Origin of the sequence: Hymenobacter saemangeumensis, from assembly GCF_039541835.1 — a bacterium.
Classification (GTDB): Bacteria; Bacteroidota; Bacteroidia; order Cytophagales; family Hymenobacteraceae; genus Hymenobacter; species Hymenobacter saemangeumensis.
Window position 1 is genome coordinate 1 of record NZ_BAABGZ010000018.1, and the last position, 115,343, is coordinate 115,343.

Sequence of the window (115,343 nt, forward strand, 5' to 3'; positions counted from 1 at the left end):
GAGTAGCGCCCTCAAGAAGGTGGCGTTACTCCTTGCCATCCGTCCCTGGGCTTGTGGCTCCATTTAGGATGAACGAATCGCACTTCCGAAAACATGGTGAACAGGCAGCGCACCAGAAACTGGGCCACCACTTCGGAGTGGTGCCCGGCTTTTTCGAGCTGGGCCGAGAGGCGGGCCAGGTGGCCGGCCAGCTCCCGCGTCACGCGGGCGGCGCGGCGGCTGGGGTCCAGGGCGCGGGGCTCCAGCCACACCTGGCGCAGCAGCTGCCGGGTGCTATCCTGGGCCAGGGCGTCCAGCTTGAGGCGGAAGTGGGTCTGGTCGGGGAAGGGCACGTAGGAGTCGCCCACCCCGGCGAAGTTGGCGTACACGTCGAGGCAGTAGCCCACGTCCACCACCAGCACAAACAGGGGTCGGGGCTCGTCGGGCGGCAGGGCGCGCACGTAGCCCAGGGCCTGCTGGCGGGCGGCCTGCATCATCTGCTCCCACTTCACCGAGCCGCGCAGGGCGTGGCCTTTGCGGCGCTTCTCGGGGGCCAGGCCCAGCTCGGCGCGGTCGGCTTTTTCGGCCTGCTGCTGGGCCGTGGGCGAGTCGGTGCCCTGCTTGGTTTCCAGGATAAAGCAGCCCCGCTTGTAGAGGTCGATGCGCCCGGTGCTTTTCTTGGGCCCGTCGTTGAACTGCACGGCGCGCTCCAGCACGTAGGCATCCTGGGCGGGCTGGTCGGTGGTGGGGTCGGGGCGGGGCAGGCCCAGCAGGTCGCAGAGGTCTTGCAGAAACAGGCCGTAGTTGGCACGCTCAGCGCCACCGGCCGGGCGCCAGCGGGCTTCAAAGTCGGGGTAGGTCATTTTTGGCAGAGAATGAGGTGGGGAAGATAGGGGATGGGGGCCCGTTCACCCCACCCCCCGGCCCTCGCCGCTTGATGCGCGGAATCCTCCGGGAGAGGGGGAGCCTGGCGCGAACCCCCACCCCCGGCTCCTCCCCAAAAGGGAGGGGAGCCTGGCGTCTTTAGGACTTCGTCAGGAAGGGGCTGCTGGTATGGCTTAGCTGGCTGGTTGTTCTGGTGGGTTTTCGTTCTGGCGGGGAATGGGAACCCAGAGCCGGCGTAATCGGGGGCGCGTCGCTACCTGCGGTGGGGGTAGGAGAGACCAGGCTGCTATCTGTCTTCTTCGGCTGCCTCGGCGGGCTCCCATAGCTCAATGATGTTGCCCTCGGGGTCGAGGATGTGGACGAACTTGCCGTAGTCGTACTCCGCTATTTCGTCCACAATGGTCACGTTGCTCTGCCGGAGCTCCTCTACCAGCGCGGCGAGGTTTTCAACCCGGTAATTAATCATGAAGGGCTTGGCGGAAGGCTGAAAATAGCGGCTGTCCTGCGGGAAGGTGCACCAGGCTGTGCTGCCTTTCCTCGCGGAGTCGTCGGCCTGCCGCCATTCGAAGGTGGCGCCGTACTCAGTCGTCGGCAGCCCCAGGTTGCGGGCATACCAGTCGTTCATTTCCTGTGGGTTGTTGCATTTAAAGAATACGCCGCCCAGACCGGTTACTTTTTTCATGGTTTTGATGAGTTGTACGCCTAAATGTAGGCTATTTCATTGCAGCCCTTTCCTGGAAAAGTGCGGCTGAGAAAGTGCAGTTGTAGCTGTGGCAGGCGGTGTATGGAGGCAGGCAAGTAAAGTGGAAAAGCGGCTGATTCCAGCGGGTTTTGTCCAGCTTATTTGAAAAAGCAGTTTGCCCATGCGGCTGACCAGGTAGGGCGTCGGCGTAGTATCATGCGCCCTAAGGGGGCGCACTCGCCCCTGCCCAACAGTGGACAAGCGGAAATTTTGATTAACAGCAACCAGCACATCTGCGTATCCTCAAGCTATGCTGCCACCCGACAACCCCCACGACCCGGCCACCTTTGGCCCCAGCGGCCCCTCGCGCCGCTCCTTTCTCAAGCAAACCGGCGGCCTGCTGGGCGTGGTGCTGGCCCCGCCGCTGGCCGGCCAGGCCGCCAGGCTCACGGCCCTCTCCAAAAAGGTGGAAGGCCTGAGCGAGATGAGGCTGAAGGTAAACGGCAGCGAGCGCAGCCTCGTGGCCGAGCCCCGCACCAGCCTGCTCGATGCCCTGCGCGAAAACCTTGACCTCACCGGCACCAAGAAAGGCTGCGACCACGGGCAGTGCGGCGCCTGCACCGTGCTGGTCGATGGCCGCCGCATCAACTCCTGCCTCACCCTGGCCGTGATGAATCAGGGCAAGGAAATCACCACCATCGAAGGCCTGGCGCAAGGGGAGGAGCTGCACCCCATGCAGGCCGCCTTCCTCAAGCACGACGGCTTTCAGTGCGGCTACTGCACCCCCGGCCAGATACTGTCGGCCGTGGCCTGCGTGAAAGAAGGCCACGCCACTTCCGACGCCCAGTGCCGGGAGTGGATGAGCGGCAACCTCTGCCGCTGCGGCGCCTACCCCAACATCCTGGCCGCCGTGCGCGAAGTGGCCAGCAGGTTTTAGGGACTTAGGTTTTAGGGCTTAGAGCAGATAATGTGCACATATCATCTGCCAAACCAAGCTCAACAACATCAACCTAAAACCTAATTCACTAATTCCTAAGCCCTAGCTATGAACAACTTCGCCTACCAAGCTGCCGCCACCGCTAAAGAAGCCACCGGCGCCCTGAAGGACGACAAGCGGGCCGCCTTCATCGGCGGCGGCACCTCACTGCTGGATTTGATGAAGGCCAACATCGAGCAGCACTCCCTGCTGGTCGACATCAACCGCCTGCCGCTGCTGGGCATCGAAAGCACGGGCGGCGGCCTGCGCCTGGGGGCGCTGGAGCGCATGAGCGACGCGGCTGAAAGCGCGCTGGTGCTGCAGGGCTACCCGGCCATCGCCCAGGCCCTGCTGGCTTCGGCCTCGCCGCAGCTGCGCAACATGGCCAGCCTGGGCGGCAACCTGCTGCAGCGCACCCGCTGCGGCTACTTCCGCGACGTGGCCTTTCCCTGCAACAAGCGCCAGCCCGGCTCGGGCTGCCCGGCCCAGGACGGCGACAACCGCAACCTGGCCATTCTGGGCACCAGCCCCGCCTGCATCGCCACCCACGCCTCCGACCTGGCCGTGGCCCTGGTAGCCCTCGACGCCGTGCTGACCCTGGAAAACCCCAAGGGCAAGCAGCGCAAGGTCGGCCTCACCGACTTCTACCTGCTGCCCGGCAGCCACCCCGAGCGCGAAAACGTGCTGGAGCCCGGCGAGCTGATTGTGGCCATTCACGTGCCCGAAGCCGCCCACGCCCGCCGCTCCCTCTACCTGAAGGTGCGCGACCGCGCCTCCTACGCCTTTGCCCTGGTGTCGGCCGCCGTGGGGCTGGACGTGCAAGGGGGCAGCATCCGCTCGGCCCGCGTGGCCTTGGGTGGGGTTGGCACCGTGCCCTGGCGCGCCACCGCCGTCGAAAAAGCCCTGGTGGGGCAGCCGCCCACCGAAGCCGCTTTCCGCAGCGCAGCGGCCTTGGCCGTGCGCGAGGCCGCCCCCCGCGAACACAACAAGTTCAAAGTGGAAATGGCCCAGAAGACGCTGGTGCGCGCTTTGATGGATGTGGCGGCGGGGTAACCCCACCCCCGGCCCTCGCCGCTTGTTGCGCGGAATCCTCCGGGGGAGGGGAGCCTATTCCGAGGGCGGCTTTTTCGCATTAGAAATAAAGTAATAAAAGGCTAGCTGCTTCTCTTTTTTTCTTTTTCCTCAATTGTCAGGCTCCCCTCCCTTTTGGGGAGGGGCCGGGGGTGGGGTTTCGCGGCAGGGCATCTAAATTTTTGTAATAAAACAACTCCCTATGGAAACCGACCCGAAATTCTTTGATACACCCGGTGGCGTGGTGGGCCAGCCGCTGGACCGCGTGGATGGCCGCGAGAAAGTAACCGGCAAGGCCCGGTACTCGGCCGAGTTTCCCTTGCCCGGGCTGCTGTACGCGGTGCTGGCCACCAGCCCCATCGCCAAAGGCCGCGTCCTGAGCATCGATGCAGCCGTGGCCACGCGTGAGCCGGGCGTGGTGGCCGTGCTCACCCACCTCAATATGCCCCGGCTGGCGCGCACGCCCAACACGCCCGAGGCCAAGAAGGACACCAGCGCGCCCATGATGTTCATGCCGCTGACCACGGATGAGATTTTCTACGCCAACCAGCCCGTGGCCCTGGTGCTGGCCGACACCTGGGAGCGGGCCAAGCACGCCGCCACCCTGCTCGACGTGAAGTACCAGGCCGCCGCGCCCGTGGCGGCCTACACCCACCCCAAGGCCGAGCTGTTCGACCCCCTGGCGGTGCAGGACGGCAAGCAGCCCGGCCACACCAGCCGCGGCGATGCCCAGGCCGCCATGGCCAGCGCCCCGGTAAAGCTGAGCGGCACCTTCACCCACCCCGTGTACCACCACAACCCCATGGAAACGGGCTCCACCACCGCCCACTGGGAGGCCCCCGACCGTCTCACGGTGTATGAATCGACGCAGGGCGTGACGCGCACCCAGACTTCCCTGTCCAAGATGCTGGGCCTGCCCCGCGAGCAGGTGCGGGTGGTAACCAAGTACCTGGGCGGCGGCTTTGGCTGCAAAGGCTCCTGCTGGCCCCACACCGTGCTCACGGTGCAGGCCGCCAAGGCCGTGGGCCGGCCCGTAAAGCTTATGCTCACGCGCCAGCAGCAGTTTACCAGCATGGGCCACCGCGAAGACCAGACCCAGACCCTGGCACTGGGTGCCAGCCGCGACGGCAAGCTGCTGAGTTTGATTCACCGCAAAACGTCCACCACCTCGCCCTGGGACAACTACGCCGAGCCCAACAGCCGCGTCATCAACCTGCTCTATGCCTGTCCCAACTTCGAAGCCAAGTACGACATGGCCCGGGCCAACGTCATGACTTCCACGTTTACGCGGGCCCCCGGCGAGGCCCCGGGCTCCTTCGCCATCGAGACCCTGCTCGACGACCTGGCCCACGAGCTGAACCTCGACCCCCTGGAAATCCGCCTGCGCAACTACGCCGACAAAGACTACAGCGTGGACAAGCCCTGGAGCAGCAAAAGCCTGAAGCAGTGCTACGCCCGCGGCGCCGAGCTCATTGGCTGGAGCAAGCGCAACCCCCGGCCCGGCGCCACCCGCGACGGCCGCTACCTGCTGGGCCTGGGCATGGCCACGGCCACCTACCCGGTGCACAACTCCCAGGGCACGGCCCGCGTGCGCCTCTACGCCGACGGCCACGCCGTGGTGCAGAGCGGCGCCACCGACCTGGGCACCGGCACCTACACCGTGATGACGCAGGTGGCCGCCGACGCCCTGGGCCTGCCCCCCGACAAAGTGCGCTTTGAGCTGGGCGACACCACCCTGCCCACGGCGCCCAACTCCGGCGGCTCCGTGGCGGCGGGCACCGTGTCGTCGTCCATCTTCATGGCCGTGCAGGACGTGTGGGCCAAGCTCATCAAGCAGGCCGCAGCCGATAAGAAGTCGCCGCTGTTCCAGGCCAAAGCCGAGGACGTGGAAGTAGTGAAGGGCCGCCTGCAGCTGAAGAAAAGCCCCGCCAAAGGCGAGAACTTCGCCGAGCTGATGAACCGCGCCCAGCTGACCGACGTGGAGGGCCTGGCCCAGGGCAAGTACGGCGCCGGCTACGAAACCGGCCTGGCCGCCAGCCCCGCCGACTCCGGCCACAAAGACGACAAGGCCGGGCACTCCATGCACTCCTTCGGTGCCCACTTCTGCGAGGTGCGCGTCGACCAGGAGCTGGGCATCGCCCGCGTCACGCGCTGGGTGAGCGTGATTGGGGCCGGGCGCATCCTCAACGCCAAAACCGCCCGCAGCCAGATTATCGGCGGCGCCGTGTTCGGCATCGGCTCGGTGCTGATGGAGGAAACCATCCGCGACCAGCGCTACGCCCGCTACACCAACGCCGACCTGGCCGGCTACCACATTCCCGTCAACGCCGACATTCCCGACATGACGGTGGAGTTTGTGGAGGAGAAAGACCCCTACATCAACGCCATGGGCGTGAAAGGCATCGGTGAAATTTCCACCGTTGGCGTGGCTGCCGCCGTGGCCAACGCCATTTTCAACGCCACCGGCAAACGCGTACGCAGCCTGCCCATTACCCCGGAAAAGCTGATGGGCGCCAGTGTGGCATAGAGTGCGGTGGTGCAATAAATAACTGATGTTACGCGCCATCATCACCACCTGCGTAACATCAGTTTAAACGCTATTGGGAAGAAGAAACAGATGCGCTGATTTCAACAACCGACAAGGCAATGACTACTATGATTTCCAGTACGAAATAAAGCACGCCCCAAAAGGTTATTTCCTGCTGCTGATAGAGGAGCAGGCCTATGGTGAGGCAGCAATACAGCAGGTTTGCTACTGCAATAATTCTCAGGAATAGCCCCTGGTTTTTGGGTTTGCTCAGGAAGCAGATAAATGAATAGGCTGCGAATACGCAGGCAATTGCTGTTAAGACGTACAGCACCCTTGGGGGCATCCCGAACAGGTGTTCCAGCCGGGGTAAAACCAGGCCCAGCATAGCCGCGGAAGCTAGTCCACCCAGGCTGTCGAGCAAGAATAGATTTCCTGGCCTGGCTTTAGGTACGAGCTGCTGAAGTCGTTGAGGGAAACTACTTACCATCCGGTTACCAAGAGGTTTCTTGCTGCTGCCTTGCTGCATTTCTGATAAGTGGAGTAGGCTAAAGCTGCTCTCGTTCTAATGTTCTCATTCGTCTCGTTATTTAAGTAGCCAGTAATGGCATCATGGATGGTATAAGCTTCCGGAGCCATCAAGCCCGAAGTCCACACCAGCGGATTAACATTCGCCGCCTTCAAGTGAGGTGAGAAATACCTTTTGCTGTAGCAGGCCAGAATGATTACGCTCCGCTTCTTCTTATCCGTGTTCTGATAGGCATCAGCCAGGCGGAAATCCATCAGGCCGTCGTGCCCGATGTAAGCCAGCAGCTGCGAGTTTCCGCCCACCCCGATTGTCGTGTTATTTACTCTAAGTGTGCCCCTGGATTTTCCGCAGCTGCTGCTAAGAAAATCTTTTGTGCATTGCTTGATGTACCGGCCATCATACGCGTAAGCGACCAGGTAATAGTTCCTGGTTTTGTGTTTAAAGACAAGCTTTTCAAGGATGATGGAGTCGGCTTTTTGAGATTTCAGCAGCGTCCATTCTTTGCTCTTTTTAAAATAGGTCCGTATCCCATTGCCACAGCCCCAGTAAAGGTTGGTGTTGGGGTCCTGGCCGTTACCAATCTTCGGTGAAACGGGTACTATGCCCTGGTATTTATTGTCGCAGAGGGCAACGTATATGTGGATGGTTTTACTGGTGGTATCGAAGGGAGCATAGCGCTCAATAACTTCGCCGATATTCTCGGAACTAGTCTTGGCTTCACTACCATCAGCTTTGCTGTTACAGCTCCAGAACAGGATACACAAAAATGCGAGCAGGGAGGCGTAGTATTTCATCGTGTAGGCTTATGTGGCAACACTCTTAACGCAATAACCACAGCCTTCAGTGTGGCAGGGCTACGTTGTACACAGCCTGGCTGCAGCAGCCTGCCTTCTGTGGCTGAGGATAAATAGGTAACGGCAGCAGGTAGTTATCTCAGGTACTGCTAGCATTATTATCTGCCTAAACCCTGAGCATTCCCCGAAAGCCCCGGGCCGCATAATACGACTGGGCACCGTTGTGATACACGAATACCTGCCCGTAGCGAAAATCGCCGTAAAGTGCGCCGCCGAGCTTGCGGATGGCGTCCGGGGTTTTCAGCCAGCTGGAAGTTTTAGCGTCGAACTTTCCCAGCTGCTGCAGCGCCCGGTATTGCTCTTCTGAGAGCATCTCAATGCCCATTTCCGCCGCCATGTCGACCGCATTATTTGCCGGCCGGTGCTCTTTTCTGGATTCCAGCCCCTCCCGGTCGTAGCACACGCTGCGGCGGCCTGGCGGGCTTTCCGCCGAGCAGTCTGCAAACTGGTATTCGTTGCTGCCGGAGTCATACCCCATTACGTCCGGCTCCCCGCCGCTTCTTTCCATTTCGTGTAGCGACCACAGCTTTTCCGGGCGCTCTTCCAGCCTCGCTTGAATCTCATCCCAATTCAGCCCCTGATGGCGGGCCATGTTTTTCTTAAAGCGGGCCTGCAGTACCTGCAGCAGCTCTTGCTGCTGTGGTAGGGTCAGCTCTTTCGTTTCAGGGGGCATGGCAGCAAGTAGTGGCAATAGAAAAGTCCTGTGCTACGGGAGCGAGGCCACTTTAGCTGCCTGGGGTGGTGGAAGGATGCTTATCGAATAATTTCAGAAATTTTATGAGCAGCGGTCTGATAAAGGTGTAGACAGCGAATCCGATAGCCGCCAACACCAGGATAAAAACCATGGGTAGTATGACGCCGAATGTATAGGTCATTCCGATGATAAAGCCCAGAATGAATTCGGAAAAAAATATAGGGACAACCAGGCTCAGCAGAAGGATGAGGTAAGGGATGTTGTCTAAGAAAGGCGTGTAATTAAAAGTGAATGCGATGGCAATTAAAACGCCGAGTGTTAATCCTGATATGAATAGCAGCATAGGTTTAACCAGCACAGCTTTGTGCCCCGGCCAGCTCAGAGCTCCTCTTTTTTCGATTCTTGCTATTGTTCTTCCCACTAGAATCCAGGTGAGAGCCGGAAGCACAATTGCACCCCACCAATTAGAAATAGAAGGCAGGTCTTTTTGCTGAAGAATATGGTGGCTTGGAACTCCACCATGAAAATGATTCCAAAGAAGCAGCCCGAGAATTAATACTGAAATAATAAGCGTGCTGCCTATTCTTAGGCGTCCTGTATTGAGTGGCTGGGCTGCGTACATACTGGCCATTTTCATGCATTTGTTTTCGGTGAACTTTCTGATAATTACCAGAAAGCCAAAAGGAGAAGAAAGCAGCGGCAGGCAATTGAGCTGCCGCCTTGGTGCCGGCAAGCTACTTCGCAATACTCAGATACCCGCGACTAGCTGCGGAAATGCTTAAAGTTCGCAGCTGCACCAATAAAACCACACCCCAACGGCGGGCGTACTCCCAAGCAGGACACTACCTGCTGTACCCCGACTCCCCACCTGCTGTACCCCGACTCCCCGCCCATGACCGAGCTGCAACGCCTCCTCCAGGCTTACGATGCCCACCGCGCCGTCGGCCGCGCCTGCGCCCTGGCCACGGTGGTCGACGTGGCCGGCTCGGCCTACCGCCGCCCCGGGGCCCGCATGCTGGTCACGGCCGAAGGCCAGCTCACGGGCTCCATCAGTGGGGGCTGCCTGGAGGGCGATGCCCGCCGCCGCGCCCGCCAATGCCTGGAGCGTGGGCTGCCCCAGCTCATCACCTACGACTCGACCGATGCCGCCGACGACCTGCAGTTTGGAGCGGCCCTGGGCTGCCAGGGCATCGTGCAGATTCTGCTGGAGCCTCTGGACTACACCCGCCCCGACAATGCGCTGGAGCTGCTGCGCAGCTGGGCCGCCGGTGTGCAGGCCCCGGCCGTGGTAGCTACCGTATTCAGCCTGGCGGGAGGGCAAGCGCCCGCCCGGCTCGGGCAGCGGCTGCTGCTGCAGGCCGATGGGCTGGTGCAGGGCACCTTGCCGGCCACTTCGGCCCTTTATGCGACCATTCTCGCCGATGCGCGGGCAGCCCTGGCTGCAAACCGGCCCGCCACCCACAGTTATGCCGCCGGCCCCGGCACGGTGCAGCTGAGCCTGGAAATTCTGCGGCCCCCGCTGCGCCTGCGGGTGTTTGGCGCCGGCAACGACGTGCAGCCCCTGGTGCGCCTGGCTGCCGGCCTGGGCTGGCAGGTGGAGGTGCTCGACGGCCGCCCGGCCCTGGCCCAGCCCACCCGCTTCCCGGAAGCAGTGGCCGTGCGCGTGCTGCCCATCGCCCAAGTGCCCACGCTGCCCCTCGATGAAAGCTACGTGCTGCTCATGAGCCACAACTACCACTACGACCTGGCCGTGCTGCAGCACCTGCTGGCCGCGCCCCCGCCTTATATCGGCCTGCTGGGGCCACGCAAAAAGTACCAAACCCTGCTGCAGGACCTAAGCCAAACCGAGCCCACTGCCGCCCAGCGGCTGGCAGATGCCCTGCACAGCCCGGTGGGGCTGAACCTGGGCGCCGAAACCCCGGAGGAAATTGCGCTTTCCATCGTGGCGGAAATTCAGGCCGTAGCGGCGGGCCGCCCCGCCGGCTTCCTGCGCGACTCCCCGCTGCCCATTCACGCTCCGCTGCACCGGGTAGGAGAGCAGCCGGCCACACCTACAGCCGTAGCGGTATGCAGTCGGTAGGCGTGCTGCTGCTGGCGGCGGGCGCCTCCACCCGGCTGGGGCAGCCCAAGCAGCTGCTGCCCTTCCAGGGAAAGTCCCTGCTGCGCCGCGCGGCGGAAACAGCGTCGGCAACCGGCTGTGGCCCGGTGGTGCTGGTAACCGGGGCCTTGCACGACGAGCTGCTGCCCGAGGTAGCGGGGCTGCCGGTGGCCGCGGTTCGCAACCTGCGCTGGGCCGACGGCATGAGCAGCTCCATTGCTGCAGGCCTGGCATACCTCGAAGCCCGGGCGCCGGCTCTGGAGGCCGTGCTGGTGCTGGTGTGCGACCAGCCCCTGCTGACCGTCGACGTGCTGCAGCAGCTCATTGCCCGGTTTCAGCCAGAGCGCCCACCCGTAGTGGCTTCGGCTTATGCCGGGGTGCGCGGCGTGCCGGCCCTGTTCAGCCGGGCGCTGTTTGGCGAGCTGCGTCAGCTGAGTGGCCCGGCCGGGGCGCGGGAGCTGCTGCACCGCTATTCAGATGTGGCGGCAGTTGATTTTCCCGGCGGCGTAGTCGACGTAGACACCATGGAGCAGTACAACGCCCTGGTGCAGCACTCAGCCGAAGCGTAATGGCGACCAGAGTGTATTTGTAGCGTGGACTCTGCGAGTCCGCGCGGATGAACGTTCACACGCGCGGACTCGCAGAGTCCACGCTACACCCACCGCGCAACCGCGCTAAAAGACCGTTATGCCTTTTAACGCCTTAAAGGGGGGCACAACCTGGAAACTATAGTAAGGCCATCCAACCACAATGCAGACCTGGCCGGCATCTCATTTCCGGCTTACCCCGCCTGTCTGGTTTCGCACATGACGCTTCGTGGGCAGGGGAGGGGTTCAGGGCAACTCCGCTATCTTGCCCACCACTTACCACTCTTCCCCTGCAATGTCAACCTCCAGCACCGCCGTTGCGGCTTCCGCGCCGGCCATTGAAAAAGACAACAAGCGCATCACCCGCGGCTGGGCCATGTACGACTGGGCCAACTCAGTGTACCCGCTGGTTATTACCTCCAGCATCTTTCCCATTTACTGGGGCGCCGTAACCAAAGACATCAACCCCACCGACATAGTGGACTTCCTGGGCTTCAAGGTGCCGGGGTCTTCGCTGCTGACCTATGCCATTTCGGCGGCCTTCCTGCTCATCGCGCTGGTTAGCCCGTTTCTGACTTCGCTGGCTGACTTTTCGGGTCGCAAAAAGCTGTTTCTCCAGTTTTTCTGCTACCTCGGGGCCGCAGCCTGCGCCGGGCTTTATTTTTTCACCAAGGATACCCTCACCGTTTCCACGTTTGTCTTCATCCTGGCCACGGTGGGCTTTTCCGGCAGCATCGTGTTCTACAATTCCTATCTGCCGGATATCAGCAGCGAGGAGAAGTACGACTCGCTTTCCGCCCGCGGCTTTTCCATGGGCTACATCGGCTCGGTGCTGCTGCTCGTGCTATGCCTGGTGCTTATTGAAGGCCACGAAATGTTTGGCCTGGCCAAAGGCCACGCCACGCGCCTCAGCTTTCTGCTCACCGGCCTCTGGTGGGTAGGCTTTGCCCAGATTCCCTTCTTCACCCTGCCGGCCGACCCGGGCCGGCCCGCCGGTGCCGTCACCGAGGGCGGCTGGCTACTCAACGGCTTCCGCGAGCTGGGCAAGGTGTGGGCTCAGCTTAACCAGCTGCCCAACCTCAAGCGCTTTCTGCTGGCATACTTCACCTACAACATGGGGGTGCAGACGGTGATGTACGTGGCCACTATTTTCGGCGACAAAGTGCTCAATCTGGAAAGCAAGGAGCTCATCATTACCATTCTGCTGCTGCAGCTGGTAGGTATTCTCGGGGCTTACCTGTTTGCCAAGCTTTCGGACCGTATCGGCAACACCCGGGCCCTTAGCTGGGCCGTTTTTATCTGGATGCTGATATGCATTGGCGGCTACTTTGTGCAAAAGGGCTGGAGCTTCTTTGCCCTGGCTTCCATCATTGGCCTGACGATGGGCGCCATCCAAAGCCTGTCGCGCAGCACCTACTCCAAGATTATTCCCGAGAACACGCCCAACACGGCTGCCTTCTTCAGCTTTTTTGACGTCACCGAAAAGCTCAGCATCGTCATCGGCACGGCTGTTTTCGGCATTATTGCCCAGCTCACGGGCTCCATGCGCAACAGCATTCTGTCGCTCATCGTGTTCTTCATCCTGGGCCTGGGCTTCCTGCTCACCCTGCGCGGCAAAAAGCTGCGCGAAGCCACTGGGCCTTCCGAAGCCACGGTGCCGGGCCCCCCGCCGGCATCAGCCACGGCCAGCACGCCGGCCACGCCAAAGTAAAACCGGCGCGCTTGCGTCTCTGCCTGAAGCAAGCCATTTTGCTAACCCAAAGCCCACCTAATCCTTCCCGTTTATGCCCGATACCGCCACCGCTGCCCCCTCCCTGCAAACCGCCCTGGGCCAGGAGCTCAAGCGCGAGCTCGCCCTCACCCGCCGCCTGCTCGAGCGCGTGCCCACCGAACAGTTTGGCTGGAAGCCGCATCCCAAAAGCATGAGCCTGGGCACCCTGGCTTCGCACATGGCCAACCTGGTAGGCTTCCTGCAGATGTCGCTGCAGGGCCCCGAGACCGACATGGCCACGGTGCAGTTCCCTGCCTCGCCCACCGAAACCGACGAGGTGCTACGCCGCTTCGACCTCAACGCCGAGAACATCCAGCAAGCCCTTGCTGGTGTCGACGACGCCACCTTCCACGATATGTGGACCATGCGCCGCGGCGAGCAGGTGTTCATAACCATCCCCCGCACGGCCGTAGCCCGGGTGCTGGTGCTCAACCATCTCATCCACCACCGCGGCCAGATGAGCGTGTACCTGCGCCTGCTCGACATCCCCGTGCCCGCCATCTACGGCGGCTCAGCCGATGAGAACCCGCAGGGGTAATGTGTTGATTTTTTGAGGTGCTGAACAAACGTGTCATTGCGAGGGCGCAGCCCGTGGCAATCTGTCCTCTCTGAGCGACCAACCTACTAATGTAAAAAGCCCTGTCGCCAGTATTGACGGCAGGGCTTTTCATATTAGTAGGCTGCGAACAGTTGTAGTGCGACCTGTTTACCTGTAATAATAAAAAAAGCTGCCCTCATGATTTCTGTCAAGGGTTTCTTTTGATTGAATGTGAAGCCCAAAACGGTGCCTGGTCCAATAATTGAATTCGTCATACTGCTTTAGTAAGTCAAAGTAGCTGTCTTCTATTGTTTTAAAAATGGCTTCTTTCTTAAGTTCCGCCTTTTGCTCATCGGTAAAAACAAAAAGGGTTGTGCTGTAAAAACAACGAGAAAAAAGCCAGATTCTGTTGTCTGCAAATGCCCTTTGTAAAGTGTCAATCTTCTCCCGAGGAATGCTTTCATTGGCTTCTGAAACCGCAGATTCTTCTAAACTGAAATAGACGACATAAATATCATCCCTAATTGGCAACCTGTTAAAAATAGTATGAAACTGCAAGTTGATGACGGGCTTCTGTTTGCTCGCTAGTTCAATATACTTGTGCGCTATTGCTGTTTCTTTGTCTACATCTTTTTCTTTCCAATCCTGACCGCCTTGATATAATGTTGTTTTGTCTTCATTTGAATTCAGGTAAATGTAAAGGCTGAGTTTTTTTGAGTGCCTTTGGAATTTCCTAGAGATATGTAGTACCGATACACTATACTCTTGCGAAATCCAGCTGGCTAATGGTTCAAAGCGTTGGTCGATTGTTTGCAAACCCTGTTTGACGCGCTTTGCTTCCTGATACATGGAATCAGAGGGAAAGTCAGAGAAGAAGTCAGCGTTTGTGTCGGACATAGTTCATAGGAGGATTAATTCTGCTGCCATCTACGGCAACTCGGCTGATGAGGGACCGCAGGGGTAGGTGATGGGCTGGTGCGTTCGGCCTCTATCATGGCGAGCGAAACGTGGCAATCCTTCCTCTCTGAGCGACCAGTCTTCTATTGTGAAAAGCCCTGTTGCCTGAATGGATGGCAGGGCTTTTTTATTGGTCACATCTCAAAGCGACTGTGTGCTAGAGGAAGGATTGCCGCGCTCCACTTCGCTACGCTCGCAATGACACGGCTTTCCGCATCATTTCACCGAAAACACCTTTTTCCCGCCTATCCACGTCTGCTGCACGGGTAGGGTGCGCAGCTTTTCGGCGGGGGCGGTGAGCAGGTCGGCGCTCAATACCACGAAGTCGGCCAGTAGGCCGGGCTTTATCTGGCCTTTGCGCTTTTCCTCGAAGCCGGCGTGGGCGGCCCAGGTGGTCATGCCGCGCAGGGCAGCTTCGCGGGAAATGGCGTTTTCGGGCTGGAAGCCGCCGCTGGGATAGTTTTTGGCATCCTGGCGCGCTACGGCCGAGTGAAAGCCGTACAGCGGGTTGATGTCTTCGACGGGGAAGTCGGAGCCCAGGGCCAGCTGCCCGTACTGCTTCAGCAGCTCGCGGTAGGCGTAGGCGGTTTTCACGCGCTGGGCACCCAGCCGCTCGCCGGCCCAGTACATGTCGGACGTGGCGTGGGTGGGCTGCACCGAGGGCACGATGCCAAACTGCCCGAACTTGGGCATGTCGGCGGGCGTCACCACCTGGGCGTGCTCGATGCGCCAGCGCCGGTCTTTCTGCCCGGCCAGGGCCTCGCCGTAGATGTTGAGAATAAGCCGGTTGGCTGAGTCGCCAATAGCGTGGGTGTTCATCTGAAACTTGCTGGCCGCCAGCTCTTTTGCCAGGGCCCGAAATTCTTTTTCCGTGGAAAGCAGGAAGCCGGTTTCCTTGGGCCGGTCGGCGTAGGGATGCACCAGGCAGGCCCCGCGCGAGCCCAGGGCCCCGTCGGCATACACCTTAAAAGAGCTGACGCTGAGCTGGTCGGTTTGCACCGGGCCGCTTTTCAGGTAATGCTCCTTGTTGGGCGCCGTGGGGTTGAGCATGGCGTAGAGACGCAGGTGCAGCTTGCCGTCCTTCTGTAGGGTGGCCATCTGCTCGATGTTGGCGCGGTCCAGGCCAGCGTCGGCGAGGCTGGTCAGGCCCACGGCCAGGCACTTTTCCTGGCCCTGCAGCAGCAGGGTGGCGGCTTCGGCGGGCGTGGGCTCGGGAATCTTGCTGCTCACAAGCTTGGTCGCGTTATCGACAAGCAGGCCGGTGAGCTTGCCCTGGGCGTTGCGCGCAATCACGCCGCCGCTGATGGGCGTGCGGGCCGTGACGCCGGCCAGGTCCAGGGCTTTCTGGTTGGCCAGCGCAGCGTGCCCGTCCACGCGGGTGATGAGCACGGGCACATCGGGAAACAGCCGGTCCAGGGTGTCTTTGGTGGGGAACTGCTTGCCGGGCCAGTCGTTCTGGTCCCAGCCCCGGCCCGTGAGCCAGGCGGCCTGCGGGTACTGCCGGCGCTGGGCCTGCAGCTGCTGCACCACCTCGGCCCAGGAGGCCGTGCCCACCAGGTTGGCGCTGCTCAAGCCCAGGGAGTAGCGGTAGAAGTGGCAGTGCGCGTCGTAAAAGCCGGGGTAGATAAACTGTCCTTGGGCATCCACTTGCTCGGCAGCCTCAAAGCGGCCCTGCAGGTCGGCGGTGCTGCCCACGGCCACGAACCGGCCATCCTTCACGGCAAAGGCCTGGGCTTTGGAAAAGGTGGAGTCCACGGTGTACACCGTGGCGTTGGTCACCAGCAGGTCTACTTTTTCGCGGTTGTTGCCGCAGCTGGCCAGTAAGCCCAGGGCCAGGCTGGCGGCGAGGCTGAATTTGGTATTGACGGTCAATGCGTTGCTTTTAAAAGGCTAAATGAAAAAGAACGTCATGCTGAGCGAAGTGAAGCATCTTGCCCGCAGCAGCAACTCCATTCGATTGGATTGCTGCTGCGGGCAAGATGCTTCGTCTCTGCTTGATGCGCAGAATGCTCAGCATGACGTTCTATTGGTGCGGCATGACGCGCTGCTACAGCATGACGTGCCAAAAAATCAGCGAAATCAGTTAAATCAGCGGCAATCAGCGATTATTCGAAGCGCATGTGCTTTACCGACTCCCCGGAGTTTTGCAGCTCCTGCAGGCTTTCGATGCCAATCTGCAGGTGCTGCTTCACGAAGTTGGTCGTTACCTTCGAGTCCGATTCAGAGGTTTTCACGCCCTCGGGTGTCATCGGGTTGTCGCTCACCAGCAGCAGGGCGCCATGCGGAATGTCGTTCATGAAGCCGCAAACGAAAATGGTAGCGGTTTCCATGTCCACAGCCAGGGCCCGGATGCGGCGCAGGTAGTCCTTGAACTCGGCGTCATGCTCCCACACGCGGCGGTTGGTGGTGTACACCGTGCCGGTGAAGTAGTCGAGCTCGTGCTTTTTAATCATGCTGCTCACGGCCCGCTGCAAGCGGAAGGAGGGCAGGGCGGGCACTTCCTTGGGCAGGTAGTCGTCGGAAGTACCATCGCCGCGGATGGCCGCGATGGGCAGCACCAGGTCGCCGAGCTTGGTTTTCTTCAGGCCGCCGCACTTGCCCAGGAACAGGGCCGCCTTGGGCTTGATGGCGCTCAGCAGGTCCATCACCGTGGCGGCCATGGGCGAGCCCATGCCGAAGTTGACGATGGTGATGCCGTGGGCCGTAGCCGTCTGCATGGGCTTGTCGGTGCCCCGCACCTCGCAGCCAAACTGCTCGGCAAACATGTACACGTAGTTGCTGAAGTTGGTGAGCAGCACGTACTGCCCGAAGTCGCTCAGCGGCACGCCGGTGTAGCGCGGCAGCCAGTTATTTACAATTTCCTCTTTGGTTTTCATAAGGTCAATGGTTCAATGGGGCAATGGGTGAATGGGTGAATTGGTGAATGGATAAATGAGCTGCGGGTTGAGACAAGGAATTCGGGTTACTGAATGGGTACAGAACGACCCTGTGAGTTATTCACTCATTCACCCATTCACCCATTCACCCATTGATAAAAGGTACCTTTGGAGGTGATGCAAGCCCTTGACCTGCCGCCTTTCGAAGCCAAACTTACGCAATCGGCCACAAATCAGCCACTCATCTGGGACGGGCTGCGCCGCAAGCACGTCGTGCTCACCCCCGAGGAGTGGGTGCGGCAGCACGTGGTGCACTACCTCATCGACCACCTGGGCTACCCCCGCGGCCTGCTGGCCCTGGAGCGCGGCCTGCGCTACAACCAGCGCCAGAAGCGCACCGACCTGCTGGCCCTCAACCACCAGGGCCAGCCCCTGCTGCTGGTGGAGTGCAAGGCCCCCACGGTGCCCATCACCGCCGAAACCGCCCGCCAGGCCACCACCTACAACCAAACCATCGGCGCCCCCCTGCTGCTGCTCACCAACGGCCTGGTGCATTACTGCTGGCGCGTGAACTTTGAAACGCGTAGCAACCAGCGCCTGGCCGAAATTCCGCCGTTTGAAGCGGCCGTGGGAATGTAGTTAGTTATGAGTTATGAGTTATGAGTTATGAGTTATGAGTTATGAGTTATGAGTTATGAGTTATGAGTTATGAGTTATGAGTTATGAGTTATGGTTCAGTTCTCCATTCTTGTAAATTGTTAATTACTAATTATTAATTACTAATTGCTAATTAATATACTGCAATCTGCCTCACTCATGCACTTTTTCCGCGGCCTGCTGCTTGCTCTGTTTGCCCTGCTGATGGCGGGCACCGGCACAGGCAGCGCCCAGACCACGTCGGCGCATACCTACCACTTCGTAATCACCAGCCTGCCGGCTAATACCCCGCACGATGCCGCACTCTACCTGGTGGGCTCGTTCAACCGCTGGCAGCCGGCCGATGCGCGCTTTCGCTTCCGCCGGCAGGCCGACGGCAGCTGGGAGGTGGCCGTGCCCAGCAGCCAAACCCGCCTGGAGTACAAGGTGACGCGCGGCAGTTGGGCGTCGACAGAGGGAAGTGGAAGCGGGGAGGTGCGCGAAAACCGGGTGGCGACGGCCGCCGAGGCCCGCTCCGGGCCCATTGAAATCCGCATTCGCAGCTGGGAAGACCTGAGCGGCACCTTTCAGTTTTACTCGCTCTACGACCTGCTGCTGCTCTTTTCCTGCTTTCAGGGCCTGCTGCTGCTGGTGGCCATACCCAGCATTCAGCACTACAACCGGGCGGCCAACCGCTGGCTGCTGCTGCTGCTGGGCATCTCGGCCCTGCTCACGCTGGTGAAGGTGGTGAGCGGTTACCGCGAGGTGGCCAATGCCCTGCCCAAGCTCATGCTGGTGCCCGACTTCATCTGGTTTCTCTACGGCCCGCTGTTTTACTTCTACATCCGGCGCCTGCTGTTTGCCGAGCAGATTCCCGGGCGGCGCTGGGCCCTGCACTTCCTGCCCGCCGGCCTGCAGCTGCTGGCTTACCTGCCGTACTTTTTGCTCGATGGCTATGACTTCCAAATCAAGCTCGTCAGCCACGACCCGGTGCTGCGCGGGGTGCTGCTGGGGGCCGGGCTGGCGGCCCTGCTCAGCAACGCAGCCTACTGGCTGGCCAGCCGCCGCAGCATTGAGGCCTACACCCGGCAGTACCAGGCCAGCGTGTCGTTCGAGCAAAACCTGAGCTACCTCAAGGCGGTGCTCGGCATTCAGGCTGTATGCCTGGGCTTGTGGGCCTTCCTGTTCGGGGTGGTGCTGGCCAGCCGCTTCGTAGCCTTCGACGTCTACACCATAGCCGACCGCAACGTCGACATCATCTGGCTGGCATTTTCGACCATACCTTACTTCCTGGGCTACGTGGCCATTCACCAGCCCGAAATTTTCAAGCTGCGCCTGGAGCCGGCAGCTCCGGCCCTGGCAACTGTCCCGGAGCTGGAACCAGTGCCGGCCAAGCCTGAGCCGGGCAGTATGGAGCCCGCGCCCAGCCCGGTGCCATATGCCGTACCGCAGGAGCCAGCCCCCCGCGCCGCTGCCCGGCCCGCTCCCTTGCCCGACCTCGACGCCCAGGTGCAAGCCGTGGCTGCCTACATGGCCCAGCACCGGCCCTACACCAACCCCAGCCTGACCATACACGAGCTGGCCGCCGGCCTGCAGCTGCCGCCCCACGTGCTGTCGCGGGTTATCAACGAGGGCTTCGGCAAGAACTTCTTCGACTTTGTCAACTCCTACCGCGTCGAGGCCCTGAAGCAGCGCATGGACGACCCCCGCGCCCGGCAGTTTACCCTGCTCAGCCTGGCCTTTGAGGTAGGCTTCAACTCCAAAACGGCCTTCAACCGGGCCTTTAAAAAGCAGACCGACCAGACGCCCCGCGAATACTTCAGCGGCGCAGTGCAGGAGCTTGAATAGCGCCCGGCTTAGGGCCGTTCAACAGGGAAGAAGCAGCGTGGGCAAGCCGGCCAGCGTGCCATCTTTGGAAGGTGGTACCAATTGGCCCTTAGGGTACTGGGTTGATTTTCTGATGCTTGCTTTAATTGGTTGAGTAAGTGCGCCGGCCCGGCCAAAGTGGGCCGGCAGGGGAGAAGTGGGGGGCTAGGTTTGGCCTGCCGTTCCGGGTTCAGCACCTGGGAACCGGCCCTGCACCTGCTCATCTCCCACCCGCGGCCAGCTGTGCCGCCTATTCCCACTGTTCAAATGAACACCTGCAAATTCCTGCTCACGGCCTGGCTGCTGGCCTGCCTGCAGCTCACTTCCCAGGCCGCCACCCCGCCCCCGGCAGCCCCTCAGAAACCGGCGCCCATCACCCGCATCGACCCTACTTTCTGGTGGGTGGGCATGAAAAACCCCCGGCTGCAGCTGCTGGTGCACGGCCCCGGCATTGCCGAGAGCAAAGTAGAAATGCCAGCCTACCCGGGCGTGACGCTCGACGGCTTCCAGCGCCTGGAAAGCCCCAACTACCTCCTGGTTAACCTTACCATCAGCCCCCAGGCCCGCCCCGGCAAGCTGCGCCTGCAGTTCAGCGGCCCCCGCAAAGCCAGCTACGACTACGAGCTGCGGGCCCGCACTACCCCCAACGACCCCAGCAAGGTGCAGGGCATCAGCAGCGCCGACTTCATCTACCTGCTCATGCCCGACCGGTTTGCCAACGGCGACCCCAAAAACGACAACATCAAAGGCATGCGCGCCCCCGTGGTGGCCCGCGACTCCATGTACGCCCGGCACGGCGGCGACCTGAAAGGCATAGCAGACCATTTCGACTATTTCAAGGAGCTGGGCGTCACGGCCATCTGGCCCACGCCCATTGTCGAGAACGACATGCGCAAAGTGAGCTACCACGGCTACGCCCTGACCGACTACTACAAGGTAGACCCCCGCTATGGCTCCACCGACGACTACGTGCGCTTCGTGCAGCGGGCCCACCAGCAGGGGCTGAAGGTGATTCATGACGTGGTGCTCAACCACATGGGCAGCGAGAACTACCTGTTCAAGGACCAGCCCGCCAAGGACTGGTTTCACCAGTGGCCCACTTTCACCCGCGGCAACTACCGCGACGGCACCGTGAACGACCCCTATGTGTCGGCCCTGGACCGTCAGCTGTTCAGCACCACCTGGTTTGATACTTCCATGCCCGACCCGGCCCAGGAAAACCCGCTGGTGGCTACCTACCTCATCCAGAACTTCCTGTGGTGGGTGGAGCTGGCCGGCTTCGACGGCTACCGCATCGACACCTACACCTACTCCGACCCAAAATTTCTTATGGACTGGGGCCAGGCCATTCTCGACGAGTACCCCCGCCTGGGCATGTTCGGCGAAACCTGGATGCAGCCCGCCGAAGGCGTGTCGCAGCAGGCCTTTTGGGTCCGCAACGTGTTTCCGCCCGTCAACGGCTTCAAGAGCAACCTGCCCGGGGCCATCGACTTCCTGCTGCACAGCGCCATTCAGGAGGCCCTGACCAAGGAAGCCGGCTGGGCCGAGGGCATTGCCAAGCTCTACTACACCCTGCAGGGCGACTGGATGTACGAAGACGCCGGCCGCAACGTCCTTTTCCTCGACAACCACGACGTGAGCCGCATCTTCTCGGTGCTGGGCGAAGACCTGCGCAAGCAGAAAATGGCCCTGGCCTGGCTGCTCACCTGCCGCGGCATTCCGCAGCTGTACTACGGCACCGAGGTGCTGATGAAAAACTTCTCCAACCCCGACGGCCTGGTGCGTGCCGACTTCCCCGGCGGCTGGCCCGCTGACAAGCGCAGCGCGTTCACCGCTGCCGGCCGCACACCCCAGGAAGAGGAGATGTTCAGCTACGTGCGCACCCTGGCCCAGTACCGCAAAACCCACCCCGTGCTGCACAGCGGCAAGCTCATGCACTTCGTGCCCGAGAATGGGGTGTATACCTACTTCCGCTACGACGAGCAGGGCAACACGGTGATGGTGATGATGAACGGCAGCCAGGAAGCCAAAGCCGTGGACATGGCCCGCTTCGCCGAGCGTACCAAAGACTACACTGCCGCCCGCGACGTGCTGAGCGGGGCGGCCGTAGCCGACCTGCAGAAGGTGAGCGTACCACCCTACACCGCCCTGGTGTGGGAGCTGCGCCGATAAGCCCTTAAATGGGCTTAGCCAGGCTGGATAAACCAGCGTTTCCGCCAGCAGAATAGCCGCCGGCTATTCGTAAATCAGAATTTTTTGCCATCATCAGAAACATTTTTATTTCTAAGTCTTATCGGCTTTGAGTCGACAAGCCCCCCGCAACAGCTCGCTCCTGATAAATGATTATATGCCAGAGGCCTGGCGGCAGTACGAAGCGGCTGGCAACGAAATGCAGGAAGAAAAAGCTAGCTCAGCAGTTAGCCCCGGAAATGGTTTAATCGGCTTTGCCAGGGCATTCGCACGATTTACCCGAATTGCTTACCGTCGTATAAAGGGCCTCGTTCTAACCCTAATAACCCTTGAAAACAATGAAAGCTATTCCCCATTTCCTGGTAGCAAGCGCCCTGATTTTCGGTAGCGCCTGCAGCAGCACCTCTGACACCACCACCGGCACCGGCACTACCTCCGGCAGCGAGACGGCCAGCAGTACCGGCATGGATGCCACCAGCGGAAACAGCACCAGCCCCAACACCCCCGGTACCGGCGTGGTGGGCACCAGCACCGAAACCGCCGGCCGCACCGGCTACGACCAGCAGCCGGGCACCGGCCCGGCGCCCGGCGCCAGCAACATGTCGGCCGATGCCGGCACAGGCATGTCGGCCGACATGACGGCCTTTATGGGCACGTTTGCCAGCATGCAGGACCCGGTATTCCTGATGAACGCAGCCAGCAGCAACATGCTGGAGATTCAAGCCGGCCAGCTGGCTTCCCAGAAAGCCAATAATGCCGATGTCAAGAAATTCGGCCAGATGATGGTGAGCCACCACACCAAGGCCACCCAGGAGCTGAAAACCGTGGCCGCCCCCCTGGGCGTTACCCTGCCCACCGCCATGATGCCCGTGCACCAGGCCATGGCCGACCGCCTCATGAACAAGTCGGGCAAAGACTTCGACGAGGCCTACATGGACATGATGGAAACTGCCCACAAAATGGACATCGCCATGTTTGAGGTGAAAAGCAAGCAGGCCGAAAAGCCGGCCGTGCAGGCCTTCGCCACGAAAACCCTGCCCATGCTCCGCTCGCACCACACCATGGCCGACGAGCTGGAGAAAAAGGTTGACTAAGTAACCCCGCGTCTACCTTGCCATTGCCCCGGTCTGCGCTTGCGCGGGCCGGGGCTTTTTTGGGCAGGGAGAGCGAAGCTTTTACGACGGTGCTTTTTGCTCTTGTAATACCTTGGCGCATCGCACCAAGGTCCCTTTAGTAACTTAGATGCCTGGTGTATAATCCCGGCTCACGCACACTTTCTTTATCGTAATGAATACCTCCTCAACTCTCATCCTGACTACTGGCCTGGCCCTGCTGACGTTTGCCAGCACGAGCTGCAAAAAGTGCAAAGACGAAAACCCCCGGGTGCGCATCGCCAACAACGGTAGCCAGCGGGCCAGCGTGCAGGTGCAGACTTCAGGTGGCAACACCGTCAACCTCAACAACGTCGACCCCGGTGTTACCTCCGACTACGCCAGCTATGCGCCCGGCAACGCCACCTTTACCCTCAAGGTGAGCGGCGTTGACTACGCCAAAACCCTGGATGTGCGCACCTGCCACGAATACACCATTGCCATCGACCGCGCCAACGTCATTACCGTGAGCGACACCGACCGCAACGATTAAGCCAGCACCTTTCCGGTACTGGTAAAACAAAAACTTGCCCCACCGGCACTGGCTCCTGAGAGCCAGACGCCGGTGGGGCAAGTTTCTTTATGGCTTAGCCGCCCTTAGCGACGGGCCTGCAGCTGCTGCAGCCGCTTGTAGGTTTGCTGCGACTGCGTGTACTGGCGCTGCACTTCCATGCGCAGGGCCCCGGTCAGGCTGGGGTCTTGCAGGGCTTCTTCGTAGGCCTTGATGGCCCACTCTTCGCCGTACACGTTGGAGCCCAGAATGGCGTCTTCGTCGTAGCCGGTTACGGCGGCTTTGGTTTCCATCCAGGCGCGGTAGAGCTTACCTTTCAGGGTGGTGCCGGTTTCGCGGCTGCCGTCCTGCTCGCGCAGGAAAGTGTTGAGGCGGTTGGCAAACTGCTGGCTCTGGCTTACCAGCTGCTTGTAGTAGCCTTGCAGCTCGGGCTCCTTGCTTTCGCTGGCCGCGCGCTGGTAGCCTTCTACCCGGTCGTTCACGAAGAGCAGCAGCTCGTGCAGGGTATCCGTCTGGCTGCCTTTGCTACGGGCGCTGCCGCCCTTGCCAGGACGGCTGAGCAGGTACCAGCTGCCGGCGGCCAGCAGGGCACCGCCCACTACTTTCTGGGTGGTGGAGAGCTGGCGCCAGCGGCCCGAGGTCTGGGTAGCCAGACGCTTCAGGGGCTCGGGCACCTGGGTGAAGGCCGTCTGCAGGCTGCTGTCCTGCAGCCAGCTCGTTACCTGGGAGAAAAGCTGGCCGGCCCCGCCGGTAAAGCCTTCACCCGAGGTGCTACCACCCGAAGTGGCAGTGTCGTCGGCGCCACCGGAAGTAGGGAGGGCCGCGTTGTTGGTAGCCTCGGCCGACGGGTTGGTCGGGTCGGAAGCCTGGGAAAGGGCGTTGGCGGCAGCAGAATCGGTGCTGACGCGGGGGCTGTTGGGATGACTCATGGTGTTTGGAAAGGATAAAGTGATGACCCTGCTGCTCCTACAGCAGGCCACTTTCTCTTTCGCGTAAGGCCGCCTAAAGGTTGCGGCGGCCGGCAATAAAAGCAACAGCTGGACAATAGCTTAGCTGAGCTATTTCCTACTTGTACAGCCTGTTATCCACCAGGCCATTCACGTAGAACTGCACCAGGGCCCGCAGCTCATTTCCATATTTATTTACCAGCGCCGGGTCGGGGCTGGTCAGGGGCTTGCTCGGAATGAAATGAGTCTGGTAGGGGTAGAGCAGCACGCTATTGTCGGCTTTCAGCTCCGTCACAAAGTCGCTGTGCACCAGAAAGTACGACGTGCCATTGCTAAACACCGCCCGCCCGGTGCGGGTGGAGTCGAATACCGACGAGCCAAAGGGCAGCTGCTGCTGTGGTGCCTGCACGCCCAGCAGGTGCAGCACCGTGGCGGGAATGTCGACGTGCTGGGTGATGCGCCGCGGGTTGGCCGCCGGCAGCGGGGCACCGGGCCGGAAAATCAGCAGCGGCGTTTTCTGGAAGCCCAGCGGGTTCTGGTAGCCGGGCTGGTCCGACTGCGAAGTGTGGTCGGCCGTGAGCACGAATACCGTGTTGCGGTACCAGGGCTGCCGGCTGGCAATCCGGAAAAAGCGGCGCAGGGCCAGGTCGGTGTAGGCAATGGTGGGGTGAATAGGCTGGGTGCCGCCCGGCAGCTTGCCCCGGTAGGGGCCCGGCACCGTGAACGGGTCGTGGGCGCTCAGGGTAAACAGGGTAGCAAAAAACGGCTGTGGCGTGGCCGTCAGCTGCCGGCTGAAATACTGCAGGTAGGGTTCGTCGAAAATGCCCCAGTGCCCGTCGTAGTCCGGGCTTTTGTCGGCCTGCGGGTATTCATTCAGGCCGTAGTAGCGCTGCATGCCCGCCAGGCCCGCAAACATGTCGAAGCCCATGGTGCCATTTGTGGCCCCGTGGTACAGGGCCGTGGTGTAGCCGCGCCCGGCCAGGATGCTGCCCAGCCCGTGCAGCTCATTGGTTTGAAACGGGGAAGTTATAAATGGCGACTCGAGCAGGGAGGGCAGCCCGGCCAGCACCGCGGGCAGCGCCTCAATGGAGCGCCGGCCGTTGGCGTAGTTGTCGCGAAACAGCAGCCCCCCATTCGCCGCCAGCGAGTCGAAAAACGGCGTGTAGCCCTTGCCGTCGTTTTCTGCACCGATGTATTCCGAGGCAAAGCTTTCCAGCAGCAGCAGCACCACGTTTTGCGGTGGGCCGCCAGAGGCGGGCAGGGCAGGAGCAGCCCCGGGTACCTGCAGCGCCTGCCGCAGCGCGGCTTCGTTTGCAAAGTAAGATTTCCGGGCCACGGGTGGCTCGTCCAGGGTTTTGAGAAAGGTGAAGGTGCTGTTCAGCGCCAGATGGCCCAGAATGGCCGGCTGCTGCTCGAAGGCTACGCCAGGCCGCAGGGGCTTGAGCTGCAGCCCGCCCCGGATGCCCAGCACCACCAGCCCGGCCACTACGGCCAGCTCCCCCACAAACTGCCAGGCCGGGCGGCGCGGAGCCCGCCGCTGCGAGGGCCGCCGGGCGGGCATGGGGAAGAGCAGCCAGAGCAGCCCGACCAGCAGGGCCACGGGCAGCAGCAGGTACCAGTAATGCAGGGCCAGCTGCCCGGCCTGCCGCAATATGTCGCCCCCGATGGTGCCCAGCTCGTTGCTGGTACGCCGCCCGATAAACTTAAAGTACTGCCAGTCCACCACGTTCACCAGAATGCCCGGCGCATTCAGCAGCACATACAGCAGGCGGGTGTACTGCTGGCCCCTGCCTGCACTCACCGGCACCAGCAAGGTCAGCAGCACCACCGGCAGGTTCAGCCAGAGCAGGGCCGCAATATCAAAGCGGAAGCCGTGCCAGAAAGCCAGCAGCACCGGTTCCGCCCCCAGCCCGCCGAAGGTGGTCAGGTTGAAGCAGTAAAAGCCCAGCCGCAGCAGCAGGTATAGGCCCAGCAGGAGTGCAAAGCGCCGCAGCAGCAGCCGTAAGTTGGCCGAGGGAAACATGGGACTTAATTAAAAATTATGAATTAAAAATTAAAAATTCACCTGCAGGGTTAATTAAAAAGCCCTTCCGTCAGGGCGACGGAAAGGCTTTTTAATTTTTAACTTTTAATTTTTAATTTAAACCGTAGCCGGCTCCAGCACGGTCTGCACGTCTACCAGGGGCAGGCCGAAGGCGTCGGCTACGCCTTTGTACACCACTTCGCCGTGCACCACGTTCAGGCCGAGGCGCAGGGCCTCGTCGCGGCGGCAGGCTTCCTGCCAGCCCAGGTTGGCCAGCTTCACGGCGTAGGGCAGCGTGGCGTTGGTCAGGGCCAGGGTGCTGGTGTAGGGCACCGCGCCGGGCATGTTGGCCACGCAGTAGTGCACCACGTCGTCGATAATGAAGGTGGGGTTTTCGTGGGTGGTGGGGCGGCAGGTTTCGATGCAGCCGCCCTGGTCCACGGCCACGTCCACCACCACGGTGCCGGGCTTCATCAGCTTCAGCATGTCGCGGGTGATGAGGTGGGGCGCCTTGGCGCCGGGAATCAGCACCGCACCCACAATGAGGTCGGAGGTTTTGATGGCTTCGCGGATGTTGTACTCGTTGGAGTACTGCGTCACCACGTTCTTGGGCATGATGTCGTCGAGCTCGCGCAGGCGGTTCAGGCTGATGTCCATGATGGTCACCTGGGCGCCGAGGCCAGCCGCTACTTTAGCGGCCTGGGTGCCCACAATGCCGCCGCCGAGCACCAGTACCTGGGCAGGCTTTACGCCGGGGACGCCGCCAAGCAGGATGCCGCGGCCTTTTAGGGGCTTCTCCAGGTACTTGGCGCCTTCCTGCGGGGCCATGCGGCCGGCCACTTCGCTCATGGGAATGAGCAGGGGCAGGGCACGGTTGGGCAGCTCCACGGTTTCGTAAGCCAGGCACACGGCCTTGCGCTCAATCATGGCGTGGGTGAGCTCCTCGCCGCTGGCAAAGTGGAAATAAGTGAACAGCAGCTGGTTTTCCTTGATGAGCGGGTACTCCTCGGCGATGGGCTCCTTCACCTTTACAATCATCTCGGCCTGGGCATACACCTCGGCAATGCTGGGCAGCAGCAGGGCGCCGGCTTCTTCGTACTCGGCGTCGGCAAAGCCGCTGCCTTCACCGGCGGTAGCCTGCACGTATACCGTATGGCCGTGCTTGCGGAACTCGGCCACGCCGGCCGGCGTGAGGCCCACGCGGTTTTCGTTGTTTTTAATTTCCTTGGGAACGCCGATAATCATGGGTGAAGGCTGGGGAAGAGGATGAGAAGTTGGAGTTGGGAATTGTGGCGCAAAGATAGCAGGAACTCACGGCTAGGTAACCTTGCCGGGTAGGTCGGGCCCCAGTTCTTCAGTCCCGGCGCCGGTTCCCGCAGAATGCGCAGAAGATTGCGCGGAGGACGCAGATTGTTCTGTCAGCCGGACGCAACAAAAAAGGCCTCACCACTGGTGAGGCCTTATCGGGAAGAAGCGAGAACTGAATCCGTTCTTATCCGTCAAATCCGTTACAATCTGCGGTCCTTATTTAAACGGCACCGCCGGGCTGCTTTCCTTCATAATGCTGGTGCCCACCAGGTCCTTCACGATGTTGGCCTTCAGCGTCAGCTTGGTGTCACCGTTCAGGTCGTTGGAGCTGATGGTCACGGCATCGCTCACCTGCCCCAGCTGGCGCTGGCTGTACACCAGCTCAATCACGGCACTCTGGCCGGGCGCAATGGGCGAGGGCGTGTTCTTGTAGCCTACGCAGTAGCAGCCCGAGGTGAGGGTGCCCAGCACCAGCTCGGTCTTGCCCGTGTTGCGCACCGTGAAGCGGGCCGAAGGCTGCTGGCCGGCTTCCATCTTGCCGAAGTCGTGAACCGTGCGGTCCAGCACCAGCTTGGGCGACTTGGCCAGCTCCGCGGCCGTGAGGGTGGGCTTGATTTCGTCCTTGGTCAGCACCGTGCCTTTGATGGTGAGCACCGAGCTGGGCGTAGCCGCGTTGCTGGTCACGGTCACCGTCTTGTTGAACACGCCGGGGCGGCCGGCGCTGCTGTACATGGCTTTGATGATGCCGGTTTTGCCGGGTGCCACGGGCGTCTTGGTCCAGTCGGGCGTGGTGCAGCCGCAGCTGGCCTGCACGTTGGCAATGACAATGGGCTGGTTGCCGGTGTTTTTGAACTTGAACTCGTGCGTAGCCATGGTGCCTTCGGGCACGTTGCCGAAGTCGTGCAGCTCTTTCTCAAATTGCATCACGCCCTGGGCACGGGCAGTGATGGCGAAGGCCAGCAGGCAAAACGTGAGGAAGTGTTTCATTGAGGTAGCGCCAGGCCCTGCCTGGCTGAAATTAGTGGAAGGAGCAATAAGCAAATAGCGACCGTAAAACCGACCCGCAGCGCCCTGCCATCGGCAGCGGGCGGCTACGCAAATATACGTCCAATTCCAGCGGGCCACCCACGCCGGCCCAATTCCGTATTTTTGCACGCCGGTACCCATGCCGGCCCGTACTTCCGCCATTCCCACCCTCGCATTTATGTCCATTGCCGATACCGCCGCCCCGGCTCTTGCCACGCCGCTCACCAAAGACGACCTGCTGAACGACTACCGTTTAGCCTGGGAAAGCCGCCATGCCTCGCTGGCCGGCCGCAAAGAAGTATTCATGGGCAAAGCCAAGTTCGGCATCTTCGGCGACGGCAAGGAAGTGCCCCAGCTGGCCATGGCCCGCGCCTTCCAGAACGGCGACTTCCGCGCCGGCTACTACCGCGACCAGACCTTCATGGTGGCCATCGGCCAGCTTACCTGGCAGCAGTACTTCGCCCAGCTCTACGCCAACCCCGACGTGGAAGCCGAGCCCGCCACCGGTGGCCGTGCCATGAACGGCCACTTCGCCACCCGCCTGCTCGACGACGACGGCAACTTCCTTCCCCAGACCAACACCAAGAACTCCTCGGCCGACATCTCGCCCACGGCCGGGCAGATGCCGCGCCTGCTGGGCATGGCCTACGCCTCCAAGCTCTACCGCCAGAACCCCGCCCTGCAGCCGTTCACCGAGTTTTCGGTGAACGGCAACGAAGTGGCCTTCGGTACCATCGGCAACGCCAGCACCTCCGAGGGCATGTTCTTCGAAGCCCTGAATGCCGCCGGCGTGCTGCAGGTGCCCATGCTGATGAGCGTGTGGGACGACCATTACGGCATCAGCGTGCCGGCCGAGTACCAGACCACCAAGCAAAGCATCTCCGAAATCCTCATGGGCCTGCAGCGCGAAGGCGAAGGCCAGCCCGGCTTTGAGATTTTCGTGGTGAAGGGCTGGGACTATGCCGGCCTGGTCGACACCTACCAGAAAGCCGCCGCCGTGTGCCGTGCCCAGCACGTGCCCGTGCTCATTCACGTCACGGAGCTCACCCAGCCCCAGGGCCACAGCACCAGCGGCTCGCACGAGCGCTACAAGAGCAAAGACCGCCTGAGCTGGGAGGAAGCCCACGACTGCCTGCACAAGCTGCGCGAGTGGCTGCTCAGCGAGGGCCACGCCAGCGAAGGCGAGCTCGACGCCATTGAGAAAGACGCCGCCGCCGCCATCAAGACGGCCCGCACCGCCGCCTGGTCGGCTTTCTTCGACCCCATCAAGGCCGAGCGCGACGAGGCCGTGGCTCTGCTCGACAAGCTGCTCTTCGATACCGGCACCGAAAACAAGCTGCACGAGCTGGTCGACCAGCTCAAGTCCAACCCCACGCCCATCCGGGCCGACATCGTGCGCACCATGCGCCGCGTGCTGCGCCACGTGCGCACCGAGAAGCGCAGCGCCGGCCGCCGCGCCGTGCAGCGCCACCTCGAGCAGCTACTGGCCGAAAATGCCGACCGCTACAACTCCTTCCTCTACAGCCAGAGCGAGCAGGCCATCGGCAACATCGAGGAGGTGAAGCCCCGCTACGCCGCCGATGCCCCGGTGGTAGACGCCCGTGAAGTGCTGCAGGCCTGCTTCGATGCCAACTTCCAGCGCGACCCCAGCATCTTCGCCATCGGCGAGGACGTGGGCAAGATTGGCGACGTAAACCAGGCCTTTGCCGGCCTGCAGGATAAGTTCGGCGAGCTGCGCGTCACCGACACCGGCATCCGGGAGTGCACCATTGTGGGGCAGGGGATAGGCGCTGCGCTGCGGGGCCTGCGCCCCATCACCGAGATTCAGTACCTCGACTACCTGCTCTACGCCGTGCAGATTCTGAGCGACGACCTGGCCTGCCTGCAGTACCGCACCAAGGGCGGGCAGAAGGCCCCACTCATCGTGCGCACCCGTGGGCACCGGCTGGAAGGCATCTGGCACTCGGGCTCGCCCATGGGCATGATTCTGCACAGCCTGCGCGGCATGCACGTGTGCGTGCCCCGCGACATGACCCAGGCCGCCGGCTTCTACAACACCCTGCTGCGCTCCGACGAGCCGGCCCTGGTGATTGAGTGCCTCAACGGCTACCGCCTCAAGGAGCGCATTCCGGCCAACGTGGGCGAGTTTACCCTGCCCCTGGGCCAGCCCGAAATCCTGCTCGAAGGCAGCGACATCACCGTGGTTACCTACGGCTCTATGTGCCGCATTGTGCTGGACGCCGCCCGGCAGCTGGCCGAAGTGGGCATCTCGGTGGAGGTAATTGATGTGCAGACCCTGCTGCCCTTCGATACCCAGCACGTGATTGCCGACAGCCTGCGCAAAACCAGTCGCGTCGTGTTTGCCGACGAGGACGTGCCCGGGGGCGCTACGGCTTTCATGCTGCAGCAGGTGCTCGACGAGCAGGAAGCCTACCGCTTCCTCGACTCCCAGCCCCGCTGCCTGGCTGCCCAGCCCCACCGCCCCGCCTACAGCTCCGACGGCGACTACTTCAGCAAGCCCAACGCCGAAGACGTGTTCGACACCGTGTATGAGCTGATGAGCGAAGTAAACCCGGAGCGCTTCCCGGATATTTATTAAAACAGGGCATCTACGGCTCAGACGTAAACTAAACAAGAACGTCATGCTGGGCGAAGGCTCAGCATGACGTTCTTGTTTTTCGCTTCGCTCAATTAGTGCTAAGCTCTAATGGATATTCCTAATTGGGGCCCAGCACCACACTGCTGGTTGTAATTTTGTTGCTCTCGTGCAGGGCCCGGTCCATGATGCTGATTTCAAAGCGCAGCTCATCGTTGGGAAGGAGCTGCACGCCGTCGGGTTCAAGCACCAGGGTGTATTCCAGCACCCCTTTCAGCGGAGCAGGACGCTCCAGCGGGTAGGGCGGGGGGAAGTAGGCATCATATGGGTCGCCGGGGTTGAAGCGTTCAAATACCCCGGTAGTCCGGTTCTTGCGGAAGATGCTGATAAAGTAATTGTTCTTGTACCGGTTGTACGGGCCGTTGGGGTCCTGATAGTAAGGGGCATTTTTCAGGTCGTTGGGAGTCAGGCCCAGGTCGCCGTCGCCGTCCTGAAAGTTGAGCGCAAACACCAGGCTGTCTTTGTCGAGCCGGGGCCGGGGCAGGTCGATATAAAACTTGCGCAGCTCCTTGAAGGTAATTTCGGGCGTGGTCGAGAAATCAGGCGGGCTCAGGCAGCTGCTCAGGCCGGCGGCCCCCAGCGCCATGATGGCGGCTACACACAGCGTACGAAACAGGTTCATAGTTGCAAGAGGTAAAATGTGGAGTGCTAAACGCAAAAACCGCACCCAAAGTACGTTGTTCACAACGAATGCAGCCGGCCAATGGTTCGGCCGGCACCATCATGGCCGGCCTGATATTTCCTTATGAGTTTCCGTTCCCAATTTATCGCTGCGCTACCCGGACTAACGCCCCAGGCTTTCCCCGAAGCTGCTCTGCGTTTATTCCGACACCAGGCCGTGCACTGCCCGCCCTACGCTGCCTATCTGCAGTACCTGGGCCGCCACCCCGCCAGCATCACCCAGCTCACGGACATCCCCTTTCTGCCCATTGAGTTTTTTAAAACCCACAAGGTGCGTACCGGTCCCGAAGAGTGGGCGCCAGAAGAGGTATTCCTAAGCAGCGGCACCACATTGCAGCAGCGCAGCCGCCACCTGCTGCGCGAGCCACAGCTCTACCGCCAGAACGCCGCCCGCATCTTCGAGCACTACTACGGCCCGCTGAGCAACTGGATTTTTCTGGCGCTTTTGCCCTCCTACCTGGAGCAGGGCGCCTCCTCCCTGGTGGCCATGGTTGATTTCTTTGTGAAGCAGTCCGGCCAAACGCAGCCAGCGTTTTTCCTGCACGACCACGCCGCCCTGCGCCAGGCCCTGGCCGACGCCCGGCAGGTGCCCGGCCGCCGCGTGATGCTCCTGGGCGTGAGCTACGCCCTGCTCGACTTCGCCGCCGAGTGTGGCCCCGCGCCCGAGCTGCAAGGCCTCACTGTGCTCGAAACCGGCGGCATGAAAGGCCGGCGCCGCGAGATGATACGCGAAGAGCTGCACCAGGAACTGCAGCAGGCTTTCGGCCCCGCCGGCATCCACTCCGAGTACGGCATGACGGAGCTGCTCAGCCAGGCCTATTCCCTGGGTGACGGCCGCTTTCATTGCGTGCCGCCCTTGCGAGTGCTCCTGCGCGACCCCGCTGACCCGTTTTCGGTGAGTGAGAATAGGGGAGACGGGGCTATTAATGTCATCGACCTAGCCAATGTGGATTCCTGCGCCTTTATTGAAACCAAGGACCTGGCCCGCCTGCACCCGGATGGCTCGTTTGAGGTGCTGGGAAGGATGGATAACTCGGATATCAGAGGGTGTAATCAGATGGTGTAAGCGAGGGGTTGCATTATACTTGTAGTAGGAGCCTAACCAATAGAGGCAGCCATCCTATTAGTATGTGTCTTTACAGTAATTGATGTTAGCAACTAGAATGAAGACTTTGATAATCCTGACAACTCTTTCACTCTCACTCTCAACCTTGCTCAATGGGCAAGGAATTAATAAGGCGTATGTGGACAAGTGGGTTAAAACTGCTGACAATTCGTTTGCTATCGACTCGGTTAAGAGGTACTATATTAATGAGCATTGTCTGACTTCCTTTGACACTTTGGATTTAAGTTCGAAGCTGAAAGAAATATTGCCGAATGAAATTGTGAGAGTGAGTTTTTCTGAAATGAATATGTGTGGTTATGAACCGGGCAGGGGATTTGTATCGATAATTTCGATTCACCAACAACCTCAAGAAAAAATTAATGAACAGATGGAATATGTAAAAGAATTATTTGTTGGCAATGACAATTTTCTTGTTAAATATTTGCTTAATAGTGCTAAGTTGCCTACGCTTTATATTGACCGAGTTGTAGTTCCTCGCTCCCGGATTAATTCAGTATTGAACGAGCTAGACCCAAATAATCTATTGCTAGTGGACTTTTGTCCGTTTCCAATTTCCACTAATTTGTATCCATTTCCTATGTCTAATAAACTGCCTAGACAGAATGAACGAAATGGAGTTGTGCAAATTTGGAAAAAAAAATAAGTAAGTGAAGAGCATGAATTTATCTTATTAATAAGTGAATTCATTATAACTTTAAGAGGTGCTCCTTTACTCTAGAGAAAACATTATTTATCTGGCTTGTGCAACGCACAAAAAAAACTTAATCTAGAAAAGCTCCAATACCTGCATGGTGTTGGGGCTTTTCAGTCTACCCTTATCGATAATGACAACAGGCTACTTCCCCGCAAAAGCCTTGGCGTCCTCAATCGAAATCGTGTCGTCGGTCATAATCTCAAGGCGCTCTACCACTTTGCGCAACTCGCGGATGTTGCCGCACCAGTCCAGGGCCTGCAGGTACTGCATGGGCTCGCCTTTATCGAAACGAAGGACCTAGCCTGCATGCATCCGGATGGCTTGTTTGAGGTGCTGGGAAGGATGGATAACTCGGATAGCAGAGGGTGTAATCAGCTGGTGTGACAAGCAGGAGCGGGGAGGCAATAGCTTCTACAGCGTCCTCTCCATATATTGCAAAGTGTTATCGAGCCCACCGTAGGCTGCAAACCAATGGTTACAGCCAGAAGGCAGCAGTATTCACAAAATAACAATCACTACAGACAATGAAATCAATTAACTCTTTGGTTTTTATCACCGGACTTGTTTTATGTGGCTGCAACCAGACAAATGCCACGATAGAAAATAAGACGGAACATTTAAAAGTATCAACTGAATCAAAAGGAGCTGCAGATTCAAAAGATAAAAGAGAAATTCAGGCCTTGATACGGAAAGCTATTAATTGGGCTAACTCAAAAAATACCATTAATTTATTGCCTGCTGTTCAGGATAAGAAAGGCAGGACGTATACGGGCTTTGACCTTGCCGAACACAAGCAAAACCTGCAAAAACTAGAGGCATCCAATTTGTTTGCAGCAGAGTTTATTAACAACTACAACCAAATCATTCTGAAGCTTAACCAGCAGCTGAAAAAAGGGAGCTACGGGCCGTGGTTAGTCGGCGACATGCCGAGCTTCACTTTTGCAAGTGACGTTGACCCCTGGACTCTGTGTCAGGATGTTCCTTACGACAAGCCAAATCCTTACGACTTCATCGAAACAGAGGTAGTGAGCTTGACTAGCAGCAAAGGGGAGTTGGATTGGAAATGGGGTGGCCTCGGACCTGAACATGACCCGGTACCTGGTTATGACCCCGGTTGGAAAAAGTTTAAATACCGGTTTAGGACAGTTAAAGAAAATAACCAATGGAAAATTGCTTACCTGGAAGGGTTTGACCTTAAGGCAAGCACTGCGAAATCCTTTTAATTCTGGTAGTAGGCGATAACACCTAAAAAGGCAGCGCCAGAATCAATCGATTCTGGCGCTGCCTTTTTAAGTGCCGTTAAAATTCTGGTTTTTACTTCCCCGCAAACGCCTTGGCGTCCTCAACCGAAATCGTGTCGTCGCTCATAATCACGAGCCGCTCCACCACGTTGCGCAGCTCGCGGATGTTGCCGCGCCAGTCCAGGGCCTGCAGGTACTGCACGGCCTCGTCGCTGATTTTCTTGGGCTTGTTGCCGTAGTCGGCGGCGATGTCGCCCAGGAACTTCTGCACCAGCTCGGGTATGTCTTCGCGGCGGTCGTTGAGGGCCGGCACCTGAATCAGGATTACCGACAGGCGGTGGTAAAGGTCTTCGCGGAAGTTGCGCTCGGCAATTTCCTGCAGCAGGTTTTTGTTGGTGGCGGCCAGCACGCGCACATTTACCGAGATTTCCTTTTCGCCGCCCACGCGGGTGATTTTGTTTTCCTGCAGGGCCCGCAGCACTTTGGCCTGGGCCGAGAGGCTCATGTCGCCGATTTCGTCCAGAAAGAGTGTGCCGCCGTCGGCCTGCTCAAACTTGCCGATGCGCTGCTTCACGGCCGAGGTGAACGAGCCTTTTTCGTGGCCGAACAGCTCGCTTTCAATCAGCTCGGAGGGAATGGCGGCGCAGTTTACTTCCACCATGGGGCCCTGGTTGCGGCCGCTGAGCTCGTGCAGCTGCCGGGCTACCATCTCCTTGCCAGCGCCGTTGGGGCCGGTGATGAGCACGCGGGCATCGGTGGGGGCCACTTTCTCAATGGCCTTGCGCACGGCGCCCAGCGCAGCCGAAGAGCCCACCATCTCCGAGCCTTTCGTGACGGATAGCTTCTTTTTGAGCGTCTTGGTTTCGCTCACCAGCTTGGTGCGGTCCAGCGCGTTGCGCACCGTCACCAGCAGACGGTTGAGGTCGGGGGGCTTGGGCAGGAAGTCGTAGGCGCCTTTCTTAGTGGCTTCCACCGCCGTATCAATGCTGCCGTGGGCCGACACCATGATGAAGGCCGCGTCGGTACCTAGCTTCTGGGCGCGGTCCAGCACCTCCAGGCCATCCATCTTGGGCATCTTGATATCGCAGAGCACCACGTCGTACTTCTGCTGAATCAGCAGGTCCAGCCCGGCCGGGCCGTCCTCGGCCTGGTCGACGGTGTAGCTTTCAAACTCCAGAATTTCCTTCAGCGTGTTGCGGATGGCTTTTTCGTCGTCGATGATAAGAATGCGGGGCATACGTCAGTTAACAGTTAACAATGAACAGTTAGCAGTGAACAAGTAGGAGTGGAGCATTCAGCATTTAACTGATAACTGAACACTGTTAACTGTTCACTAACCAAGAGCGGCTGCCCCTGCCGAAGCAGAAGCAGCCGCCGAAATTAGGTGATGAATCTGTAAGCCGGGTTCTGTCCGCGCCCTTGCGGGCACGTTCCCACCATTTGTCTAGGCCAGTCGTTGCCGAAAGGCTCCATCAACCTACCCGCTGGCGCCGGACGAGCCGCCCGGTGCCGGCCCCCGAAGGAGCCGGCCTACCAGCTTATTTGGTCTTTCAACCCCTGAGGTTTACCCAGCCGGGACGGTCACCCGCCCGCTGGTGCGCTCTTACCGCACCTTTTCACCCTTACCGTTTTGCAATGAGCAATGAGCAGTTAACAATGAGCAATTTCGTTGAAACGACATTGTTCATTGCTGATTATTCATTGTTCATTGCCTTCCGGCGGTACTTTTCTGTGGCACTGGCTGTCCTGGTTAGCATTATACTCGCCAGTCCTTCCCGTTAGGAAGCAGGGTGCTCTGTGTTGCCCGGACTTTCCTCGTGGCCGCTCTTGCGATTGGCCCCGCGGTGGGACGACCCATCACTTGCGGGCAAAGGTACGGCGTAAAAACCGAGACGGTGACTTGGCTTAAGCCGTTTCCATCTCAGCCGTAGCCGGGCTGATGATAGTGGACACCCGGGAAACCGAGTTGGCCGGGAAGCCCCCACGCTGCGCGTGCTCGCGTACCATGTCGTCGTTGGGGGCGTTGTAAACACAGTAGATTTTATCGCCCGTCACATAGCTGTGGACCCATTGGATATCGGGCCCCATCTCATTTAAAACTCCGCAAGAGTGTTGCGAAATGCCTTTCAACTGTTCGGCCGACAGGTTGCCGGCTCCCGGAATTTCCCGTTCAATTACATACTGTGGCATTGGTGTGTGGGTTAAGTTACTACCATACTTCAATGTAGGCATTTTATCCCTCATTTCAAAGTTGACTACCCTCCCGCGCTCTGCCTGGCTTTACTTCCCCTGCCACACATTATCCGCCGGGAAGCTGTCGGGCACCAGGGTGCTGCCCAGGGTCACCTGCTTTATCGATTTACCCGAGGCCAGCGGCACGGTAACCGAAGTGGCACCGCTTTCCCACACAGCGATGCTGCGGTGCAGCGTTTCGCTGCTGTTGTCGGCGTAGGTGATGGTCAGGTCCACGGGCACGGGCTTGCTGCCTTTGGCCAGCACCACGATGTCGTAGCCGCCTTTCATCTTGCTCACGCTCCCGATGGCCAGGTCGGGGTAGCCGCCCTCGTAAAACCAGCGCTGCCAGAACCAGTTGAGGTTGCGGCCGGCGCCGGCGTTCATGGAGTAGAAAAAGTCGGTGGGCTGGGGGTGCTTGCCGTTCCATCTGCGGATGTAGGTATGCAGGGCCTGGGTGAACAGCTCGTCGCCGAGCAGGTCTTTCACGAAGAGGTAGCCCAGGCCCGGCTTGGGGTAGGAGTTGAGAAACATGGTGGTGCCGCTCTGCTGGGTGGTGAGCGTGACAATGGGCAAATCCAGCTCCGTACCCGCGTTCTGGGCATAGGGGCGCACACCGTAGTCGTCTTTTATTTTCGGGTCGATAATAGACGAGATAATCCACTCCCCAATGGTGGCCCAGCCTTCGTCCATCCAGCCGTACTTGGTTTCGTTGATGCCCATGTAGAAGGGGAACATGGTGTGGAATACTTCGTGGTCGGTGAGGGTGATGGCGTCCTCGCGGCTATGGGTGGGGTTGTCGTTCACCATCATGGGGTACTCCATCTGGTCGAGCCCGTCGAACACTGTTTCGTGGGCGTAGGGGAAGGGCCACTTGGGAAACGTGTAGCTCATGGCCTCCACGGTTTTGCGGGCGAAGTGAATCACCTCCTCGTAGTCTTTGTGCTTGGGGTTGTACACGGCATCGACGCGGGTGCGGCGCTGCGTGGCCGGGTCCACCACCAGGCTGCTCGACTGCCACACGTAGTGGTCGGTGGTGGCAAACACGAAGTCCGTCACATTCTTTGCCTCGAAGCGCCAGGTATTGGTGGTGTTGGGCGCCGTGATGCTGCCGGCTTTCAGGTCGTCGGGAGTGATGATGAAGGCCACCGCGTCTTTCTGCTCGGCCTCGCGCAGGCGCTGGGCATATTTTTTCGTGAGCACCTCCTCCGCATTCAGCAGGTCGCCGGTGGCCCACACCACAAAGTCTTTGGGCACCGTAATGGCCGCTTTAAAGTTGCAGAAATCGTTGTAAAACTCCTGGGAGCCCAGGTAGGGGTGCTTGTTCCAGCCATCGATGTCGTCGTACACGGCGATGCGTGGGAAGAAGTATGCTATAAAGTGGGCGTTGGGCTCCACCTCGCCGGTGCGCTGGTGCGAGCCTTTGTTGAGGGTGTAGGAGTACTGCACCTCCACGCGAACCTGCTGCCCTTTGCCCAGCTTTTTATACAGCCGAACGGACAGGTTGGTGCCCTCGGCCTGGAGCTTGCTGGAGCCCACCTGCTTGCCATTGAAGGTCATCTGCTCAATCTTGACGCCATCGCCAATATCCTCGGACTTAAACGTAGTAGCCCGGGGCACCCCCTTTTTGTACAGGTTGGGGTAGAGCTTAAACCACAGGTGAGTCAGGGAGTCCGGGCTGTTGTTCTGGTAGAGAATGCGCACCGTGCCGGCCACCAGGCGGGTTTTGGGGTCGAAGCTTACTGTCAGGTCGTAGTCGGCCGTGTTTTGCCAGTAGCTGGGGCCGGGCTGCCCGGTTTCGGAGCGGGTGCCTTTGGCAAAGGCGGCCTGAATGTCGCGGGGTACGGGCAGGGCGGGCTGGGCCAGGGCGGCGCCGCTCAGCAGGAGCAGAACGGCGAAAAAGGAAAAGCGCATAAGCAGGAGCAAGCAGGGAAAGTAACAAAAGTAGCGCTTGCCGAGGGCTGCCCGTTACTAAGCGGGCGGGCAGGTCCTCACTGCAAAGCCCTGACCTGGGGACAACGCGGAAGCTGCCGCCCAGGGCCTCGCCATGCTTGCGCAGGTTGTTCAGGGCGCGGCCCTAGGTGCAAGGCTGGTGACCCCGTCGCGCATACTGGGGCAGCGCTGGCCGGCCTCGTTACCGAACCGGATGGAGACGCAGCTGGCGCCTTTGGCGTGCTATACGGCGTTGGACAGCGTTTGCTTATAAATGAGCTGTTGATACTGACATACTTGTGGGCGTGGCGAAAGTGCTGCCATGTAGGTGGTTATGGCAAAGTTGACAGCGAGGCCAGCCAGCATGGGGGGATGGCCCGATGATGCGGGGCCCCGGCATTGGGCCTCCGTAGGCGAGGACGGAAAGGAGGCCCAAAGGCTGGCATGGGAGGACAGCCCAACGCAAACGCCCCCGGCCAGAGTGACCGGGGGCGTTGGGCGGTAAGCAAGTAAACACGCGGGTGCTACGGCCCGTTATCAGGGCGCGTAGGCAATGAAGGAGAAGTAGTAGTTGTCGCTAAGTGCCCCGCCGGTGTTGGCGGTATACACCGTGATGGTGCCAGGTGCATTTACGCTGAACGAGATAAAGCCATTGGCCATACCGCCGCCCCCATAGAGGCTAACATATGTCCCATACATGGTGCTGCCACTCAGGCCACTGCTGGCTGGAAAAACGATGTTGTAGGTGCCCACCCCCAGGCGGGACACGGTGAAGTTGCCCGAGCCGTTGTATACGGCGGTGTTGCCATACCCGGATAGTCCATAGGCTACGGCCAGCATGTTGTTGGTGCCGGTGGCTTGCGTCAGAATTTTGCCGGCTGTACCGGTGGAGCCTATGCGCACATTGCCCGTCACGTCGAGCTTCTGGCTTGGCGCGCTGTTGCCAATGCCCACGTTGCCGGTGCTGCTCACGGCCAGGCCACTGGTGCCGCCGTTGCCCACGAGTTGGTTGGTGCCCAGGTTCAGGTTTTGCGTGGCGGTGTGGTTACCCAGGTTGTCGCCGGGCACGTTCACGAAGTTGCTGCCATCGAGGGCTGGCATCGGATAAGCCGGCGCGGGCGTAATAACGATGGAGCCGTTGCCGGCATTGGCCCCGGCCGAGAGGGTAGTGGCCGAACTGCCGGTAGGGGTGACCCAGGAGGAGCCGCCGCCGCCGCCCAGCAGGTGGGGCGACCCGCCGCCGCCGTAGTAGCCGCCGCCCCCGCCGCCTGCGGCATTCTGGGTGCCTGTCTGGCTGGTTACTGGTGAATCGCCGCCCTGGCCCAGGCTGCCGCCGCTGCTGCCGCCCGTGCTTTGCGTGGCACCCGTGCCGGGGGTAGCGCCCGCAATGGAGCCGCCATTGCTGCCGTTGGGGGCCCCGCCGGCCCCGCCGCTGCTGCCGCCATAGGTGCCGGCCCCGCCGCCCCCGGCTGCCACCACCAGCCGGTTGGTGAGGGCCGTGCCGCCGCGGCGAATGTCGCTGGCGCCGCCGCCCCCGCCGCCGCGGTTGCCGCTGGAATAGGAGCCATTGCCGCCACCATTGTAGCCGCCGCCGCCCGCGGCAAAGGGGGCTGGAGTACCGGCCCCACCCACGTAGATGTTGAGCACTTCGCCCGGCGTGACGGCCAGCGTGGTCTGCGCCCGTGCCCCTGCGCCGCCATTCACGCCGCCCCCCTGGGCGCCATTAGCCTGCACGCTGAGGCTGGTCACGCCCGTTGGCACGGTGTAGGTCTGCACGGCGCCGGTGAAGTTGAAGGTCGCCACGGGGCCCTGGTAGGGCTGCTCGGTAGTAGTTAGCCCTTCGGTCCAGCTCGTGCCGTTCCACACGTTGAGCTTGCTGGTGCTGGTGTTATAGACGGTCAGGCCCGCGGCCGTGGCCGCCGGGTTGATGGCATCGCGCTGGGTCTGGCTCATGCGCGGGGGCAGCAGGCCCTTGCTGGTCGAATTGACTTCCAGCAAGGCCGAACTATTAGGCGTGCTGGTGCCAATACCGACGCTGTTGCTGAGTGTGGTCGGAACAATAGCATTGTTGGCTTCCTTCCAGGGTACATTTATAAAGTTGCTGCCATCCAGAACGGGAGCCGCGTAGGCCAGGCCCGGGGTGATAGTGAGCGAGCCATTGCCGACGTTGGCCCCGGCCGTCATGGAAATGGCAGAACTGCCGTTGGGCGTCACCCAGGAGGAGCCGCCGCCGCCGCCCACCAGGTGGGGCGACCCGCCGCCGCCGTAGTAGCCGCCGCCGCCCCCACCGGAGGAGTTCTCAGTGCCGGTTTGGCTAGTGATGGGGGAGTCACCGCCCAGCCCCAGGGTACCACCGGCGTTGCCCCCAGCGGTTTGAGTAGCGCCCGTTCCGGGAGTGCTACCAAAAGAAGAGCCGCCATTGGCCCCGTTGGGTGCCCCACCGGCCCCGCCGGCCCCGGTAGCACCGCCACTGCCGTAGGTACCGCCGCCGCCGCCGCCGGCAGCTACCACCACCCGGTTGGTGAAGGCCGTGCCGCCGCGGCGGATATCGGTGGCGCCGCCGCCCCCGCCGCCGCGGTTGCCGCCGGAATAGGAGCCATTGCCGCCGCCGTTGTAGCCACCGCCGCCCGCGGCAAAGGGGGCCGGGCTGCCGGCTCCGCCCACGTAGAGCGACAGCGTCTCGCCCGGCGTCACCGTCAACGTAGCCTGGACTAGTGCGCCCGAGCCGCCGTAGTAGCCACCGCCGTTGCTGCCACCCTGCGCGCCCCTGGCGGCCACACTCAGCTGGGTCACGCCGGCGGGCACGGTGTAGGTCTGTACTCCGCCGGTGAAGTTGAAGGTCACTGTGGGGCCCTGGTAGGGCTGTTCGGTGGTGCTGATGGGTTCGGTCCAGCTGGTGCCGTTCCACACGTTGAGCTTGCCGGTGCTGGTGTTGTAGACGGTCAGGCCGGCGGCCGTGGCCGCCGGGTTGATGACGTCGCGCTGGGTCTGGCTCATGCGCGGCGGCAGCAGGCCTTTGGTGGTGCTGCTCACTTCCAGCACGGCCGAAGCATTGGGCGTACCGGTGCCGATGCCAACGCTGCCTGTGCCCGAGAACGTGAGGGCGTTGCCTCCCAAGGGCACGTCGGTGGCCGCTGTCAGGGCCGGTCCACCGAGCCTGACGGTAGTAGTCCCGTTGCTCACGCTGCTGCTCAGGCCGGGGCCGGCGGTGGTGGTGGTGGCTGGCAGTACAACTGTGTTGCCCCCGGTGATGCTCAGGTTTTGCCCGCTAAGGCTCAGCGATTGAGCGGCCGGGGTGCCAGCGGCGGAGATTTGGACACTGCCGTCGGGAAATTTAAAGCCCCCCGTGCTGCTGAACACCTGCCCGGCCACTTCCAGCTTCTGCGTGGGGGTGCTGGTGCCGATGCCCACGCTGCCGGTGCTGCTGACGGCCAGGCCACTGGTGCCGCCGTTGCCCACGAGTTGGTTGGTGCCCAGGTTCAGGTTTTGCGTGGCGGTGTGGTTACCCAGGTTGTCGCCGGGCACGTTCACGAAGTTGACCCCGCTCAGGGCCGGGGCGGCATATACCACCCCTGGCGTGAGGGTAAGGGAGCCATTGCCGCTGGCATAGCCGGCCATCATGGTGGTGTTGCTGCTGCCGGTAGGCGTCACCCAGCTTGAGCCCCCACCCCGCCGCCGGCCGTGGCCGCGCCGCCGCCGTAGTAGCCGCCGCCCCCGCCGCCATTCCCCGAGTTATACCCAGTGGAAGTACCCCCCTGACCGAAGGTGCCGCCCGTATTGCCGCCCCCGGTTTGGGTAGCGCCGCCGCCGCCGCCACTGCCCGAGCCGTTGCCGCCATTCGGCGCGCCGCCCGCGCCGCCGAACGAGAAGTCGTAATACTGCACGCCGCCGCCGCCGCCGGCCACCACTACGCGGTCAGTGAGAGCCGTGCCGCCGATGCGGATGTCGGTAGCCCCACCGCCCGAGCCCGCTGGCCCCCCCGTGCCGCCGCCGCCGTTGTAGCCGCCCGCCGAGGCGCTGCTGCCGCTGCCGCTGCCCTGGCCGCCTACGTAAACGCTTAGTACCTGCCCGGGCGTAACGGCCAACGTGGTTTGTACCCGTGCGCCCCGGCCGGGCGGGGCCGCTATGAAGCTTGGCCGCCCGCCTTCGGCGCCCAAGGCGTCTACTGCCAGGCGGGTCACGCCGGCGGGCACGTTGTAGGTCTGCGGCCCGCCCGTGTAGGTGAAGGTAACGGTGGGGCTGGTTAACGGCTGCTCGGTGGTGCTGATGGGTTCGGTCCAGCTGGTGCCGTTCCACACGTTGAGCTTGCCGGTGCTGGTGTTGTAGACGGTCAGGCCGGCGGCCGTGGCCGCCGGGTTGATGGCGTCGCGCTGGGTCTGGCTCATGCGCGGCGGCAGCAGACCCTTGGTGGTCGAATTGACTTCCAGCAAGGCCGAGCTATTGGGTGTGCTGGTGCCGATGCCAACGCCGGGCGTGGTCTGGGCCTTTACAGTGGCGAGGGAGGCCCCGGCCAGCCCCACAAGGAGCAGCAAGCGGCGGAAGGCAGGGGAGAAGTGGGGCCTAGTGTTCGGAAAAAAAACTGGTGTTTTAGAATATTTTTATGGTTTTACAAAGGACGTCCTGACGCCAACACGGCGATATGGCATGAAGATGCTAGGGCCGGACGCTGGGCCGCCGGGGGAAGAGCAAGGGGCCTAAAGGCAGGATGATGTGGCAGGACGTCTACAGTAAAGCATCCAGACCAAGCGTATGGGGCTTTTAGCTAAGTCTAGTAGCGTCGTGAGTGGCCCGATTGCTCGTAGGAAATCGAGGCAGGGGATGAACCGACGGTCCTCGACCTAGTGTCAGGTCTTGATAAAGCAGCAAGAAAATGCAGCCGCTAAGGCAAGCAGAAGCCTTGCCGGCCTGCCCCCTAACAAGAGTGTAAACCGGGGAGGCATAGTAGAAAGACTTTCAGGTTTTGCCGTGCTCCCCCAGCTCTCCCCGAAAGGGAGCCATACGTCCCATACACCAACCTGAGAACGTCCAAAGAGTAATCCTGACAACTGGCAACTACCAGCAAAATCATCCCCAGACCAACCCCTCAGCCCGCAGTACCTGCTCGCCCTGCCAGCGGTATGCAACCAGCTCGCCGCCCTTGGCTACGCTGTAGTCGAGGCACACCGAATGTGGGGTGAGTAGCTGCGGCTGCCCACGCAGCCAGTAGTGACCAAAAAACACCGGCGTTTCATCTTGGTAATAGCTCGCGTTGGGCAAAGCGGCCAGGTTCACCGGCTGCTCGGCCAGGGCCTCGATGGACTCCAGGAAGTACTGCCCGCAGGTGGCCTGGGCCGGGTTCAGCCACCAGGCGGTTCGTACCATGTGGCGGCGGTGCCCGTCTTTATCGAAGAAGTGGTGGTTGTCAGGCAAGGGCATCTCGTGGCCCTTCAGCGTTACTTCAACGGCCCGAAACTCCTCGGAGCCAACGCGGCTGGCGGCCAGCAGGAAGTCGGGAGTTAGCCGGGCATCGGGCAGCTGCCCCCGCAGGTAGGAAATGTAGCGGGCATCCCAGCAAGCGTGCACCACCCGCAGGCCGGGCAGCTCCAGAAACAGCGGCAGGGTGTAGAACCACTGCAGGTAGCCCTGCCACTCGGCAAACAGCTCTTGGCTGCTGAACTCCTCAATGGTGCGCAGGTGCTGTAGGATATGCAGGGGGCGGTGAGGCCGAAGGTGGCCGCCGGTGGGGTCGAAAGCCCAAAATGCCAGGGCATTGTACTCGTGGTTGCCCATTACGGCCAGAGCCGAGCCACCCTCCACCATGGCACGCACCGTCTGCAGCGTTTGGCGGATGGCCGGGCCACGGTCGATAAAATCGCCCAGGAAAATCACCTGCCGCGCCTCAGCATGGCGGTACACACCGGCCGAATCGGGTTTGTAGCCCAGCTTCGCCAGCAAGCGGTGCAGCTCGTCGGCATGGCCATGAATGTCGCCAATCAGGTCGTACATGGAGGGGAGTTAAAAGGTAAAAGTTGAGAGTTAAAAGTTAAAAGGACGTTCTGCTTTTTAACTTTTAACTCTCAACTTTTAACTAACCTGACAACGGACTTTACTTCAGGCGCACCAGCGTGGCGCCAAACCCAAACTTCTCCTTCTTGGCGTCCTCAAAAAACTTGATGTCCTTGTTGCGGCTCAGCTGGCGGTGGATTTCCTTGCGCAGCACCCCGTTGCCCATGCCGTGGATAAACACGATTTCGTGCATGTTGGTAGCCAGGGCCCGGCTCAGGGCTTCTTCAAACGCGTCGAGCTGAATGCGCAGAATGGCCGTGTTGCTTAGCTCCTCGGTGTTGTCGGGCCGCAGGGCTTCCAGATGCAGGTCGAACTCGTGGGGTGGGGCCACAATGGGCGCCACCGGGGCCGGAGCAGCAGCGGCGGCTACTGCGGCGGGTTTGGCCGGGGCGTCGCCGCTGAGCTGGGCCTTCAGCGCCTGCACATCTACGCTCCCTTCGGCTTTCGCCGGCGGGGGAGCCGGCGCTTCCTGGGCCAGCTTTTCCGGGGCAATGGCCTGAGCGGCCCGCTCGTCAAGCTGAAACAGGTAAGCGTCCTGCTTGATTACCGGCGCTTCCCGCTTGCTGCTGTAAAAAGTGCTGGCCTTAAAGCTTTGGCGCTTGCTCACCAGCTCGTAGGCGGCCTCGCCGTTGAGGCGAAAGGGGAGGAGCTGCACCACCACGGCCGGCCACTGCTCAAAATCCTTGAGGTGGAAGTGGGCCAGGGGCCTGGTGCTGGCCTTGGCCCCCAGCTTGTCGGCAGCCAGGGCGCGGTAAGGGCGGCGGGGCGTTTCCTCGCCGTAGGTAAAGAGAATTTCCGAGTCGGTGTTGTTGATGAGCGTGACGCCCAGCAGCTCGGGCGACTGATGCACCAGGGCCAGAAACACGCCTTTCGCTGCGGGCGGCGCCGCCAGGGCTTTGGGCGCCGAGGGCGCACCGCTTTTGCCCGGGCCGCTGGAGGCCACGGCTGCCAAGGCGTCGGCAAGCGACGGCTGCGGGGCCCGGGGGGCGGGCTTGGGCGCACTCCGGTCTTTCTTGCTGGGGTTGCGGCCGGGATTCTGGTTGGCCTTGCCGGGCTTGTACTCGGCAGGGGCGCCGTCGAAGGTCTGGCTTTCCTCGGGCGCAATCACCACCACTTCCCGGCGCAGCACGGGGATGGTGAAGTCGTTGTCAATGGCCACTTCCACCAGCTCGCTGTCGAGCAGGCGGGTGATGATGCCACGCTCGGTGCCCGTGAGCAGGCGTACTCTATCTCCTACGTTCATAGTTCGTTATCTAAGCAATTGTTGGCCAGGGCAACCAGTGAGGTTCCTTGGCCGACAGCGACGTTTTCGCTCAAAAGTACGGCGTCTGTTCCGCTACGTACGCAGCCGCCCGGGTTGTAGCTACGTTTTCGTAATTGCTGAAAAGCTTGCGGGCTATGTAGAATGGAGCCTGAGGAAATACCCCAGCCCTGCTGCCCGGTTCGATGCTGGGCCTACATCAGGTAGAATTTTTCCGGCGCATAAGGTGCTGGCACCTCCGACTCCTGCAGCAGCTGCTTCAGGTTTATCTCAATGGTTCGGGCAATGGCCGTAACCGGCGTATCCGTGGGCTTGTTATTGAAGGGGTCCTGCAGGTAGCCGGCGGTTCGTTCTAGCAGAAAGAACGTAGAGGCAACAACCATCAGGATAGGTATTTCCCATAACCCGATGGTTTCAACCAAACCCAGTGAGAGGGTGCTGAGAAACAGATAAATAAAGAAGTAAATCAGCAGGCGGTAGCTGGTTGGGAACACTGTGCTGCGGATGCGCTCGGCCCGGCCCATGGCATCGCAGAGCCGTACCAGGGTATTATCCAGCTGCACCTGCTGAAAAGCGTTGATAGCCTCTTGCTGATAAAGCTGCTTTATCTGTTGGGTATGCAGCGACAGCAGGGCCAGGGGCTTGTTGGAGTGCTCCTGAACGTAAGATACTTCGTCGGCCGGCAGGTAGGTACGCAGCGTGGCGGTGGGGTCATGCTGGCGGAGCGACTCGCCCAGGCTGTAGCACCAGGCAATCTGGCGGTAAGCGACCGACCGCAGCAGCGAGCTGGAGCCGCTGCCCTTCAGCACGTCGTTGGGAACGAAGCCCATTAGCTGCAGCACCAGCGTGCGCGAATCGTTGACGATGGCGCCCCACACCTTGCGTGCTTCCCACCACCGGTCATACGACTGGCTGATTTTAAATGCCAGCAGCAGCGAAATCGAGCTGCCCAGGATAGTCGGCAGCTGCAGTGGAATCTGGGGCAGATAATCCACGAAGTACATCTTCAGCACCTGGAACAGGATGGAGATGAGCAGCACCCGAATAACATCGGGCAGGATGCGTTTAAGGATGTAGCGGATGGGAAGATTCGTACTAAGCAGCATAACACAATAGCCCTGTTGGGCCACTAGGCTAACGCAAACCACCGCCATGGGTTGAGCCTCAAGCACTGGCCCACCCAGGCCCGGGCGGCAACGGTTTGGCCGCTAGTAGTAAAGCCCGTGCAGCTGCCACTCCCCCCGGCCGTTCAGCTCCAGGGCCGGGGCCGGCAGGTGAAAGATGCTGAGGGCATAAAACACGCGCTTCAGCAGCACGCTGCGGGTAGGAATACGCCGCAGGTCCACATCGAGCGACAGGTAGTACTGCCGGTAGGGGCGCAGGCCCTGGGCGGCGTTCACGCCGTCGTCGTTGTACACCAGGTCTTCGCCGCCGTAGCCCAGGGCCGGCTGCAGCCAGCGGGGCCAGCGGCTGCCGGCGCCCAGAAAGGCGCCCACGTCGGTGCACAGCCAGTAGGTCTGGCCGTTGTAGTCCTTGAGCAGGCGCTCGGGTACCGTCTTGCCCAGCACGTTGGGCCGGCGCTGGGCATAGTCCGTGAGGCGAAACGAGAGCTTGGGCATAATGCGGATGTCGCCCCAGGCCAGCTCTTGCGCGAGCACCCCGGCCGAGCCCAGAAAGTTGGCCCCCAGGTCGGTGGCCGATGCGCCGTAGGCCGGGTCGCGCCCGTCGAGCAGCTCGATGGGGCTTTGCACTGCGAAGCCCACGAAGGAGCCGTACCAGATGGCTTTGCGCTCCGGCAAGCCGGCCCAGCGCAGCATATCCACGGCGCCGCGGCTAATCTGAAAGGCCCCCCAGGCGTGCCCGGCCTTGTCGAGCTGCTTCCACTCGGGCCAGTCGTTGAACCAATGCAGCGAGGTCTTTTCGCCCGTGTACCAGCTGCTCGTCAGGCCGGTGTAGATGAGGCCGTAGCCCAGGGCCGAGCCGGCCGTCAGCAATCGTACCCGGCGGGCAGTCCGGCGGGTTGAATCTGCAGGTAAATCCTGTACTAAAACAGGATGCATTTCCGCAATCGATTGTGGTACAGGCTTCAGCACTTGTGCCTTTCCGGGAGTCGGCACCAACGGGCCGGCCCAGAAAAAAAACGAAAGGGGGAGTAGTAATTTTAAAGGAACTAACTGCCTCATAATAGGCGTCATAAGGCATGGGCTTGGCCGCAAAGATACGGCATGCGCTAGTGCTGGGCCTGGCGGGCTTGGGCAGGTAGTATTGTATCTTGCTTTAGCATAGCAGCAGCCCCTCAGGTTAAGGCTTGAACCATTCGACAGTCTGCTCACTTAATAGGATATTTTCCACTTTTCCCAATTCCCACATGAGCCTTTTTCGACACTATTTTGCCTTGTTGATTGGGTTGCTGCCTTTCGCCGTACAGGCGCAGGTGCTGACCACCCAACCGGTTTTCTTCCGGGAAACCGACCAGGTTACCATTACCTACGATGCTACCCAGGGCAACGGAGCATTGGCTAACTTCACCGGCAACGTCTACATCTGGACCGGAGTAGTTACCAACCTGAGTGCCAACAACACCACCTGGCGGCACGTGAAAAGCCCCAGCTTCGGCCAGGCCGACCCGGCGGCGCTGATGACCCGCGACGCCACCAACCCCAACCTGTACCGCATCACCTTCACGCCGCGCACCTACTACCCCGTGCCCGCCAATGAAACCATTCTGCGGCTGGCCATGATTTTCAAGGACGCCGCCGGCAACACCGTAGGCCGCTCCTCCAATGGCAGTGACATGTTCATCGACGTGTACCAGGGCGGCCCGGCCGTGCGCCTGACCCAGCCCGTAAGCGGCGGCAACCCGCAGTTCGTGACCGCCGGCGTGGCCCTGCCCGTGAGCGGCAGCAGCGCCCAGGCCGCCAACCTGACGCTGACGCTGAACGGGGTGCAGGTTGGCCAGGCCAGCAATGCCACCACCATCACGGGCAGCGTAACGCCCACCGCCACCGGCCGCAACGTGCTGCGCCTGACCGCCGGCAGCGGCGCCACGGCGGTATCCGACTCCGTCGTGCTGGTGGTGCGCCCGCCAGTGGTAACCGCCCCCCTGCCCGCCGGCGCACGACAAGGCGGTATTACCTACCTGCCCGGCGGCACCTCGGTTATCCTGGCCCTCACGGCTCCTAACAAGCAGTTTGTGTACGCTGTGGGCGAGTTCAACAACTTCCAGCCCGAAAACTCGGCCTTCATGAACCGCACCCCCGACGGCAACGTGTGGTGGGTGCAGCTCAACGGCCTCACCGCCGGCCGCGAGTATGCCTACCAGTACCTGGTAGATGGCACCCTGCGCGTAGCCGACCCCTACACCGAGAAAGTGCTGGACCCCAACAACGACCGGTTTATTCCGGCCGTGACCTATCCCGGCCTGCGCTACCCCGCCGGGCAAACCGGCATCATGGCCACCTTCCAGACCAACCAGACGCCCTACGTGTGGCAAACCACCAACTTCCAGCGCCCGGCCAAAACCAGCCTGATAGTGTACGAGCTGCACCTGCGCGACTTCATTGCCCGCCACGACTTCCAGACCCTGCGCGATACCCTGGGCTACCTGCAGCGCCTGGGTGTCAACTGCATCGAGCTCATGCCCGTGAACGAGTTTGAAGGCAACGACAGCTGGGGCTACAACCCGAGCTTCTACTTTGCCGTCGACAAGTACTACGGCACCAAGGAAGCCTTCAAGCGCTTTATCGACGAAGCCCACCGCCGCGGTATGGCCGTGGTGATTGACATGGTGCTCAACCACTCCTTCGGCCAGAGCCCCATGGTGCAGATGTATTTCGATGGCAACCCCACCGCCAACAGCCCCTGGTTCAACCGCAGCGCCACCCACCCCTTCAACGTGGGCTACGACTTCAACCACGAAAGCCCCTTTACCAAGCGCTTCACCAAGGACGTAATAGATTTCTGGCTGCAGGAATACCGCCTCGATGGCTACCGCTTCGACCTGAGCAAAGGCTTTACCCAGGTAAACTCCGGCTCCAACGTTGGCCAGTGGAGCAACTACGACCAGTCGCGCATCAACATCTGGCTCGACTACCACAACCACATGCAGGCCACCAGCCCCGGCTCCTATAACATTCTGGAGCACTTTGCCGACAACAGCGAGGAAACCGTGCTGGCCAATGCCGGCATGATGCTGTGGGGCAACATGCACGGTGCCTACACCAACCTCGCCGAAGGACGGTCGGCCAACCTGAACTGGGGCTACTACCGGGCTCGTAACTGGCAGCAGCCCAACCTGCTTGCCTTCATGGAAAGCCACGACGAGGAGCGCAACATGTACAGCGCCCTCAACTTCGGCCTGAACAACGGCGCCGGCTACGACATCCGCAACCAGGCCACGGCTCTGCAGCGCATGGCCGCCAATGCGGCGTTCTTCTTCCCCATCCCCGGCCCCAAAATGATTTGGCAGTTTGGCGAGCTGGGCTACGACATCAGCATCAACCAGAACGGCCGCACCGGCGCCAAGCCCATCCTCTGGAACTACTTCCAGGACCCGGCCCGCCGCCAGCTGTACAACGTGTACGCCAACCTGATTGCGCTGCGCAACCGCAACGAGCCCGCTTTCGCCAATGGTACCTTCACTTACCAGCTGGCGTCGCAGTCGAAGGTGATGCACCTTACCCACCCCACGCTCAACGTGACGGTGGTGGGCAACTTCGGCATCTTCGGCGACCAAATCAACCCCAACTTCCCCCAGACCGGGCGTTGGTACAACTACCTGACCGGCGACAGCATCACGGTGACCAACACCCAGGCGCTGCTCAACCTCAACCCCGGCGAGTACGCCGTGTACACCAACCGGCGCGTGGCACGTGCGCTGTCGGCTCGCGCCGACAAGGCCGAGCTGGCCAATGCCTTCCAGCTCAGCGCTGCCCCCAACCCGGCCGGCAGCTCCACTACGCTGTTCTACGAGCTGCCCGTGGCTGCTACGGTACAGGTGAGCGTGCGCAACCTGCTGGGACAGAATGTGCTGACCCTGCCGGCTAAGCGCCAGAGCGGCGGCGGCCACAGCCTGGAGCTGCCCCTGAGCGGCCTGGCCCCGGGCATGTACCTGGTAAGCCTGGAAGCCGCCGGCCGCCAGCAAACCCAGCGCCTGGTGATAACCCGCTAACTGCGGCAAGGTGTTAAGCAAAAAAAGGCCCGTCGTACAACACGACGGGCCTTTTTTATGTGCTAAGCTTCAGGCGGAAGGCTGGTATAGCGCGGACTCGCAGAGTCCGCGCTATACCAGCCCAACCAGGCTACGCCTGCTCGTGAAAGCTAACCAGGTCGTCGATAGGGGAGCGGATGATTTTGCCCACCTGCATGCCATGGCTTTGCGCTACCTGCATCAGGGCATCGCGGAAGTTGTAGCCCACCGAGCCCACGCAGTTGAAGGTGTAAGCCTGGTAGTTGGGGTAGTGCAGCACCAGGTTCTGGAAAAACGTCTCAAAACCCTGCAGCACAATCTCCCGGCAGTAGCTCACGTTGTTGTGGTCGTAGGCGAACTTGGCAAAGCTGGCCAGGAAGCGGTTGGGCAGGGGCTGGTTGTAGAGCCGGTCGAGGATGTCGTTGCGCGAGCCCAGGTTGTAAGCGTTCCGGAACTCGTCCTGCAGGCCGTCGGGCAGCAGGCCGCGCAGGTAATCCCGCAGCAGGCGCTTGCCGATAAACGAGCCCGAGCCTTCATCACCGAGAAAGTAGCCGAGTGAATCCACGTTGTAGATAATCTTCTCGCCGTCGTACAGGCAGGAGTTGGTGCCCGTGCCGAGAATGGAGGCAAAGCCAGGCTTGCGGCCCAGCAGCGCCCGGGCGGCGGCCAGCAGGTCCTCGGTCACGGTGACGGTAGCGTTGGGGAACAGCTGCCGCATGGCATTGCCAATCACGTCGGCTTTGGCGGGCGACGACACCCCGGCCCCGTAGAAATGCACTTCGCGTACCTCGTCCCGCGGTAGGGTGTCGGGCAGGTTCTGGTGAAGCGAAGCCGCAATGGTGGGGGTGTCTACAAAGTCCGGGTTGTAGCCTTCGGTGTTGAAGTAAACGCGGGTGTGGGCGTCGTCGAGCTGGCACCAGTTGCTTTTCGTGGAGCCGCCATCGGCAATTAGAATCATAAGGCAGGAAGTGGCAAAATTGAAGGTCGATACAAAGACGAAAGTAGCGCCTAATAGCCACAAACCGATAACTCCAAGCCGCACAAATGCGTTAAAGGCCGTCGATAGTCTGAAAAATTATTTTTTGTAATAAAAATCGTTTTTGTCTCAAAAACTTTACTCCAAAAAGTGCGTTAAGTGAGCCAAAAATGTTACTTTTACCTAGTTCCAGCACGCTGGAATCATATTCACAATTTTACCTACCATTTTTTACAATTTTCACCTTTTCAAGACCGATGAAAAAAATCTTTACCCTCGTCACAGCGGGAGTCCTGGCGGCAGGCTCGCTGAGCGCCCAGGCCCAGGTTTCGCTCGATGGGCAGCTGACGGCCGCTGAAGTGACGGCTGGAAACTACCAGCTTATTGGCAAGTTCACTAACCCCCGCGGCTTCGGCGACTGGGGTCTGTTGAGCCTTTACGCGGCCAGCACCCCCACCAAGCTGTACTTCTTTGTAGGCGGCACGGTGGAAAACAACGGCAACGCCTTCCAGCTGTTTATGGACCTGCCCGGCACGCCCGGTGTTCCCGTTGGCACGGCCCTGCCCGCTGGTGCAGCCTCCACTTCCTTCCAGAACATGACGGCCCGTCTCGACCTGGCGGCTGACATGGCCCTGGCCCTGCGCGCCGACGGCAGCGACTACCAGATTGAAGGTGCTTCCTACACCTCGGGTACGGTGGGCACTTCGCAGAAGCTGACTTCCACCGCCGGCACGGTTGCTGCCAACGGCATGCCCCAGAACCTGTCGATGGCTGCCACCATTGGCACTTTCGCCAAGTTCGCCGGTGCCCGGGTAGCTTACCGCGGCACTACCGACGGCAGAATCCTCACCAACCCCGGCAACGTGTCGCCCAACACCAGCGCGGCTTACGGCGGCGTAGGCAGCTACGGCTGGGAGATTGAGCTGGACCGCGTCAACATGGCCCTGAACGTTGGCACGCCCTCGCTGAGCATCTTCCTGGTGCAGAACAGCGGCGATGGCGGCTACCTCTCCTCAGACTTCATCCCCCAGACCTCGGCTCCGCTGACCACCAACGGTGGCAACCTGGCTACTTCGAGCATGGTTGACTTCGCCACGATTGTAGGCCGTCAGGCCGCTACCATCACCCTGGGCGCCAACGGCGTGCTGGGTACCAAAGTGGTGGATGCCGCCAGTATTGGCATGAACGTGTTCCCGAACCCGGCCAATGGCCAGGCTACGGTTTCCTACAACGTGGCCAGCCGCTCCGAGCAGGTTAGCGTAGTCCTCACCGACCTCATGGGCCGTACGGTGCGCGTGCTGGAAACCGGTGCCAAAACCGTTGGCACGCAGACGGTAAGCATCAGCTCGGCGGATGTTGCTGCTGGTACTTACCTGGTGCAGGTACGCGTAGGCGACAACCTGGCTACCCGTAAGGTAGTGCTGCTGTAGGTTAGCCCTCATTCATAAAATAGCCCCCGTACTCTTGGCAGTACGGGGGCTTTTTTTGTTGGCCAGTTGTCTTCTATCGCCTGGCCTTTGGGGTTAATAGGAGTAACGTAAGCCAGTAGCTTAGTGCCGTATCTGACGCTGTTCACGGCATGGTTGGCTATGGTGAGCTCACAATAAGCGCTACAGTATACAGCCTGATTTTCGGGCGGGTTTCGCGTTGGTCAGGGCGGTGGTCTTACTATAAATTCATAAGTACAGGCTTACTGAAGGCGCTTCATTGTTAGAAGGAGGAGAGGTATAATTCCCATGCGGCAGAAGGCTGCAACAGACACAGAATATGACCCTGGGGCGGGTTGTTGACTGCCTCATGCCTGCAAGAGCCACTTAAACCCTTGATGGCAGAAAACAAAAAAGCCGCTGCAGGGCAGCGGCTTTTTTGGAACAGGGTGGGCCAGCGGCTGGCCCGGTTAATCAGGGCGTCAGCGTAACAACACCGCCCGTAACGGCACCGGCAGCGTCGCGGTTTACCACCAGCTTAACCGTGTACCTGCCGGCGGCAGCCACCAGGTTGGGGCCGTTCAGCGTCAGGGGTACGCCTTGGCGGAAATCGCCGGCGGGGCCACCCAGGTTGGTGCTCCAGCTCTGGTCTTGACGGAACTTGAATTCACCGGCATTCAGCTGGGCATTGCGCAGCACATAGGCCCGCACCGTGCAGTCGTAAGTCAGCATGATGTCGTTAGGAGTTGCCCCTGGCCAGCCATTGCCAGCCGGGCCCACCAGGCCCCACTGCTGCGTGGGAATGGTTACGGCCTGGTAGGGCGAAGCCACCATCGACTTCACTTCCGAGTAGGCGGGCTCCACCTTGCCGCCCAGCGAAGCTTTCACCCGCACGTCGAGGCGCACCGGAGCCGGGGTGCTGGGCAGGTTGCAGTCGATGGTGTTGTAGAGGTCGTTGAGCTCCTTGTTGGTAAACGACTTGCTCAGCGCCGAGCCAACGTTGATGTCCTCGGTGGACGCGAAGTTGGTGTTGGCTTTAGCAAACTGCAGGGTGTAGGTAACCGCAGCAGGGAAGTTGAAGTCGGCTGCAGTCCAGCTATAGGTCACCGCCGGGACATTCGGCGTCGACTGGGCAATGGTGGCGGTGGTAGCGGAGGCCGTGAGGGCCGGTTTGGCTACAACGTTCAGGGTTGCCTTTGTTTCGTCTTTCTCACAAGCAGCGAAAGCGAATAGTAAGCTGCCCAGCACCGCCAGTTTAGCGAATTTATTGTACATATAATTGAGATGAGAAAGTGAGTGATGCAAGGCTGCCGTAACTGTAGCCGGAGCGCGGTTACGGCAGCGGCTTGCGATTAATAACCCGGGTTCTGCTGAATGTTGGAGTTGGCAACGCGAGCGGTGTTCGGAATCGGGAACAGGTTGCGCGTTACGTCTACTTGCTGGCCGGTACGGGTGTCACCACCCTTGAAGGGCCACAGGAACTGGAGGGGACCCGTGTAGCGACCGAAGCGAATCAGGTCGGTACGGCGGTGGCCTTCCCAGAACAGCTCACGGCCGCGCTCGTCGAGGATGCCGTCCAGGGTAATGGAGCTCAGAGCCGGCGCGTTGGAGCGAGTCCGCACGGTGTTCACCAGCTGCAGGGCTTCGGTAGTGCTGCCACCCGAGCGCAGCAGGGCTTCGGCCAGCATCAGCTGCACGTCGGCCAGGCGGAACATGGGGAAGTCCGTGTCGATGAAGTCGCCGCTGCCACCATTGGCCTGGGCGCCGCTACCGGGAACACCGGTCGAGGTAACGTTCTTGTACTTGGTTACCGCATAGCCATTGCTGAAAGCACTCAGCGTATCCACCGCACGGCGCTGGCCGGTGGTGAAAAACAGGGCCCGACGGTCGGTTACATCGGCTGGCATCTGGGAGGGAGCCAGGAACAGGCCCACCAGGTTAGGACGGGCCCGCAGGCCAGCCCAGCCGCCGTTGATGCCAAAGTCGGCCGGTTGCATGCGGCCGCCCACTGGGGCGTGGGTCAGGAAGGTCATGCTGCCATAAGTCTGGGTCCGCACCCCATCCGAAGTCACCGGGAAGATGATTTCGTTGCGGGCCGCCGAACGGTCGTTGTCGGCCAGGAACAGGTGGCTGTAGTTGGGGCTGAGGGTGTAGCCCGCGGCCAGCACTTTGCGGGCTGCCGTAATAGCTTCGGCATTGCGGGCCGTGCCGGTGTACACCTGTGCGTTCAGGTACAGCTTGGTTTGCAGGGTCCAGAGCGTGGCTTTGTCGGCGCGGCCATATTCGGCGCGCGGGTTCAGCATTTCGCTCTCAATGGCGTTCAGCTCCGACTCAACGAAGGAGAAGTATTCGGCACGCGTTTTCTGGCTGGGCACCGTGCCTACGTCCTGGTCTTCGGTAGCGAAGGGGCCCCCGCCAAACATGTCCATGGCGTGGAAGTAGCTCAATGCGCGCAGGAAGCGGGCCTCGGCGCGGTACTTACGCACCGTGCCGGCCGCATCGCCGCTGATGCCGCGGTCGCTGAGCTTGGAGTCGGTGGTTTGCCGGATAAACTCGTTGCAGAGCGAAATCTGGTAGTAAATCCGGTCGTAGAGGGCCCGCACAAACTCGTTGTCGGCGTTCCAGGTCATTTTGTTGACGTTGGGCAGGTTGCCATCGTTCCAGCCAATGATGGCTTCGTCGGTGGTTACCTCCTGCAGCGACCAGTACTGACGCAGGTAGTTGGAGAAGCCCTCGTCGATACCCGAAATGTCGGGCATGCCGGCGGGCCCCTGCTGGCCGCTCACGGCCAGGGTGGCGTACAGGCGGGCCAGAACCTGGCGAATTTGGGCCGGGTCACGGAAAACGACTTCCGCGTTGGCCGAGTAATCCGGGGTCTGGTCGAGGTCTTTGGTGCAGGCGGGAAGCAAAGTGGCTACTAACGCCAGCATTCCCAGGGTGCGAAGAAATTTATTACGCATAATCAGGTTGCATTTAAAGGGTTAGAAGCCCACGTTGAGGCCAACGGTGAAGGTGCGCGGACGCGGATAGATGGTTTGGTCGATGCCACCGATGATTTCCGGGTCTATGCCTTTGTACTTGGTAATAATGAATGCGTTCTGAACAGCGAAGGTGAGGTTAAGGTTCGTGTTTTCCTTCACCAGGCTACCGAAGTTGTAGCCCACCGTGATGTTCTCCATGCGGAGGAACGAAGCATTCTCCACGAAGTAGTCGGAGAAGTACTGAGCCGTGCCGAAGTTAGAGCGCAGCACCTCGCGGTTGCGGTTCACGGCGAAGCCCGTGGTCGACTGGTCGTAGAACGACTCGGAGCGTACGTTGTTGTACACGTAGTTGCCGATGTTGGAGCGCAGCGTGAAGGCCAGGCTGGCCTTGCCATAGGTCAGGTTAGCGCCACCGCCGAGGATGTAGTCCGGGCGGGCCGACTTGTAGCGGTAGTAGTCAAGGCTGCTGATGGTGTTGTCGCCGTTACGGTCCACATAGATGCCTTCCACGGGGTTGCCATCCTGACCGTATACCTGCTGGGCCACGTAGAACGACTGCGTGGGGAAGCCCACGGTGTTCACCTGAATGTTGTTGCCCACACCGCCGGAAATACCGCCAGTCTGCTGACCAACGTCGTTGGCTGCGTCGCTGCGGGTGAGCTTGGTGATGCGGTTACGGTTGTAGGTGGCGTTGAAGTTAACCGTTAGGTTGAACTTGTCGCCGCGCACGGCGTCCAGGTTGGTTACAAACTCTACCCCCTTGTTGGTGAGTGAGCCTACGTTAAAGGTGCCGCCGTTGGAGAGGCCTTCCAGCGGGCCGATGGGCAGAAAGTTCAGCAGGTCCTTGGTGTCGCGCTGATAAAAGTCAACGCTACCATACACGCGGCCGCTGGCAAAGCCGTAGTCCAGACCCAGGTTGTAGGTGGTGGTCGTTTCCCACTTGATGTTGGGGTTGTACTGGTCGGAGCGCAGCGTACGCACGAAGCCGTTGGCACCCGAGCCAATCTGGTACTGCGACGTCAGGGTGCTCAGCGTCAGCGTCGGCACGCCAGGGTAGAAGGAGCCCACGTCCTGCTGGCCGGTCTGGCCGTAGCCCAGGCGCAGCTTCAAGTCGGAGATGGCCGTGGAGTTCTTCAGGAAATCCTCGCCCTTAATGCGCCAGGCAACAGCACCCGAGGGGAAGTAGCCCCACTTGTTGTTGGGGAAGCGCGACGAGCCGTCAGCACGGAACGTAGCCGTCAGCAGGTACTTGTCGGCGATGTTGTAGTTGGCCCGGCCGAAGAAGCCCAGCAGCACGTACTGGTTGAGGGCCTGGTCCTGGTTGGTGTAGGTGAGCGAAGACTCCTGGAACACGCTGCCATCGGCGCGGCGGTTGGGGAAGATGTAGCCACGGTTCTGGAACTTCTGCCAGGAGTAGCCGCCGAGCAGCTCCATGCGGCCTACGCCCACGGTTTTGGTGTACTTGGCGAAAGCTTCCAGCAGGGTGTTGTTCAGGTCCTGGCGGTACTCGTTGTTTACGCCACGCTGGCCGAAGGCCGAGGCCGCCGTAGCCGGCACGAAGGTGGTGCCGTTGCCGCGCTGCACGTCATAGCCCAGGTTGAGGTTGGCGCTCAGGCCGCTCAGGAAGGGCAGCTTGTAGTCGAGCTGAATGTTGCCGATGCTGCGGCGAACCGTGCTACGGTCGCGGCGCTGCTCAATCAGGCTGACGGGGTTGCGGGGCGAGAGGTTGTTGAGGTTGCCCGAGCCGCCGGTTTCGAGAAACTCCACGTAGCCGCCATAAGGAGCATAGCGCGGGTCAGACGAGCGAATCGGCTGGGTGGGGTCGAAGCGCACGGCGTTGCCTACCGCGCCCTGGTCGGAGAAGTTGTTGTCGATAACCGAGCCTTTCAGGTTGATGTCGATGCGCAGGTTGTCGTCGAGCAGCATGGGGGTCACGCCCACCGAGCCCGAGAAACGGGTCAGGTCGTTGTTCTTCAGCAGGCCTTCCTGGCGCAGGTGGCCTACCGACACACGGAACGGCGTTTTGCCGGCCGAGCCCATCAGGCTCACGTTGTTGTCGGTGGTGAAAGCCGTGCGGTAGATTTCTTTCTGCCAGTCGGTGCTGGCGTTGCCCAGCGAGGCCTTCTGGCCACTGGTGCCGCGCTCGTTTACCAGGGTGCGGAACTCATCGGCCGAGAGAACGTCGGCATACTTGGCAATGGTGGCCAGGGAGTTCTGGGTCGAAACATTGAGGCGCATCTTTTCGCCGGCCAGGCCACGCTTGGTCGTCACGATGATAACGCCGTTCGATGCACGGGAGCCGTAGATTGCCGTTGCCGACGCATCTTTCAGTACCGTCACGCTCTCAATGTCGTTGGGGTTGATGAGCGAGAGCGGGTTCGACGAGCCGGCCAGGCCGGAGTTGTCGACCGGCACGCCATCGATAACGATAAGCGGGGCGTTGGAAGCCGCCAGCGAGGAGCCGCCCCGAATCAGGATTTGGGAGCCTGCGCCGGGAGCACCGCCGCCGGTGGTAATCTGTACCCCGGCTACTTTGCCCTGAATCAGCTGCTCGGGGTTGGTAACCTGGCCTTTCACAAACTGCCGCTCGTCGACTGTTGTAATGGAGCCGGTTACGTCCTGGCGGCGCTGGGTGCCGTAGCCCACTACCACGGCTTCGGAAAGCTGGGTGGTGTTTTCGACCAGGCTGGCCGACACTTCGGTGTTCTGGCCAGCCACAACCGATACCGGACGGCGTACGGTGGTGTACCCTACATAGGAGATAACCAGGGTTTGGGGGCCAGCCGGCACGTTCTGGATACTGTAGGTACCGTCCACGTTCGACGAGCCGCCAATGGTGGTGCCTTCAATCAGCACGGTAGCACCCGGAACCCCTTCGTTAGCGTCATCCGTGACACGTCCGCTCACGGAACCAGTTTGGGCAAATGCTCCCGAGGGGAAGCCAAAGCCCGCGAATAGCAGCAGAAACAATAGTTTCGCCAGGTAATGGTGTTTCATAAAGGAAACGGTTTGAAAAAAAGTGAATGGTGGGTTAAGTCGTTGGAGGCCGGGAGGAAAAAATCGAATGAAAATCGAGGGAAAGTCATCCGAAACAGGCTTGAAAAGAGGCCAAAAAGGTAGAAAGCAGAGGAACGTTCAGCCAGAGTGCAAAATGAGGATTTTATACAGGCTTGATAATCAGGGCTAAAGTGGCTAAAATATTTCCGCAAACGTTGCCGGAAATCCAAATAACCACGCAAGATATGGTGTTCTTCGTGAGAATCACAATTCGGAGTGGTGCCGTAAAACTTTTTTAGTGAAATCGTTTCCAAAACCAACTGCTGGCACTTGCGTTTTGGATATTAAACAGAAACCTCCAAATATATTATCCCTATGCGAGTATACTTAAAGATTCGCAGAATAGCTCGCAGAGCAGCGCCGGGCCTGGTGCTGGCTGTGCCGTACGGCTAAGAAAACCGGTCAATACCGGAGGCCGTCGGGAACAGAACTGCTTAGCAGCTAGCGTATACAGTAAGCCTGGAAGCCTGCCTGTTGTGTTGCACGTTCCCAAGATAGGGGCGAGGTCGGAGAAAAAGTGCCGGTCCCATCGTTTATTTGCATCAATCAGGCACTTCTGGCAACCACTCGCGCTTGCATTCGGGAACTCGCAAAGCGAAATTGCACTGCATTTTACCGGCTGGCACGAGAGTTGGTCGTACTGGCGGTTTTAAACCCCTTACTTTTGGGTTTCACCATGAAAATGAAAAAGCAACTACTCTTCATGCTGCTGGTGCTGGCAGCTTCTATCGGCAACGCTGTTGCTCAGGACCAGCCGGGCATCGTGATGCCGTCCAAGTCCAAGGGCAAAACGAAAACGGAGCAAGGCAAGGGCAAAGGGAAAAACGCGAATGGGCCGATTATTATCCGCAAGGAAAATGCCGATGAGGATGCGCCCCCCATTATTGTAAGCAAGACCAAGCTCAAGAACCCGGTAATCGTGTACTACGAGCAGGCTCCTCCCGGCAAAGTGGTGCAGCAGCTTATCATGGACGAGGAGCACCTGGCCTTGCTGCGCTACCTGGGCCCGGAAGAGCTGGTAATGCGCCGCGAAGTGTATGTCGACGGGGTGGGCAACCTGGGCCTGCCCGGTACCGACGAGAAGAAGTTCCGCCTGCTGGGCACCAGCCTGATTGCCGACGACGTCCGCAAGCCCGCCGGCGATGGCCGCAGCACCTATTCCAAGCTGCGGGTGCCCTCGCCCGGCGAGCTGTACGTGGTGCGCGAATCGGCTGAGGAATACCGTCACTTTGTGAAAGGGCCGCAAAAGCAAGGTTCCCTGCTCGACTTTCAGGTGAATGGCCTGCCCGGAGTCGATTCGGTAAGGGCCGTGTACACGCTGCGGCGCATGGACTCAGCCGAGCGGGGTGCCGGCAGCGGCTCCACCATTCGTTAAGCGCAGCCGTCCTGCACCATGCGCCGTTTGTTGCTGCTTGCCCTGCTGGCTGCCGCACCGGCCAGCGCCCAGACGGTGCTTTCCGTGACCCGGGTGCCGGCCAATACCCCGGCCGGTGACACGCTCTATGTTGCCGGCTCCTTCAATGGCTGGAATCCGCGCAGCGACGGGTTTGCCCTGCGCAAGCAGGCCGATGGCAGCTACCAAGTGAGCTTACCCGCCGGTACCGGGGCCGCAGAATACAAGTTTACCCGCGGCACCTGGGCCACGGCGGAGGCTACTGCCCAGGGGCAGCCCCTGGCCAACCGTAAGGCCGCGGCCGGTGCTCCGGCACTTATCAGGCACGAAATAGCGGCCTGGGAAGACCTGAGCGGTTCGGCTGCCCAGGCCAAGCGCCACACTGCCTCTGCCAATGTGCGGGTGCTGGCCGAGGCGTTTAACATGCCCCAGCTGAACCGGAAGCGCCGGGTATGGATATACCTGCCCGCCGGCTACCACCAAAACAAAGCCCGGCGCTACCCGGTGCTGTACCTGCACGACGGCCAGAACGTATTCGACGAAGCCAGCAGCTTCAGCGGGGAGTGGGGCGTCGATGAAATCCTGGACCGCCTGCAGGCGCGCGGCAAAGCGGCCGGGGGCTGCATCGTGGTGGCCGTTGATAATGGCGGCGAGTTTCGGCTCGACGAGTACATTCCCTGGCGCAGCGCCGCCCTGAAAGACCAGACGCACCAGGGAGGGCAGGGCGATGCCTATGTGGATTTTCTGACCCTGACGCTGAAGCCCTACGTCGATGCCCGCTACCGGACCCGTCCGGAGGCGGCCAGCACCGGCATTGCCGGCTCCAGCCTCGGGGGGCTTATCTCCTTCTACGCCGCGTTAAAGTACCCCCGCGTGTACGGCCGGGTGGGGGTGTTTTCCCCCGCGTTCTGGGTTTGTCAGGATTCCCTGCAAGCGTATGCCCGCCGCCACCGGGCAGCGGTGGGGGCCCGCTTCTACTTCCTGTGCGGCCCCAAGGAGTCGGAAACCATGCTGCCGCTGACCGTGTACTGGCGCAATGCCCTGCGCTCGGCCGGGGTGCCGGCGGCACATGTGCGCCTGGTAGCGCCGGCCGATGGCGAGCATAGGGAATGGTTCTGGCAGCGCGAGTTTCCGGCCGCCTACCATTGGCTTTTCAATCCGGCACCTGGCAACGCTGGCTCCCCCAGGCCCCGGCAGTAGTGGCAATAAACCAGCTATTTAAACCGGTGATAAAGGCAGGAGAAGCCCTGAAAAAAAAATAGCGTTACAGTGCAAGTTTGCCGGGTTGGCAACAAACTGTTCAAAGTATTGCTTGTTTTTTAATAAAACCCTGCTACCTTTGCGACGCGTTTCACGTAAACGCACCCGACCTATGACTTTTATCACGACTTCGCATGCTTGGTGGTGGCTGCTCCGAATCCTCGGACCGGACAGCCTGTGCGCGTGGTAAAGTCAAACCGACCTTTTCCATTTCTACAGAAGCCCGGCCCAAAGCCGGGCTTTTTGTATTTCCATCCTACCTGAAATTTCCGTGACTTACCTGCTTCGCACCACTCACCGCCGCTTGCTGGCCGATACGGTAACCCCCGTGAGCCTGTACCTGCGTCTGCGCGACCAATACGCCAATTGCCTGCTGCTGGAAAGTGCCGACTACCACGGGCAGCAAAATGCGTTCAGCTACCTGGTATGTGAGCCGCTGGCCACCTTTGAGCTGGGCCGCGGCGGCGTGCTGCGGCAGGGCCTGCCCGGCCAGGAAGCAGGGCAGGAGCAGCTGAGCGAACCCCGGCTGGCCCTGGACCGGCTGCGCACGTTTGCGGCCGCGTTTCAGCCTGATGCCGAGGCTCCGGCTTTCCCATTCATTAGCACCGGCTTGTTTGGCTACATGGGCTACGAGGCCGTGCAGAGCTTTGAGGACGTTGCACTGAGCGCCGCCAAGGTGCCGGCCGGCGACGTGCCGCTGATGCGCTACGGCGTGTACCGCTTCGTTATTGCCTTCAACCATTTCCGGCAGGAGCTGCACCTTTTTGAGCACCGGCTGGCCGATTCACCAAGCCAGGAGAGCGGCCTCGACCGCCTCGAAAACCTGGTGCGCAACCCCAGCGTGCCGGCCTTTGGCTTTGCCACCGCAGGGCAGGAGCAGAGCAACCAGACCGATGAGGAGTTCCTGGCGCGGCTGGCGCAGGGGCAGGCCCACTGCCGGCGCGGCGACGTGTTTCAGATTGTGCTGTCGCGCCGGTTTCAGCAGGGATTCACCGGCGACGAGTTTAACGTGTACCGCGCCCTGCGCTCCATCAACCCCTCGCCCTACTTGTTTTACTTCGACTACGGCGACTACAAAATCTTCGGCTCCTCGCCCGAAACCCAGCTGCTGGTGCAGGGCCGCGAGGCCAGCCTGTACCCCATTGCCGGCACCTACCGCCGCACCGGCGACGATGCCGCCGATGCCGCCGCGGCCCAGCGCCTGGCCGCCGACCCCAAGGAGAATGCCGAGCACGTAATGCTGGTAGACCTGGCCCGCAACGACCTGGCCCGGCACGGCAGCAAGGTGGAAGTGCGCACCCTGCGCGAAATTCAGTTCTACTCCCACGTCATTCACCTGGTAAGCCACGTGGCCGCCGAGCTGGCGCCCGAGGCGGACACGCTGCAGGTGGTGGCCGACACTTTTCCGGCCGGTACGCTTTCGGGGGCACCCAAGCACCGCGCTCTGCAGCTTATCGACGAGTTGGAGCCTACCGCCCGCGGCTACTACGGCGGCTGCCTGGGCCACCTGGGCTTCGATGGCAGCTTCAACCACGCCATCATGATTCGCTCCTTCCTCAGCCACCACAACCAGCTCTACTTCCAGGCCGGTGCCGGCGTAGTGGCCGCTTCCGACATCAACTCGGAGCTGCAGGAAGTGCACCACAAGCTGGGCGCCCTGCGCCAGGCCCTGCAGGCGGCTTCAGTTAGCAGTTAACAGTTAGCAGTTAGCAGGAAATAAGTCAGCTAGCAGTCAGCTGCGGGGTACAACGAATATTGATGGGGTGGTTAAATGTTAAATGATACTTTTCAAATGAAAATCCTGGTTCTCGACAACTACGACTCCTTCACCTATAACCTGGTGCACCTGTTGCGGGAGCTGGGGCAGGGGGCTAATCTGAAGGTGCTGCGCAACGACCAGCTGGCTCTGGAGGCGGTGGAGGCCTACGATGCCGTGCTGCTTTCGCCCGGCCCAGGTATCCCAGCCGAGGCGGGGCTGATGCCTCAGATTATTGCCCGCTATGCTCCCAGTAAACGTATTCTGGGCGTATGCCTGGGGCATCAGGGCCTGGCGGAAAGCTTCGGCGCGGCGCTGTACAACCTACCCGCCGTGCTGCACGGCGTAGCCACTACCGCCGAAGTGACCGCGCCGGACGAGCGGCTGTTTGCTGGTTTGCCGACGCGCTTTCAGGTAGGGCGCTACCACTCCTGGGCCGTGCAGCCGCAGAGCATGCCCGCCGAACTGGAAGTAACCGCCCGCGACGATGACGGGCAGGTGCTGGCTTTGCGCCACCGGCAGTTCGACGTGCGCGGCGTGCAGTTTCATCCCGAAAGCATCCTGACCGAGCACGGCGCCCGCATGCTGGAAAACTGGCTGGGGTAATGGTTGTCAGTTGTTCGTTGTCAGTTGTCAGGATTGTTCTTGACAAGGCCGACAATAGAACAAGCTGACAACTGACAACGAAAAACTAACAACTAATGAAGCACATTCTCAACCAGCTGTTCGACCACCAGCCCCTGACGCACGCCGAGGCGCATGCTGCCCTGCGGCAGCTGGGCGAAGGCGGCGCCAACCCGGCCGAAACCGCGGCTTTTCTGACCGTGTACCGCATGCGGCCCATCACGGTGGCCGAGCTGGCCGGCTTCCGGCAAGCCCTGCTCGACCTGTGCCGCGACCCCGAGCTGGGTACCAGCGAGCTGCTCGACATCGTGGGCACCGGCGGCGACGGCAAGGATACCCTCAACATCTCTACCCTGGCCAGCTTCGTGGTGGCGGGCACGGGCGTGAAAGTGGCCAAGCACGGCAACTTCGGCGTGTCGTCGGTCTGCGGCTCGTCTAATGTGCTGGCGCATTTCGGCTACCGCTTTGAGGCCTCGTCGGATGAGCTGCGGCGGCAGCTGGAGCGGGCCAACGTCTGCTTTCTGCACGCGCCGGCCTTTCACCCGGCCATGCGCCACGCCGGGCCCGTGCGCCGGGAGCTGGGCCTGCGCACCTTCTTCAACATCCTGGGGCCGCTGGTAAACCCGGCCCGGCCACAAGCCCAGCTGCTGGGCGTGTTCAGCCTGGAGCTGCAGCGCCTCTACCACTACCTGATGCAATCCACGGGCCTGCGCTACGCCGTAGTTCATGCCCTCGACGGCTACGATGAGCTGGCCCTGACGGGCCCGGCCAAAGTAGTATCGGGGCAGGCCGGCGAGCAGCTGCATACCCCGCAAAGCCTGGGCCTGGCGGCCTGCACGCCCGCCGACCTGGCCGGCGGCAGCACGGTGGAGGCCGCGGCAAAGCTCTTTAAGCAGGTGCTGGACGGTGAGGGCAGCCGGGCCCAGCGCGACGTGGTGACCGCCAACGCCGCCCTGGCCCTGCAGTGCGCCCGCCCCGGCCTGGGCTGGGACGAAGCCCTGGCGCAAAGCCGCGAGTCGCTGGACTCTGGTGCCGCCCTTCGCTCTTTCCGCCTAATGCTGGAGGGATTTTAGGGATAAGGGATAAGGGATTAAGGATGGCCGATTCGTCCTTCCTGACCAGATTCCAAACCCCGATGCGCCCGACTGCCGGCTTGCTGCGGGAGCTTACTAATTCCGGCTTTCTACCTAATACCGACTACCTACTACTTACTACCTAATACCAACCAATGCCTACCATCCTCGAAACCATCATTGCCCACAAACGCCAGGAAGTGGCGGCCCGCCGCGAGCTGGTGCCGGTAAAGCTGCTGGAAAGCAGCCTGTACTTCACGGCGCAGCCCTTGTCGCTGCGGAAGTACTTGCTGCGCGAGGGCAGCAGCGGCATCATTGCCGAGTTCAAGCGCAAGTCGCCCTCCCGGGGCTGGATAAACCAGTACGCCCCGGTAGAGCGCAGCACCCTGGGCTACATGCAGGCCGGGGCGGCAGCGCTGTCGGTACTCACCGATACCGAATTTTTCGGCGGCCGCAACGAGGACCTGACCACGGCTCGCCGCTACAATTTCTGCCCCATCCTGCGCAAAGATTTCGTGGTGGACGAATACCAGGTGCTCGAAGCCAAGAGCATTGGGGCCGACGCTGTACTGCTGATTGCCGCCGTGCTCAGCCCGGCCGAAGTTAGCCGCCTGGGGCGCCTGGCCTTGAGCCTGGGCCTGGAGGTGCTGCTGGAAGTGCACGACGCCGACGAGCTGGCCCGCAGCGCCGATACAGAGGCCGTAAGTCTGATTGGAGTAAACAACCGCAACCTGCAGGATTTCAGCCTCAGCATCGATACCTCCCTGGCCCTGGCCGAAGCCATTCCGGCGGAGTTTGTGAAGGTGTCGGAAAGCGGCATCTCCAGCGCCGCCACCATCGCGCAGCTGCGGGAAGCGGGCTACCGCGGCTTTCTGCTGGGCGAAGCCTTTATGAAGCACGCCCGGCCCGAGCGGGCCTGCGCCGCCCTGGTGCAGGAGCTGAGCCAGCGGCTGCCTAACCCCAGTCACAGCCTTGCCTGACAGCCAGCCATGCCCAAGTCACCCTTCCTGCTGAAAGTATGCGGCCTCTGTGAGGAGGAAAACCTGCTGGCCGTGGCTGGGCTGCGCCCCGATTTCGTGGGCTTCATCTTCCACCCGGCCTCGGCGCGCTACGCCGGGGGGCGGCTGCGCACCACGGCCGTGCGGGCCCTGCCGGCGAACATCCGCCCGGTGGGGGTGTTTGTAAACGAGAGCACCGCCAGCGTGCTGGCCACGGCCCACTCCTTCGGCCTGCACGCCGTGCAGCTGCACGGGCAGGAAACCCCGGCCCAGTGCGCCGAGCTGCGGGCGGCGGGGCTGCTGGTAATCAAAGCCTTCTCAATAGGGGAGGAGCTGGACCAGGAAAAGCTGCGCCCCTACGCCGGGGTGTGCGACTACTTTCTCTTTGACACCCAGGGCCGGCAGCCCGGCGGAAATGGGCAGGTGTTCGACTGGGAGCTGCTGCGCGGCTACTCCCTGGGCGTGCCCTACTTCCTGGCCGGCGGCCTAGCCCCCGAACACGCCGAGCAGCTGCAGCGCCTGCGGCTGCCTGGGTTGGTAGGACTCGACCTGAACAGCCGCTTTGAAACCAGCCCCGGCCTGAAAAGCCCCGAACTACTACAGAACTTCTTTGCCGTACTGCGGCCTTCCTTATGAGCACATCCTTTCAATCCCCTACGCCCCGCGGCTACTACGGCGAGTTTGGCGGGGCCTTCGTGCCCGAGATGCTGTATCCCAACGTGGAAGAGCTGCAGCAGCGCTACCTGGACATTTTAGCCGACGCCGACTTTCAGGCCGAGTTTCAGCAGCTGCTGCGCGACTACGTGGGGCGGCCCACGCCGCTGCTGGAGGCCCGCCGCCTGTCGGCCCGCTACGGCACGCGCGTCTTCCTCAAGCGCGAGGACCTGTGCCACACCGGCGCCCATAAAATCAACAACACCGTGGGCCAGATTCTGCTGGCCAAGCGCCTGGGCAAGAAGCGCATCATTGCCGAAACCGGGGCCGGGCAGCACGGCGTGGCTACGGCTACGGTGTGTGCCCTCATGGGCCTGCCCTGCGTGGTGTACATGGGCGCCGTGGACATGGAGCGGCAGCGGCCCAACGTGGCCCGCATGCGCCTGCTCGGGGCCGAAGTGCGCTCCGCCCGCAGCGGCAGCCAGACCCTGAAGGACGCCACCAACGAGGCCATCCGCGACTGGATTGCCAACCCCGTCGACACCCACTACATCATCGGCTCGGTAGTGGGCCCGCACCCGTACCCCGACCTGGTGGCCCGGCTGCAGAGCGTCATCAGCGAGGAGATGCGCCGGCAGCTGCTGGCCCAGACGGGTTCTGAGCTGCCCGCTTACGTGGTGGCCTGCGTGGGCGGCGGCTCCAACGCCGCGGGTGCCTTCTACCACTTTCTCGACGAGCCCAGCGTGCAGCTGGTGGCCGTGGAAGCCGCCGGCCGCGGCCTCGATTCCGGCCACTCGGCCGCTACTTCGGTGCTGGGGCGGCCGGGCATCATCCACGGCAGCCGCACCCTGCTGATGCAGGACGAGCACGGGCAGATTACCGAGCCTTACTCGCTGAGCGCGGGGCTGGACTATCCCGGCATCGGGCCGCTGCACGCCCACCTAGGCGCTTCCGGCCGGGCCCGCTTCGTGTCCATCACCGACGACGAGGCCCTGACCGCGGTAAGCGAGCTGAGCCGGCTGGAAGGCATCATCCCCGCCCTGGAAACGGCCCACGCCCTGGCGGCGCTGGGGCAGCTGGGCGCCGGGCCCGAAGAGGTAGTGGTGGTGAATTTGTCCGGGCGCGGCGACAAGGATTTGGAAACTTATCTGAATAACCTGGATAAACTGCTTTGATTTTTTTCACCGCAGAAGACGCTGAGGCTGCGCGGAAGAACCGCAGAAGCTCTTCCGCGAACCTTCTGCGTACCCTCTGCGCCCTCTGCGGTTAAACCAGCCATGAATCGAATACAACAAGCCTTTCAGAGCAAGCAAAACCTGCTCAATATCTACTTCACCGCCGGCTACCCTTCGCTGCACGATACCCTGCCGCTGGCCAAAGCAATTACGGAGGCGGGCGCCGACATCCTCGAAATCGGCATGCCGTTTTCCGACCCGCTGGCCGATGGGCCGGTGATTCAGGGCAGCAGCACGGTGGCTTTGCAGAATGGCATGAGCCTGCCCGTGCTGTTCGAGCAGCTGCAGGGGCTGCGGGCTGCCCTGCCCGAAGTGCCGGTGCTGCTCATGGGCTACCTCAACCCGGTGATGCAGTTCGGCATGGAGAAGTTCCTGGCCCAGGCGGCCGCGGTGGGCGTGGATGGATTGATTCTGCCCGACCTGCCCCTGGACGAGTACCAGGAGCTGTACCAGCCGCTGTTTGAGCAGCACGGCATCCGGCCGGTGTTTCTCATCACCCCGCAAACCTCGGAGGCCCGTATTCGCCGGCTCGATGGCCTGACGGATGCCTTTCTCTACCTCGTGTCGGGCCCCGGCACCACGGGGGGCACCACGCCTACCGACACCCAGGCCCAGCAGGCCTACTTCGAGCGCATCGCCGCCCTGAGCCTGCGCAACCCCCGCCTCATCGGGTTTGGCATCGCCAGCAAGGCCGCCTATGAGCAAGCCTGCCGCTATGCCGACGGCGCCATCATCGGCTCGGCCCTGATTCAGGCCTTACAGGATACCGACGATGCGCCGGCCGCGGCTGCGCGCTTCGTGCGGTCCATCAAAGCATAGCGGCGGCCTGCCGCTCTCCATCTTCATTTTTCTTCCCCGTGATAATTCAGCTAGAACAGAACGCCCCGGTTCCCACCATCGTGGAACACCTGCGCCAGCAGGGCTACAAGACCACCGAAGTCAACACCCAGCACGCCCGCTACCTGGTGGCCATTGGCAAAAAGGAAATCGACATCCGCGGCATCGGCCAGCTGCCGGGGGTGCGCGACGTGCACCACGTATCCGACGACTACAAGCTGGTGAGCCGAAAGTGGCGGGTGCGCCCCACGGTGCTGGACCTGGGCGACGGCGTCCGCATCGGGGAGGGGGAGCTGGCCATCTGCGCCGGGCCCTGCAGCATCGAGAGCGAGGCGCAGATGGAAAAGGTGATGGACCACCTGCTGGCCCACGGCGTGCGCCTGATGCGCGGCGGGGTGTTCAAGCCCCGCTCTTCGCCCTACTCCTTCCGAGGCCTGGGCATGGAGGGGCTGAAGCAGTTTCACCAGCTGGCCCGGGCCCGGGGCATTAAAATCGTGACCGAAGTCATGCAGGTGTCGCAGGTAGAGGAGATGCACGACTACGTGGACGTGTTCCAGGTGGGCGCCCGCAACACCCAGAACTTCAACCTGCTCGACGCCCTGGGCGGCGTCGACAAGCCCGTGCTCATCAAGCGGGGCATCTCGGGCACCATCGAGGAGCTGCTGTCCTCGGCCGAGTACGTGTTTTCGGGCGGCAACGAAAAGCTTATGCTCTGCGAGCGGGGCATCCGGACCTTCGAAACGGCCAGCCGCAACACCCTGGACCTGAACGCAGTGCCCATTCTGAAGGAGAAAAGCCACCTGCCGGTTATCGTGGACCCCTCGCACGGCATTGGCCTGCGCGAGCACGTGCCGGCCGTGGCCCTGGCCGCCGTGCTGGCCGGTGCCGACGGCATCGTGTACGAAACCCACGAAACCCCCGAAACCGCCGCCTCCGACGGGCAGCAAACCCTGGACTTTGAAGAGTCGGGCCGCCTGATTCGCAACCTGCGCCGGGTGTTTGCTCTGCGCGGGGAGCTGGAGTAGGAGTAACCGGCGTGGTGCCACGACTTTTTGGTCGTGGCACCACTAAACGCCTAAGCCAATTAGGTGTCTGTTATGCTACACATGCTGCACAAAAAAAGCACGTCATGCTGAGCGAAGGCTAAGCATCTCTACCGCTTCGCATGGGCCGTTCAACGAAGCGGTAGAGATGCTTCGGCAAGCGGACGCCAGATAAGCATGACGTCCTGGATGGCGTTTTGGCAATATCCAAACACGCACTTGGTCCGTCAAGAAAAAAGAATGGCGGAAGTGGTTGATTTAAAGTAAAAAATGCTACATTGAGCCACTTGCGCTGGTCGTAGCCGCCGCAATGGTTGTCCCCATTTTTTTCACCTAACCAATCGCCACGTTTATGAGACCACGCTTTACTTTACTTTACTTTACTTTAGCCTGCTCATGCTTACGGCCCTGCTGAAAGCGCCAGCGGCAATGGGTCAGCCAAATCCGCCAATCATAGGCGACCAGACTATCACCGGCAATACCAGTATTGGGGGAAATCTAACGGTAGGCACGGCTGCTACCACCAACGGCGCTTCCCCTCCCACCGGAGATATTACAGTGTACAGGAGTATTCAGTTTTTAAACAACGCAGATGGCCCCAACGCCTGGATTGTTTCGGCCTTCCGCTCCGACCAGACCAACGACGCCAACGCTGGGCAACTGGTGCTGGCGCCCAACGGGAACTATGCCGGGATGTCGACCCGGTTTTATAAAAATGGCGATGTGGCGTTTGCGCCCGATGGCCGCGTGAGCATCGGCAACGTGCCCTGCACCCCGCCCTGTGCCACCCGGCTCGGCATTAATAACCTTACGCTGGCCGTAGGCGGCAAGATTGGAGCCCGCGAGGCGGTGCATGTCATGCAGCTGGGAGTTGCCTGGCCTGACTACGTCTTTGCACCGGCCTACGAGCTGACGCCCCTGCCCGAGGTAGAGCGCTACATCCAAACCCACCAGCACCTGCCCCAGGTGCCCTCCGCCGCCGAAGTAGCCGCTGAGGGAATCGAGCTGGCCAGCATGGATGCCACGCTGCTGCGCAAGGTAGAAGAGCTGACGCTCTACCTGATTGCGTTGCAGAAAGCCAACGAGGCCTTGCAGCAGCGGGTACAGGTGCTGGAACGCTCAGCCCGCTAAGGCCATGAAAATACTCTGGAAATTCCTGTTGCGGCCCATGATGGCTGTAGCAGCTGTGCTGCTTTCACTTGCCAGCGCCAGCGCGCAAGCCCTGACTTTTGACCGGGCCATGACCTGCGCCAGTGGGCCTAATGATAACAACTCCTATGGCCCTGGTCGCATGGTTTTCGATGGGCAAGGCAACCAATACGTCATTGGGCGGTTCGGCGGCTCGGTACTACTGGGCAGTACCATTCTGTCGGTTTCGCCCAATGTTGTGGGTCTGTTTGTGGCCAAGCTCGACGCCCAAGGCAACTACCTCTGGGCCACGCAGACCGATGACAACCAAGATGGCTACGCCACAGCGCTGGCTGTAGATGCAGCAGGCGACGTATACGTGAGCGGGGGATTTAGGGCTTTTAGCTTCCGCTTAAGGCCTGGCGTCATCGTTTATAATTCCAGCACCAACATGGCTGAGGGCTTTGTGGCCAAACTCAGCGGCAGTACGGGGCAGTGGAGTTGGGTGCGCCGGGTGGGCGGCACGCGTGATGATTATATTAACGTGCTGGCAGTAACGCCAGCCGGGGACTTATATGTGGCTGGCAACAGCGAAAGCCAGGTCAACAGCTTTGGGCCGGGGGTGCCGCTTAATTTGCCCAACCGGTCAATACCGGGCAGTGGCGGCAGCATCTACCGCGACGCCTACCTAGCCAAGCTTTCGCCCACCGGCACCTGGCTCTGGGCCCGGCACGTGGGCAATGGCAACCCTTACCTGGGTACCTTAGAGGTGGACCCGCAGGGCGAGCTGTATTTTACCGGAAACTTCACCGACTCGGTCCGTTTCGGGAGCACGCGCCTGTTCACGCGGCGCTTAATCGGCGCGCCTAACCCCATGAGCTATGACGTATTCGTAGCGAAAGGTAGTGATTCCGGAGCTTGGCATTGGGCTGTTCAGGGGGACCCGCTGGTGCAGCAAAACCAACTACGAGCTAGCGGAGGAATCAGTGATGGGCAAGGGCATCTGTACTTCTATGGCAGTTTCGAAGGGCCGGCTGCCCGCTTCGGTAGCTTCACACTGCCCAACCAGAGCCTGCAGCGTCCACCAAATCCGATGTCGCCGCTGTATACAAATGATTTTTACTCTGACGCCTTCATTGCGCGCTTCAACTTGGCTACTCAAACGTGGGATTGGGCCATTTCAAGGGGCGGGCCCTATAGTGAATACACCACACACGTCGCTGCCGACTTACAAGGAAGGTTGTATGCCTCTGGGGTTTTGAGCAGCGCTCCTCTGCAGGGAGGCTATCAGGAATTGGCGCAGGTGGATGCTGGCACGGGGGCATGGCGACATACCCAGGCGCTACAGCCCTTGTATGGTGCTTTTTTATTTCTAGACCGGCAAAGCCGGCTGCACTTAAGCAGTGCCTTTTATACATCTTCGGCCACGCTTGGTAATTTTACTCTGAACGCCGCGGGTCCTAACCAACTAACGGGGGTGCTGGCCCGCATGACGGCCGGCCCACTGGCGGCTTTGGCTCCCATTTCCCGCCGACCTGGCCTGGAACTATGGCCTAACCCAGCCAGTGAGACGAGCACAGTAAAGGTGAATGGGCCTTCCCCGGGCCAGATGGTGGAAGTGTATGACGTGCTTGGACGAGTTATAACTCAGTGCCGCATGCCTGCTAACGGTCCACTGAATTTGCCTTTATTGGCAACGATGCCGTCCGGAGTTTATATGGTGTGTAGCGCAGGCGAAAGCTGCCGGTTGTTTTGGAACCCTTCTAACCCTTAGCCTCAAGCACCATGCAAAAGCGTCAGTTTACGCTAGGTATGGTGCCGGGTGCTGCCCCAAGCCATGCACAGCCACAACCCAACTGCTCACTGGTAAAGTATTGAGTTGGGAAGGCATAATTGCTTTCTCAACAGTGTTGATGAGCTGGACTAACAACTGTGTGGCGCAATAACCTCTAGCACCCTGCAGAAAAACTTAATGTGCGGCAGCTGTTGCCATTTCAGAAAATATTTCGATATTCGCCCCATCATGCGCCAACAGTACGTCAATTGCCTAGCCTTTATGACTCGCCCCAATGGGAGCGACATCGGGCCGCATTTGGCGTTACGGAAGCAAGCAGCATGAAGCCTTTCTTTCGATAATATCCCAAGCAAAAGCCCGATTCCGCGAGGAAATCGGGCTTTTTTTCGCCCTACCGCTATGTTTAAGCAGCCCCACGCCCTCCGCTACTCCGCCCAGGACCAGCTGGTCTGGAAAGTTCTGTTCGACCGCCAGACCGCCCTGCTGCACCGCCGGGCCGTGCCCGCGTTTGCCCAGGGCCTGGCCGCGCTGGGCTTGCGCCGCGAGGCCATTCCCGATATAGATGCCCTAAGTGCGGAGGTGTTTGCCCGCAGTGGCTGGCAGCTGGTGCCGGGCGAGCGGCAGGTAGGGCTCACCGCGTTCTTCGCCCTCTTGGCCGAGCGCAAGTTCCCGGTAGTGACGCGCCTGCGGTCCATGAGTGAGTTCGACTTCAGCCCCCAGCCCGACCTGTTTCACGACTTGTTCGGCCACTTGCCCCTGCTGCTGGACTCGGCCTTTGCCAGCTTCCTCCACGCCCTGGGGCAAGCCGCCCGGCCCCTCTCGTCCAGCGACCCGGCGGCCTGGCGGCAGCTCTGGGCCCTGTACTTCTTCACCGCCGAGTTTGGCCTCGTGCTGCACCAGGAGCAGCCCAAGCTGTACGGCGCCGGCCTGCTTTCCTCAGCCGGCGAAATTCACCACTGCATCGGCGAGCAGACGCCCCGCCTGGCCTTCGACCTGGCCACGGTGCTGCGCACGCCCGTGCGCGACACCCGCTTCCAGGAGCAGTACTTCGTGCTACCTTCCTGGGAAGAGCTCAGTGCCAGCGTAGGCGAGCTGTCCGGGCTCATGGTGGGCGAATGGCAGGTGGCGGCTTAAGAAAAAGCTTGCACCTGGATAAGAGCCCCCTGGCCTTGCAGCGCTGGGCTGACCACGCAACTGGTAAAAAATCCATCAAAACAAAAGGCCATTCCCAACGCGGGAATGGCCTTTTTGTCGGATAAAAGTCACCTTAGCGGGTAATGGTAATTTTTCGGCTGAAGCTGATTGAGCCGGTGGTACCGCGCAAAAGATAAACGCCGGTGCTTACCGAGCTTACATCGACTGACACGTCCTGCTGGGCGGGACTGGTCTTGCCCTCGGTGCTTACTATCTGCTGCCCCAATAGATTGGTCAGCGTAAGCTTAATAGGTTGATTGGCTTTTATGGAAGGAGCGAGGCGCACCGTAAGCATTCCGGCAGCCGGATTGGGAAACACATCGGGTAGTGAGTTTAACGCCTGGACCGGCAGTCCACTGGCCAACTGGTTAAGAAAGCGGAATACTGCATACCGAGCCGGCCCCGTGCTATTTGCTTGTGCATAGGAGTAGCCTACCGCAACCAGCTTGCTGTCGGGCTGGAGCAGAACATGGTTTAGTCCCTCAGCCCCGGTTTCTGCAAATACTGTTTGCCCATTCGTGCCAAACCCAGGGTCCGGACTACCATCGGCCAGGGTACGAGCGATGAAAAATGCCCCGGGGCTTTGGGTCAGGCCCACGGCTACAAGTTTGCCGTCGGGCTGGACCAACACGCTATTCAATGCGCCGGTACTGTTGCCAAAACTGATAATACTTGAGCCCAGGTAGCCAAAGCTGAAGTCCAGTGCCCCATTTGGCAGTAATCGCCATAGCCAGCCGCCGCTCGTATGGCCTCGTCCTACCAGCACCAGCTTGCCATCTGCCTGCATCACCAGGCCCCTGACAAAACTGTAGGGCGTCAGGTATTCTACGACTCGGCCATTCTGCCCAAAGCTGGTATCCAATAGGCCACTGGGCAGAAGCCGCGTTACGGCATGATGTGAGGTATTTGATGCGGAAGGAAACTGCCCGGCAATGACCAGATTGCCCGCTTGGTCGAGCAGGGCATCGCAAGGAGTTTGCAGCGACACAAACGCAAAGCCATTTTGCCCATAGCTGGTATCGAGCGTGCCATTGGGGTGCAGGCAGCGCACGGAGATATAGTGGTTGGTTAACCCAATGGCTTCACCTACCAGCAGCAAACGGCCATAATTAGTAGGCAGAATCTTCCGGTTTATGTTGCTCGAGTGGGCCGACACATCGGTATATAAACCATTGGTCCCAAAACTGAGGTCTAGCGTCCCGTTGGGGTGGTAGCGGGCCACCATAAACTCAAACCCCCGCTTCCCGGCTACCAGGATTTTGCCGTCGCTGGGCTGCACCACTATACTGACAATAAATGCCGGGTCGCTATTGCCATTGGGATATACGTTGCTGGGTGGGCTGCTTCCCATGCCGGCATACACGAGGCCACCTGTTCCGAAGCTGGAGTCCAGGCTGCCATTCGGATTGTAGCGGGCCAGGGTTAGGCCAGCACTACCACTTCCCCCCACTATGATTTTGCCATCCGACTGCAGAACAGCCGCATTGGCTATACTGGCACCGGTTAAGTCAAACGAGGTAAATACTTTGCCTGCATTACCAAAAGCCGGGTCCAGCGTCCCCGCATTTTGGGATTGAGCCTGCTCTAGGCTTGTAAAGCTCAGGCCCAAAAAACAGGCTGTAATGCGGAAATAAGGAAGATTCATCGGCTGCGCTGGTAAACAGGTGTAAAAAGTAGCGTAGGCTTGCTAAAGTACAGGTCAGCGGCTTTAAAACACCTTGGTAATTAAATAAAAAGGCCGTTGGAACCCCCAACGGCCTTTTTAATCCTAATGCCTTCCAATGTTAAGCAGCTAATTGTTTTCCATTATTGCTAAAAATTACCGGCTTGGCTAATAAAAAAGCTAACAGCTATTAGCTGAGTAATAATTACCGCACCACTACGCTGCGGGTGAAGCTGTGCGTGCTGCTGGTACCGCGCAGGGTGTACACGCCTGGCGCCAGGCCGCTCAGCGCAAGTGTGGCAGATGCACTGCCGCTGCGCACGGGCACCTGCTGCTGCAGCGCCACCTGGCCCAGCACGTTGAGCAGGCTGAGCTGCAGCTGCTCGTTGCCGGCGGGCAGGGCGCTGACGTTTACGCTCAGGGCTTCGCTGGCCGGGTTGGGCCACAGGCTCACGGCATCGGCCGGCAGGGTAGCGGCGGCGGTGGCCAGGGCCCGGGCCTGGCCGATGTGCAGCACGAAGCGGGTGGCCGCGGCATCGGGACGGCTGGCCTGGAAGCTCAGGCTGGGCTGGGTACGCAGGTCCTGCCAGCGGCCGGTGAGCCGGTCTTCGAGCTGCACGCTGGTGGTGCCGAAGTTTTTCAGCTCGCCCACGCGCAGGGTGTAGGTGCCGGCGGCGGGCACGTAGGTCAGCAGGGGCACGGTGGCGCCGGCAGCGGTGAGGGCCGGCAGGCCGTTGATGCTGAAGGCTTCGCCGCTAAGGCCGCTGGCCAGGTAGAGCTGGTTGCCGCCGGGCAGCTTCACGGCGTCGTAGGCACGGTCGAAGGCCGGGGTGGCGCCGCTTTCAAAGTAGACGTAGGCGGCGTCCTGCTGCTGGGTGCTGGCCACGAGCTCCAGGCGCAGCTGGGGGCGGCGGTCGCCGGCCGTGGGGGCGCTGCGGTTCACGGTGGGGTTGAGGTAGCTCGTCACCCGGGCCGCATTGGTGAGGTTGAGCTGCCCGTTGGTGCCGGGCAAGGCCGTGCGCACGAAGAACCCCTGCCCAATGCCGATGAAGCGGGCCGAGCCGATGCCGTTGACGTAGGCTTCGTAGGAGCCTGCATACTGCCCGCTCGACTTAAACACATACACCGCGTTTTCCAGGCCGGTGGCGCTGGCAAAGGCCGCATCCCAGTCGATGGGCGCCGGGAAGGGGTTGCCCAGCAGGTGCCAGCCCGACTGCGTTTGCAGGCCGCGGGCCAGGTTCCCGGAGTTGAAGGTGCCGTTGTGCAAGGCGCCGGTAAAGGCCAGCGTAGCCGAAGGCAGCATGTTGACGGTGTAGCCCTTGGCATTGGCAAAGGCCGTGGTGGTGGCTGCCGGCACAAAGAACCCTTTGTCGAAGTCGGTGGCGCCCGCGCTGCCGCTGGTGGTTACCCGGGCCTGGTCGTAGCCAAACATGTTGGGGAAGGGACGCGCCGTATTGCCCAGGGTATTGTAGGCCGTGTTCAGCACGGGCGTGAAGCCGGCGCTGGCGATGCTGCCCATGGTGACGCCCGTCACGGGCGCCGACAGGTGGCGGTAGCCCAGGCCGCTGTTGAGGGCGGGGCTGATGTAGCGCTGCACGGTGGCGTTGCCGATGACGCGGCCGGTGCCGCGGTTGATGGCCATGGCCGTGGTGCTGGCGTCGGAGAGCAGGGTAAGCGACTGGCCGTTGGTGGTAAGGGCGCCCGTCAGGTCCAGAATGCGGCGCACGGCCACGCTACCCAGCTGCAGCGCCCCGGCCGCGCCCACCTGCAGCTCGCCCACGCGGAGCAGGGCGGTTCCGCCAATGTTCTGCCGGGCCGTGCCGCTCAGCTCCAGCACCCCGGTGCCATCCAGAATGCCGTTTGTGCGGAGGTCGCCATTTACGGTGAGCACGCCCAGGGCACTGATGGTCATGCTGGCCCCGGGGCGGATGCGGAAGGTGCCGGAGGTAGCCGCCCCGTCAAGTACCGGGAAGCGCGGGGCCGAGGCCGGAATCAACACGCTGTCGGCCGGCTGGGGCTGCACGTCGCCCTGCCAGTTGGCGGCCAGCAGGTAGTCGGTGCTCACGTCGCCGTCCCACACGGCGGCGTTCACGGGCGGGTTCACCACCACAGTGAGGGTGTAGGTGGCGTTGGCGACGGGCGTGCCGTTGTCCTGGGCCTGAAACGTGATGGTGTGGGTGCCAATGTTGCAGGGCGCCCCGGTTACAGAAAAGTTAACCGTAGGGTTGGCACCCAGCCCGATGGCGGCAGTGGTATTGCACAGGCCGTTGGTTTGCACGTTCACCGTCACCGTTTGGTTGGCCTCCGGCCCGGTAAACTGAGGGGTCAGGTTCACGGTCTGGCCCTGGTCGACGGTGATGGCGCCGCTTAACGGCAGGCCGGCCACGGCCGGGGGCTGGTTGCCGGCATCGTACACCCGGAAGCCAAAGCATTTGTAGTCCAGGTAATCGATGCCGCTGTTGGACGTGTTGTCGTTGTAGGTGTAGCCGTCCAGGTTGAAGCGTCCAATCTGGGTAAAGCGCCCGCCGGTGCCGCCTTCGTTGATGCCAGCCGTGGCGGGCGTGCCCCCGAAGCCGCCCGCGCCCCCGGAGGCACTGCCGGTGGTCCACTGCATGTCACCGTAGGCAAACACCACGTCCTGGGTCAGGGTGCCGCCGGCATTGGCGTAGATGGTGAGCTGGAAGTTGTTTTTCTTATCGATTTGGTTGCTGAAATACCCCACGCTGTCCCAGGTAACTACGAGCCGGTCGTTGTAGAGCCGGTACCAGACCTGGCCCCGCGTGCCAGTGCTGGGAGTGCGCGTGTCTACGTCGGCCCAAAAAGGCGCCAGCATAGGGGTCGAGATAGGAAAGCCTGCAGCGTTGTACTGCTCCAGGCCGGCGTTAAAGGTGATGTTGCCGTTGGTGTTGATGTACACCTGGGTGTAAGGCGTGCCAAAAAGAAAGAACTGGAAGCCCAGGTTGATGGGACCAAAAAAGCCGTCGTCGTTGCGGGGCAAGGCCGTAAACGTAGTTTTGTCCAGGGGCTCGAAGCACTCGGGCAGCGGGGTGCCGGGCGGCTGTATGCCCCGGCGAATAGTAGCTGCCGGGGGAGGGCTAAGAGGTTGCGCCAGCTGCTGCTTGCGGGCGTTGTACGTAGGGTCGAGCACCGAGGGGTCGGTCAGCCGGGGCTGCTGAGCCTGCGCCCTAAGCAAGCTTATGTTGAAGAGCAGGCCAACAATAGCCGTTAACAAGCAGCTACTGCGAAAAGTAAAAATGGACATAAGCAGGCGGTAAAGTGTGAAAGGAAAAGGCAGACCCTAAAACAAGCGGCAAGGACCGGCCCCGTTGGAGCAAAAACTGTACTTGTTTTAAAGGGCTAGCCCCTGATAATGTTTGATGACTGACCGGGCTTCCGGAGCAAAGGCTGCTTCCCTATGCGGAAATACCTCCCAGCTAGAGCGTAAGCAACAAGGGCATAAAGCGGGATACTTGTTGCAAGCAAAGCAGATAGTGCTTAAAACAGCAGTTAATACCGCCAGCCCAGGCTGCGGTACACAAAGTGCAGCAGCCAAAGCGGGCCAATAAGCAGGAACTGAACATCCTTCAGAAAGCTGGGCTTTTTGCCTTCCACCTTATGGCCCCAGAACTGCCCAATCCAGGCCAGCACGAAAACGAGGAGGCACACCGCCCAGAGCGGCATCCCCACGGTGCGCTCTACCAGCCGCAGCGCGCCGGCCATGGCGGCCCATACCAGCACCATGCCCAGCGCCAGGCTCGGCGACAGGCGCAGGTAATACAGCAGGGCCAGGGCCATTACCACAGTACCCCAGTTTAGCCAGGGGCTGAGGGCCCGCAGCGAGGCCGGAAAAGGTAAGCTCCAGAGCAGGCCAATGAGCGAAAACATAATGAGCGGCACGCATACCCAGTGCACCAGCTTGTTGGTGGGGTTTTGGTGGCTTTCGCCGTATTCAGACAGCAGAGCGGGTAAGGCGGCCATGGCTAAGGAAAGGGTTGAGCAGGTAAGTAAGCGCATTTTGAGGTGATTAGCAACAAAAAAGCCTTCCGGTAGCGGAAGGCTTTTTGGCAGTATGCCAGCGGAAAGGCTAGGATTTAAGCTTGAACCGGTCACGCAGGTATTTCACGGCCAGCTTGTGGGCGTCGGCCGCAAACTCCTTGTTGTACTTGGGGTTGGAAGGGTTGGCAAAGGCATGGTCGGCATCGTAGCTGCGCACGGTGAGCTTCTTGCCGGCGGCGGCCATGTCCTTCTGGAATTGCGCCACCACCTCGGGGCTTATCCATTTCTCCTGGGAGGCGAAAATGCCCAGCACGTCGCTGTTGAGGGTCTTGAGCCGGTTTACGTCCTTTTCCGGCATGCCGTAATACATCACGCAGCCCACCGTCTGCTTGCCGCCGAGCAGGGCGGCCTGCAGGCTCCAGCCACCGCCGAAGCACCAGCCTACCGAGGCAAACTGCGCCTTGGGCCCGGCGTAGGCCTGGGCGCCCTTGATAATGGCCTGGGCCCGCTCCGTATTCACGGCCTGCATGAGCTTACCGGCCTCGTCGGCCGTGGTGGCCAGCTGCCCGTCGTAGAGGTCGAGGGCAATGATGTTAACGCCGGGTAAATCGGCGGCGTAGCTAGCTGCTTCCTTCTTGATGTAGTCGTTCAGGCCCCACCATTCGTGTATCACAAATAGGTACTTGTTAGAGGGCTTGGCGCTCTTGATTTCGAAGCCCCGGCCGCTCTTGCCATCCGGGGTTTTGAATTCTATCATGCTGCCTTCGCCCAGGTATTCATAGGGCAGCGGCGCCTCGTGGCCGCCGGAAAAGTCTTTGTTGGAAGCCAGCATGGCAAACACCTCGGTGGCTGCCGGGCGCGCGCAGCAGCTGGCAACCTGCTGGGCCGAGCCCGTTAGTGAAGCGCCAAACAGCGCTGCGCAGAAAAGAAAAAGCTTTTTCATGAAAGTTGAATAAGTTGAAGCGGATGAGCAGCACCAACAGCTAATTCGGCAAATCTTCCCGCAAAACCGCCCGAAGCTTCGGAATTTCCCGGGCGGCCCGGCTGCGCAGCGCCGCCGAGCTGGTGGTGCGCAAGGCCAGGTCGACCACTTCCAGCAACTCCGCTACCAGCTCGGGGTGGGGCAGGGCCAGGCGGGCGGCGGCCGTCAGCGCATAAGTTCGCGTAGCCACTGGCTCGGCTGGTGCTGCCAGCAATTCAAGGCAGGTATCGAAAGCCCGGGCCTGCCAGTCGGCGGGCACTGGCACAAACTGCAGGGCCCGGGCTACACCGCGGCGCACGGCCGGGTGATGCTCGGCCCCGGCGTGTACGGCGGCCAGCAAGCCCGCCAGGTGGGGTACCAGCCACCTGGGCCGTTTCTCGCCCACCTGGCCCAGCACATCGGCTGCCAGCTGCCGTTCGCGGGGCGTGCCGTACCAGAACACCTTCAGCAGCTCCGCCAGGCAGCGCGGGTGGGAGCAGGCGTAGGTAGTCAGCCGCCGGGTTTGCCGGGCGGAATGCTCCCGAACTAGCTCTGCCTGTAGGTTCATGCTCCGAAAAAGTAGTTAAAAGTTGAGAGTTAAAAGCCACTCCTAAGTGTGAGTGTCGTCTTAGTTCTAGGGTCCGCCTCACCCCCCGCCCCCACAAAATGCTTAATTCGCATTTCCGAAAGGGAGAGGGGGAGCCGGTCTGGAAAAACCTTACAGCAACTTGGGATACGCTCTAAAAGTTAAAAACGGTAAGGGCTTTAACTTTTACTCTCAACTTTTACCTAACGTGTAAGCAGGCCGCCTACTGGGTTCGCACCACTGCCTTCAGCTCCGTGAGCAGGGCAAACAGCCCTACGTAGGTGCGGTTGAGGTAGATGAAGTGCTGGGAGCCGCGCGGCTCGCGCTGCCGGCGCAGCTCGGGGTCCTGCATGAGGTTGTCGCCGAGCTGGTACAGGTCCTGCATAAAAGCCGGGTCGCCAAAGTCGAACACCGGCTGGCGGAAGGGGCGGCCCACCAGCTCCAGCGAGGTTTGCAGGGTGCGCAGGTAGAGCGCCCGCAGGGGCTCGGGGTCGGTGGGCCGCAGCACGTCGGCCTGGGTGAGCAGCGCGGTCAGGCGCTGCGGGTCGGCATAGGTTGCGGGGGCGAGCAGGTCCGTAAATAGCGCGTACACGTCTTCCGGTACCTGCTTCACGCAGCCAAAGTCGAGCACGGCCACGGTACCGCCGTGCTCGGCCCGCAGCAGGAAGTTGCCGGGGTGGGGGTCGGCGTGCACCTGCCGCAGGGTGTTGAGCTGAAACTGGTAGAAGTCCCACAGGGCCTGGCCCAGCTGGTTGCGCACGTCCTGGCCCGGGCTGCTGGCCAGAAACTCCTTGAGGTGCTGGCCGGGCAGCCAGTCCATGGTCAGGATGCGGGCCGAAGAAAGCGCGGGGTAGTAAGCGGCAAACTCCAGATGGGGCAGGTGCTGGCACTGCTGAGCAATTTCCTGGCCGCGGCGCAGCTCCAGGGCGTAGTCGGTTTCTTCGAGCAGTCGGGTTTCTACCTCGTCGAGGTAGGGCTGCACCTGGGCTTCGCTCATGCCCACGATGCGCAGGGCAATGGGCTTCACCATGCCGATGTCGGACTTGATGCTGCTGGCCACGCCGGGGTACTGCACCTTCACGGCCAGGTCGCGGCCGTCTTTGCGGGCAAAGTGCACCTGCCCGATGCTGGCGGCCTGCCGGGCCTCGGCTTCAAAGCTGTCGAACACTTCAAAGGGCGACTTGCCGAAAGCGTCCCGAAAAGCCTTCACCACCAGCGGGCCCGACAGCGGCGGCGTCTGGTACTGGGCGCGGGCAAACTGCTCGGCGTAGGCCGCCGGCAGCAGGTTTTTCTCCATGGCCAGCATCTGGGCTACCTTCAGCACCGAGCCTTTCATCTCGCTCAGGGTGCCGTAAAGCTCGGCTGCGTTGGCGGCGTGCAGGTCGTCGGTGCTGGCTTCGGCGCCCACGGCCCGCCTGGCGTAGTGCTTCACGTAGTTGGCCCCCACGCTCAGGCCGGTTTTGGCAAAGCGGGCGGCGCGGGCCACCTTGGAGGTGGGCAGCGAGGATTGGGATTCGTCCATTTAGTTAATTAGCAATGAGCAATGAACAATTGGCAAGGAGCATCCAGAACAACATTGTTCATTGCTCCTTGCCAATTGTTCATTGAATAAGAAAGCGCACGAAATCCACGGCCGAGTCCAGGGTGTTGGGGCCCACCAGGTCGAAGCTCAGCGTCACGGCCTTTTCCACGGCAGCATCGGTGCGCTCGAAGTTGACGGTGTCGTCTTTGGCGAAGTAGCCCAGCACAAACAGGGCCTGCTGCCAGAACAGGCGGGGGTAGCTGTCCTGCACCAGGGGGCGGCTGGCGATTTCGCCGCTGGCGCGGCCTTCCCGCAGCAAGCCGCTCACAAAGGCCTCAAAGTCCTGGCGGAAGTCGTCGAGTACCCGCGGGGTGAGGCCAGGCACGGACTTGAGCGAGCGGTGCAGGCTCATCAGGGCGTAGCTGCGGTTTTGCTTGAGCACTTCCAGCAGGGTGAAGTAGAAGGCCAGTAGCCGCTCCCGGCTGCTGTAGCCGGCCCACACCGGCTCCAGCCGGGCCGTATCCAGCGCCTGGCGCCCGAAGTCGGCCCAGATTTCCCGGTCGATGGCCTCAAAGTTGGCGTAGTGACGGTAGAACTCTGCCTCCTCCAGCTGCAGCTGCTGGGTGAGCTTGTACACCGAGGCCGGCGGGCGGCCTTCGCTGCGCACAAAATCAAGGTAAGCCTGTTTGATGCGGTCTTTTTCCATGGTAGTACAACCGCGGCGTAGGGCATAGGTTCCCCTGTTGGTAGTTAAAAGTGAAGAGTTAAAAGTTAAAAACCAGAACGGCCTTTTAACTTTTAACTCTCCACTTTTAACTCTGCATCCGGGCGGCCCTAATAGCCTCCACAGCCCGCTCGCGCCCAAGCGAATGCTCCACGATGGGCGCCGGATAAGCCGGGGTGCCCACCTCTGGCACCCAGCGCTTCACGTATTCCTGCTGCGGGTCTACCTGCGCCAGCTGGCTCTGGGGGCTGTACACCCGGAACCAGGGCGCGGCTACGGCGCCGGTGCCGGCCATCCACTGCCAGTTGCCCACGTTGCTGGCCTGCTCGTAGTCGAGCAGCTTGTCGGCAAAATACCGCTCGCCCCAGCGCCAGTCAATGAACAGGTGCTTGACCAGAAAGCCGGCTACGGTCATGCGCACGCGGTTGGGCAGGTAGCCGGTGGCGTTGAGCTCGCGCATGCCGGCATCTACCAGCGGGTAGCCGGTGCGGCCCTCGCACCAGGCCCGGAACTCGTCTTCGTTGTTGCGGTAGGGAATGTCCCGCATCCTGGGGTCGTAGGCTTCGCTGGCAGTGTTGGGGAAGTGCCAGAGCAGCATCATGAAGAAGTCGCGCCAGATGATTTCGGCCATGAGCTTGGGGTTTAACTCCCGGGCCTGACTAAGCACCTCGCGCACGCTCAGCGTGCCAAAGCGCAGCTGCACCGAGATGCGGGCCGTGCCCTTGGTGTTGGCCGGCGTGTCGCGGGTACGGTGGTAGCTGCGCACCACGTCGGCCGGGGGCAGCTCGTTGGTGGGTACGTACTGCTCGCGGCGCTCGAAGCCCAGGTCTAGCAGCGTGGGGCGGGCACCGGCCGGCGCCGACGGCAGCCGGGCCAGGTTTCCGGCGGTAATAGCGACGGCGGAAGGGTAGGGGTGCAGCTGCTCATCGGTCAGCCGGCCCTGATAAGCTTTGTGGTACGCACCAAACACCTTGGGCACGGTGCCCGACTTGGTCATTATTTCCCCTTTGGCGAAGATGACCTGGTCTTTGTACCGGTAAAAGGCGATGCCGCGCGTCCGCAGCAGGGCCTCCACCTCGGCGTCGCGCTGCCGGGCGTAGGGCTCATAGTCCTCGTTGGTGTACACGGCAGCGAGGTCAAATTCCTGAGCCAACTGGGCCAGCACCTCTGACGGCCGGCCGTAGCGGGCCAGGAAAGTGCCGCCGGCTGCCGCCGTTTCGGCCGCCAGCCGCTCTACCTGGTCGTAGATAAAGGTGAACCGCGCATCAGCCCGCTCGGGCAGCTGGGTCAGAATATCGGCGTCGTAGATGAACAGCGGCAGCACCGGCAAGCCACTGGCCAAGGCCGCCGCCAGGCCGGCGTTGTCATGAATGCGCAGGTCACGCCGGTGCCAGAAAAGGCAGATTCTCATAGTTCTATAGATGTCAGTTGTCAGTTGTCAGTTGTCAGGTTGTTCTGACAATTGCTTTTAAGACGATACTGACAACTGACAACTGACAACGAACAACTGACAACTAAAAACCTTACTTCAGCCGTCCCATGCCGCCATCCACGGCCAGCACCTGCCCGGTGATGAAGGAGCCGGCATCGGAGAGGAGCAGGGCGGCCATCTGGGCCAGGTCGTCGGGCTGCCCGATGCGTTGCAGGGGGTGGCGTTTGGCCCCGGCTTCGGCCTTTTCGGGCGTGCTGAGCAAGGCGGCGGCTAGGGGCGTATCGGTGAGCGAAGGCGCCAGGCAGTTTACGCGGATGTTGCTGGCCGCGTACTCAGCCGCCAGGGCCCGCGTAAGTCCTTCCACGGCGGCCTTGGCCGTGGCTATGCTGGCGTGGAAGCTCATGCCCGTGCCGGCCGCTACCGTGCTGAACAACACCACTGAGGCGCCCTCGGCCTTTTTCAGGCGCTTCATCAGGGCCTGCAGCACGCGCACGGCACCCAGCACGTTCAGGTTGAAGTCGGCCTGAAAGTCCTCCAGCGGAATGCGCTCGAAGGGCCGCAGCTTGATGCTGCCGGGGCAGTACATCACCCCATGCAGCGCTTCCGGCAGGCCGTCAAGGGCGGCCGCTGTGGGCTGGGTGGCGTCGAATTCGACGTGCGTGGTACCCAGCGCGGCCAGCTCGGGTGATAAATGGCGCGAAGCGGTAAACAGCATGGCGCCCTGGGCTGCCAGCAGGCGGGCCGTAGCCAGGCCAATGCCGGAGGAAGCCCCGACAATGAGGATGTTCTTGTTCGTGAAGGTCAAGACAGCAAAGCGAGAAGTGAGCGTGCAGACAACCGGCCCGGTGAAGCAAGGTTTCACGGTTAAGCCCAACGCCAGCGCTGCAATCGTTCCCGAAAGCAGGAAGACCATGCCCCGATATATTGGTCTGAAGCCAACATCGAGGCTCACATTTGCGTAGCTTCGCAGCGAATATTCGCCACCCGCCCACCTTTATGAAAATAACCAAACTCCTGGTCGCCAACCGCGGCGAAATTGCCATCCGAGTGCTTCGCGCTGCTACTGAGCTCGGTATCCCCACCGTAGCCGTGTACACCTACGAAGACCGGTACTCCCTGCACCGCTACAAGGCCGACGAAGCGTACCAGATTGGCCGCGACGACGAGCCCCTGAAGCCCTACCTCGACATTGAGGGGCTGATTCGGGTGGCCAAACGCAACGGGGCCGACGCCATTCACCCCGGCTATGGCTTCCTCTCCGAGAATGCCACCCTGGCCCGGCGCTGCCGCGAGGAAGGCATCATCTTCGTAGGACCCCGCCCGGAAGTAATGGAGGCGCTCGGCGACAAGGTGCGGGCCAAGGAGGTAGCCCGCCAAAACCAGGTGCCCCAGATTGAAAGCAGCGAGGCGGATTTGGTGGATTTTGAAACCGCGAAAAGCGAAGCCAACCGCATTGGCTACCCGGTGATGCTGAAGGCCGCGGCCGGTGGCGGCGGCCGGGGCATGCGCGTGATTCGCGACGACGAGCAGCTGGAGAAAGGCTTTTTCGAGGCCCGCAACGAGGCCCAGAATGCTTTCGGCGACGACACCGTGTTCCTGGAGAAGTTTGTCGAAAAGCCCAAGCACATTGAGGTGCAGCTCGTGGGCGACCAGCACGGCAACCTGGTGCATTTGTACGAGCGCGACTGCTCGGTGCAGCGCCGCTTTCAGAAAGTGGTGGAAGTGGCCCCGGCCCTGGATTTGCCCGACCACCAGCGCCACCTGCTCTACGAGTACGCCCTGCGCATTGGCCGGGCCGTGGGCTACGACAACGTGGGCACGGTGGAGTTCCTGGTAAACCCGGCTGAGGACCGGCTGTACTTTATCGAAGTAAACCCCCGCATTCAGGTAGAGCACACCGTAACCGAGATGATTACGGGCATCGACCTGATTAAAACCCAGATTTACATTGCCTCGGGCCATCAGCTTAGCGACCCGGAAATCGGCCTCGGCGCCAGCGTGACGCCCCTGAAGGTGGGCTACGCCATTCAGTGCCGCATCACCACCGAAGACCCCGAAAACGACTTCAAGCCCGACTACGGCACCATTGTGGCCTACCGCTCGGCCGGCGGCTTCGGCATCCGCCTCGACCAGGGCTCGGTGTACCAGGGCGTGGTGGTGTCGCCCTTCTTCGACTCGCTGCTGGTGAAGGTGTCGGCCCACGCGCCCACACTCAAAGGGGCGGCCCAGAAAATGCTGCGGGCCCTCGACGAGTTCCGCATTCGCGGGGTGCGCACCAACATCCAGTTCGTGCAGAACATCGTGGGCCACCCCGACTTCCAGGCCGGCCGCGCCAACGTCGACTTCATCAAGGACCACCCCGAGCTGTTCAAGTTCAAGCCCCGCCTCGACCGCGCCACGCGCCTGCTGAGCTTCGTGGGCGACGTGGTGGTGAACGGCAACCCCGACGTGAAAAACAACCTCGACCCGCGCCGCAAGCCGCGTCGCGCCCAGCTGCCGGCCTTCGACCCCATGGCCGCGCCTGCGCCCGGCACCAAGCAGAAGCTGCACGAGCTGGGCCCCGCAGGCTTTGCCCAGTGGCTGCGCGCCGAGCCCCAGATTCACTACACCGACACCACCCTGCGCGATGCCCACCAGAGCCTGCTGGCCACGCGCATGCGCACCTTCGACATGCTGAAGGTGGCCGGGGCCTACGCCCAGCAGCACCCCCAGACTTTCTCCATGGAAGTGTGGGGCGGCGCCACCTTCGACGTGGCCATGCGCTTCCTGCACGAAGACCCCTGGGAGCGCCTGGCCCAGCTGCGCGCCGCTATTCCCAACATTCTGCTGCAGATGCTCATCCGCGGCGCCAACGGGGTAGGGTACAAGGCTTATCCCGACAACCTCACCGAGAAGTTTGTGGAGCAGGCCGCCGAAACCGGCATTGACATCTTCCGCATCTTCGACTCGCTGAACTGGCTCAAGGGCATGGAGTCCTGCATCGGCTTCGTGCGCAACAAAACCGACCGGCTGGCCGAAGCCTGCATCTGCTACACCGGCGACATCCTCGACCCCAAGCGCACCAAGTACACCCTGGAGTACTACCTGCGCCTGGCCAAGCAGCTGGAAGACGCCGGGGCCCACATCCTCTGCATCAAGGACATGGCCGGCCTGCTCAAGCCCTACGCCGCCACCGAGCTTATTCAGGGCCTGCGCGACACGGTGAAGCTGCCCATTCACCTGCACACCCACGACACGTCCTCGCTGCAGGCCGCCACTTACCTGAAAGCCGTGGAAGCCGGCGTCAACGTCGTCGACGTAGCCATCGGCGCGCTTTCGGGGCTTACGTCGCAGCCCAACTTCAACTCCGTGGTGGAGATGCTGCGCGGTACCGAGCGGCACCGCGAGTTCAACCAGCACTCGCTCAACGAGTTCAGTAACTACTGGGAAGCGGTGCGCGAGATGTACTACCCCTTCGAGTCGGGCCTGATGGCCGGTACTTCGGAGGTGTTCCAGCACGAAATTCCCGGCGGGCAGTACTCCAACCTGCGCCCCCAGGCGGCTTCTCTGGGCCTGCTCGACAAGTTTGAAGAAGTAAAGCAGCGCTTTGCCGACGTGAACGACATGTTCGGCGACATCGTGAAGGTGACCCCCAGCTCCAAGGTGGTGGGCGACATGGCTTTGTTCATGGTATCGAACAGCCTCGCGCCCCAGGACGTGCTCGAAAAAGGCGACAACCTGAGCTTCCCCGAGTCGGTGCGCGAGCTGTTCCGCGGCGACATTGGCCAGCCCGAAGGTGGCTGGCCCGCCGAGCTGCAGAAGGTCATCCTCAAGGATGAAAAGCCCTTTACCGACCGTCCCAACGAGCACCTGTCGCCTATCAACTTCAAAAAGGACTGGAAGAATTTCCAGGAGAAGTTCCCCGGCGGTAAGTTCACCGACCTGCTGTCTTACCTGTTGTATCCCAAAGTGTTTGAAGAATACTGGAGCCACCGCCAGCAGTACGGCGACGTCAGCCAGATTCCCACCAAGGTGTTTTTCTATGGCCTGCAGCCGGGCGAGGAAACCATTATCGAAATTGCCCGGGGCAAGTCCGTCATCGTGCGCCTGCAGTCGGTGGGCCCGCTCAACGAGGAAGGCTGCCGCACCATCTTCTTCTCGCTCAACGGCCAGACCCGCAACCTGGAGGTGCGCGACAAGTCGGTGGAGGTAACCAAAATCAGCAACGCCAAGGCCGACAAGGGCAACCCGCGCCACGTAGGCGCTCCGCTGCAGGGCATGCTCAGCAAAGTGCTGGTGAAGCCCGGTCAGGCCGTGACGCGCAACACGCCGTTGTTCGTCATCGAGGCCATGAAGATGGAAACCACCATCACCGCCCCTCAGGACCTGACCATCGACGGCATCAAGCTCAGCGAAGGTACCCGCGTTGGAGCCGATGATTTGGTGCTGACCGTGGCGTAAGTAGCCTGTGTCGGTCTTTGCTGGCCCGGCAGCTTCAGCCAATCCGGCTGTACTGCCGGGCCCGTTTTGTGGAATGACCCTGACGAGGGTTCCCGCAGAGGACGCAGAGGTTTGCGCGGAAGACGCAGATTGTTCTGGTAAGCTCCGGTAGGCTGTAGTCGTCAGGAGCAATGCGCTGATGCACATAAATAAAAAGGCCTGCAGTTTACACTGCAGGCCTTTTTATTGCTTAAAAGTGGGCTAGCTTATTCGCGCACCAGCTTCAGCAGGGTGTGCTGCTTGCCCTGGTTTACTTTCAGGAAGTAGGCGCCGGTAGCCAGGCGGCTGGCGGCTTCCAGCTTCACTTCGTTGGTGCCGGCAAACAGTTCGGTTTTCACGCCCATCAGCAGGCGACCGGTGGCGTCGTACACTGCCAGCTCGGCGGGGCCCGCTTCACCCGTGCGAATCTGAACGGTGGTGCCGTTCTGGGAAACAGGGTTGGGGTAGGCCACGGCGGTGAATCCGGTAACTTCTACGCGCACCGTTCTAACGTCGGAGAAAGACTCTTTACCGTCGGTATCCACCTGGCGCAGGCGATAGTAAACGGGGTCGGCATTGTAGCTAAGCAGGGCTGCGTCGCTGCGCTCGTAGTCGGTGGGGCGGCTGGTGGTGCCCTGGCCGGCTACCTGCATAATCTTGCGGAAGCTGCGGCCGTCGGTGCTTACCTGCACGTCGAAGTAGGCATTGTTCTTTTCCGAAGCCGTGCGCCAGTTCAGGCGGGCCGCATCACCCTGCCGAACAGCAGTAAAGCTGATCAGCTCCACGGGCAGCGGGGCGGTGTAGTCGCTCACCGTAAAGCGCGAGAGCGACGTCACGGAGGTGCTGATGCTGCGGCCAGTGGCATTCACATAGGGCCCCAGCGCCGTCCAGCCGCTTCCCATATTTTCCCAGATGCGAGCCGCGCCGAAGCTGGTCAGGCCGTTGTCGTTGTCGGAAAGCCAGGTGAGGGCAACGGTAGCGGGGCTGCCGGCCGCGGGCTGGGTGGAGGCTACCACGGTCCAAATCTGGTCGATGCCTTTTTTGTTGGCATCCGAGGGGTTCACCCCGTAGCTCACGTTGGCAGCACCCGTTCCCAGCACCGGCGCCAGGCCGGCCGTGCGCGTCACGCTCACTGTGCCGAGGTTGTTGTTCGGGGTAAGGGTCAGGCCATTGGCGAAGGATACCGGGGAAGCGCCGCTCACCGCGGTGCGCTGCACTTCCAGGTTGCCGGCTACGTAGCGGCCGTTGGTTTCGCCGCTCACCGTGGCGCCGTTGGGCAGTATCACGCGCGAGGCCGCCGCCGTGCGCACCATGCCATTGGTCAGGGTAAGCTGGTTGTTGACGGTGACGTTGCTCGGTACTGTCACCAGGGGAGTGGCCGCGGTATTGTTTACCGTGAGGTTGTGGACGCTGCCCCCGCCCAGGTCCAGCACCTGCGCGCTGCTGCCCGTAAGCTGCAGGGTACCCGTGCCGGGCGTAACAGTGGCGGTATTCACCACGTTGCCTTTTACTTCCAGCACGCCGGCCGTGCCCAGGTTGAGGGTACCCGAACCGTTATTGGTTACGTTGCCATCTACCCGCATGGTGCTGCCATTGTTAGTGATGGAGCCGCTGTTGGTATTGGTTACGTTGCCGGGCACGTACAGGGTGGCGCCTCCGGTCAGGGTAATCTGTGCGCCATTGTTGTAAAGGTCCTGGGCATTGGCTTCAACGCCATAAAAGACCAAGCCGAGAAGGAGCAATGAGGAAAGATGTTTCATAACCAGAGTAAAAAGGTGCAAGGCAAAAGCTGAAAGCCACTGAATCGAGGCAAAAGTACTGACTACCCTTTCCGAATGCTATAGCATAAACATGTCATAGCATGCTCATGAATAGGGTGCATACAAACATACGATAAATACATTTTGAGTGTGTCGGAAATGGGTGCCAACAACCGAAAAAGAGCTGCCAATGACCGTAAAACGTGTGCGAGCGGGCCAGGCGACATAAAAAAAGGTGGTAGCGTACGACGCTACCACCTTCTGACTTATCTGTTTAGAGCGGTTTCGGACCGTTCTTACTTACCGAGCTTAAGCGTAAGTCCGGCGCCGACGGTCGTGCTGCCGGCTGCTGGTCCGCCGAGTACCTTGCCGGCGGTTACATCAAGCCGAACGGGCGCTGCCGGACGGTAGTAGAGGCCGGCCGTGGTGCCGGTGCTGAGCGCCGCGCGGCCCGAGCCATAGGCTTCCACGAAGAAGCCGGCTTTGTCGCCCAGCGGGCCGTTCAGGGCCAGGCTGCCGAGGTACTGGCCTTTCTCCATATCGGCCACCGTGATGCCGCGCTGGCTAAAGCCAAAGTTGCCTTCCAGGCCAAACCGCTCGCCAAGCTGCTGGCTTACGAGCAAACGACCGGCGGGGGTGAATTTGGTGGCTTTCAGGTCGGTGCTGCCGGTCTGGGGCACTTCCGTCTCAACCAGGATGGCTACCTGGGTGGGGGTGTCGTAGTTGGGCGAAAGCATGAACTTTGCCCCGGCTACGGCCGGTGCCCAGCCGCCCACTACCTGCTGCTTGCCTTCGGCATCAACCACCGTACGCTGGTTGAGGTAAGGCTGCGCCACGCGAAGCTCCATGCCATTGAAGAAGCCTATCCGGAGCAGGGCGGTGCTGCTGCCCAGGGCAGCGCCCTGGTTGCCCGACTGGCGCTGGGTACCGGTTTCGAGTTGGAAACGACCGGGGCGCAGTACCTGGGAGGTGACGGTTTGTCCGGGGCGGTCGGCCCGGATGTTTCGCACAAAAGGTGCATCAACGTTCGGGTTGTTTTCTTCAGGCGTGTTCTGAGCCAGGGTGGTGCCGGCACTTCCTACCAAGGTCGTGAGGGCAAGCAGAGTGGTCATTCGCATGCCACCCAGACACCACTGAGTACGGTAGAGTTCAATTTATAGTGCAATACCAGTCAGGTTCGGTGAATAGTACCATAACGCATGCTTAAAATACCTAAAATGACATTAAAAGTGCCTGGATACGGAAAAAAAGGCACTATTGAGGCTGTTGAGTTAATTGTACCAATTTGATAATTAACTAAATTTAATCTGGGTGACGACTTGGAATAGTTGAATTCGTTTTCCCCTCATGGTCGTTGTCCTGCTTAGCTTTGCAGGCTCGGCCGGGTGTACCAGCCGGGGTTTCCATTTTATTTAATTGGCATAACCGTGGAGAGCATCTTCGCCGGCAATCAGCCAACTGGTGCTGCGCACTGCGAATGGCCCATACCTTATTGCCCCCGGCCAAGACCGTGAAAGCCTGATTTACCACAGCTAATGGAGGAGTAACAATCCGTCCCAGGCTGCGGCCTACCCCCGAATGGTAACCTCACGTACCTTATCTGCGCTACTTGCCTGCCTATGCGTCTTTTCTACCACGTTTTACCGATTTTGCTATTGGCCGGCTGCACCCAAAGCCTCACCCAGTCGGAGACGGCCGCGCCGCCGATAACCCCCAGGGCAGTTACGAGCCCGGTTCCGCCGCCCGCACCGACCAAAGTCGTCCCCAAACCAGCCCCCGCCCTCACCGCTGCGTACGTGCCGGGCTGGGCACCCCCCACGTCTTCCGATACCGTACTTCGGCTGCAGGGCCGGCGCTATACGCTACGCGTGCAGGCCGTAACCGACTCCACCCGGCGCCTGCGTACCACGTACGAAACCACGCCCGGCCATCGGGAGCAGGCCCGCGGCTTCGAGGGCCGCTTCACTTTCACCCTGCTCGACAGCACCGGGGGGCAGGTGTTTCGTCGGGTACTTCAAAAACAAGCTTTCTATAAGGTTGGTAACAAAGATGTCGTCATCGAAAGCGAAGCCTTCGCGCCTGAGCTTCTGGGCTACAGCGCCGCGTTTGGGGCGTTGGTGTTTAACCTGCCGTTCATGGTGCCCGACTCCGACGTGGGCGGGAACGTTCTGCTGCTGCTCGACCTGAAGGGCCAGGTGCTGCGCATCTGCAAAGGCGAAGCCGTGGGCGGGCCGGAGGTGGCAGTAGGGCTTTCCAGCGATGGCCGGGCACTGCTGACCCCCGACGAGCTGCTGCGCCCCGGCCGGCCGCCGCTACGCCTGGACAAGCCCGATGCCGACCTGGCGGGCGCCTTTTTTTTGAGCGACACCACCCTGCTGCTGCTGTACGAGCCGGGGAAAAGCCGCGCCAGGAAACTGCCCGATGGCAGCTATGCTTACGGCCGCGACCCCAGCCCCCAGCAGCTGCGGGCTCCCAATGCCTTTGTGCGCCATACCGTAAGTGGCCGGGAGCTGGCCCGATTCCGTTACCGGGGCTTTTACGAGGAGCTGGGCTTTTCCATTCCCTGGCACTTCCTGCGCGCCACTGCTACCGGCTACCTGCTCGATGAGAGGCAGGGGCTGTACGTGCTGCCCCGAGCCGCCCCCGCCCAGGTGGCGCTGGTCCGCTTCGCCCAGATGTCGGCAGTAGGTAGGAAGGCTAAGCCCACTGAGGCTCATTTTGAGCTGTATGGGGAAAATGGACACTTTGCCTTCTACATTGATACCATCAACCCCCGCAGTATCCGCTACCAGAAGCTGCGCGACTAAGGGTCTGTCCTTACCAAAACACAGTTGTAATGGTTAGTTCAGCTCCCAGGCTCAATGTATAAAAGCTGCGGCTACACCTACACCCCGGCTATCGTTCCAAGGCATGGATTTCAAGCACGAGATACTAAATGAAGCGGTAAAGCTCCGTCTGCCGGCCGCCAGCTTCCGAGCCCTTGGAGTTGCAGAATGGGAGCCCGTCATAAAGCGCATTGAAGAAACCTTCGTTGCAGCTCCTTACAACAGTCTTATCTGGTGGTGGGAGCGATTCAAAAAACCGTGCTATAGCACGGCCGCTTTTGATTATCCTCCCGACATTCTGGATAAATTAATTCCTGCCCAAGAGCTGGTTTGATTTGTGGCAGAAGATTCTTCTAAGTTCTGGCTTTTTGAAGGACAGGTACAGGCAATATAGGCCCTGTTAGGGGAGATGTATGCCTTTGAGTATTACCTGGTATCCAAAAAATACGAGTGGCTGCTTGGAGTAAATCACCACGACGTATTATTTGGAGTAGGTGAGTTAATGGTTCAGCGAATTAAAGTGTTGGAGCAGGGAAAGCGGGGGAAATAAAAGACAGTTGCTGGCAGGGGCTACGTCCTCTTGACGGCAATTTATCGGAATCGAAATGCTTTTTATGTCAATTGCTGATAGGAGCCAGCTATTTACCACCAGCGCTGAGACTCACGCTGCTGCGCTGCTTTATCCTGCTGCATCCAGGCCTGTGTGTAGGTATGCCAGCCTTTAGCCCGGTACTTTTCATTTGGACTGAACTCGCCGGCACCCATGTCGAAGTCACCAGCATTGGGAATTCGGTAATCGCCCCAGTTGCAGCGCAGGACTTTTGTTCCGATGTGCGGAGTCCAGGTGCCCACAAACTGGTTGTTAGAATAGCCGTCAGCGTACTTTTCGAGGTCATCATAGTGCAGCCGGCCAGTTTTGTCGAGAAACCAGCGCGTAAGCAGAATTCCTGAGAATACACCCGTTTTAGGCTGAGTAGTTATTTCGCTGAGCTGGTACTCGGCCAGTAGCAGACCAGCCTCGCGGGCCGGCGACACCCGCGCATCTACTGGCAGCGGCAAGCTGCGCCTTTCACGCACGTGCCGCACGATAATGGTGCCCGTAAACGCACAGATGGAATTGGCTACCTTTGATTTACCACTCACGCGGTAGGTATCGGGCTGCGCCGGGTCTTTGACGGCCGTCAGAAACTTCATTTGCAGCCGCTGGTAATCGGCACCGATAAAGCCAACAACCGCTTCATGGGGCGTATGCAGCCAGAGCGGAGCGTAGTCGTACTTTAGGTACTGATTTTTTTTCTCGGTAGGTTTTAATTCCCGGCTGGCTAATTGAGCTGCCACAAATTTCCGGCTTTCAACTGATAATAATTGCCGAGTAATAAAACCCGAAAAAATAACAATTAATACCGATAGCACAAGGAAAGTGCGAAAGCTGGTTTGCATGGATTCAGTGCGTTGCTTTATACTTCTACCACTTCGCCCGTGCCGAAGTAATAAATAATTCCCTTCACCTCGGCGTAGCCCAGCTGCTCGAATAGCGTGGCGTAGTTGCGAATCTGCCGCTTGTGCTTTTCCTGGGGCGGGGGCAATTTAAAATCCAGCAGCGTGACGCGGCCACCGGCCCGGTGGTGTTCCTCCAGCGAAGGCTCGAGCACTACGCGGTCGGGCTTGTAGTCGCGTAGGCGCACGCCGCCCACCAGAATTTCCCGCTCGGTTTCCACGCTCAGGTGAGGCGCGAAGTAGGGGGCCAGCCGCGGGTCGGTTACCACGCGGGTCAGGCTTTCCGTCAGCTCGGCTTTTTCGCGGCTGCTGATAATGCCCTCGGCCACAAGCTGCGTGGCCACGCGGCCCACGTCGGCGGCCGTGAGCAGGCGGCGCAGGCCGTAGTGCAGCTTGCGGTTCCACTCCCCAATGCGCTGCTGCTCGTCAAAGTCGAACAGCTGCGTGGCGTGGCGCCGCAGCTTCAGCCGGTCGTCCCAGGGCGCCGAGCTAAGGTTGGTTAGCAGGAAGTTACTGGTTGCTGCTTCCTGGTTTTTGGTTTCCGGTTCCCTGGCACTTCCTTGGGAAAGGATGAAGGACATTTTTTCTTCGTCCCACAGGCCCCGGCCCAGCAGGTAGCCGTGCAGCATGTCGGCCACACTGCGGGCGGTGGCGGGAGTTTCTGGTTTCTGGTTTTTGGTTTCTGGTTGTTCGCTCGAGCCGGAAACCAGAAACAAGGAATTAGCCACCTCTTTTGATGAGGAGCTCGAAGCCTCCTTGGGCCGCTTGCTGATGACGTAGAGGCGGTGCCGGGGCCGGGTAAACGCTACGTAGAGCGTGTTCAGCCCTTCGAGAAAGGTTTTTTCCCGCTCCTCGTTGTATTGGGCGGCCAGCACGGTCTGCTGCAGGCTCTTGCCGAGGCTCACCACGGCCACGTCGGGCATGTCTGCCAGCGGCTTGTGCTCACCTTCAAGGTGGCCCCAGAGCAGGGTGCCACGGTAAGGCTCCAGGCTCCAGTCGGCAAAAGGCACGATAACCACGCCGTAGGCCAGGCCCTTGGCTTTGTGCACGGTGGTGATGGTAATGGCGTCGCGCCCGCCGGGGGCGTTGATGCTGATGCGGCCCTTGCGCTCTTCCCAATAGGTGATGAAGTTGCCCAGGTTGTTGCCAAACTTCAGGCTGTACTCCAGGGTCAAATCCAGGAAGCGAAACAGGTACTCGCTCTCGCCGTTGCGGCCCAGCAGCCCAAACACGTTGAGCAGGCGCTCGGCTAGCTCGTAGAGGCCCAGGTTGCCGGTTTCCTGCTCCTGCACGTCGAAGCCCAGCTCCCGCAGCTCGTCGAAAAAGGGCTGGGCGTGCTTGTCGTTGGCCACGGCGGCAATGCGCCGGGCCCGGGCCGGGGTGGGGGCGAGGCGGCGCACTACCTTATCCACGAGCAGCAAAGCCTCTGCCCGCGCCAGGGTGTCGGCCGGCTGGTGCAGCACGCGGAAGATGCTCACCAGCAGGTTCACCACCTCGGCAAACTCCAGGGCCAGCGAGTCAGCCGAGATGATGTCGTAGCCGCGTTCCTTCAGGAACTTGGCAATGACTTTACTGGCGTTGCGGGTGCGGCAGAGCACGGCAATGTCGGCCAGGCGGAAGCCGTCGCGCAGGGCCTGTTCTACCAGCTGCAACGTGAGGTAGCAGGTGCTTTCGTCGTAGTTGAGCAGGGTTTCGGGCAGGTGCCCGGGCAGCGGCTCGGTGGTGTAGGTGCCCGCAGCCGGGTCGTAGAGCAGGGCCGGGGCGTTGGGCTGCGTAAACAGCAGCTCCACATGCCCGGTGCATTGGGTGGTTTGCCCGGCCGGTACTTCCTGCCCGGCTTCCTCGTCGTAGATGCCGCGCACCAGCTCCAGCTCGTCGTGCCGCTCACTGACGGCCTCAAAGAATTCGTTGTTGAAATTAATTATTTCCCGCGCCGAGCGGTAATTAGTTTGCAGCGCCCGGGGCTCAATGGCGTGGTCCAGGGTTTCGTAGCGCAGGCGCAGCAATTCCCGCATGTCTTCTTCCCGCGCCCGGCTTACCAGGGCGGGTGTGTTGCGTTGGTGCAGGCGCAGAATCTGCTCCATCTCCCCGCCGCGCCAGCGGTAGATGGCCTGCTTGGCGTCGCCCACCGCCAGGCTGGAATGCCCGTTGGCAATGGTGTTTTCCACCAGCGGCAGCAAATTGTTCCACTGCAGCACCGAGGTGTCCTGAAACTCGTCAATCAGCAGGTGCTGGTATTTCTCGCCCAGCCGCTCATACAAAAACGGCACCGGCTCGGTAAGTACAATACTGGCAATGCGACGGTTGAATTCGGAAATTAAAACTACGTTCCGCTCGCGGCTTATTTGCTCGACTAATTTATTTAATTCACTCAGCAACGAGGCGTGAAATAAATAAGGCTGCATACCCGACAATAAGATGTAGTCGGGCCCGTATTTAATTCGCAGCTGCTCGATGGTTGCAACTAATTCCCGCAGCGGCTCTTTCACCGCATCCACGCGCAGCTTGTCGGCCGGCGACTTCACCTTGCCACTGTACCACTTGTCTTCTTCCAGGGTAGCGCGCACGTAGCTGTTGGGCGCTGCTTCTGGCTCCAGCAGGGCCACGCCTTTCTGCACGTAGCTGGCAATGCCCTGCTTGCCGCGGTACAGGTCTTCCTCGCTCACGCCGGCCTCGGCTAATATGGCCGCGGCAAGGTCGCGGGTCTGGGCAAAGGCCGCTTCAATCTCGGCCCGGCGCGCCCTTATTTCCTTGTCGAGCCGGCGGAAATCGGCTAGGGAAAGCTGACCCAGCTGGGTCACGGCTTCCTGCACGCTTTCATTAAACAGCGCCCGCCCAAAGCCGGCAAGCTCTTCCGGCAGGCGGCTCCAGCTTTTGCCCTCATCGGCCTGGCCCAGCGCGTATTCGGCCAGGGTTTGCGACAGCAGCTTGCTGTTGGGGTCGCGGTTTACCTTGTCCAGCAGCGTGGCCACGGCGGTTTGCAGCACGGCATCGGTATCGAGCTCCACCTCAAACGTAGCCGGCAAGCCCAGCTCCCGGGTAAAGGCCGTGACAATGCGCTGCACAAAGGAGTCGATGGTGCTCACGGCGAAGTCGGCGTAGTGGTAGAGCACCAGCCGGAAGGTCTCTGAGGCCCGGCGCTTCACTTCGTCGGTAGGCAGGGCCAGCTCCTGGGCTACTTCTTCCAGCAGCGTATCGGTCTTGCCGGCTTCGGGGTAGGCAAAGCGGCGCAGGGCGCCCACTATCCGCTCCTTCATTTCCCCGGCCGCGTCGTTGGTAAACGTAATGGCCAGAATGCGCTTGAAATACGCCGGGTCGTCGGAGCCCAGGGCCAGCAGTAAGTATTCTTTCGTTAATTGGTAGGTCTTACCAGAGCCGGCAGAGGAGGAGTAGATGCGGAAGGAGGGGGGCATTATTATTTGTTCTAAATTACTTTCGAGGTTAAGTAACCAATACTATTAGGACAAGCAGTTATGGCCCTCATTATCTTGCCGGTTTTATTTGCTGTCGCCTTTGCATTCTCGATGGTTATACTCATTATTGGTAGCTGGGTAGCAAGAATTCTTGGATTCGTAAATGGAAATATACGAGGCCTTTCCGTGCTTTTTTCTCAAATTTCAGCTGTCTTTGCAATCCTGCTCATAATAGGTTTTATAATTTATTATGAATGGCTTGCTTCACAAAACCTTTTAATAAATTAACCCGTCGTCAGTGTAGGTATTCTAACGCGGGTTTATTCCTTTTCTGTTAGCCACCCCACCACCTCTGCTTCCACCCGCACCGGCCGGCCGCTGCCGGGGTCGAGCAGCACCCAGGTGGTTTCGGCCTCGCAGAGCAGCGCTTCATCGGCTACCCTCACAATCCGGGTATGGCGCACTGAGGTCGCCCCGCTGGTTTCGCCTACCCAGGTGGTAGCCCGCAGCGACTCGCCCGCGAAGCTCGGCTGCCGGTAGCGGATGCGGTGCTCGCGCACTACCCAAACGTAGCGCCCGCGCTGCTCCGGCGGGCAGATAGCCAGCCAGTGGGCGCCGGCTACGTCCTGCACCCAGCGCAGGTACTCCACGTTGTTGGCGTGGCCCAGGGCATCGATGGCTGCCACAGGCACCTGAAATTCATGAGAGTAGCGAAAGGCGGCGGAATCGGGCATGGGGAGGGGGAAAGACAGGAAGAAGGCAAAGGTCGGCAGCATGGAAAAAAATATGGCCGGACTTTGTCATTTAAAAATTCTACCTATCTTTGACGCAACCTAGGAAATCAAGCCGCGGTGGCCCAAAAGCTTAGGGAAATTCCACAAACAACCACCATGCCCACCGGAAAGGTAAAATTCTTCAATGAAACCAAAGGCTTCGGTTTCATTAAAAACGACGAAACTGGCGAAGACATTTTCGTTCACATCAGCGACCTGCAGGTTAGCTCGATTCGCGAAAATGACCACGTTCAATACGAGGTTGCCCAGGGCAAAAAAGGCCCGAATGCTGTGAAAGTTTCGCTGATCTAATTCAGCTCTTGCTTTACGACGTAAAGAAAGCCCGCTTCTGGCGGGCTTTTTTTTGTGCCCGCCGGAACGATAAGCGCTGCTATTACGTCAATGGCCCTACGCTTTGAAACAGAAGGGCGAAAAAGGAAAGAGTAGCAGTTGTTAGCTATTCTGCCATAATTTACGTACCTTTGCACCCGCATTTGAGAATGGCCATAAGTCCGCGCATACCCGGGAGGGGTGATAACGCATTGGCCGCGTAGTTTTTCCGGTTGTTTTTTCCCGCCTGATTGTCGAAGGTAGTATAGGAGGGGAAACGTCGCTGATTCGGCTGTTTTCAGAGCGTAGTCTCTTACCCCTTACTAATTCCAATTCATGGAAGCTGAAAAAATTGTAGTTCGCTTTGACGAGCTAAACCTTTCCGAAGAAGTACAACGTGCCATCACCGAGATGGGCTACGAGGAAGCTTCGGCCATTCAGGCCGCCGCTATTCCTGCCCTGCTCGCCGGCAAAGACGTAATTGGCCAGGCCCAGACGGGTACCGGCAAAACCGCCGCCTTCTCCATTCCCGCCATCGAGAGCATCGACACCGAAAGCCGCGATGTGCAGGTGCTGGTGCTGTGCCCCACCCGCGAGCTCGCGGTGCAGGTATCGGGCGAAATCCAGAAGCTGGGCAAGTACAAGCGCGGCCTGGCCGTGGTGCCCATCTACGGCGGCAGCAGCTACGACCGCCAGTTCCGCGCCCTGGAGCGTGGCGTACAGATTGTTATCGGTACCCCCGGCCGCGTGATGGACCACATCGAGCGCGGCACGCTGAAGCTCGATAAAACCACGAAAATCATCCTCGACGAAGCCGACGAAATGCTCGACATGGGCTTCCGCGACGACATCGAGTACGTGCTGAGCAAGATGCCCGAGGAGCGCCAGACGGTGTTCTTCTCGGCCACGATGAGCAAGCCCATCATGGAGCTCACCAAGAAGTACCAGACGGAGCCGCAGGTGGTGAAGGTAAACCACCAGGCCATGACGGTGAACAACATCGAGCAGAGCTACTACGAGGTGCGCGGCCCCCAGAAAAAGGACGTGCTGACCCGGGTGCTCGACATGTATAACCTAAAGTCGACCTTCGTATTCGCCAACACCAAGCGCATGGTGGACGAAATCGTGGCCGACCTGCAAGCCAAGGGCTACTTCGCCGAAGGCCTGCACGGCGACATGGGCCAGCAGCAGCGCCAGAACACCCTCGACAAGTTCCGCAAAGGCACCCTGGAGGTGCTGGTAGCCACCGACGTAGCTGCCCGCGGCATCGACGTCGACAACGTGGAGGCCGTGTTCAACTACGACCTGCCGGCCGACGAGGAGTACTACGTGCACCGCATCGGCCGCACGGGCCGCGCCGGCAAGAGCGGCCGCGCCTTCACCTTCGTGAGTGGCCGCGACATCTACAAGCTGCGCGACATCATGCGCTTCACCAAGGCCCAGATTAAGCTGGAGCAGGTGCCGTCGTTTGCCGACGTGTCGGAAGTGAAGACTACCCTGTTCCTGGGTCAGATTAAGGAGGTTATTGAAAAAGGCAACCTCGAAAAGTACGTGGCCCGCGTGCAGCGCCTGCTCGACCAGAGCGAGGAAATCACTTCCCTGGACATTGCCGCCGCGCTGCTGAAGATGACCATGAAGGAGGACAAGCGCGCCGAGCAGAGCCTCGATGCCAGCCGCACGGCCGGTGCCGCCCGCCCCGGCTTCACGCGCCTCTTCGTTACCATGGGCAAGAAAGACCGGATTCACCCCCGCGACATCGTGGACCTGATTTCCGAGAGCACCAACCTGCAAGGCAGCAAAGTGGGCGACATCGCCCTCTACGACAAGTTCAGCTTCGTGGAAGTGCCCTCGGAGTTTGCCGATGAGGTGGTAGGCCAGCTCGGTCGTACCAGCATTCAGGGGCGTCCCGTAAGCTTCAGCATCGCCACGCCGGTACAGGAAGGCGCGGCCAAGGAAGAAGGCAACACCCGTGGCCCGGGCGGCTTCGGCGGCGACCGGGAGCGCCGGCCCTTCGGTGGCGGTGAGCGTCGGGAAGGCGGTTTCGGCGGTGGCTACAAAGGCAACCGTGACGGCGGCAGCAGCTACGGCAACAAGCCCAGCTACGGCGACCGCCGCGAAGGTGGCTACGGTGGCGGCTACAAAGGCAACCGCGACGGGGGCAGCAGCTACGGCAACAAGCCCTCGTATGGCAACAAGCCCAGCTATGGCAACAAGAGCTACGGCGACCGCCCCAGCTACGGCAGCAAGCCCGGCTACGGCAACAAAGGTGGCTTCGGCGGTGGCCGCGACAACGACTCGCGTCCTTCCAACCGCGAGAACTACGACGAATAGAACCGCAGATTCTAACGGATTCTGAACCGCAGATTTTAACGGATTTTACGGATAAGAACGGATTCTATCCCATTCTTTGTGAGTAGCTACCCGCTATGTTATGTTGATTTTTAGTGTTTTAAACAAGAAAGGCCGCTCATTGAGCGGCCTTTCTTGTTTTATCTCGACTGGTTTACGGTTCTGAATCCGTTCTTATCCGTCAAATCCGTTAGAATCTGCGGTCCTTATTTAGAAGAGTCGCGCAGCATCTTGATTTTATCGTGCGCCTCGCGCACGCCCTGGTACTGCTTTTCGATAACCGACTTCAGGGCCATGGGCAGCCCTTCGGCTTTAAGGGCGGTTTGGTAGGCTTTCACGGCGTAGTCTTCGCCACGCTCGCACTCGTTGAGGACAGCCTTACTGTCTTTGCTGGTGATGGCGGCCTTGAGGTTAATCCAGGCGCGGTGCACGGTACCGGTCACTGAGGAGCTTTCGTCGGGCTTGAGGTTCAGCTTGAACATCTGGTCCTCGATTTCGGTGAGGTATTCGGAGCGCTGGGCGGCATAGGTGCGGAAGGTGTCTTTGAGCGTGGGGTCTTCCACGTCGGTCATGGCGTCGGCATAGCCTTTCTGGCCATCTTTGAGGGTTTCAACCAGCTCATTGAGCAGGGCTTGGGTGGCTTTGGCTTCCATTGAAATAAGGAAAAAGGGTTGGTGAAAGGTATTCCCCTCTTTACTAAGCGCGCCAAGTGAAGGTTACAAAGCCGGCAAGGGCCGCCCGCCTACTTGTTCATCGGCTACCCGTTGTCCCTGGCCATGGCCCGCCCAGCCAGGAAGCCCGTGGTCCAGGCGGCCTGGAAGTTGAAGCCCCCGGTGATGCCATCAACATCGAGCACCTCTCCGGCAAAATATAAGCCGGGGACTTTGCGGCTCTGCATGGTTTTCAGGTCGACGTCGGCGAGCTGAATGCCGCCGCAGGTCACAAACTCTTCCTTGTAGGTGGTTTTGCCACGCACGCCCAGGGGGGTGCGCAGCAGTAGCTCCAGCAGGCGGTTCTGGGCTTTGGCGGGCAGGTCGCTCCAGCGCAGCTCCTCCCCAATGCCGGCCTCGGCTACCAGCGTGCGCCACAGCCGCTGCGGCAGGCCAAACAGCGGGTTGACGGCAATGGTCTTGCGGGCATTTTCCTGGCGGTACTGCTGCAGCCAGGTGCGCAGGGTTTCATCGCTGTGCTGCGGCACCCAGCTGATAAGGGCCGTGCCGGTGTAGCTGAGCTCGTGCAGGCGGCGGGCGCCCCAGGCCGAGAGCTTGAGCACGGCCGGGCCGCTCAGGCCCCAGTGCGTCACCAGCACGGGCCCTTCGTACTGCAGCTTCTCGCCGGCCAGCACCACCCGGGCCAGGGGCACGCTCACGCCCATAAGCTCACGCAGGGGAGAGTCGGGCACGTTGAACGTAAAGAGGGAAGGTACCGGCTCGGCCAGGCTGTGGCCCAGGGGGCGCAGCCAGTCGTACTGCCCGCTTTTGGGCTGCCCGCCCGTGGCTACCAGCACGCTGCGCACCTGTAAGGAGCGGGCCGCCGGGGCGCCGCTGCCGCTCAGGTGCAGCTGGAAGCCGCCTTCGGCCAGGGGCTGTATCTCGTCGACCTGGGTATTGAGCAGGATGCGAACCCCGGCGATGCGGGCGGCATCTTCCAGGGCCCGGGCAATGGTTTCACTGGAATCGGTGGTGGGGAACATACGCCCGTCGGCCTCCGTCTTGAGCTGCACGCCCCGGCGGGCAAACCAGGCAATGGTGTCGCGCACGCCAAACTCCTGAAAGGCCGACTTCAGCTGCTTGCCGCCGCGGGGGTAATGGGCCACCAGCTGGGCCGGGGTTTCGCAGGCATGGGTGACGTTGCAGCGGCCCCCGCCCGACACGCGCACCTTGCTGAGCAGCTTGCCGGTTTTCTCGAGTAGCAAAACCGTAAGGGCCGGGTTGGCCTCGGCGCAGGCAATGGCCGCGAAAAAGCCGGCTGCGCCGCCACCCAGCACAGCCACGGAAGAAAGGGCAGTGTTCACGGGGCAAAGGTACGGCACCCAGGCTGTCGGCTGAGCTACGCCGCTAGCAGAAGGGCAGGGCAGCCAGTACGTCGTCGTGCCGGAACTGGTACGGCACCATGCTGCGTACCAGGGAAGTGTCAATGGTTTTGCCCGTGATGGGCGCCGTTTCCTCGCGGAAAGTGGGGGGCTCCAGCCCCAGGAAGCGGGCCGCTTCCGGGTAGAACTCGCGTCGCAGCGGGTGGCTGGCCGAGCACACGTTAAAGGTGTGGCCCCAGATGTTGTGCTGAATGATGGACGAGAGCACGCCCACCGCGTCGGTGAGATGCAGCAGGTTGACCGGGGCGTTGCCCTGGCTTAGGTCGCGGCGGCCGGCCAGGAAGCGGCCGGGGGCCCGCTCCGGACCAATGAGGCCGCCCAGGCGAACTACCGTGCTCAGCCACTGCCCGTAGCGGGGCACGAAGTGTCCTTCGGCCCGCAGCACGTCGGAGGCGGCATCGCGGGTGCTCATGGCATCATGCTCCCGCATCAGGCGGGGCTCGTTGGGGTACACGCTGGTGGAGCTGACAAACAGCACGTGGCGGATGCCGGCCGCAGCCACGGCCCGGTGTACAGGGCGCAGCAGGGTGGGATAGGCGCCGGCGGCTGCGGCCCGGGGCGGTACGTTCAGCACCAGCACGTCGGCCGCTTGCAGCAGGCGCAGCAGCAGGGCCTCATGGGAGGGGCCAAAATCTGCTCCCAGGCGCAGGGTGTAGCCCTGAATGCCCGCGGCAGCCAGTACGGGCAACTGTTCAGGGGTGGTGGTCGTGCCGAGCACTGTGCTGCCAGCTGCAACCAGGGAGCGAGCCAGGGCCAGCCCCAACCAGCCACAGCCTAATACTAGCACAGTGGGCAATGCCGACACCGGGCTGCCGTCCGAACGGGCGCCAGGGTTAGAATTGCTCATGGTAAATTAATGCAATAGTGCGGGAATCAAGCCGCGAAGATGCGAATAAATAATGAAACACTATATTATGGCGGGTCTAAAGATATTTTGTTAACCTGCACCAGCTTTTTAAACAGTAGCCAATGCTGTAGCTTGTACCTTCGGGCCCGGTTCATAGACGCCACCATATTTAACTGCTTTCGCATGACAACACCCTACACTCAGCCCATGCTGCGCGACAATGCTTTACAAGGAAAAACCATTGTCGTGACCGGCGGGGGCACTGGCCTGGGCCGGGCCATGACTACGTACTTCCTGCAGCTGGGGGCCAACGTAACCATTACCAGCCGCAAGCTGGAGGTGCTGGAAAAAACAGCCGAGGAGCTGCGGCAGCAAACCGGCGGGCGCGTGCTGGCCCTGGCCTGCGACGTGCGCAAGTACGACGAGGTAGAAGCCATGCTCGACCGCACCGTGCAGGAGTTCGGCAGCATCGACGTGCTGCTGAATAACGCCGCGGGCAACTTCATCAGCCCCACCGAGCGGCTGTCGCACAAAGCCTTCGATGTAATTGTGGACATTGTGCTGCGCGGCTCCTACAACTGCACCCTGGCCGTGGGCAAGCGCTGGATTGCCGACAAGAAGCCCGGCACCATTCTCAACATCGTCACTACGTACGCTTCGGTCGGCTCCGCCTTTGTGGTGCCCTCGGCGGCAGCCAAGGCCGGCGTGCTGGCCATGACCCGCTCGCTGGCCGTGGAGTGGGCCAAGTACGGCATTCGCTCCAACGCCATTGCGCCCGGTCCTTTCCCCACCGAAGGCGCCTGGAGCCGGCTGTTTCCCGAGCCCCTGGCCAGCAAGCTCGACCCAGCCGGCAACGTGCCCCTCAAGCGCGTGGGCCAGTACCAGGAGCTGGCCAACCTGGCCGCTTACCTGGTGTCGGACTTCTCGGCCTATGTAAACGGTGAAGTCGTTACCATCGACGGCGGCGAGTGGCTGAACGGAGCCGGCGAATTCAATAAGCTGGAAATTCTGACCCCGGAAATGTGGGACCAGATTGAGAAAACCATGCGCCGATAAATCGCTGATTGGCGCTGATTTTTTTGATTGCGCTGATTTTTTCGTTCTGCAGACTTTTGCGATTGTTTGTATAAAAAAGAGGCCTGCTTTTATAAGCAGGCCTCTTTTTTGTCTAATCAATTTTGCCAGCGGAGGCTAGCATGAATAGCGCAACAGGAAGAAAAAATGAACAGAAAAAATCAGCGCAATCAAAAAAATCAGCGCCAATCAGCGATTATAGTTTGTAGCCTGGGTATCCTTTTTTGAATTCTTCCAGCGGAATGGACTGGTTGGGAATGACTTCTGAGAACTCAAACTTCTCAAACAGGCCTTTGTCGTCTTCTACGTGCACCATGGTGGGTAGAAAGGTCTTGGGGTCGACGCTGAGAATGGTGCGGCGGCCGTAGGCGTTGGGTACCTGCAGCACTTTGCCTTCGGGAATCTTTTCTTCGGGGTTCAGGTCGTTGCGCTCCATGATGCGGAACTCGCCGCAGCCAAACCGCTCAGCTACAGTGCTGACCGTCTCGTTTTTGCCGGCCTTGTAGCTCACGTAGCGAAACTGCGGGTAGTTGGATTGCATGATATGGCAGGTTTTGCCTTGCACGGTGCTATCACCTACGTAACGAAACGAGCGGCTATAGCTGTGGTCCTGACGTCTGCCCGTGGTGCGCAGCAGCTCGGCAATGGTGCCGAAGCCCGCCTGCAGCACGGTGTGGTGCTGGTTGCTGCGCATGAGCTTGCCGTTGGGGTCGAGGCTGAGCGTGACGTAGGGGAAGGTGGCCGGGTACACCCAGGCGTCGCCGTCGTTTTGTCCCGTTACCCACAGCACTTCCACGCCCTTCTGGTTTTTTACATACACCCGGAACGGAGCGAAGTTAATTTTCATGACGCTGCGGGCCCGGTTGATTTTGCCCGCTACCCGCTCCTGCGCGTTCACCGTGCAGCGCAGCGTCTTCAGGTTTTCGATGGCGGCGCCCATGCGGGCCGCAACCTGCTCGGTGGTGATGGCGGCCTGCGGCTGGCCGGCCGGGGCGGCCCCGGTAAAGAAAAAAGCCAGTAGGGGCAGTCCGGCTGGAATAAATAGAGAAGCGCGGGCAGAGAGTGAAGGCATAAGTGGATGTTGATACAATAAGGAAAGATACGGCGAGCCTTGTCTGCAGCCGTCCTTAGCTAGTTCAGGCTGATATGAGGGAAGCGCGAGGCGGCGCTGTCGAAAATGAACAGCTCATCAATTTCCACGCCATGCAGGTGCTCATACAGCGGAAACTGCTCAATCATGGCTTGCACGGCGGCCGCATCGTCGCCGTGCATGGTCACCCAGCCCCGGCTGCGGTCGGCGCTGATGGCATAGGCTTCGATGACTTTATCGGCCAGCAGCTGGTTGATAAAAGCGCGGTGACGGGGAATGAGGGCAATAAAATCCGCATCGAAAGCCTCGGGAAGGCGCAGGGAAACTACGAAAGTGGGCATAGGAATAAAGCCAGGGCAAGGGCCTAAACGCCGCGTGCGAATGGAAAGTTAAATTTAAGGAAGAATGCGGGGCAACTTTTCGGCGCAACAGCCGAAAAATAGGGGTATGCACTTTTCCGTTATCACCCCCACGCACCAGCGGCGGGACCTGCTGCCCGATGCGGTAGCCAGCGTCCGGGCCACCATCAGCGCCCCACTCGACTTCTCCTTCGAGCACCTTATTTACGACAACGGCTCCAGCGACGGCACCCCGGCTTACCTGCGCGAAGCCGCCAAGGAGCCGGGGCCCCCCCTGCGGTACTGGCAGCACGCCAGCAAGCAAACGGCCGGCTTTGCCCGCAACCAGCTCATCCGGGAAGCACCGCCCGAGGCCTGGATTGTGCCGCTCGACGACGACGACTTCCTGCTGCAGCGCACCCTGCACAACTACGCCGCCCAAATCAACGCCCACGCCGGCCGGCCCTGGCTGGTGGCCGACTTCCTGCGCGTCGACGAGCAGGGCCGCTACATGCCCGGCGAAGACTATTACAGCTGGCGCTTCGACTCCCCGGCCGACATGCTGCGGGCCATTTTCCGGGCCGAGCATTTTATTCAGGGCAACGTGTGCTACAGCCGGGCCTTGTTCGACGAAGTAGGCGGCTATACTGCCGAGCTGACCATGGCCGAAGACCTGGACCTGTATGTGCGCTTCCTGCTGGCTGGCCACCTGCCCGTGCTCTGTCCCCACATCAGCCACCTGCACCGCTTTCACCGCAGCAACGTGAGCATTGGCGTCGACGCCGACAAGCACAACGCCGACCTGCGGGTTATCTATGAGAAATACGAGCAGGAATTAAGCCGGCAGGGTATTGAAAAGCCCTGACTGGTTTATAGTTTAAAGTTAAAAGTGAGGAGTTAAAAGACAGAACGTCTTTTAACTCCTCACTTTTAACTTTAAACTAATGCTGTCCTAGCTTTTGACCTTCACCTTTACCTTTTTTACGGCTGGGGCTTTCGGACTTTCGCCTGGTGTGCCCACCAGGGTCATTTCCTTTACCAGGTGGCCGGCGCCAGCAAACTTGTCGACTACAAACAGCAGGTAGCGTACGTCCATGGCAATGTTGCGCACCCGGTCGGGGTCGAACATGATGTCGGACATGGTGCTTTCCCAGGCCCGGTCGAAGTTGAGGCCGATAAGCTCGCCGCGGCCGTTGATGACGGGCGAGCCGGAGTTGCCGCCGGTGGTGTGGTTGGTGGCGGTAAAGGCCACCGGCACGGTGCCGTTCACGGCGTAAGGACCGTAGTCTTTCTTCTGGTAAAGCTCCACCAGGCGCGGCGACACCTCAAACTCGGGGTTGGTGGGGTCGGCCTTTTCCATGATGCCGTCGAGGGTGGTGTAGTAGTCGTAGCGCATGCCGTCGGCGGGCTGGTAGCCGGCTACCTGCCCGTAAGCTACCCGCAGGGTGGAGTTGGCATCGGGGTAGAAGGTGCGGGAGGTCTGCCACTGGCGCAGGGCAGCCACGTAGCTGCGCTGCAGCAGGGTGATGTTGTCGGCAGCAGCTTGATAAGTTGGCTGAATCTGGGCGCGCAGGGTGTTCTGTACGGCGCTGGCCAGCTGGTAAGCGGGGTCCGACGTCAGGGAAGCGGCGTTGCCGGCCAGCAGGTCGTCCACTACTTTGTTGGCGCCGGCTTCGGTGGCGAGGCGGGTTTTGGCAAACAGGTCGGCGGCAAAGCGGGTCCAGCTTTCGGCGTTGGTGTTCTGCGCTTTGAGGCTCTTCACGTACTCAGGCAGCAGGGCGGCCGGGGTGTTGTCGGCGTAGAGCGGCAGCAGGGCCGCCGCCACCTTCTGGTCGGTGGGGGCGTTGTAGTTGCGGAAAAAACCGGCGATGCCCGTGCGCAGCTTGTCGGCCGCGGCCTTCACCTCGGCGGCTGGCGCTTTGGCTGCAATTAAGTCGGCGACCGGCACAAAGGCATTGGCAAACTTGAGCAGCTCGACGCCGAAGGCCGCTTCGCTCACGTAGGCCCGGGCCAGCACGTAGTCACGCTCCTGGGTGTAGTTGCGCTGCAGGTCGGCCAGCAGCGTGCCGTAGGCGGCCTGCCGGCCAGGGTCGGCCGCCACCCACTTGCTGAATTCGGCTTCCTGGTTGCGCTTGCGCTGCACGGCGTCGAGCTTTTTCAGGCCCCGCATCTCGCCCTGCCACTTCTTCCAGTAGTTGGCAATGCTGGCGTACTTGGCGGCGTACTGAATGCGGACTTTGTCGGAAGCCAGCATGTCCTGGTCCCAGATTTTAAGCAGGGCGGTGCGCACCTTCACCCGGGCCGGGTCGTCGACGGAGTAAATTTCATCCACGCCCCAGGAGGTGAGGTACTCGTTGGTGCGGCCGGGAAAGCCAAACACCAGGGTGAAGTCGCCGGGCTTGACGCCGGCCAGGGAGATAGGCAGGTGGTGGCGCGGCTTGAAGGGCACGTTCTGCGGCGAATACGCCGCCGGCTTGTTGTCGGGGCCGGCGTAGATGCGGAAGATGCTGAAGTCGCCGGTGTGCCGGGGCCAGGCCCAGTTGTCGGTGTCGCCGCCAAACTTGCCGATGCTGCTCGGCGGGGCACCCACCAGGCGTACGTCCTGAAACACCTCGGTCACAAACAGGTAGTACTCGTTGCCGCCGAACATGGGCCGCACAAAAGACTGGTAGTGGGTGCCTTGAATGGCAGCCTGGGCTACTTTCTGGCCATTGGCCTGCACCTGCTTTTCGCGCTCGGCTTCGGCCGTGCCCGGCGCGATGCCGGCCAGCACCTGCTTGGTCACGTCTTCCATGCGCACGATGAAGGTGGCCGTCAGGCCCGGGTTGGCCAGCTCCTGGCTGCGGTCCATGGCCCAGTAGCCTTTGGTGAGGTAGTCCTTCTCCACCGAGGAGTGCTGCTGAATCTGGCCGTAGCCGCAGTGGTGGTTGGTGAGCAGCAGACCCTGGTCGGAGATGATTTCGCCGGTGCAGCCCCCGCCGAACTGCACCACGGCATCCTTCAGGCTGCCTTTGTTGATGCTGTAAATGTCTTCGGCCGAAAGCTTCAGGCCTTTCTTCTGCATGTCCTTTTCATTCAGCTGCTTGAGCAGCAGGGGCAGCCACATGCCTTCGTCGGCAAACGCCACCGGGCGCAGCGTGAGTAGTAAGCCGGCCAGCAGGGCCAGCGGACGCAATAGTCGAATCATAGAAAGACGTAAAATCGGGTGGGAGCCCAAAAATACGCCCGAATGGCGGAGCAAAGCCCCTTGTCCCTATCCCATAGCAAGGGCAGTAAAAGGAAAGACCTTAGCCGGGCCGAAGAAGTAGCAGCGCGTGTCGGCTGCTTTTCCTCTGCCCAGCTAAGGTCCTTCGGCCGCTTTAGCGCAAGAACTGCTGAGAAGCTTGAATGGGTCTATCAGGAATGGCCTAGCTGCGCTACGCTGGGCAGGCTGGTATCGGCGCTGGCGGCAGCAGTAGCGGGAACAGCCCCAGTTATGCTACCCCGCGAAGAGTCTTCCCAGGCGCGGTATCGGGAAATTTCCTCCTGAAACTTGCTCACAAACCAGCTAATCAGGCTCAGGTCGTCGAGAAAGCCCAGCACGGGAATAAAGTCGGGTACCAGGTCGATGGGCGACAGCACGTACAGCAGCACGGCCAGGCCCGATACAATAGTGGAAGTGTTGATGTCGCGGTATTCACCGCTGATGTAGCGCCGCACCAGGCGTACCAGGGTCTGGCCCACGTCAAACAATTGCTTGAACTTGCTGTCCGTACTTTTTTTGTCGGCGAGCTTGTCAGCCACCTCGTTCAGCGTGGTAATTACTTTAAAGGGGCGGCCCAGCAGCTTGGTGGCGCGGCCCACAAACATGTTGAACAGTACGTTCTTGGAAATCTTAAGTCCTTTATCGGAGAGCGTAGCCATAGCCTGAGGTTTTATGTCGGGCTTACGCGCCGGGCTAGGGGCGGGTTTTACCGGTCCGGCAAAAGCCGGTTAGTAACAGCAACCGCAACATACGGTGCTAGCTGCGTGCGGGCATAGTGCAAAACGATGTGGGCCGCACCTTATTCACATAATAGACTTGTTGAGCGAAGGCCACGGGGCTACTGGAATACCCTGTGCGAGCAGATGGCGCAGGAGAAAGTCACCGAAAAGGTCCCGCGTTATTTTGAATTACACCTGATTGCAGCTAACAGTTTTGGGATTTGGGTTTGTGGGATTTCGAAACCGAAAACCGTCTCCTAATTGTATAATCCCAAGGTGAGCTGGGTAGGGTCATGAGTAAAGATAGTCGGGTCCTTTTGCCACTGAACACAGATAAAGTCGTGTGGGGTGAGCCCACGCAGGGTCTTCAAGCGCTTGGCGTGGTTAAAGGCCAGCAAAAAGGCTTGCAGGTGCTCGTTGAGCTCCTCCGTGGTCTGGTAGTGGTAGCGCTGGACGGTAGCCTCTTTAATTCGTGCGGTTCAGACGTTTAACTTGCCCCTTGGTCAACCGGGGCGTCGGTTTGATCTGTCAGTGCTCCACACCGAAGGCCCGGCAGATACGAGCAAAAGTGTGTCCGCCCGGAAACCACTGATGGGGCTGCAGCGTGAACTGCACCCCGTTGTCGGTTAGTACGGTGTGGGCGTTGTAGGGCAGCTTTTACAGCACCTGCCGCTAAAGTCCGCTGCGACCATACGCGTTGCCCGCGGGTGCAATTCAGCAAAAGCTACTTTCCTGGTGCGGTCGATGGCGACGAAGAGGTACTGCCGGCCTTCTACGGTGCGCACTTCCGCGAAGTCGACGTGCAGGTAGCCGATGGGGTAGTCCTGGAATTTCTTTTTCGGCGGACTCTGCCCGTCCTCATTCAGGGGCTGACGGCTGATGCCGTGGCGTTTGAATCAGCGGTGCAGCCCCGTGCGGAACAGCTGCGGTATCGTGGCCTGCAGCGCGTAGAGGCAATCGTCAAGCGCCAGCAGGGTGTGCCGCCGAAAGGCCACGGCGATGGCCTCCTGCTCGGCCGTAAGCACCGTCGAGGCCGGTCCCCTGCGCGCATCCGTTGTGGTGGGGCGCTTACGCCACTTGGCCACCGTTTTCGGGTTGATACTGTACCGGCTGGCTAGGCTTTGTAGGCTTTCTTGGCTATGTTGGATAGCGCGCCGTATCGCCGCCGCCGTGCGGGCGCTGCCGTGGAGTACTTGTCCAATAAGGAAGGGTGAAATTCCGGACCTGAAAATACCCCATCACACCCTGGGACCATACACTTTGGGTGGTAAGCTGAAATCCCCAGCAAAAAGACCCGTTTGCTCACGAGCTTCGGCAACTGCAATCTGAACCGTGACCGCAACAAAGTCGTGCTCTTATTTAGCCGCTTCAAGCAGTGTCACCGGTTGGCCCCTGCTACGAATGGACCGCTAGCAGCATTTAGGAAAGGCACTATTTCGCATCCGACTTACTTTCTGTCCCCTAATAATTCGTACAACTTAACGGAGCAGGCTGCAAAATGGCTTAATAATTTTATTCTCAGTAATTGCCAGGCCTCATTGAGGCGCGTTTATTACTTACTTTCGTACATGTCCTACTGTGTAGCCAGTGTTCCGGTGGCTCGCATCAAAAGCTAGCCGTAGAGAGTCAGCGCTTGGGAAGCGAGTGGTATACACAGCCAGTATGGTGTCGCGTCGGACAAAAACTGCGGTGGGCACCAAGCTGCTAATTCTAAGGATTTCCTTCCCAGTTACAGACCTAATGCCAAAATCTGGCTTGAAATGAGACAGGTACTTTTGCTGGTTCTCCTTGGTGGCAGGTGGACACAAAGCCACAACTTTGCTAACTAAACCGCTGCTCCGGTATTGCATTATTTTGGGGGTTGCGGCCCAGCAGTGCGGGCAGGTTGGACTGAAAATAAATACAACGTAGGTAGAATCAGGAGAGGGAGGGCAAAACGGTGCCATCGGAGAAGACCGAACAGCTTGTCCAGCGGAGACAGACAAGCGAAGAGCTGTGCCGTGTTGGACATACAAAAAAGCTGACAATAAGAAAGTGACTAGTGTTGCCCCGCTAATCAGTGTCCGTAAAGGAAATGGAGTAGGCAAGGGGGCAGGGGGAGCCTTGCGGTATAGCCATGCAGCAACCAGTAACAACAGACCATTGCGCAAAAAGGAAACCCATGGAGGCGTCTGTAGAGCATCAAAGGCGCCAAAACAGCCACAATCAGTAACTCCATGATGCAGATAGCCATAAGCAAACGAAACGGTGAAGATGGCTAGCACTACCATGCTTATTAAGGCTAAACGACGAACCTTCACTTGCAAAAGCAATCCTAATCCGAGCCAAATCTCTAGTGCAATGACAAAAGGAGCAATGTATCGTAGTTGTTTTGGGAAGCCATACCCTACGATGCTTTCCGCAAACTCAGCGGTATCGAGAGCCTTACCGAAGCCGGAGATAAGAAAAAATACGCCAAGTATACTTGGCAGCAGAATAGGA

Annotated in this window: 90 protein-coding genes, 1 other RNA gene and 1 pseudogene (1 of these 92 running past the window's edge); 40 read left to right on the plus strand and 52 right to left on the minus strand. The window is 60.7% G+C overall.

Annotated elements, in window-relative coordinates; genetic code table 11:
* Nucleotides 1-11 precede the first annotated feature (11 nt).
* Nucleotides 12-842, minus strand: coding sequence for a type IIL restriction-modification enzyme MmeI (locus ABD919_RS09070; RefSeq protein ID WP_345235679.1), 831 nt, complete (start codon nt 840-842; stop codon nt 12-14).
* Nucleotides 843-1,150: 308 nt separating this feature from the next.
* A complete protein-coding gene (locus ABD919_RS09075) occupies nt 1,151-1,546 on the minus strand; it encodes a VOC family protein (RefSeq protein ID WP_345235680.1) in 396 nt (131 codons plus the stop codon).
* Between the two features lie 310 nt (nt 1,547-1,856).
* On the opposite strand from ABD919_RS09075, the gene ABD919_RS09080 reads away from it, so the two are divergent.
* From ABD919_RS09080 to ABD919_RS09090, 3 genes are all read left to right on the plus strand, one after another.
* A complete protein-coding gene (locus tag ABD919_RS09080) occupies nt 1,857-2,483 on the plus strand; it encodes a (2Fe-2S)-binding protein (protein ID WP_345235681.1) in 627 nt (208 codons plus the stop codon).
* A gap of 108 nt (nt 2,484-2,591) precedes the next feature.
* Entirely contained in the window at nt 2,592-3,575 is a 984-nt protein-coding gene (locus ABD919_RS09085; protein WP_345235682.1) for an FAD binding domain-containing protein, read from the plus strand.
* 220 nt (nt 3,576-3,795) lie between these two features.
* The gene (locus ABD919_RS09090; RefSeq protein ID WP_345235683.1) at nt 3,796-6,120 is read left to right on the plus strand and encodes a xanthine dehydrogenase family protein molybdopterin-binding subunit; all 2,325 of its coding nucleotides are present in this window, start codon (nt 3,796-3,798) and stop codon (nt 6,118-6,120) included.
* Between the two features lie 70 nt (nt 6,121-6,190).
* Here the strand turns inward: ABD919_RS09090 and ABD919_RS09095 are convergent, their stop codons facing one another.
* The 4 genes from ABD919_RS09095 to ABD919_RS09110 form a co-directional block, all read right to left on the minus strand.
* Nucleotides 6,191-6,544 carry a hypothetical protein gene (locus tag ABD919_RS09095; RefSeq protein ID WP_345235684.1) on the minus strand — a complete coding sequence of 118 codons (354 nt, stop codon included), beginning with the start codon at nt 6,542-6,544 and terminating at the stop codon, nt 6,191-6,193.
* A 59-nt stretch (nt 6,545-6,603) separates the two neighbouring features.
* On the minus strand, nt 6,604-7,443 hold the full coding sequence (locus ABD919_RS09100; protein WP_345235685.1) for a hypothetical protein: 840 nt from the start codon (nt 7,441-7,443) through the stop codon (nt 6,604-6,606).
* Between the two features lie 166 nt (nt 7,444-7,609).
* Complete coding sequence (locus ABD919_RS09105) at nt 7,610-8,176, minus strand: DUF4256 domain-containing protein (protein WP_345235686.1); 567 nt, start codon at nt 8,174-8,176, stop codon at nt 7,610-7,612.
* A 52-nt stretch (nt 8,177-8,228) separates the two neighbouring features.
* Nucleotides 8,229-8,942, minus strand: a complete 714-nt coding sequence (locus ABD919_RS09110; protein ID WP_345235687.1) for a hypothetical protein — start codon at nt 8,940-8,942, stop codon at nt 8,229-8,231.
* A 147-nt stretch (nt 8,943-9,089) separates the two neighbouring features.
* Between ABD919_RS09110 and ABD919_RS09115 the strand changes: the two genes are divergently transcribed.
* From ABD919_RS09115 to ABD919_RS09130, 4 genes are all read left to right on the plus strand, one after another.
* The gene (locus ABD919_RS09115; RefSeq protein ID WP_345235688.1) at nt 9,090-10,277 is read left to right on the plus strand and encodes an XdhC family protein; all 1,188 of its coding nucleotides are present in this window, start codon (nt 9,090-9,092) and stop codon (nt 10,275-10,277) included.
* Nucleotides 10,265-10,864 (plus strand): nucleotidyltransferase family protein, encoded by a 600-nt coding sequence (locus ABD919_RS09120; protein ID WP_345235689.1) that lies wholly within the window; start codon nt 10,265-10,267, stop codon nt 10,862-10,864. The genes ABD919_RS09115 and ABD919_RS09120 overlap by 13 nt, the downstream gene beginning before the upstream one ends.
* A 313-nt stretch (nt 10,865-11,177) precedes the next feature.
* Nucleotides 11,178-12,593 (plus strand): MFS transporter, encoded by a 1,416-nt coding sequence (locus tag ABD919_RS09125; RefSeq protein ID WP_345235690.1) that lies wholly within the window; start codon nt 11,178-11,180, stop codon nt 12,591-12,593.
* A gap of 73 nt (nt 12,594-12,666) precedes the next feature.
* Nucleotides 12,667-13,191, plus strand: a complete 525-nt coding sequence (locus tag ABD919_RS09130; RefSeq protein WP_345235691.1) for a DinB family protein — start codon at nt 12,667-12,669, stop codon at nt 13,189-13,191.
* A gap of 168 nt (nt 13,192-13,359) precedes the next feature.
* Here ABD919_RS09130 and ABD919_RS09135 read toward each other — a convergent pair whose 3' ends face one another.
* From ABD919_RS09135 to ABD919_RS09145, 3 genes are all read right to left on the minus strand, one after another.
* Nucleotides 13,360-14,088, minus strand: coding sequence for a hypothetical protein (locus ABD919_RS09135; protein ID WP_345235692.1), 729 nt, complete (start codon nt 14,086-14,088; stop codon nt 13,360-13,362).
* A 276-nt stretch (nt 14,089-14,364) separates the two neighbouring features.
* On the minus strand, nt 14,365-16,020 hold the full coding sequence (locus ABD919_RS09140) for an amidohydrolase (RefSeq protein ID WP_345235693.1): 1,656 nt from the start codon (nt 16,018-16,020) through the stop codon (nt 14,365-14,367).
* A gap of 233 nt (nt 16,021-16,253) precedes the next feature.
* Complete coding sequence (locus tag ABD919_RS09145) at nt 16,254-17,024, minus strand: AMP nucleosidase (RefSeq protein WP_345235694.1); 771 nt, start codon at nt 17,022-17,024, stop codon at nt 16,254-16,256.
* Between the two features lie 177 nt (nt 17,025-17,201).
* Here ABD919_RS09145 and ABD919_RS09150 point away from each other — a divergent pair, with 177 nt between their 5' ends.
* The 5 genes from ABD919_RS09150 (at nt 17,202) to ABD919_RS09170 (ending at nt 23,360) form a co-directional block, all read left to right on the plus strand.
* On the plus strand, nt 17,202-17,663 hold the full coding sequence (locus tag ABD919_RS09150) for a type I restriction enzyme HsdR N-terminal domain-containing protein (protein ID WP_345235837.1): 462 nt from the start codon (nt 17,202-17,204) through the stop codon (nt 17,661-17,663).
* A 177-nt stretch (nt 17,664-17,840) separates the two neighbouring features.
* The gene (locus tag ABD919_RS09155) at nt 17,841-19,508 is read left to right on the plus strand and encodes a helix-turn-helix domain-containing protein (protein WP_345235695.1); all 1,668 of its coding nucleotides are present in this window, start codon (nt 17,841-17,843) and stop codon (nt 19,506-19,508) included.
* A 285-nt stretch (nt 19,509-19,793) separates the two neighbouring features.
* Nucleotides 19,794-21,698, plus strand: coding sequence for a glycoside hydrolase family 13 protein (locus ABD919_RS09160; protein ID WP_345235696.1), 1,905 nt, complete (start codon nt 19,794-19,796; stop codon nt 21,696-21,698).
* A gap of 356 nt (nt 21,699-22,054) precedes the next feature.
* Complete coding sequence (locus ABD919_RS09165; protein ID WP_345235697.1) at nt 22,055-22,810, plus strand: DUF4142 domain-containing protein; 756 nt, start codon at nt 22,055-22,057, stop codon at nt 22,808-22,810.
* A 193-nt stretch (nt 22,811-23,003) separates the two neighbouring features.
* Nucleotides 23,004-23,360, plus strand: coding sequence for a hypothetical protein (locus ABD919_RS09170; protein WP_345235698.1), 357 nt, complete (start codon nt 23,004-23,006; stop codon nt 23,358-23,360).
* Nucleotides 23,361-23,464: 104 nt separating this feature from the next.
* Here ABD919_RS09170 and ABD919_RS09175 read toward each other — a convergent pair whose 3' ends face one another.
* From ABD919_RS09175 to ABD919_RS09190, 4 genes are all read right to left on the minus strand, one after another.
* Nucleotides 23,465-24,307, minus strand: a complete 843-nt coding sequence (locus ABD919_RS09175) for a ferritin-like domain-containing protein (RefSeq protein WP_345235699.1) — start codon at nt 24,305-24,307, stop codon at nt 23,465-23,467.
* Nucleotides 24,308-24,443: 136 nt separating this feature from the next.
* Nucleotides 24,444-26,348, minus strand: coding sequence for an LTA synthase family protein (locus ABD919_RS09180; RefSeq protein ID WP_345235700.1), 1,905 nt, complete (start codon nt 26,346-26,348; stop codon nt 24,444-24,446).
* Between the two features lie 117 nt (nt 26,349-26,465).
* Nucleotides 26,466-27,593, minus strand: a complete 1,128-nt coding sequence (gene ald, locus ABD919_RS09185) for an alanine dehydrogenase (protein WP_345235701.1) — start codon at nt 27,591-27,593, stop codon at nt 26,466-26,468.
* Between the two features lie 279 nt (nt 27,594-27,872).
* Nucleotides 27,873-28,643, minus strand: coding sequence for a DUF1573 domain-containing protein (locus ABD919_RS09190; RefSeq protein ID WP_345235702.1), 771 nt, complete (start codon nt 28,641-28,643; stop codon nt 27,873-27,875).
* A gap of 217 nt (nt 28,644-28,860) precedes the next feature.
* On the opposite strand from ABD919_RS09190, the gene ABD919_RS09195 reads away from it, so the two are divergent.
* Nucleotides 28,861-31,281, plus strand: a complete 2,421-nt coding sequence (locus ABD919_RS09195) for an alpha-ketoacid dehydrogenase subunit alpha/beta (RefSeq protein WP_345235703.1) — start codon at nt 28,861-28,863, stop codon at nt 31,279-31,281.
* Nucleotides 31,282-31,399: 118 nt separating this feature from the next.
* On the opposite strand, the gene ABD919_RS09200 is transcribed toward ABD919_RS09195, so the two are convergent.
* Nucleotides 31,400-31,960, minus strand: coding sequence for a hypothetical protein (locus tag ABD919_RS09200; protein ID WP_345235704.1), 561 nt, complete (start codon nt 31,958-31,960; stop codon nt 31,400-31,402).
* A gap of 123 nt (nt 31,961-32,083) precedes the next feature.
* Here ABD919_RS09200 and ABD919_RS09205 point away from each other — a divergent pair, with 123 nt between their 5' ends.
* Together ABD919_RS09205 and ABD919_RS09210 are read left to right on the plus strand one after the other, a co-directional pair.
* Entirely contained in the window at nt 32,084-33,085 is a 1,002-nt protein-coding gene (locus ABD919_RS09205) for an acyl transferase (RefSeq protein WP_345235705.1), read from the plus strand.
* Nucleotides 33,086-33,182: 97 nt separating this feature from the next.
* Nucleotides 33,183-33,788 (plus strand): hypothetical protein, encoded by a 606-nt coding sequence (locus tag ABD919_RS09210; protein WP_345235706.1) that lies wholly within the window; start codon nt 33,183-33,185, stop codon nt 33,786-33,788.
* A gap of 192 nt (nt 33,789-33,980) precedes the next feature.
* On the opposite strand, the gene ABD919_RS09215 is transcribed toward ABD919_RS09210, so the two are convergent.
* Nucleotides 33,981-34,109: an AAA-type ATPase lid domain-containing protein gene (locus tag ABD919_RS09215; RefSeq protein WP_345235707.1), complete on the minus strand. Its 129-nt coding sequence runs from the start codon at nt 34,107-34,109 to the stop codon at nt 33,981-33,983.
* A 254-nt stretch (nt 34,110-34,363) separates the two neighbouring features.
* Between ABD919_RS09215 and ABD919_RS09220 the strand changes: the two genes are divergently transcribed.
* Complete coding sequence (locus ABD919_RS09220) at nt 34,364-35,062, plus strand: hypothetical protein (RefSeq protein WP_345235708.1); 699 nt, start codon at nt 34,364-34,366, stop codon at nt 35,060-35,062.
* Nucleotides 35,063-35,153: 91 nt separating this feature from the next.
* On the opposite strand, the gene ABD919_RS09225 is transcribed toward ABD919_RS09220, so the two are convergent.
* From ABD919_RS09225 to ABD919_RS09270, 10 genes are all read right to left on the minus strand, one after another.
* Nucleotides 35,154-36,317, minus strand: coding sequence for a sigma-54-dependent transcriptional regulator (locus ABD919_RS09225; protein WP_345235709.1), 1,164 nt, complete (start codon nt 36,315-36,317; stop codon nt 35,154-35,156).
* Between the two features lie 143 nt (nt 36,318-36,460).
* Nucleotides 36,461-36,941: RNase P RNA component class A (gene rnpB / locus ABD919_RS09230), an RNA gene on the minus strand.
* 44 nt (nt 36,942-36,985) lie between these two features.
* On the minus strand, nt 36,986-37,270 hold the full coding sequence (locus ABD919_RS09235; RefSeq protein WP_345235710.1) for a DUF4242 domain-containing protein: 285 nt from the start codon (nt 37,268-37,270) through the stop codon (nt 36,986-36,988).
* 90 nt (nt 37,271-37,360) lie between these two features.
* Nucleotides 37,361-39,226, minus strand: a complete 1,866-nt coding sequence (locus ABD919_RS09240) for a M1 family metallopeptidase (RefSeq protein WP_345235711.1) — start codon at nt 39,224-39,226, stop codon at nt 37,361-37,363.
* A 555-nt stretch (nt 39,227-39,781) separates the two neighbouring features.
* Complete coding sequence (locus ABD919_RS09245) at nt 39,782-42,895, minus strand: beta strand repeat-containing protein (protein ID WP_345235712.1); 3,114 nt, start codon at nt 42,893-42,895, stop codon at nt 39,782-39,784.
* Nucleotides 42,892-43,776, minus strand: a complete 885-nt coding sequence (locus ABD919_RS09250) for a glycine-rich protein (RefSeq protein ID WP_345235713.1) — start codon at nt 43,774-43,776, stop codon at nt 42,892-42,894. Before ABD919_RS09250 ends, ABD919_RS09245 begins: the two co-directional genes overlap by 4 nt.
* 532 nt (nt 43,777-44,308) lie before the next feature.
* Entirely contained in the window at nt 44,309-45,229 is a 921-nt protein-coding gene (locus ABD919_RS09255) for a metallophosphoesterase (RefSeq protein WP_345235714.1), read from the minus strand.
* 100 nt (nt 45,230-45,329) lie between these two features.
* On the minus strand, nt 45,330-46,532 hold the full coding sequence (locus ABD919_RS09260) for a Smr/MutS family protein (protein ID WP_345235715.1): 1,203 nt from the start codon (nt 46,530-46,532) through the stop codon (nt 45,330-45,332).
* A 212-nt stretch (nt 46,533-46,744) separates the two neighbouring features.
* Entirely contained in the window at nt 46,745-47,656 is a 912-nt protein-coding gene (locus ABD919_RS09265) for a bestrophin family protein (RefSeq protein ID WP_345235716.1), read from the minus strand.
* A gap of 102 nt (nt 47,657-47,758) precedes the next feature.
* Nucleotides 47,759-48,610: a DUF2279 domain-containing protein gene (locus tag ABD919_RS09270; RefSeq protein WP_345235717.1), complete on the minus strand. Its 852-nt coding sequence runs from the start codon at nt 48,608-48,610 to the stop codon at nt 47,759-47,761.
* Between the two features lie 308 nt (nt 48,611-48,918).
* Here ABD919_RS09270 and ABD919_RS09275 point away from each other — a divergent pair, with 308 nt between their 5' ends.
* Nucleotides 48,919-51,720, plus strand: coding sequence for a DUF4961 domain-containing protein (locus ABD919_RS09275; RefSeq protein WP_345235718.1), 2,802 nt, complete (start codon nt 48,919-48,921; stop codon nt 51,718-51,720).
* Nucleotides 51,721-51,850: 130 nt separating this feature from the next.
* On the opposite strand, the gene ABD919_RS09280 is transcribed toward ABD919_RS09275, so the two are convergent.
* Nucleotides 51,851-52,696: an N-acetylglucosamine kinase gene (locus ABD919_RS09280; RefSeq protein WP_345235719.1), complete on the minus strand. Its 846-nt coding sequence runs from the start codon at nt 52,694-52,696 to the stop codon at nt 51,851-51,853.
* A 275-nt stretch (nt 52,697-52,971) separates the two neighbouring features.
* Between ABD919_RS09280 and ABD919_RS09285 the strand changes: the two genes are divergently transcribed.
* The gene (locus tag ABD919_RS09285) at nt 52,972-54,144 is read left to right on the plus strand and encodes a T9SS type A sorting domain-containing protein (RefSeq protein ID WP_345235720.1); all 1,173 of its coding nucleotides are present in this window, start codon (nt 52,972-52,974) and stop codon (nt 54,142-54,144) included.
* Nucleotides 54,145-54,615: 471 nt separating this feature from the next.
* Here the strand turns inward: ABD919_RS09285 and ABD919_RS09290 are convergent, their stop codons facing one another.
* The 3 genes from ABD919_RS09290 to ABD919_RS09300 form a co-directional block, all read right to left on the minus strand.
* On the minus strand, nt 54,616-55,416 hold the full coding sequence (locus tag ABD919_RS09290) for a SusE domain-containing protein (protein WP_345235721.1): 801 nt from the start codon (nt 55,414-55,416) through the stop codon (nt 54,616-54,618).
* Nucleotides 55,417-55,493: 77 nt separating this feature from the next.
* Entirely contained in the window at nt 55,494-57,101 is a 1,608-nt protein-coding gene (locus tag ABD919_RS09295; protein ID WP_345235722.1) for a RagB/SusD family nutrient uptake outer membrane protein, read from the minus strand.
* A gap of 21 nt (nt 57,102-57,122) precedes the next feature.
* Nucleotides 57,123-60,119, minus strand: coding sequence for a SusC/RagA family TonB-linked outer membrane protein (locus tag ABD919_RS09300; RefSeq protein WP_345235723.1), 2,997 nt, complete (start codon nt 60,117-60,119; stop codon nt 57,123-57,125).
* Nucleotides 60,120-60,861: 742 nt separating this feature from the next.
* Between ABD919_RS09300 and ABD919_RS09305 the strand changes: the two genes are divergently transcribed.
* From ABD919_RS09305 to ABD919_RS09365, 13 genes are all read left to right on the plus strand, one after another.
* On the plus strand, nt 60,862-61,554 hold the full coding sequence (locus ABD919_RS09305) for a hypothetical protein (protein ID WP_345235724.1): 693 nt from the start codon (nt 60,862-60,864) through the stop codon (nt 61,552-61,554).
* An 18-nt stretch (nt 61,555-61,572) separates the two neighbouring features.
* Nucleotides 61,573-62,772, plus strand: a complete 1,200-nt coding sequence (locus ABD919_RS09310; RefSeq protein ID WP_345235725.1) for an alpha/beta hydrolase — start codon at nt 61,573-61,575, stop codon at nt 62,770-62,772.
* A 331-nt stretch (nt 62,773-63,103) separates the two neighbouring features.
* On the plus strand, nt 63,104-64,528 hold the full coding sequence (locus ABD919_RS09315) for an anthranilate synthase component I family protein (RefSeq protein ID WP_345235726.1): 1,425 nt from the start codon (nt 63,104-63,106) through the stop codon (nt 64,526-64,528).
* 96 nt (nt 64,529-64,624) lie between these two features.
* The gene (locus ABD919_RS09320; protein ID WP_345235727.1) at nt 64,625-65,194 is read left to right on the plus strand and encodes an anthranilate synthase component II; all 570 of its coding nucleotides are present in this window, start codon (nt 64,625-64,627) and stop codon (nt 65,192-65,194) included.
* A 95-nt stretch (nt 65,195-65,289) separates the two neighbouring features.
* Nucleotides 65,290-66,285 carry an anthranilate phosphoribosyltransferase gene (gene trpD, locus ABD919_RS09325; RefSeq protein ID WP_345235728.1) on the plus strand — a complete coding sequence of 332 codons (996 nt, stop codon included), beginning with the start codon at nt 65,290-65,292 and terminating at the stop codon, nt 66,283-66,285.
* Between the two features lie 155 nt (nt 66,286-66,440).
* Complete coding sequence (trpC, locus tag ABD919_RS09330; RefSeq protein WP_345235729.1) at nt 66,441-67,265, plus strand: indole-3-glycerol phosphate synthase TrpC; 825 nt, start codon at nt 66,441-66,443, stop codon at nt 67,263-67,265.
* A gap of 9 nt (nt 67,266-67,274) precedes the next feature.
* Complete coding sequence (locus ABD919_RS09335) at nt 67,275-67,919, plus strand: phosphoribosylanthranilate isomerase (protein ID WP_345235730.1); 645 nt, start codon at nt 67,275-67,277, stop codon at nt 67,917-67,919.
* Nucleotides 67,916-69,112, plus strand: coding sequence for a tryptophan synthase subunit beta (trpB, locus tag ABD919_RS09340; RefSeq protein ID WP_345235731.1), 1,197 nt, complete (start codon nt 67,916-67,918; stop codon nt 69,110-69,112). The genes ABD919_RS09335 and trpB overlap by 4 nt, the downstream gene beginning before the upstream one ends.
* A 102-nt stretch (nt 69,113-69,214) precedes the next feature.
* Nucleotides 69,215-69,991, plus strand: coding sequence for a tryptophan synthase subunit alpha (trpA, locus tag ABD919_RS09345; protein WP_345235732.1), 777 nt, complete (start codon nt 69,215-69,217; stop codon nt 69,989-69,991).
* A gap of 38 nt (nt 69,992-70,029) precedes the next feature.
* A complete protein-coding gene (gene aroF, locus ABD919_RS09350; protein WP_345235733.1) occupies nt 70,030-71,034 on the plus strand; it encodes a 3-deoxy-7-phosphoheptulonate synthase in 1,005 nt (334 codons plus the stop codon).
* Nucleotides 71,035-71,448: 414 nt separating this feature from the next.
* Nucleotides 71,449-72,183 carry a hypothetical protein gene (locus ABD919_RS09355; protein WP_345235734.1) on the plus strand — a complete coding sequence of 245 codons (735 nt, stop codon included), beginning with the start codon at nt 71,449-71,451 and terminating at the stop codon, nt 72,181-72,183.
* Between the two features lie 4 nt (nt 72,184-72,187).
* Nucleotides 72,188-73,954 carry a T9SS type A sorting domain-containing protein gene (locus ABD919_RS09360; protein ID WP_345235735.1) on the plus strand — a complete coding sequence of 589 codons (1,767 nt, stop codon included), beginning with the start codon at nt 72,188-72,190 and terminating at the stop codon, nt 73,952-73,954.
* A gap of 420 nt (nt 73,955-74,374) precedes the next feature.
* Nucleotides 74,375-75,109, plus strand: a complete 735-nt coding sequence (locus ABD919_RS09365) for a phenylalanine-4-hydroxylase (RefSeq protein ID WP_345235736.1) — start codon at nt 74,375-74,377, stop codon at nt 75,107-75,109.
* A gap of 133 nt (nt 75,110-75,242) precedes the next feature.
* Here the strand turns inward: ABD919_RS09365 and ABD919_RS09370 are convergent, their stop codons facing one another.
* From ABD919_RS09370 to ABD919_RS09410, 9 genes are all read right to left on the minus strand, one after another.
* Nucleotides 75,243-76,814 (minus strand): T9SS type A sorting domain-containing protein, encoded by a 1,572-nt coding sequence (locus ABD919_RS09370; RefSeq protein WP_345235737.1) that lies wholly within the window; start codon nt 76,812-76,814, stop codon nt 75,243-75,245.
* Between the two features lie 223 nt (nt 76,815-77,037).
* On the minus strand, nt 77,038-80,094 hold the full coding sequence (locus tag ABD919_RS09375; RefSeq protein WP_345235738.1) for a nidogen-like domain-containing protein: 3,057 nt from the start codon (nt 80,092-80,094) through the stop codon (nt 77,038-77,040).
* A gap of 245 nt (nt 80,095-80,339) precedes the next feature.
* Complete coding sequence (locus ABD919_RS09380; protein ID WP_345235739.1) at nt 80,340-80,810, minus strand: Mpo1 family 2-hydroxy fatty acid dioxygenase; 471 nt, start codon at nt 80,808-80,810, stop codon at nt 80,340-80,342.
* Between the two features lie 106 nt (nt 80,811-80,916).
* Entirely contained in the window at nt 80,917-81,771 is an 855-nt protein-coding gene (locus ABD919_RS09385) for a dienelactone hydrolase family protein (RefSeq protein ID WP_345235740.1), read from the minus strand.
* A 40-nt stretch (nt 81,772-81,811) separates the two neighbouring features.
* The gene (locus ABD919_RS09390; protein ID WP_345235741.1) at nt 81,812-82,357 is read right to left on the minus strand and encodes a hypothetical protein; all 546 of its coding nucleotides are present in this window, start codon (nt 82,355-82,357) and stop codon (nt 81,812-81,814) included.
* A 241-nt stretch (nt 82,358-82,598) separates the two neighbouring features.
* Complete coding sequence (locus ABD919_RS09395; protein ID WP_345235742.1) at nt 82,599-83,897, minus strand: ABC1 kinase family protein; 1,299 nt, start codon at nt 83,895-83,897, stop codon at nt 82,599-82,601.
* A 79-nt stretch (nt 83,898-83,976) separates the two neighbouring features.
* A complete protein-coding gene (locus ABD919_RS09400; protein ID WP_345235743.1) occupies nt 83,977-84,603 on the minus strand; it encodes a TetR/AcrR family transcriptional regulator in 627 nt (208 codons plus the stop codon).
* Between the two features lie 106 nt (nt 84,604-84,709).
* Nucleotides 84,710-86,032 carry a cryptochrome/photolyase family protein gene (locus ABD919_RS09405; protein ID WP_345235744.1) on the minus strand — a complete coding sequence of 441 codons (1,323 nt, stop codon included), beginning with the start codon at nt 86,030-86,032 and terminating at the stop codon, nt 84,710-84,712.
* 112 nt (nt 86,033-86,144) lie between these two features.
* Nucleotides 86,145-86,858 carry an SDR family NAD(P)-dependent oxidoreductase gene (locus ABD919_RS09410; protein WP_345235745.1) on the minus strand — a complete coding sequence of 238 codons (714 nt, stop codon included), beginning with the start codon at nt 86,856-86,858 and terminating at the stop codon, nt 86,145-86,147.
* Between the two features lie 191 nt (nt 86,859-87,049).
* Here ABD919_RS09410 and ABD919_RS09415 point away from each other — a divergent pair, with 191 nt between their 5' ends.
* Nucleotides 87,050-90,493 (plus strand): pyruvate carboxylase, encoded by a 3,444-nt coding sequence (locus ABD919_RS09415; protein WP_345235746.1) that lies wholly within the window; start codon nt 87,050-87,052, stop codon nt 90,491-90,493.
* A 245-nt stretch (nt 90,494-90,738) separates the two neighbouring features.
* Here the strand turns inward: ABD919_RS09415 and ABD919_RS09420 are convergent, their stop codons facing one another.
* Together ABD919_RS09420 and ABD919_RS09425 are read right to left on the minus strand one after the other, a co-directional pair.
* Nucleotides 90,739-92,271 (minus strand): T9SS type A sorting domain-containing protein, encoded by a 1,533-nt coding sequence (locus tag ABD919_RS09420; protein ID WP_345235747.1) that lies wholly within the window; start codon nt 92,269-92,271, stop codon nt 90,739-90,741.
* Between the two features lie 296 nt (nt 92,272-92,567).
* The gene (locus ABD919_RS09425) at nt 92,568-93,383 is read right to left on the minus strand and encodes a transporter (RefSeq protein WP_345235748.1); all 816 of its coding nucleotides are present in this window, start codon (nt 93,381-93,383) and stop codon (nt 92,568-92,570) included.
* Between the two features lie 507 nt (nt 93,384-93,890).
* Between ABD919_RS09425 and ABD919_RS09430 the strand changes: the two genes are divergently transcribed.
* From ABD919_RS09430 to ABD919_RS23955, 3 genes are all read left to right on the plus strand, one after another.
* Entirely contained in the window at nt 93,891-95,078 is a 1,188-nt protein-coding gene (locus ABD919_RS09430; protein ID WP_345235749.1) for a hypothetical protein, read from the plus strand.
* Between the two features lie 103 nt (nt 95,079-95,181).
* Nucleotides 95,182-95,430: a hypothetical protein gene (locus tag ABD919_RS23950; RefSeq protein ID WP_425556401.1), complete on the plus strand. Its 249-nt coding sequence runs from the start codon at nt 95,182-95,184 to the stop codon at nt 95,428-95,430.
* Nucleotides 95,431-95,505: 75 nt separating this feature from the next.
* Nucleotides 95,506-95,646: a DUF6756 family protein gene (locus ABD919_RS23955; RefSeq protein WP_425556402.1), complete on the plus strand. Its 141-nt coding sequence runs from the start codon at nt 95,506-95,508 to the stop codon at nt 95,644-95,646.
* A 92-nt stretch (nt 95,647-95,738) separates the two neighbouring features.
* On the opposite strand, the gene ABD919_RS09440 is transcribed toward ABD919_RS23955, so the two are convergent.
* Together ABD919_RS09440 and ABD919_RS09445 are read right to left on the minus strand one after the other, a co-directional pair.
* Nucleotides 95,739-96,536, minus strand: a complete 798-nt coding sequence (locus ABD919_RS09440) for a hypothetical protein (protein ID WP_345235750.1) — start codon at nt 96,534-96,536, stop codon at nt 95,739-95,741.
* A gap of 17 nt (nt 96,537-96,553) precedes the next feature.
* Nucleotides 96,554-100,006, minus strand: coding sequence for a UvrD-helicase domain-containing protein (locus ABD919_RS09445; RefSeq protein ID WP_345235751.1), 3,453 nt, complete (start codon nt 100,004-100,006; stop codon nt 96,554-96,556).
* 60 nt (nt 100,007-100,066) lie between these two features.
* Here ABD919_RS09445 and ABD919_RS09450 point away from each other — a divergent pair, with 60 nt between their 5' ends.
* Nucleotides 100,067-100,294 carry a hypothetical protein gene (locus ABD919_RS09450; RefSeq protein WP_345235752.1) on the plus strand — a complete coding sequence of 76 codons (228 nt, stop codon included), beginning with the start codon at nt 100,067-100,069 and terminating at the stop codon, nt 100,292-100,294.
* 32 nt (nt 100,295-100,326) lie between these two features.
* Here the strand turns inward: ABD919_RS09450 and ABD919_RS09455 are convergent, their stop codons facing one another.
* Entirely contained in the window at nt 100,327-100,740 is a 414-nt protein-coding gene (locus tag ABD919_RS09455; RefSeq protein ID WP_345235753.1) for an acyl-CoA thioesterase, read from the minus strand.
* A 156-nt stretch (nt 100,741-100,896) separates the two neighbouring features.
* Here ABD919_RS09455 and ABD919_RS09460 point away from each other — a divergent pair, with 156 nt between their 5' ends.
* Both ABD919_RS09460 and ABD919_RS09465 read left to right on the plus strand, forming a co-directional pair.
* Nucleotides 100,897-101,091, plus strand: a complete 195-nt coding sequence (locus tag ABD919_RS09460) for a cold-shock protein (protein ID WP_345235754.1) — start codon at nt 100,897-100,899, stop codon at nt 101,089-101,091.
* 354 nt (nt 101,092-101,445) lie between these two features.
* On the plus strand, nt 101,446-103,440 hold the full coding sequence (locus ABD919_RS09465; protein WP_345235755.1) for a DEAD/DEAH box helicase: 1,995 nt from the start codon (nt 101,446-101,448) through the stop codon (nt 103,438-103,440).
* Nucleotides 103,441-103,664: 224 nt separating this feature from the next.
* Here ABD919_RS09465 and ABD919_RS09470 read toward each other — a convergent pair whose 3' ends face one another.
* The 3 genes from ABD919_RS09470 to ABD919_RS09480 form a co-directional block, all read right to left on the minus strand.
* The gene (locus ABD919_RS09470; RefSeq protein WP_345235756.1) at nt 103,665-104,111 is read right to left on the minus strand and encodes a PA2169 family four-helix-bundle protein; all 447 of its coding nucleotides are present in this window, start codon (nt 104,109-104,111) and stop codon (nt 103,665-103,667) included.
* A 104-nt stretch (nt 104,112-104,215) separates the two neighbouring features.
* Nucleotides 104,216-105,472 carry a BaiN/RdsA family NAD(P)/FAD-dependent oxidoreductase gene (locus ABD919_RS09475; protein ID WP_345235757.1) on the minus strand — a complete coding sequence of 419 codons (1,257 nt, stop codon included), beginning with the start codon at nt 105,470-105,472 and terminating at the stop codon, nt 104,216-104,218.
* A gap of 43 nt (nt 105,473-105,515) precedes the next feature.
* Nucleotides 105,516-106,397, minus strand: a complete 882-nt coding sequence (locus ABD919_RS09480) for a Rossmann-fold NAD(P)-binding domain-containing protein (protein WP_345235758.1) — start codon at nt 106,395-106,397, stop codon at nt 105,516-105,518.
* Between the two features lie 183 nt (nt 106,398-106,580).
* On the opposite strand from ABD919_RS09480, the gene ABD919_RS09485 reads away from it, so the two are divergent.
* Nucleotides 106,581-107,453, plus strand: a complete 873-nt coding sequence (locus ABD919_RS09485; RefSeq protein WP_345235759.1) for an SDR family oxidoreductase — start codon at nt 106,581-106,583, stop codon at nt 107,451-107,453.
* Nucleotides 107,454-107,667: 214 nt separating this feature from the next.
* Here ABD919_RS09485 and ABD919_RS09490 read toward each other — a convergent pair whose 3' ends face one another.
* Together ABD919_RS09490 and ABD919_RS09495 are read right to left on the minus strand one after the other, a co-directional pair.
* Nucleotides 107,668-108,543: a DUF1571 domain-containing protein gene (locus ABD919_RS09490; RefSeq protein ID WP_345235760.1), complete on the minus strand. Its 876-nt coding sequence runs from the start codon at nt 108,541-108,543 to the stop codon at nt 107,668-107,670.
* Nucleotides 108,544-108,602: 59 nt separating this feature from the next.
* Nucleotides 108,603-108,902: a hypothetical protein gene (locus ABD919_RS09495; protein ID WP_345235761.1), complete on the minus strand. Its 300-nt coding sequence runs from the start codon at nt 108,900-108,902 to the stop codon at nt 108,603-108,605.
* A 106-nt stretch (nt 108,903-109,008) separates the two neighbouring features.
* Here ABD919_RS09495 and ABD919_RS09500 point away from each other — a divergent pair, with 106 nt between their 5' ends.
* A complete protein-coding gene (locus tag ABD919_RS09500) occupies nt 109,009-109,764 on the plus strand; it encodes a glycosyltransferase family 2 protein (RefSeq protein WP_345235762.1) in 756 nt (251 codons plus the stop codon).
* A gap of 87 nt (nt 109,765-109,851) precedes the next feature.
* Here ABD919_RS09500 and ABD919_RS09505 read toward each other — a convergent pair whose 3' ends face one another.
* From ABD919_RS09505 to ABD919_RS09520, 4 genes and pseudogenes are all read right to left on the minus strand, one after another.
* Nucleotides 109,852-112,086: a S46 family peptidase gene (locus tag ABD919_RS09505; protein WP_345235763.1), complete on the minus strand. Its 2,235-nt coding sequence runs from the start codon at nt 112,084-112,086 to the stop codon at nt 109,852-109,854.
* 209 nt (nt 112,087-112,295) lie between these two features.
* Entirely contained in the window at nt 112,296-112,802 is a 507-nt protein-coding gene (locus tag ABD919_RS09510; RefSeq protein WP_345235764.1) for a YkvA family protein, read from the minus strand.
* Nucleotides 112,803-113,119: 317 nt separating this feature from the next.
* A pseudogene (locus ABD919_RS09515) lies at nt 113,120-114,064 on the minus strand (DDE-type integrase/transposase/recombinase).
* Between the two features lie 354 nt (nt 114,065-114,418).
* On the minus strand, nt 114,419-115,343 hold the 3' portion of the coding sequence (locus ABD919_RS09520; RefSeq protein ID WP_345235765.1) for a DoxX family protein. It continues 14 nt past the right edge of the window; only the last 925 of its 939 coding nucleotides appear in the window; the start codon falls outside the window, past its right edge — the gene reads right to left on this strand; it ends in the stop codon at nt 114,419-114,421.

What these genes read in the sequence shown, in the direction of transcription:
- ABD919_RS09070 (WP_345235679.1), bottom strand. Translation starts at nt 842, where the DNA reads ATGACCTACCCCGACTTTGAAGCCCGCTGGCGCCCGGCCGGTGGCGCT.
- ABD919_RS09075 (WP_345235680.1), bottom strand. Translation starts at nt 1,546, where the DNA reads ATGAAAAAAGTAACCGGTCTGGGCGGCGTATTCTTTAAATGCAACAAC.
- ABD919_RS09080 (WP_345235681.1), top strand. Translation starts at nt 1,857, where the DNA reads ATGCTGCCACCCGACAACCCCCACGACCCGGCCACCTTTGGCCCCAGC.
- ABD919_RS09085 (WP_345235682.1), top strand. Translation starts at nt 2,592, where the DNA reads ATGAACAACTTCGCCTACCAAGCTGCCGCCACCGCTAAAGAAGCCACC.
- ABD919_RS09090 (WP_345235683.1), top strand. Translation starts at nt 3,796, where the DNA reads ATGGAAACCGACCCGAAATTCTTTGATACACCCGGTGGCGTGGTGGGC.
- ABD919_RS09100 (WP_345235685.1), bottom strand. Translation starts at nt 7,443, where the DNA reads ATGAAATACTACGCCTCCCTGCTCGCATTTTTGTGTATCCTGTTCTGG.
- ABD919_RS09105 (WP_345235686.1), bottom strand. Translation starts at nt 8,176, where the DNA reads ATGCCCCCTGAAACGAAAGAGCTGACCCTACCACAGCAGCAAGAGCTG.
- ABD919_RS09115 (WP_345235688.1), top strand. Translation starts at nt 9,090, where the DNA reads ATGACCGAGCTGCAACGCCTCCTCCAGGCTTACGATGCCCACCGCGCC.
- ABD919_RS09120 (WP_345235689.1), top strand. Translation starts at nt 10,265, where the DNA reads ATGCAGTCGGTAGGCGTGCTGCTGCTGGCGGCGGGCGCCTCCACCCGG.
- ABD919_RS09125 (WP_345235690.1), top strand. Translation starts at nt 11,178, where the DNA reads ATGTCAACCTCCAGCACCGCCGTTGCGGCTTCCGCGCCGGCCATTGAA.
- ABD919_RS09130 (WP_345235691.1), top strand. Translation starts at nt 12,667, where the DNA reads ATGCCCGATACCGCCACCGCTGCCCCCTCCCTGCAAACCGCCCTGGGC.
- ABD919_RS09135 (WP_345235692.1), bottom strand. Translation starts at nt 14,088, where the DNA reads ATGTCCGACACAAACGCTGACTTCTTCTCTGACTTTCCCTCTGATTCC.
- ABD919_RS09145 (WP_345235694.1), bottom strand. Translation starts at nt 17,024, where the DNA reads ATGAAAACCAAAGAGGAAATTGTAAATAACTGGCTGCCGCGCTACACC.
- ABD919_RS09150 (WP_345235837.1), top strand. Translation starts at nt 17,202, where the DNA reads ATGCAAGCCCTTGACCTGCCGCCTTTCGAAGCCAAACTTACGCAATCG.
- ABD919_RS09155 (WP_345235695.1), top strand. Translation starts at nt 17,841, where the DNA reads ATGCACTTTTTCCGCGGCCTGCTGCTTGCTCTGTTTGCCCTGCTGATG.
- ABD919_RS09160 (WP_345235696.1), top strand. Translation starts at nt 19,794, where the DNA reads ATGAACACCTGCAAATTCCTGCTCACGGCCTGGCTGCTGGCCTGCCTG.
- ABD919_RS09165 (WP_345235697.1), top strand. Translation starts at nt 22,055, where the DNA reads ATGAAAGCTATTCCCCATTTCCTGGTAGCAAGCGCCCTGATTTTCGGT.
- ABD919_RS09170 (WP_345235698.1), top strand. Translation starts at nt 23,004, where the DNA reads ATGAATACCTCCTCAACTCTCATCCTGACTACTGGCCTGGCCCTGCTG.
- ABD919_RS09175 (WP_345235699.1), bottom strand. Translation starts at nt 24,307, where the DNA reads ATGAGTCATCCCAACAGCCCCCGCGTCAGCACCGATTCTGCTGCCGCC.
- ABD919_RS09180 (WP_345235700.1), bottom strand. Translation starts at nt 26,348, where the DNA reads ATGTTTCCCTCGGCCAACTTACGGCTGCTGCTGCGGCGCTTTGCACTC.
- ald (WP_345235701.1), bottom strand. Translation starts at nt 27,593, where the DNA reads ATGATTATCGGCGTTCCCAAGGAAATTAAAAACAACGAAAACCGCGTG.
- ABD919_RS09190 (WP_345235702.1), bottom strand. Translation starts at nt 28,643, where the DNA reads ATGAAACACTTCCTCACGTTTTGCCTGCTGGCCTTCGCCATCACTGCC.
- ABD919_RS09195 (WP_345235703.1), top strand. Translation starts at nt 28,861, where the DNA reads ATGTCCATTGCCGATACCGCCGCCCCGGCTCTTGCCACGCCGCTCACC.
- ABD919_RS09200 (WP_345235704.1), bottom strand. Translation starts at nt 31,960, where the DNA reads ATGAACCTGTTTCGTACGCTGTGTGTAGCCGCCATCATGGCGCTGGGG.
- ABD919_RS09205 (WP_345235705.1), top strand. Translation starts at nt 32,084, where the DNA reads ATGAGTTTCCGTTCCCAATTTATCGCTGCGCTACCCGGACTAACGCCC.
- ABD919_RS09210 (WP_345235706.1), top strand. Translation starts at nt 33,183, where the DNA reads ATGAAGACTTTGATAATCCTGACAACTCTTTCACTCTCACTCTCAACC.
- ABD919_RS09215 (WP_345235707.1), bottom strand. Translation starts at nt 34,109, where the DNA reads ATGCAGTACCTGCAGGCCCTGGACTGGTGCGGCAACATCCGCGAGTTG.
- ABD919_RS09220 (WP_345235708.1), top strand. Translation starts at nt 34,364, where the DNA reads ATGAAATCAATTAACTCTTTGGTTTTTATCACCGGACTTGTTTTATGT.
- ABD919_RS09225 (WP_345235709.1), bottom strand. Translation starts at nt 36,317, where the DNA reads ATGCCCCGCATTCTTATCATCGACGACGAAAAAGCCATCCGCAACACG.
- ABD919_RS09235 (WP_345235710.1), bottom strand. Translation starts at nt 37,270, where the DNA reads ATGCCACAGTATGTAATTGAACGGGAAATTCCGGGAGCCGGCAACCTG.
- ABD919_RS09240 (WP_345235711.1), bottom strand. Translation starts at nt 39,226, where the DNA reads ATGCGCTTTTCCTTTTTCGCCGTTCTGCTCCTGCTGAGCGGCGCCGCC.
- ABD919_RS09255 (WP_345235714.1), bottom strand. Translation starts at nt 45,229, where the DNA reads ATGTACGACCTGATTGGCGACATTCATGGCCATGCCGACGAGCTGCAC.
- ABD919_RS09260 (WP_345235715.1), bottom strand. Translation starts at nt 46,532, where the DNA reads ATGAACGTAGGAGATAGAGTACGCCTGCTCACGGGCACCGAGCGTGGC.
- ABD919_RS09265 (WP_345235716.1), bottom strand. Translation starts at nt 47,656, where the DNA reads ATGCTGCTTAGTACGAATCTTCCCATCCGCTACATCCTTAAACGCATC.
- ABD919_RS09270 (WP_345235717.1), bottom strand. Translation starts at nt 48,610, where the DNA reads ATGCATCCTGTTTTAGTACAGGATTTACCTGCAGATTCAACCCGCCGG.
- ABD919_RS09275 (WP_345235718.1), top strand. Translation starts at nt 48,919, where the DNA reads ATGAGCCTTTTTCGACACTATTTTGCCTTGTTGATTGGGTTGCTGCCT.
- ABD919_RS09280 (WP_345235719.1), bottom strand. Translation starts at nt 52,696, where the DNA reads ATGATTCTAATTGCCGATGGCGGCTCCACGAAAAGCAACTGGTGCCAG.
- ABD919_RS09285 (WP_345235720.1), top strand. Translation starts at nt 52,972, where the DNA reads ATGAAAAAAATCTTTACCCTCGTCACAGCGGGAGTCCTGGCGGCAGGC.
- ABD919_RS09290 (WP_345235721.1), bottom strand. Translation starts at nt 55,416, where the DNA reads ATGTACAATAAATTCGCTAAACTGGCGGTGCTGGGCAGCTTACTATTC.
- ABD919_RS09295 (WP_345235722.1), bottom strand. Translation starts at nt 57,101, where the DNA reads ATGCGTAATAAATTTCTTCGCACCCTGGGAATGCTGGCGTTAGTAGCC.
- ABD919_RS09300 (WP_345235723.1), bottom strand. Translation starts at nt 60,119, where the DNA reads ATGAAACACCATTACCTGGCGAAACTATTGTTTCTGCTGCTATTCGCG.
- ABD919_RS09305 (WP_345235724.1), top strand. Translation starts at nt 60,862, where the DNA reads ATGAAAAAGCAACTACTCTTCATGCTGCTGGTGCTGGCAGCTTCTATC.
- ABD919_RS09310 (WP_345235725.1), top strand. Translation starts at nt 61,573, where the DNA reads ATGCGCCGTTTGTTGCTGCTTGCCCTGCTGGCTGCCGCACCGGCCAGC.
- ABD919_RS09320 (WP_345235727.1), top strand. Translation starts at nt 64,625, where the DNA reads ATGAAAATCCTGGTTCTCGACAACTACGACTCCTTCACCTATAACCTG.
- trpD (WP_345235728.1), top strand. Translation starts at nt 65,290, where the DNA reads ATGAAGCACATTCTCAACCAGCTGTTCGACCACCAGCCCCTGACGCAC.
- trpC (WP_345235729.1), top strand. Translation starts at nt 66,441, where the DNA reads ATGCCTACCATCCTCGAAACCATCATTGCCCACAAACGCCAGGAAGTG.
- ABD919_RS09335 (WP_345235730.1), top strand. Translation starts at nt 67,275, where the DNA reads ATGCCCAAGTCACCCTTCCTGCTGAAAGTATGCGGCCTCTGTGAGGAG.
- trpB (WP_345235731.1), top strand. Translation starts at nt 67,916, where the DNA reads ATGAGCACATCCTTTCAATCCCCTACGCCCCGCGGCTACTACGGCGAG.
- trpA (WP_345235732.1), top strand. Translation starts at nt 69,215, where the DNA reads ATGAATCGAATACAACAAGCCTTTCAGAGCAAGCAAAACCTGCTCAAT.
- ABD919_RS09355 (WP_345235734.1), top strand. Translation starts at nt 71,449, where the DNA reads ATGCTTACGGCCCTGCTGAAAGCGCCAGCGGCAATGGGTCAGCCAAAT.
- ABD919_RS09360 (WP_345235735.1), top strand. Translation starts at nt 72,188, where the DNA reads ATGAAAATACTCTGGAAATTCCTGTTGCGGCCCATGATGGCTGTAGCA.
- ABD919_RS09365 (WP_345235736.1), top strand. Translation starts at nt 74,375, where the DNA reads ATGTTTAAGCAGCCCCACGCCCTCCGCTACTCCGCCCAGGACCAGCTG.
- ABD919_RS09370 (WP_345235737.1), bottom strand. Translation starts at nt 76,814, where the DNA reads ATGAATCTTCCTTATTTCCGCATTACAGCCTGTTTTTTGGGCCTGAGC.
- ABD919_RS09375 (WP_345235738.1), bottom strand. Translation starts at nt 80,094, where the DNA reads ATGTCCATTTTTACTTTTCGCAGTAGCTGCTTGTTAACGGCTATTGTT.
- ABD919_RS09380 (WP_345235739.1), bottom strand. Translation starts at nt 80,810, where the DNA reads ATGGCCGCCTTACCCGCTCTGCTGTCTGAATACGGCGAAAGCCACCAA.
- ABD919_RS09385 (WP_345235740.1), bottom strand. Translation starts at nt 81,771, where the DNA reads ATGAAAAAGCTTTTTCTTTTCTGCGCAGCGCTGTTTGGCGCTTCACTA.
- ABD919_RS09390 (WP_345235741.1), bottom strand. Translation starts at nt 82,357, where the DNA reads ATGAACCTACAGGCAGAGCTAGTTCGGGAGCATTCCGCCCGGCAAACC.
- ABD919_RS09395 (WP_345235742.1), bottom strand. Translation starts at nt 83,897, where the DNA reads ATGGACGAATCCCAATCCTCGCTGCCCACCTCCAAGGTGGCCCGCGCC.
- ABD919_RS09400 (WP_345235743.1), bottom strand. Translation starts at nt 84,603, where the DNA reads ATGGAAAAAGACCGCATCAAACAGGCTTACCTTGATTTTGTGCGCAGC.
- ABD919_RS09405 (WP_345235744.1), bottom strand. Translation starts at nt 86,032, where the DNA reads ATGAGAATCTGCCTTTTCTGGCACCGGCGTGACCTGCGCATTCATGAC.
- ABD919_RS09415 (WP_345235746.1), top strand. Translation starts at nt 87,050, where the DNA reads ATGAAAATAACCAAACTCCTGGTCGCCAACCGCGGCGAAATTGCCATC.
- ABD919_RS09420 (WP_345235747.1), bottom strand. Translation starts at nt 92,271, where the DNA reads ATGAAACATCTTTCCTCATTGCTCCTTCTCGGCTTGGTCTTTTATGGC.
- ABD919_RS09425 (WP_345235748.1), bottom strand. Translation starts at nt 93,383, where the DNA reads ATGACCACTCTGCTTGCCCTCACGACCTTGGTAGGAAGTGCCGGCACC.
- ABD919_RS09430 (WP_345235749.1), top strand. Translation starts at nt 93,891, where the DNA reads ATGCGTCTTTTCTACCACGTTTTACCGATTTTGCTATTGGCCGGCTGC.
- ABD919_RS23950 (WP_425556401.1), top strand. Translation starts at nt 95,182, where the DNA reads ATGGATTTCAAGCACGAGATACTAAATGAAGCGGTAAAGCTCCGTCTG.
- ABD919_RS23955 (WP_425556402.1), top strand. Translation starts at nt 95,506, where the DNA reads ATGTATGCCTTTGAGTATTACCTGGTATCCAAAAAATACGAGTGGCTG.
- ABD919_RS09440 (WP_345235750.1), bottom strand. Translation starts at nt 96,536, where the DNA reads ATGCAAACCAGCTTTCGCACTTTCCTTGTGCTATCGGTATTAATTGTT.
- ABD919_RS09445 (WP_345235751.1), bottom strand. Translation starts at nt 100,006, where the DNA reads ATGCCCCCCTCCTTCCGCATCTACTCCTCCTCTGCCGGCTCTGGTAAG.
- ABD919_RS09450 (WP_345235752.1), top strand. Translation starts at nt 100,067, where the DNA reads ATGGCCCTCATTATCTTGCCGGTTTTATTTGCTGTCGCCTTTGCATTC.
- ABD919_RS09455 (WP_345235753.1), bottom strand. Translation starts at nt 100,740, where the DNA reads ATGCCCGATTCCGCCGCCTTTCGCTACTCTCATGAATTTCAGGTGCCT.
- ABD919_RS09460 (WP_345235754.1), top strand. Translation starts at nt 100,897, where the DNA reads ATGCCCACCGGAAAGGTAAAATTCTTCAATGAAACCAAAGGCTTCGGT.
- ABD919_RS09465 (WP_345235755.1), top strand. Translation starts at nt 101,446, where the DNA reads ATGGAAGCTGAAAAAATTGTAGTTCGCTTTGACGAGCTAAACCTTTCC.
- ABD919_RS09470 (WP_345235756.1), bottom strand. Translation starts at nt 104,111, where the DNA reads ATGGAAGCCAAAGCCACCCAAGCCCTGCTCAATGAGCTGGTTGAAACC.
- ABD919_RS09480 (WP_345235758.1), bottom strand. Translation starts at nt 106,397, where the DNA reads ATGAGCAATTCTAACCCTGGCGCCCGTTCGGACGGCAGCCCGGTGTCG.
- ABD919_RS09485 (WP_345235759.1), top strand. Translation starts at nt 106,581, where the DNA reads ATGACAACACCCTACACTCAGCCCATGCTGCGCGACAATGCTTTACAA.
- ABD919_RS09490 (WP_345235760.1), bottom strand. Translation starts at nt 108,543, where the DNA reads ATGCCTTCACTCTCTGCCCGCGCTTCTCTATTTATTCCAGCCGGACTG.
- ABD919_RS09495 (WP_345235761.1), bottom strand. Translation starts at nt 108,902, where the DNA reads ATGCCCACTTTCGTAGTTTCCCTGCGCCTTCCCGAGGCTTTCGATGCG.
- ABD919_RS09500 (WP_345235762.1), top strand. Translation starts at nt 109,009, where the DNA reads ATGCACTTTTCCGTTATCACCCCCACGCACCAGCGGCGGGACCTGCTG.
- ABD919_RS09505 (WP_345235763.1), bottom strand. Translation starts at nt 112,086, where the DNA reads ATGATTCGACTATTGCGTCCGCTGGCCCTGCTGGCCGGCTTACTACTC.
- ABD919_RS09510 (WP_345235764.1), bottom strand. Translation starts at nt 112,802, where the DNA reads ATGGCTACGCTCTCCGATAAAGGACTTAAGATTTCCAAGAACGTACTG.